Consider the following 115,343-nt stretch of genomic DNA (forward strand, 5'->3'; position numbering starts at 1 on the left):
ATCATCCCCGGGTAACTCACCAATCACGACCTTCAATGTCCGTAACTTGCCCTGGCGTAAGACACGCACGGGCACAGCAGTATCGATGGGTGTGCGCCCGACCAGCGGCGGCAGGTCCTTGGAATGGTCAACTTCATCACTGTTGAATTTGAGGATGATATCGCCAACCTCGAAGCCGGCCTTGGCAGCCGGACTATCCGGCAGAACACGTGACACCAGCGCGCCATGGGGTTTGTCCATGCCAAATGACTCTGCCAACTCAGCGGTAACATCCTGAATGAGGACACCCAACCAACCACGTGTCACATGGCCCGTGTTCTTTAACTGGTTTGCCACATTCATGGCCACTTCGATCGGGATCGCAAACGACAAACCCATGAAGCCGCCGGTGCGGCTATATATCTGTGAGTTGACCCCAACCACCTCACCATCGAGATTAAACAGTGGGCCACCCGAATTACCCGGGTTAATGGCTACATCGGTCTGGATAAACGGTACGTAGTTTTCGCGCGGCAGGCTACGTCCCTTGGCACTGACAATACCCGCTGTTACCGAGTGATCAAAACCAAAAGGTGAACCAATGGCCAACACCCACTCACCGACCTTCAGGTCCTTGGACTTACCCATCTTTACCGTGGGCAGACTGCTGGCATCGATTTTTAACAAGGCCACATCGCTGCGCTCATCGCTACCCACTACCTTGGCGGAAAATTCACGACGGTCACTCAGGCGTACAATCACTTCATCCGCATCACGTATCACATGGTTGTTGGTCATCACATAACCATCATCAGAGATAATAAAACCGGAGCCCAGTGACTTGGCATCCCGCTCCTGTGGTGAATTGCCTTCATCATCAAAAAAGTGACGGAAAAAATCGTTAAAGGGGCTGTCTTCGGGCAAGTCCGGTATCTGTAAATTTTCCGGTATGCGAGGGTGACGCTTAATCTTTTGCGTGGTACTGATATTCACCACGGCCGGGCTATTTTTTTCAGCCAGTTGTGTGAAGTCCGGCAGATTGCGCGCCTGTACTTGCGACCAGGCAAACAGGCCAAGCATCCCCAGTACGATATTGAACACAAAGGCTTTGCCAGGAAATACTTTCATGATTACTCCAGAGTCAACTTGGTTACTGATTGTTTCGGTGCCGGGTCAGCGACGCGACGTAAAATCACTGGTCGGAAACGTGCGTCTATTAGCGCACGTTTGGCATAGCCCTTCAACCAGTATAGCCCCAACATAAAGCCGACGACCCCGCCAAGGATAGCGGCAGTTTCCGTAGCCATCCACTTATCCGCAAGCAAATTTTCAGAGAGTGCTGCGAATAGCAGCAGACTCAGCAACGGCAACATATATACGGCAAAAGAACCCTGCAAAAGACTACTCTCCTCCAGCCCGAGGATAACTTCATCACCCAAACCCAGCCCTGGCACAGTGGTTACGGCCAATCGACTATGACGTTGACCGGTAAAACGTTCCAGCAGGGAAGAACCACAGGCATTCTTTGCAGAACAACTGCCACAGGTGGTCTGGCGTTGTGTTTCTACCCAGGTTGTTTCAGCTTCGATAGCGACAATTCGGGCATGCTCTTCAATCATAATGAGGCACTACGGCTTTTGCTGATGGTTAACTGAATCACTGATTAATTTTACGGTTGAGGGCGGCACCTCGCCTACGGCGGTGACATGATAATCGCCCATAATACGTCCATAGGCATTGACCGCACCCATCGTCGATGACCCCTGCAGGATATCCTTCTCGGTATCAAGCTTTTCGATATAGATAGATACCCATGCCAGGCCATCTGTATAAACGAGGTGCTCAACAGGCATGCGGTTATCCGGTAGGTGATGCATATTACGGTGTGACATCATAAAGCCCTTCGGTAACTTGCGGGCCTGCCAGCCATCATCCATCGGCATGGGCGCGTTGCGTTTATCGTCCTTGTCCGTCACCCAGGTGTATTCCGTACCACTAATATTCGGTTTGAGCCGCTGTTCATCCAGGCTTTCATACAAACGCAGGTCCGTAAACATAATTTGCTCAATGGCATTACCCTTCGTATCCAGTAATTCCGATCGCAATAATAACTCAAAGGCATCATCTATCCAGAGACGGTAACCGTAACGAAAATTATCCCTTGGACGAATCATCACGCGCCGTGCCTGGCGCGAGGCAACACGCTCATAACCTTCGAAAACAAAGTCGTAATACTCACCAATCTGACTCAGATCGCTTGGGATAGAGGGCAACTTGGTTTCGGGGCCATGGTTATCCACCACCACAGAACGGTTATCCGGCAGGATGCAGATGACCTTATCATTATTCCTGATGACTTCGCGCGCGACACCGTTAAGTGACACCATGCGCTCACGTTCACCTTTACTGTCTGATTTGTGAATAACATGCACGGCTTCCATTTGGTCACCATGACGGTATACAAACGTACCTTCGTAGTTCAGGGTTTCACCTGCACGACTTACGCGGCTCAACCACTCACGTACGGTATCAGAGGTAATCTTCTCCATCGCCGAGGCACTGGCGAAATTGATTGAGAGCAACAGGAATACTACAACACGTTTCATCGTAAGGCATTTTCCACGGCCGGTTTATATTCAATGGCGGCTGTTCCCTCATCGGCCTCATCGGCTACCGGCCTGTCACGGCCGGCGGTGACAATCGGCGCAAAGGGCAAAGCACCCCGCACGGCCGTTGAATAGCCATTATGATTAACCAGATAACTGTTCAGTTTGGAAACCACCGCAGGGCGATCATCTGACCAGTTGCTACTGTTGACGCGCAACCACTGTTGCTCAACCGCCACCGGCGCTGTGCTGGCGACTTGCTGGTTAGTGGGTGCGAAGACCTGCCCGCCCGGTTGAATCGTCAATACCGCAACAGCGGTCACCGTGGCGGCAACGGCCATGCCGGCGACCTGCTTGAAGGTAGCCGATAGCGGTTGTCTTTTCAGTCGTGGCGCGAGAACGGTAGCCTCTTTTGCCAAGGCGGCATGAATACCCGGCAACAGCCCTCCACCAGCACCTGTACTCGCCTCACGGCGCAGGGCACTGCCCGCCTGCTGATAACGCAACCAGCGGGAACGCAGTTCGTCATTATCAAGCATTTTGTCGATTAGGCGATCGGCCTCAGCCGGCTCGAGTTCGCCATCCACTAAGGCAGAAAGTTGCTCATCATATGGTGTCATAGCACTACCCTTCATAACTCATAATCCTCGCCCTCCAACATCGGGCGAATACGTGTATCAACGGCCTCACGGGCCCTGAAAATGCGTGAGCGTACGGTGCCCACCGGACAATCCATTGCCTGCGCAATATCGTCATAACTCATGCCTTCCAACTCGCGCAACATAATCGCGGTGCGCAGGTCTTCCGGCAGGGCCTCAATGGCCTGGTACACCGCTTGCTCCAACTCGTCCCTGTGCAGCAACCTTTCCGGTGTATCGTATTCCTTTAGACCATGTGCGCCGTCATATTGTTCAGCGTCGCTGGCCTCAATATCATCACGCGGCGGTCGGCGACCCTGCGCGACCAGATAATTCTTCGCGGTATTGATGACAATGCGGTAAAACCAGGTATAAAACGCACTGTCACCGCGGAAATTCGCCAAGGCCCGGTAGGCCTTGATAAAGGCCTCTTGGGCAACATCCTGCGCCTCGGCCTGATCACGTACGTAACGCGAGATCAGGTTCAGTGCCTTTTGCTGGTATTTCAGCACCAGCAAATCGAAGGCCCGCTTGTCACCGCCCTGAACCCGCGCTACCAGCGCGCTGTCCGCATTCTTCTCGCCCATCCGGGCCTTCCCCTTTATTCGTTGGTAGCACTGCTCATCTACCTGTTACATAGACCTTTTTCAGGTATATTAGTTCGCCAGCATGAGACTTTTATTATATTCTCATGCCCTACAGCCTTGGAAAACCGGAATTTCATGACCCAGCCTGGCGTTCAGGCCCCAAATCCAGCCAATGAGCACACAGTATACACATGATGTCCTGATTATCGGTGGTGGTATCGCCGGTCTTAGCCTCGCCCTGCGCCTCGCCGACCGGGTCCGGGTTGGGCTGATCGCCAAGGGTCCGCTAACTGAAAGCGCCAGCCTCTATGCTCAGGGGGGTATCGCCGCCGTGCTCGATAATCAGGATTCCATCGATGCCCATGTCGAGGATACCCTCAACGCCGGTGGTCGCCTCAGCGACCCCGAGGTGGTACGACAAGTCGTCGAACACGGCGCCGACAGCGTCCAATGGCTGATCGACCAGGGTGTACTGTTTACGCGTGAACCCGGCGAGGACGGTTCCGGCGGTTACCACCTGACACGCGAGGGTGGGCATAGCCGCCGCCGCGTCATCCATGCCGCCGATGCCACCGGTCGTGCCGTGGAGACCACACTCAGTGAGCGCGTCGGTGCCCACAAGAATATCACCCTGTATGAACACCATATCGCGGTTGACCTCATCACCAGTGCCAAGCTCGACCTGCCCGGCAACCGCGTACTCGGCGCCTATGTGCTAGACCGTAACAGTAGTCATGTACAGACCTTCACCGCACGCAGTGTGGTCCTCGCCACCGGCGGCGCCAACAAGGTCTACCTGTACACAACCAACCCGGACGTCTCGACCGGTGACGGCATTGCCATGGCCTGGCGCGCCGGTTGCCGTATCGCCAATATGGAATTTATCCAGTTTCACCCGACCTGCCTCTATCACCCCAAGGCCAAGACCTTCCTCCTCACCGAGGCGATTCGCGGCGAAGGGGGCAAACTGCGCCTGCCGGACGGCAGTCGCTTTATGGAACAGTTTGATAAGCGTGCAGAACTCGCACCACGCGATATCGTTGCCCGCGCCATTGACCACGAGATGAAGTGCCTGGGTATCGACCATGTCTGCCTCGATATTAGTCATAAACCCGCTGAATTTATCCGCGGCCATTTCCCGAACATTTATGCGCGCTGCCTGGAGTACGGTTATGACCTGACCGCAGAACCCGTACCCGTGGTACCGGCTGCCCATTACACCTGCGGCGGTATCATGACCGATATACACGGCCGTACCGATGTTGATGGCCTGTATGCCATTGGTGAAACCGCCCATACCGGTCTGCATGGCGCCAACCGCCTGGCGAGTAACTCCCTGCTCGAGTGCCTGGTATTCGCCGAGGCCGCCAGCAAGGATATACAACGTGCCATTCCACAATGGGGTTTGTCGAAACACATCCCGCCATGGGATGAAAGCCGGGTTACGGATTCTGATGAAGAGGTCGTGGTCAGTCACAACTGGGATGAACTGCGCCGCTTCATGTGGGACTATGTGGGTATTGTACGCACAGACAAGCGCCTGCAACGTGCCAAGCGCCGCGTCGACCTGTTAAACAGTGAAATTCATGAATACTATGGCAACTTCCGCGTCACCAATGACCTGCTGGAGTTGCGCAACCTGACCCAGGTGGCAGACCTCATCATCCGCAGCGCCATGCAACGCAAGGAAAGTCGTGGCCTGCACTACACCCTCGACTACCCGCAGACCAGTAGTGAATATGCCCACAGTACCATTCTCGTCCCCGATAATTATCAGGCCCCTGCGGCACAGATTGCCTAGGCCAGTTTCCCCAGTTCACTATCACGCAGGCCCTTCAGCCTGACACGAAGACGACGCAGGATATCTTTGTCGGCGCTATCACTTAACAACGGCACGCTGAGATACCAGGGCCACTGCCCCAGCCTGAAGTTCAAGACGAGTAACCGGGGATGCACGTAACTGCCCTTGCGCAATACCGCCGGCAGCTGACATCCATCCGCCATAGCCAACAGGTATTCGTTATTAGTGGTTACGGTTATCTCGGTCACAGCATAGCCCCCCTTTAGCACAACATGGTGGGACAACACATGCACAAGGCTCAGGAGCAACAGTGGCACAGCGGGAAGCACATACAGGCCAAATCGCACAGACAACGGCCAGAGCATGAACAGGCCAAGCGCATGCATGCCAGTCAGCAGTATCGCCAGTTGCCGTGAGCGACGTCGCTTAAGGTGCAGCGCAGCGTCGGATCGCCTCGATGACATGATTGATATGCACCTCCCTGTGTCTTTGTCTGCCCATCAGGTATTCGAGCAGTTCGGTATCCGGACAATCAAGCAACGCGTTAAAACTCTGTTGGCCTTGTCTATCGAGCGCAGCGTAACCCCGCTCAAGGAAACCCTGTAACAGGGTATCGAGCTCGAGCATGCCACGTCGACACTGCCAGTACAGACGCGCATGCGCCGCTGAGGCGGTATCGGCTGTCATCATAACGACTTCTTCAGCATGCCCTGCTTGATCCGGCCGATGGCCTGGGTCGGGTTCAGACCCTTCGGGCAGACCTCGGCACAGTTCATAATACTGTGACAGCGGAACAGCTTATAGGCATCATCAAGCATCGTCAGACGTTGCTCAGTGGCCTGGTCACGACTGTCGACGACAAAACGACAGGCCTGCAACAGGGCCGCCGGACCAAGAAAACGTTCCGGGTTCCACCAGAAGGAGGGGCAGGCCGTTGAGCAACAGGCGCAGAGGATACATTCATACAGGCCGTCAAGTTCCTCACGCTGGGCCGGGCTTTGCAGACGCTCGACCTCGGGTTCCGGTTCGTCATTCTGTAACCAGGGTTTAACGGCACGGTACTGTTTATAGAACTGCGAGAGGTCGACGATCAGGTCACGGATCACCGGTTGCCCGGGTAAGGGCCGCAATATCACCTTGTTGCCCAGTGAAGAAACCGGGGTGATACAGGCCAGGCCATTACGACCATTGATATTCATAGCATCCGAACCACACACGCCCTCCCCGCACGAACGGCGGAAGGATAAACTCTCATCCTCTTCCTTGAGCAGGTTGAGTGCCTCGAGCAGCATCATGCCATCCTGCACGGCCAGTTCATATTCCTGCATGCGTGGTGTGCTATCCGTCTGCGGGTCATAACGATAGATAGAAAAACGCATCTCAGTACACCCGTTCCTTGGGCGGGAAGGTCTCCACCGACATAGGCTTTGTATGTACCGGTTTGAAATCCAACTGCCGGCCATCTTTATAGAACAGGGTATGCTTCAGCCAGTTCACGTCATTTCGTTCTGGATAATCCATACGTGAATGCGCACCGCGACTCTCCTGGCGGGCCAGTGCCGAACACACCGTTGCGATGGCGACATCCATGAGATTTTCCAGTTCCAGTGCCTCGATGCGTGCCGTGTTAAAGGCCTGACTATGGTCCGTCAGCCGGGCATCGGGCAGTCGCGCCTCGATAGCGAGTACCTTGTCCAGACCTTCCTGCAGGACCTCTTCGGTACGGAAGACCCCACAGTGTTGTTCCATGACCCGTTTTAGTTCGTTACGCAGACCGGCGACCGACTCCCCCTCGCCCTTTTGCTGCCAGCGTTGCAGACGCTGCATGGCCACGTCGATACTCGACTCCTGCAACTCACGGTGATGACGGTTTTCAGTCAGGTACTGCTTGATATGGTTGGCCGAGGCCCGCCCAAAGACCAGGATGTCCAGTAGCGAATTACCACCCAGCCGATTCGCCCCGTGTACCGAGACACAGGCACATTCGCCGGCGGCGTACAGGCCTGGCACCTCTTCTTCCGGCCCGGAGGATACCGGGATCACCACCTGGCCATGGCGGTTGGTCGGGATCCCGCCCATGGTGTAGTGAGCCGTGGGAAAAACCGGGATCGGTTTATCGGCCGGGTCAATATTCAAAAACGTCTGTGTCATATCACAAATACCCGGCAGGCGCTTGTGCACAACCTCGCGACCGAGGTGATCGACCTTTAACAGGATGTGATCCTTGTTCGGCCCACAACCACGGCCTTCGCGTATCTCGACAGCGATGGCCCGACTGACCACGTCACGACTGGCCAGGTCCCTGGCCTTCGGCGCGTAGCGTTCCATAAAACGCTCGCCCTCGCCATTGATGAGATAACCACCCTCACCGCGCGCGCCCTCGGTGATCAACATGCCCTTGCCGGCCATACCGGTCGGGTGGAACTGGAAAAACTCCATGTCCTGCATTGGGATCCCGGCACGCAACGCCATGCCCATACCGTCGCCGGTATTGATCATGGCATTGGTCGAGGTACGGAAGATCTGCGCCGCCCCGCCGGTGGCCAACAACGTGGTCTTGGCCTCGATCACCATGGGTTCACCCGTGGCAATGTCCATGATCAGTGCGCCAAGGATATAACCTTCGTCATCACGCAAAAGTTCGATGGCAAAATATTCATCAAAAAAGTGGGTGCGGGCGGCGATATTTTGTTGATACAAGGCATGCAGGATCGCATGACCGGTCCGGTCTGCGGCGGCACAGGTTCGGGTCGCCTGCGCACCACCAAAATTCTGACTCTGGCCACCAAACGGACGTTGATAGATCCGGCCATCATCCTTGCGCGAAAACGGTACACCCATGTGCTCGAGTTCATAGACGATGCGCGGTGCCGCCCGACACATATATTCAATCGCATCCTGATCACCGAGATAATCACTGCCCTTGACGGTATCGAACATGTGCCAGTGCCAGTTATCCTCGGTCACATTACCGAGTGAGGCATTTACCCCGCCCTGAGCGGCCACAGTATGGGAGCGGGTCGGAAAGACCTTGGAGACCACTGCGACCATGGCCTCGTCCTGGGATAACTGCAAGGCAGCACGCAGACCCGCACCACCGGCACCAATCACCAGCGTATCGAACTTGCGCCGGACCAAACTCATCAGACCACCCCACTATTAACGAGCAAGATCGACCAGGCCCAGAGCAACTGGCTGATCAAGATAATCGCCGTCATGCTCAGCAGCAAGAAACGTAGGCCCAGCGCAGACACATAATCCACCAGGATATCGCGCACACCGACCCAGGCATGCAGACAAAGGGCAAGGAAAAACAGGGCAAAGAGCAAGGCGATAACGGGTTCGGCCAGCAGCCCTCGCCAGGCCAGGTAGTCACGACTAGCCTGTTGCCACATATATAAAGGTATAAACAGCACAAACAAGGCCAGGTATATAGCCGTGACCCGCTGTAACAACCAGGCGCGAAAACCGCTCAAGCCCCCCGTCATAGACACCCCCAGAGTAACACCGTCGTCAACAGCGCCAGAGCATTGACCAGCCATGCCGTCAGCCTGGCCTGGCGGCGCTGGATACCCCACTCAAGGTCAAGCAATAAAAACCGCAAGCCGGCAAACAAATGGTGGAATATGGCCCACAACAACACAAATGCCAGCAGCCTGGCCGGCAGGCTGGTAACCAGTAAAGCCAGTAGTTGATTAAAACGCTCGGCACTGTGCAGGGATTCCTGCAGGACATAGATAAGCCCGGGCAGGATCAGGAATAATATTGCACCGGAAAGGCGGTGCAGAATCGACAGGATCGCCGTGACGGGCAGATGGATCTGTAACAGGTTCAAAAAGACAGGTGCACCCGGTTTATTCATGGTGTTATAGGTATTTTCCTGTTCCAGCAAGTCTGGTAACTATAAGCAGCATAGCGCGACCATTTAGCTTGTGCAATGCGGCGCATGCCTTTGCCCGCGAGCTGCTATAATGCACATAAATTCTCAACCAGACACTTATTAACCATGCGTAGCGAATGGATAAAATTTTTGCAAAACCAACAAGCCCGCCTGGATGAGCAAGGCTGGCCTGTTTTTGCCGATGCCCACGAAGAGGCCCATGCAACAAAAACCACGACCATCATGGCCGATATGTCACCCATCGGGGTTATTCGCATCAGCGGTGAAGAGGCAACCGATTTTTTGCAGGGACAGTTCAGTAATGACATCAAACAAATCGACGAACAAAGCGCACAACTGAACAGCTACTGCTCGCCGAAGGGTCGTATCCTCGCCAGCTTCTGGCTCTATCGCCAGGATAATGCCTATTACATGCTGTTACCCGTTGATAACCTGCCGGCCATTCTCAAGCGTCTGAAAATGTATGTGCTCATGGCCAAGGTCACACTCGAGGATGTCAGTGAGGAAAACGCTTGCCTGGGGCTGGCAGGACCCGAGGCAGACAGTCTGGTGCAACAACATCTTTGTGCTACGGCCATTGAGGCTTCCGGCACCTGCCGGCATGGCGCGCTCACCCTCATACGCCTGCCAGGCAAGGCCGTACGTTACCTGCTGAGTGGACCGGTTGCCGAGATGCGGTCAGTCTGGCAAAAGCTGTCTGCCACGTGCACACCGGTTGGCTACCGTGCCTGGCAACTCCTCGATATTGAAGCCGGTCTGCCCTCCGTCTACCTGAAAAATGTTGAGGCCTTTGTGCCACAGATGATCAACCTGCATGCGATTAACGGTATCAGTTTCAAAAAAGGTTGTTACCCGGGACAGGAAATCGTCGCCCGCATGCACTACCTCGGCAAACTTAAGCGGCGTATGTACCGTGCACGGGTCGATTGTGACAACCCGCCACAAGCCGGTGATGCGCTATTTGCCCCGGACGGTGACAGTGGCCAGGGGACTGGGCGGGTGGTCATGGCCAGCCCGGCGGTAGAGGGCGGTTATGAATTACTCGCCGTGGTCCAGATCAATAGCGTCGACAACGGCGACGTCCACCTGCACAGTGCCGGTGGCCCGCTATTAAACTTTATCCCACTGGATTACCCGGTACCGCTCGAACGCGAGGCCTGAGACTTCAGGACCTAGCCCCAAATATTACTGGGAAAAACTACTGTTATTTTTCCTGTGGCGGACTAGACTATGGACAAAGAGCAATAAAAATTAAGAATCAGGAGATTAACGTGCTGTCTGCGGAAGAATTTTACTCACAGTTGATTAAAGATATTCAGAGTAATCAGCTGGTCTTACCTACACTTCCCGAGGTAGCCCTGAAAGTCCGGGATACCGTTGAAAATGAGGATGTTTCGGCCAAAGAAGTGGCTGACGTTATCAGTACCGATGCTGCGCTCTCGGCGCGACTGATCCAGGTCGCCAACAGCCCGATGTACCGTGGTAACAAGCAGATCGAGGACATACAGACCGCCGTGGCCCGACTCGGTTTTACCACCACCCGCGACATCGTTACCGGTCTGGTGATGCAACAAATGTTCCAGGCCACATCAGAAGTTACTGACAAGCGCCTGCGCCATATCTGGGAACACAGCACCCAGGTGGCGAGTATCTCTCAGGTACTTTGTTCGCAATTCACCAAGTTGAAAAAAGATCAGGCGATGTTGGCGGGTCTGGTGCATGACATCGGTGCCCTGCCGATTCTTGTCGCCGCGGAAGACATGCCGGAGCTGTTGGAGGATGAAGCAACGCTGGATAAACTCATCAAGGAACTGCACCCGCGCCTGGGCAAGATGATCCTCGAATCCTGGCACTTCCTGCCCGAGATCAGCGCGGTGGCTGCCGAACATGAAGACCTGAGCCGCAATTCTGGTGATGAGATTGATTATGTTGACCTGGTACAGGTCGCCAACCTGCAATCCTATATTGGTACCAACCACCCGCTCGCCAGCGTCAATTTTGACGACGTGCCTGCCTGCGTGAAGCTCGGACTGGGTGGTGATGTCAACGTCGTCGATATGGACGGTTTTGAAGACCTCGATGATATCCAGAAATCACTTCTGGGATAGAAATGTCATTGATGGATAAATGATGCTCATTAATAAGTCTGATTATTTTTTAAAAGCCCAACGCAGAGACGCGAAGACGCAGAGAACGCAAAGTAATTGCCCGTATTACATTCATTTTTAACTTCTCTGCGGCCTTTGCGCCTCTGCGTCTTTGCGTTGGGCCTTTAGTTCAAAACATCAATCTTCTCTATGTCGCATATGCGGGAACAACAACACGTCACGGATCGATGGTGAGTCGGTAAATAACATCACCAGGCGGTCGATGCCGATCCCCTCACCTGCCGTTGGCGGCATACCGTGCTCAAGGGCGACGACGTAATCGGCATCAAAGTGCATGGCCTCGTCATCACCGGCATCCTTTTGCAAGACCTGCTCACGGAAGCGTTCGGCCTGGTCCTCGGCATCATTCAACTCGGAGAAACCATTGGCGATCTCCCGGCCGCCGACAAAGAACTCGAAACGGTCGGTAACATGCGGGTCATTGTCATTACGCCGTGCCAGTGGCGAGACCTCGGCCGGGTAAGCGGTGATAAAGGTCGGGTCCTTGAGACGGTGTTCGACGGTTTTCTCAAATATCTCGATCTGTACCTTGCCCAGACCATAGCTGTCCTTGAGCGGGATACCGAGACCTTCGGCCACTTTACGCGCGCCATCCAGTTCAGCTATCTGTGCAGCCGTTACCTCCGGGTTAAAGTGCAGGATGGATTCGGTGACCGACATGCGCGTGAACGGTTTGCCAAAGTCATACTGCTCCCCCTGATATTCAATGACCGACTTGCCTAGCAGATCTTCGGCCAGTCCTCGCAGCAATTCTTCAGTTTGGTCCATGAGGTCGTGATATGTGGCATAGGCCTCGTAGAATTCAATCATGGTGAATTCCGGGTTGTGGCGCGTCGATAGCCCTTCGTTGCGGAAGTTACGATTGATCTCATAAACACGTTCAAAGCCACCGACGACGAGACGCTTCAGGTAAAGCTCCGGCGCAATACGCAGGTATAACTGCATATCCAGTGCATTGTGATGGGTCAGAAACGGTTTAGCCGCTGCACCACCGGGTATAGTCTGCATCATCGGCGTTTCCACCTCGAGGAAGTCACGCGCGTTAAAGAAGTTACGGATATAACTAATGATCTGCGTACGCACCTTGAAGGTGTTACGCGAGGTCTCATTCATAATCAGGTCAAGGTAACGCTGACGATAACGTGCCTCCTGGTCAACCAGGCCATGAAATTTGTCCGGCAAGGGACGCAATGCCTTGGTTAGCAGGCGCACGCTATCTACCCTGACTGACAACTCGCCCTTGTCCGTCTTCGTGAGCACGCCCTCCGCGCCAATAATGTCACCCAGGTCCCACTTCTTGAACTGCGTATTGTAGACTCCCTCAGGCAACTCATCCCTGGCAACGTACAACTGAATATCACCGGACATGTCCTTGATATGGCAGAAGCTCAACTTTCCCATAACACGCCGCGTCATCATGCGGCCGGCAACACTGGCTCGCACCGGACTGGCATCGAGTTCTTCCTTGGATTTATCACCGTACTCAGCATGTAGTTCACCTGCCATGACATCACGACGGAAATCATTCGGAAAGGCGATGCCTTCCTCGCGTAGCGAGTCCAATTTCGCCCTGCGCTGGGCAATATGTTCGTGTTCTTCGTTGTCGGCCATAGTGGTTACCGTTGAAATAAATATCAGTTCAGTTTCGTTTTTATAAGCCCTTCTTCAGGCTCGCTTCAATAAACTTGTCCAGATCGCCATCAAGCACGGCCTGGGTGTTGCCGGTTTCTACACCAGTACGCAGGTCTTTAATGCGTGACTGGTCGAGCACGTAGGAGCGGATCTGACTGCCCCAACCGATGTCAGACTTGCTGTCTTCCACAACCTGAGATTCGGCATTACGTTTTTGCATTTCCAGTTCATATAGCTTGGCCTTGAGTTGCTTCATGGCCGTGGCCTTGTTCTTATGCTGCGAGCGGTCATTCTGACATTGCACCACGGTGCCTGTAGGATTATGCGTAATTCGCACCGCCGACTCGGTACGGTTAACGTGCTGACCTCCGGCGCCACTGGCACGATAGACATCAATACGCAGGTCGGCCGGATTAATATCGATATCGATATCATCATCGACTTCCGGTGAGACGAACACCGCAGAGAAAGAGGTATGTCGGCGGTTACCGGAATCAAACGGTGATTTTCTTACCAGCCGGTGCACACCGCTCTCGGTACGCAACCAGCCAAAGGCATAGGGGCCGCTGAACTGCACGGTGGCCGACTTGATACCCGCGACTTCCCCTGCCGAGGCCTCGATGATCTCGGTCTTGAAACCGTGCTGTTCACCCCAGCGCAGATACATGCGCAGCAGCATCTCGGCCCAGTCCTGCGCCTCAGTACCACCGGAACCGGCCTGGATATCGAGAAAGGCATTGTTCGCGTCCATCTTACCGGAGAACATGCGTTGAAATTCGAGCTTGGCCAGCCCCTCTTCCTGACTGTCCAGGTCGGCGACCACCGACTCGACCGTGTCCTCGTCCTGATCGGCCTCGGCCAGTTCAAGCAGTTCCCTGGCCTCGTCGAGGGCGGCATTTAGGGTGTCGAGGGTCTCGACGACCTGCTCGAGCATGGCACGCTCACGGCCAAGGGCCTGCGCGCGCTCGGGGTCGTTCCAGATATCGGGGTCTTCAAGTTCGCGGCTGACCTCGGTCAGGCGTTCAGACTTGTTATCGTAGTCAAAGATACCCCCTAAGCTCGTCAGAGCGAAGTTGCATATCCTTGATCCGGGTATAGATGGGGTTCAGTTCCAGCATGTCGGCCAAACAGTGATTACAAAGTGCTGAATGTTACTACAGCGCGACCGATCTGACTACAAAATGCCTGTTTTAAATCGCCTTTATGGCCAGTCCGGACTATCCAGCCTTGTGTTTAATTAAGCCAGCACCTCGATGTGCTCAACCATGAGCTGTGCCGTACGCATCCCCTGGAACTCATTTACGTCGAGACGGTAGGCAAGACGCAGGCGTTCCACCCGGCTCGGCCAATCGGCGTCGGTGATATTGAAGGCGATGCCATCGATACAGGCCTGCTCGCCGGGCTTGCGTAACATGAGTTTCAGGTGCCGTTCACCAACAATACGCCGGCTGACCAGTTCAAACTCGCCATCGAAGGTCGGTTCCGGAAAGCCCTGCCCCCAGGGCCCGGCATTGCGCAGGGTCTCGGCAAACGCCAGGTTCAGCTCTGTACTGGCCAGTTCGCCGTCGCTAAGCACGACACCCTTCAGGTCCTCCTCATCGAGTTGCCGGCGCACCTCGGCATCAAAGGCCTCGCAAAAACGCCCGAACTGCGCCTCAGGCAGGCTCAGACCGGCGGCCATGGCATGGCCACCGAACTTGCTGATCAGGCCAGGATTATGCGCCGCCACGGCATCAAGGGCATCACGAATATGCAGTCCGGGGATCGAACGCGCCGAGCCTTTTAGTTCTCCGCTATCTCCCGAGGCAAAGGCGATCACCGGACGATGCAGGCGTTCCTTGACCCGCGAGGCAAGGATGCCGATCACACCCTGGTGCCAGCCCGGGTCATACAGACACACACCGACCGGCTGTTGGGCATCATCGAACTGCAGGCTGTCCAGTGCGGCAAAGGCCTGTTCGCGCATGTCCTGTTCAATGGCGCGCCGTTCATGGTTGAGGGCATCGAGTTGTTGTGCCAGTGCCAGGGCCTGCTTCGGTTCATCGGTGAGCAGACACTCGATGCCGATCGACATATCCTCCAGCCGCCCCGCCGCATTCAGGCGCGGTGCCACCGCAAAACCAAAGTCAGCGGCAACACAGGTCTGCTGATCTCGCCCGGCCACCTTCAGCAACGCCGTAATACCGGCACAGCATTTACCCTGACGAATACGTGCCAGACCCTGGGCAACAAGGATACGATTATTGCGTTCCAGTGGCACCACGTCCGCGACTGTGCCAAGGGCGACGAGATCCAGCAAGACGGCCAGGTTCGGTTCAGTAATCCCCTTGAGCGTAAATCCATCGCGCCGGCGCAACTCGGCACGCAGTGAAAACATCACATACAGGGCCACGCCAACACCGGCCAGCGACTTGCAGGGAAAGCTGTCGCCCGGCTGGTTCGGGTTCACAATGGCATCGGCCTCGGGCAACGCATCGGCGGGCAGATGGTGATCGGTCACGATCACCTGCATGCCATATTGTTTGGCGGTCCTGACTCCGGCAATACTGGAGATACCATTATCGACGGTTATCAGTAGATCTGGTTTACGTTCCGCGGCCAGTTCCACAATCTCCGGCGTCAGACCATAACCAAAGGTAAAACGGTTTGGCACCAGATAATCGACCTGCTGCGCACCGAGCATGCGCAGGGCACGCATCATCAGGGCGCTACTGGTCGCCCCGTCGGCATCAAAATCACCGACGATAACCATGCGTTTGTCCTGCATGACCGCATCGGCGAGCAGCGTGGTTGCCTCACGCATGCCGAGCAAGTCCTGATAGGGCAAAAGATTCGCCAGCGAGTAATCAAGGTCTTCGTCGGCCTTCACATCACGCGCCGCATAGATACGTGACAATACAGGGTGCTGACCCTTCATACCGAGTGTAGCGCTGGCCTCGCGACGCAGAATGGTTTTTTCAATCTGACTCATTATATTCAGGCCAATAACTCAGTTAACTGACGCGGGCGACGCCACCAACGACGCATCGTCTTGCGATTCAGGCAGAATCGTTGCCCGGCAAAATAAATCACTAACTCATCAAGCTTACCCTGCTTCATATCAGAGCATAATACCTGCAGGTAATCACGCTCGAAGCCGCTCAGGAACCGCATGAAGGCCTGTGGGTCATCACGCTCAGCCAACTCGGCAAACTCCAGCAATTGTTCCGTGTCATCAAGCACGCACTCTCCGGCTGAACCAGGCACATCGCCCACCTCTACCCGCATATACCGGGCCAGTCCCCGGCTAAAGGCCTGTTGTGTGTAGACACGGCTGAATGCACTTGAACCATATTCGGGTGACCATTTTGGAAGCTTGCCGCCACCCCAGCACCAGACGCTGTTCACCTCGGCCATAGCCGATTCGGCACGCTGTCGATTGACCTCGCTGGCCGTCATCTGCATTTGCATCTCATTCAGATAGCGCCGCCACGTCGCTTGCTCTGGGCCCACTGGTAAAAAGTGTAAAATATTTCGCGCCAATACCTTGTCTAACGGGGTGAAACTGACATCCGGGGCTTGCCGACAACGCAGGTACCAATGCTCGTGTGTGCCGACAATAAACTCGAGAGCATCTTCACGAAAGAGTTGATTCAGTTCTTCAACCAACTGCCTGGCCTGCGCGGGGGTAGGGGAAAATGACTCGCCACTAAACAACAACAAGTGGTCCAGGTCCGGGTGCAGGTGCACAGGATCAGCACACAACCAATAAGCCTCATCGGCAGGTTGCAATCCATCTGCCAGGGCACGCAGGGCGGCAACAGGTGGAGAAGTCTGCACCTCACCGCTTAACAGGTAAAAAACCAGGCTATGCCTGTCGGTGACAGGCATGGCCATTTTATCTGCGCGCGCAAGGAGCTTATGGAAAAGATTCAGCGGTTCACTGGCCTGCTCGGCGCAGGCCTGAAGATACTGGAGAAACTCAGGATTTTCATCGGGCAGCGACGGCAAGACAAGGCTTAGCCGGGATGACGTCACTATCCGCATAGGAGAATATGCCCCCGTCTAGTCTTCCATATTATCGAGGATGGCAGACTTCACCGCACCCAGTGTCGCATCAACTGTGATCAAGGCACGTGTGCTTTGCTTGATGGCCGTGTCCGGGTCTTTCAGGCCGTGGCCGGTCAGGGTACAGACGACCTTGCTGCCTTCCGGTATCTTGCCACTATTGATATCGCGCAGGGCACCGGCCAGCGAAGTGGCCGAGGCCGGTTCACAGAACACACCCTCCTTCTCGGCGAGCAATTTCTGTGCAGCGAGGATCTCTTCGTCCGTACACTCGTCAAACCAGCCATCGGATTCTTCTCTTACTACCCAGGCCTTGTCCCAACTCTGCGGGTGGCCAATACGAATCGCTGTAGCAACCGTCTCCGGATTATCCACCATTTCGCCGCGCATGAACGGTGCGGAACCGGCGGCCTGATAGCCGACCATGCGCGGGCGGTTATTGACCACGCCATGTTCAAAGTATTCGCTGTAACCCATCCAGTGGGCAGTGATATTACCGGCATTACCGACGGGCAGGCAATGGAAGTCCGGGGCACACTCGAGTTCTTCAACGATCTCAAAGGCGGCGGTCTTCTGGCCTTGCAGGCGGTATGGGTTGATGGAGTTAACGATCGTTACCGGTGCCTCTTCAGCAACCTCTTTCACCAGTTGCATACCTTCATCAAAGTTACCCTTGATCTGGATGACAACGGCACCGTGCATCATGGCCTGTGAGAGTTTACCGAGGGCAATCTTGCCTTCCGGAATCAGCACAAAGGCGGTAATACCAGCGCGCGCGGCATAGGCGGCGGCCGCCGCCGATGTATTACCCGTTGAGGCGCAAATGATCGCCGTACTACCTTCCTCCACGGCCTTGGTCACGGCCATGGTCATACCACGATCTTTAAACGAGCCGGTTGGGTTCAGACCCTCATACTTGACGTAAATATCAACATCCTTACCTATCTCACGCGGGATATTATTAAGGCGGATTAGTGGCGTATTGCCTTCGCCGAGACTGATCAGGCGGGTATCATCCGAGACCGGCAGACGGTCGCGGTACTTATTAATGAGTCCGGTATAACGTGGTCGAAATGGCATGTTGCTTACTCCGTTTTAATTCAGTCGGCGTCAAGGGTTTCCAGGCGAATACGTACGACTTCACCATGAATACTATCGAGCGCCTCAATTTGCGCTATCGCTGCGTTCATCTGCTTCTCACGAATACGGTGGGTCAACAGGATAATCGGCACACTGATCTCATCCAGTGCCGCTTCTTTTTGCAAAATGGCTTCAATACTGATGCCAGCCTCTCCAAGGATGCGTGTAATATCGGCGAGCACGCCCGGCTTATCATTGGCCTGCAGGCGCAAGTAATAGGCTGTTTCGACCTGCTCCATCGGCAGGATCGGTGTATCCGACAGGGCATCCGGCTGAAAGGCCAGGTGAGGAACACGGTTCTCCGGGTCGGCGGTCATGGCACGCACAACATCGACGAGGTCAGCGACTACGGCAGAGGCAGTCGGGTCGGCACCGGCACCGGCACCGTAGTACAGGGTTGGGCCGACGGCATCACCCTTGACGAGAATGGCATTCATGACGCCATCAACATTTGCGATCAGGCGACGTTGCGGGATCAGGGTCGGGTGCACACGCAGTTCAATACCCTCTGCGGTACGGCGCGAGAGTCCCAGGTGTTTGATGCGGTAACCGAGTTGACCGGCATAATCGACATCTTCACGGGTAATGTGGCTGATACCCTCGGTGTAGGTGCTTTCAAACTGCAACGGGATACCAAAGGCGATCGAGGCAAGAATAGTCAGCTTGTGCGCGGCATCGATACCCTCGACGTCAAAGGTCGGGTCGGCCTCGGCATAACCGAGTTTTTGTGCCTCGGCCAGTACATCCGCAAAGTCACGGCCCTTGTCACGCATCTCGGTGAGGATAAAGTTACCGGTGCCATTGATGATCCCGGCCAGCCACTCAATGCGGTTACCGGCCAGGCCTTCACGAATCGCCTTGATAATGGGAATGCCACCGGCCACGGCGGCCTCGAAGGCGACCATGACACCCTTGTCCTGTGCGGCCTTGAAGATTTCATTACCGTGCAGGGCAATCAGCGCCTTGTTGGCAGTGACAACATGTTTGCCATTGTTAATGGCCTGCATCACCAGTTCCCGCGACAGGTCATAACCACCAATTAACTCCACCACGACATCGACATCCGGGTCGTTAACCACATCCATCGGTACCGTAGTCAGCTTGATACCCTCGGTCGAACAATTTCGTGGGGCATCAAGATTACGTGCCGCGGCGTGGGTGACAACGATGCCACGTCCGGCACGACGCGTAATTTCCTGGGCATTGCGAGCGAGTACATTGACTGTGCCACTACCTACCGTACCCAGGCCTAGCAGGCCGACATTAACCGGATTCAAAGTTCTTCTCCTACTGCTGCCGCTTGCAGCACATTATCTTTTCTAAACATGTTACGCAGACCGCGAATGGCCTGGCGTGTGCGGTGTTCATTTTCAATCAGGCTGAAGCGCACGTGGTCATCACCGTACTCACCAAAACCAATCCCTGGCGATACCGCGACCTTGGCCTCTTCGAGTAATTTCTTCGAGAATTCGAGCGACCCCATGGCCTTGTATGGTTCCGGGATCGGCACCCAGACAAACATGGTCGCCTTGGGTTTTTCGACGTGCCAGCCAATCGCATTCAGGCCCTCGCAGAGGACATCACGACGGTTCTGATACATATCACAAATCTCTTTGACGCAATCCTGTGGGCCTTCCAGGGCATGGATCGCGGCAACCTGGATCGGCGTAAACATGCCGTAGTCATGATAAGACTTCATGCGCGCCAGGGCCGCAACCAGTTTCGGGTTGCCCGCCATGAAACCGACACGCCAGCCTGGCATGTTGTAGGTCTTAGAGAGCGAATAAAACTCAACAGCGACATCCTTTGCGCCCGGTACTTCAAGGATCGACGGTGCCTTGTAACCATCAAAGACGATCTCGGCATAGGCGATATCGTGAACGACCCAGATCTCATGTTCGCGGGCGATCGCGATCACCTTCTCGAAAAAGTCGAGTTCAACACAACCGGTGGTCGGGTTACCGGGGAAGTTCAGAACCAGCATCTTCGGCTTCGGCCAGGTATTCTTGATCGCGGTTTCAAGCTCGGTGAAAAAGTCGACGCCCGGCACCAGTGGCACATGGCGGATATCGGCGCCGGCGATGACAAAACCATAGGTATGAATCGGGTAACACGGGTTGGGCACAAGTACCGCATCGCCAGGCCCGACGGTGGCCAGCGCCAGGTGTGCGAGGCCCTCCTTGGAACCGATAGTGACGATGACCTCGGACTCGGGGTCGAGGTCGACATCATATTTACCCTTGTACCAGCTGGCCAGCGCCCGACGCAGGCGCGGGATGCCACGTGACATGGAATAACGATGGGTGTCCTTGCGCTGGGTGGCCTCAACCATCTTGTCGACGATGTGCTGGGGTGTGGCCTGGTCCGGATTACCCATCCCAAAATCGATAATGTCCTCGCCACGGGCTCGCGCCTTGGCCTTCAACTCATTGACGATATTGAAGACATAGGGAGGTAAGCGCTTGATTCTGGGGAAATCTTCTTCCACGTCGGTGTACTCGTAAGGCCGTTTTCGGCACTGGTTCAGTAAATAAAGCCGGCGAAGATACGAGCCGGCTGCCCGCTTGTCAATCTGAGGCCGGCAAAACCGGTATCAGTACAAAATTTGCGAGGAAATATAACATGATGCGTGCTTTTACGCACTCCTGAGCAGGGCTAATTTTGACTGCAAACCGGTCCCGGGCTAGCATGCTGCTCATGAAACTGCATCAACACAGCCGCGCAGAGCACTATGCGATACGCGCCTACACCGATACCAGTATCACCATCAACGATGAGGTCTTTACCCGTCCACTGCTGGTGACGGCAGATATCCTGTTGCCTGACTGGGCAGTGACCGGCTTTGATGCACTGCAAGCCTCACACTTCAACGCCCTTAATGCACTGGATATCCAAATCCTGCTGCTCGGCACGGGCAGGCAGCAACGCTTCCCTTCTCCTCGCCTGCTGCTGGGCCTGCAGGAACGTGCTATTGGTACCGAGGTCATGAGTACCCCGGCGGCCTGCCGTACCTATAATATCCTGCTCGCCGAGGGCCGCAGCGTGGCAGCTGCATTGCTGATTGAGTAGTCCCGGTCTCTGGGGCTAGGCGGCATTGATCACCTCATTGATGACCTCGGCGAGTTTCATGTTGCTGGTCGAGGATTTGGCCAAGACCGCATTGACTTTTTTAGAAATCTCCTCATTCACATCATAGGCAGAAAAGATGACAACCCTCGGTGGTGGTAATTGCCGTTCGATCACTTCGAGCAGGTCGAGTCCGGAGCCATCCGGCAAGCCTATATCCAGCAACACCAGGTCAAAGTGCTCTTTCTCGATAACCTCTTCCGAGGCACCGAACGTCGTCGTCCAGGTCAATTCACAATGGTTCTGCAGTATGCCCTTCACCACCTCATGAATATCCGCCTCATCCTCGACATGTAATACACTCGGCACACCACAGGGCCCGGCGGCCAGCTGAACCGCCTCAATCAAACGTTTATGATCAATCGGCTTTTGCAACCAGTCTGAAACACTCAGCGCCGCACCACTGAGACCACGCCTGGCCTCATCGGCCTTTACCGAAACCACCACAATGGGGATATGGCGGGTAGCTTCATTTTCACGCAATTCATTCATAAATGACACACCATCCAGACCAGGCAAAATAAGATCCATGGTAATGACCCGGTATTGATTGAGGTTATGACTCAGCAGGCGCCTCGCCTCTGCTGCATCGTAAGCGACATCACAGTTAAAACCTTCTTCTGCCAGCATTCGCCGCATTAATGCGGCAATATCATGATCGTCTTCAACTATGAGAACGCAGGCACCTTTAGTGGCATCAAGTTGCCTTGGGGCCTCAACGCTGCTATTGATTTCGTCACTGCTTAATTCGGGCAAATCGACAAAAAAGGTCGTGCCAATACCCATTTCACTGACAAAGTCGATTTCACCGCCATGCTTCTCAATAATTATCTTGCTGATGCTCAGGCCAAGTCCTGTGCCGCCTTTCTTACGCGTGGTTGATGTGTCTGATTGCGTAAACTGATCAAATAACTTGTCCTTGAATTCTTCAGGTATGCCCTCGCCGTGATCCGTCACAGAGATACGAAGGCGATCATTATGACGAGCCATACTGATTTCTATGACATCACCTTCCGGCGAGAACTTTGCCGCATTCGAAATCAAGTTGGCCATTACCTGCATTAACCGGTCTTTATCTGCATAGACCCTGGCTCCATCAATACTCTTGACCAGGCGGATGCTTGCATGATGCTCCCTGGCATAGGTTTCATTATCTCTCACCACCTGCTCAAGAAAGGCCGTCAGGGGTATATTCAGGAACTTAAAGGCGATTTTCCCAGATGTAATCTTCTGCATATCGAGAATGTCATTGATCAATATCAGCAAGCGTTCGGTGTTATTGGTGGCGATCTTCAGCATATCCATGGCTTTCGGTGGTAATTCACCAACAACCCCGGCGGTCAACAAACCAAGTGAACCACGAATCGCGGTCAGAGGCGTGCGCAATTCGTGACTAACCGTGGAGACAAATTCATTTTTCATCGTCTCGATACGTTTGCGTTCAGTAATGTCACGTACGATACCAATAAACGTACGTCGGCCATCGATGCTCATTTCACTTACGGCCAGATCCATTGGAAAGACACTGCCATCCTTTCGTAGTCCCTCGACTTCACGGCCAATGCCAATAACCTTCCTCTCGCCTGTGCTCAAGTAATGATGCAGGTAACCATCATGTTGGGTTTTATAGGGTTCAGGCATCAGCATATTCACGTTGTTACCGATAATGTCATCCGCAGCGTAGCCAAAAATAAGCTCTGCAGCATGATTGAGGCTGCGGACAACACCCTTATCATCAATCGTCACAATACCATCAATAATATTCTCAAGGATTGTGCGTTGACGAGTTTCCGAGTTAAGCAGCGCCAGCTCAGCTTGCTTGCGCTTACTGATATCGCGGACAATACCCGTAAAGTAACGCTTCCCTTCTAACCGCATCTCACTAACCGCAAGTTCGAGAGGGAAAATTGTGCCGGACTTACGCCTGCCCTCCACTTCACGTCCTCTGCCAATCATATTGTCCTCGCCGGTTTCCATATATCGGCGCAGATAATCATCATGCTCTTTAGCATAGCGTTCTGACATCAGTATTTTTATATTTTTACCCAGCACTTCCTCAACAGAATATTCAAAGACCTTCTCTGCAGCATGGTTGAAGTTATGAATACTCCCCTTGTTGTCTATCACGATCACAGCATCTGCAACCGTTTCAAATATGGAACGCTGCAGTGTCTCTGATGAAGCCAGATCGTCTCTGGCATTGGCGATCTCAACAAAGACACGTCGGTTTCTTCTGTAGAGATAGAGAATAAGAACAATGAAAACCATAACGGTCAGCGCCATCGCCAGCACTATGATCGCCAGCACGCGACGTTTTTCAGCTACCCGCTCATTCAGCAAATCAACCAGCTCAATATGAGCGACACGCCTCAACTCTGATATATCTTCAATAAGCGCCGTGCCAGAACGGAAATATTTTCTCGCTTCAGAGATTCCGCGTTGATTACTCGCGACGTAGCTATTTTCGTTTACCCGGGACAACAAATACAGAATGCGCTCAGAAAATCCCTTGTCCTCTTGCAAGGAATGACTGATCAGGTGCTTGATTTCTCGTTCGACCAGGTGCATTTCACGAATCAAGAGTTTTGAATTATGTTGCAGATACTCCTTTGCCTGCTCAGGCTGTCGAGAGACTTGCATGGCACTTGAAGATAGATCACGTATAGTCGCCACTTGCTCGGATAATGCAGGTAATTGATGAACTAACAAATTAACCAGATGATGACCCTTTAAAGTAGGGTCGACGGTCAATCGTGAATTAGCCGCCACCTCGAACATCATGTCTGTCAGTACATTGATTAATGTGGTGTAGGTGTTATACGCGGTGAACGCATGCTCGACACGGTTATCGCTTGTCTCCAGGTGGTTAAATTTATCGAGCAGCACATGCAGTTGCTCGCGAGCATAGGTGTTGTTTGCCGACTTATTGTTGATATTCAGTTTTATAATGGCACGAAACTGTTCTATCAGGGATTCGAGCTCCGCGTCATTACTATGATCGCCGCCTGTTTTCAGGAGTGTCAGCCCACGAATACCCTGCAGAACCTTGATGGCCTCGGCAAGTGTATAAAGCTCCTGCAAGCCCTCAGCTTCTTCAAGAGTCAGTTCGATATCACCCCGGAATTCCTCAATAGTCAGGTAGCTTGCGGCCCCGATAAGCAACATAGGGATAGCGAGCAGCAACATATAATGCCAGGGCTTGAGCGGGTTGCTCTTTGAGCTGACTGCCTGCATATTCTTATTCTTAGTCTTAGTCTCTGTATAGAATTCAGACACCACATACCCTCATTATTGACGCACTAACTTGCACCACACAGTCCGTCTAGTCAATTACCCTATAATACCTTTATAAATATACTCTATATGGATCAGATAGCAGAGACAAAAAACGGCAGCCGAAGCTGCCGTTTTTTAGCCGTTAACAGCTTGAGTTTATATCTTGAATTGACTGATCAGTGACTATAACTGACTGGCCGTCGTGGTCTGCTCGGCAGCCCTCAGAAACCTGATTAATATTAATGATGTTGCGGTTCATCTCTTCAGTAACTGCACTCTGTTCCTCGGCAGCAGTGACGATGTAATCTAGTCAACTATTCAATCAATTAGAACAGAGGGAGCATTAGGTGGAGACTCAATCTTCGCGGAACAGGGCATCCAGGGAATAACCATCACGCTCGAGCACCTCACGCAGTCGCTTGAGTGCCTCGATCTGAATCTGGCGGACGCGCTCGCGGGTCACGCCGATTTCATTACCGACCTCTTCGAGGGTGGAGATTTCATAACCATGCAGACCGAAACGACGCTCGACGACTTCACGCTGTTTGTCATTCAGCTGGTTTAACCAGTCATCAAGGTGGCTCCTGACATCGTCACTTTGCAACACGCTGGCGGGGTCATTTTTACCTTCATCTGGAATGGAGTCGATAACGGCGGTATCTGAACCTCTGCCCATAGGAGTATCTACCGAGGTCACGCGTTCATTGAGGCCCATCATGCGTTTCACATCCTCAATGGGCTTATCGAGCAGACGGGCCACCTCTTCCGGGCTCGGCTCATGACCCAGTTCCTGAGTAAACTGGCGTGCTGCCCGCAGATATACATTCATTTCCTTGACAACATGAATCGGCAGACGGATCGTTCGGGTCTGGTTCATAATCGCACGCTCGATGGTTTGCCGAATCCACCAGGTCGCATAGGTTGAAAAACGAAAACCACGCTCGGGGTCGAACTTTTCCACGGCGCGAATCAGGCCAAGATTGCCCTCTTCAATCAGGTCGAGTAGAGGCAGGCCACGATTCATATAACGACGCGCAATCTTGACCACCAGGCGCAGGTTGCTCTCGATCATACGTTTGCGCCCGGCCTCAATGCCCTTTTGCGCCATGCGCGAGTAGTACACTTCCTCTTCGGCGGTTAGCAGCGGCGAGGCACCGATTTCACTCAGGTACAGCCGGGTGGCGTCGGCATCACCGCCCCGACCAGCAGCAGATGCAGATTTAGCCTTAGCCTTAGCCTTCTTTTTCGTGCCACCTTTAACCGGGACATCAGGATTACCCGCCTCATCCTCCGCGAAGCTTAATGAGGCTTCATCGGCAACATCCGTTTCATCGACAGGTTCATCCCTATCATCAGCCGCTAATATAGCTGCCTCCTTGGCCAATTTGGGTTCCGACTCAACACTTGACTTCTTGCGTGGCATGAACGTCTCCTTCTAGCTTTCCAACTGTCTGCCTTCGCTATCCATAATTCCTCAGAAGGCGGCAGTATTTATCGTACTTGTTATATTGTTATCGTACGTGACAAGGATTTCTACAGCCCATTTAGCCTCTAACTGCGACGCTTTGGCAAATAGCTCATCGGGTTAACGGGGTTGCCTTCCCGACGGATCTCAAAGTGCAGCTTGACGCGGTCCGCTCCGCTACGTCCCATTTCGGCAATCTGTTGTCCCGTTTTAACCGTATCGCCTTCCTTAACCAATAACTTTCTATTATGTGCGTAGGCACTTAAATAGCGTTCATTATGTTTGACGATAATAAGCTTTCCATAACCCCGAAGTCCACTGCCACTATAGACCACTTTTCCGGCGCTGGCGGCGGTTACTGCCTGCCCCAGACGCCCAGCGATATCAATGCCCTTGCGGGTACTCGACTGGCTGGAGAAGGTTTCGACCACCTTTCCCTGTGTTGGCCAGCGCCAGCGTACTGTACCGGTATTTTTACTACTTTCGGGGCGAGATGTTTTCTCTGTTTTGCTACGTGTTGCTGGTTTGGCTGTCGTCCGTGTTACCGTGCGGGGACTTTGTGTCGACTTGCGTGTGCTACGCGTCGCAGGGCCGGTAGTACCCGCGAGTTTGAGTTTTTGTCCGACATAAATGGTATAGGGATGCTTAATACGGTTACGACGTGCCAGTGTCCGATAATCCTGTCCATACTGGAAGGCAATCGAGTAAAGGGTTTCACCACGCGTGACCGTGTGATTGACAGGTGACCAGCGACTGCCCTTGGCATGTTTGCTGACCGGAGCCACGACGACATCGCCGCCACAGCCCGACAACACCAGCCCCATCAGGAGCAAAGTGAACCATAATGCTTGTCTTGCCTTAACCGAGACCACCACGCAACGGCACAAAGCTGACCAGATCGATTGTCTTTGAGTCATAACCATCATGGGTGCGGGTTACCACGAGCAATTGCTGCCGGCCCTGTTCCCCTACCGGGATCACGAGTCGCCCGCCGACCGAAAGTTGGTCATAAAGCGGCTTGGGCACCTGCGGCGGTGCGGCAGTCACAATGATACCGTCATAAGGTCCGTAATCATCCCAGCCCCAGTTGCCATCACTGTGTTTGAGGCGAATATTGCGCAGCCCCAGTTCCTGAAAACGTGTCCTCGCCTGCTGCATCAGGGCATCGATACGCTCAACGCTATATACCTGTTCCACCAGACGCGCCAGGATCGCCGTCTGATAACCCGAACCGGTACCGACCTCGAGGACCTTCCTGGGTAACTCACCCTCACCGAGCAAGGCCTCGGTCATACGCGCAACGATATAGGGCTGGGAAATGGTCTGACCCTGGCCGATCGGCAGGGCGGTATCTTCGTAGGCGCGACTCGCCAACGCCTCTTCAATAAAAATATGCCGTGGTGTACTGCGCATGACCTCGAGCACCGACTCGTTGCGGATGCCCTGCTCGCGGAGGCGCTCGATCAGGCGATCACGGGTGCGCTGCGAGGTCATACCGATACCCTGGTGACGATCGATCATGCCGACAGGCCCTCCAGCCAGCTGGCGACCTTTTCCAGGGTCGGGTAACTGGTCATGTCGATCTTCAGCGGGGTGATAGAGATCATCTCATGGGCAACGGCATGAAAATCGGTACCCGGCCCGGCATCGGCATGTTCACCCGGTGGGCCAACCCAATAGATGCTACGCCCGCGCGGGTCCTTTTCACGGTAAACGGGTTCGGACTTGTGACGATGCCCCAGGCGCGTCGCCTCAAAGCCCTTAATCGCCTCCCACGGCAGGTCCGGCACATTGATGTTGAGGATGGTATCCGCCGGCAAGGGGTCATGGCTCAGGCGCTCGATGATCGCCAGCACAGCGCGGGCCGCCGACGCATAGTGTTCGAGGTTTTCCCCCACCAGGGAGACGGCAATGGCCGGTGCCCCCAAAAAGCGCCCTTCCACCGCGGCGGCCACGGTCCCGGAATACAGTACATCGTCACCCATATTGGCGCCGGCATTGATCCCGGCCACGACCATGTCCGGTTCCTCTGCGAGCAGGCCGGTGATCGCCAGGTGCACACAGTCGGTCGGCGTACCGTCAACACTGATGAAGCCATCTGCCATGGTCGTGGCCCGGATCGGATTGTCCAGGGTCAGGGAATTACTCGCGCCGCTACGGTTCCTGTCAGGGGCGACCACGGTCAGTTCGGCCTGGCCGCGCAGGGCCTCGTACAAACAGCGAATACCCGGGGCCTGGTAGCCATCGTCATTACTAATCAAAATACGCATATCGTTCAGGATAGCCGGGCTCGTTTATGTTATAAAGACAATCACTTATATTATGATTCTAATACAAATTAGAATCACCTGAACAGCATGGCTCCGTGCATGGCTGTGCCGGCTTGGATAGTGACCATTATGCCTGAGAAACCGAAAATTTCCGATGCCGAGCGACAGCTGTTTCGTGACAAGCTCAAAGACGTGCGGCCACTGGAGCAAAAACACCACTACCAGGCACCACGGCCGAAGATTAAGCCAATACCCCGTCAACGCATCGCCGACGAGCGACAGGTACTCGATGAGATGTTTTCCGATGATTTTCGCCCCGAGGACGTCGAGACCGGCGAGGAACTGCTGTTTAGCCGCGCCGGCCTGCAAACCCGGCTTATGCGCCAGTTACGCCGGGGCCAGCTCAGTATCCGTGCCGAACTCGACCTGCACGGTTATACCGTCCTCGAGGCACGCCAGGCGATGACCGAGTTCCTGCATGACAGCCTGCGTCATGGTGACCGCTGTGTGCGTATCGTCCACGGCAAGGGTTTTGGCTCGAAACAGAAGTTGCCCGTGCTGAAAAACAAGGTCAATGCCTGGCTGCAGCAACGTGATGAGGTGCTGGCCTTTTGCTCGGCCCGCCCCGTCGATGGTGGCACCGGTGCGCTGTATGTGCTACTGAAACGTCTTTAGTAAAGATCAACAGCCCAACGCAGAGTCGCGAAGACGCAGAGGTTCGCAAAGAAAACAAATATAAGTAAGGGCAGCTTATCTTTAATTCGGCTGAAGGTTGTATTCGAAATAAAACTAACAATGAACTCGGTTTTTCTATCTTTTACACCCTCTGCGTTCTTTGCGTCTTCGCGCGATGTTCAGGATGAATGAGTGTCGCGAAGTGCATGGACGCACGAGAGCGACCCTCTGCGTTGGGCTTTTAAATAAAAACGTTCAACTCTCGACGATCTCGCGCAGCACGGCCGTGGCGAAACAACCCGCCGGCAGGCTAAATCTCAGCACCAATGTCTTATCCGCATATTCCCACTGCAGGTCTTCCGGTATCAGACGCAGGCTGCGACGTTCCATTTTCAGCCCGGCCTTTTCCAGGCCCACACACCAGTCTGCCAGACCCGCCAGCGCGGCCTTCTCCAGTTCAAGCGCCTGCCCCTGACTGGGTAGTTCACCCTTGCCCCATAATGGCCCGCTGGGGTGGATCGCCTGCGCCTGCAAGCGCTGCCGGAGTTCATCATCAACCGAATCGGTCGCAAAAAAACCCCGACTACCGGTACGCATACAGACCTCGCCATCGAGCAACTGATCCCAGTTACCCTCACCCACACGTTGAGACAGGACCTTATTGAATAACATTGAACGCACGGCAGACAGATAGAGACTGCGTTGTTCACGCTTGACGCGGCGGCCGGCAAACATCTCCAGCGCGCGCTCAAGATTCGACCCACCACGCCCAAAACGCTGGCTACCGAAATAATTGGGCACACCCTGTCCGGCGATTTGCTGCAGGCGCGCCTCCAGCGGCCCGGCATCGACCTCAAATTCACGTACGCTGATCTGAAAACGGTTCCCCGCCAGGGTGCCGCGGCGCAACTTGCGGCCATTACGCACGACCTCAAGGACCTGCACCGCGTCACTATTCAGTTGTTGCCAGTCAGGGTCGGCAACACCCGGCAAGTAAACACTGAACCATTGTGTCGTTAGCGCATAGCGATCCTTCATACCGGCATAACTGACATCACGCCGTGTTACACCGGCCAGCGTTGCCAGTTGTCGAGCGATGTCTTCGGTATTCAGGCCACGTTTACGGATATGCAGGCAGGCGTGTTCACCTTCGCCGGTGAATTCTACTGACGCTAATTCGTCGACAATAAAATCTTCCGGTTGCTGGCGTATAGAGCCCTTACCCAAGGGCCCCCCATGGGCACAGGCTGGCTGCAAGGCGACTTGCAGGATGGCGGACAAATCTGGCATGGACATCAGCGACTGGTGAGTAAGGCGATGGCCTGTGCGGCGATACCTTCGCCACGGCCGGTGAACCCCAGCTTCTCCGTCGTCGTGGCCTTGACGTTAACGCAATGCATTTCAACCGCGAGGTCAGCGGCAATGTGCGCACACATGATATCGATAAAAGGTGCGAGCTTTGGCCCCTGTGCTATGACAGTGCAATCCAGGTTACCCAGGACATAGTCTTCCTGCTGCACACGCCGATACACTTCACGTAATAACTCACGACTGTCGGCGCCGGCGTATTGCGGGTCGGTATCAGGGAAATGTCGACCAATGTCACCGAGGGCCGCGGCACCGAGCAAGGCATCACAGATGGCATGCAATAACACATCGGCATCGGAGTGACCGGCCAGTCCTTTGCTATAAGGTATATCCACGCCGCCGAGGATCAGCTTCCTGTCCTCAGCAAAGGCATGTACATCAAAGCCCTGTCCAATCCGCATTGTCATTCAGCCATCATCCGCCATCAGGCCGTCATAGTCACTGGCCGCCTCGTCACTGATAGATGCCAGGTAGAAATCAGCCAGTGCCAGGTCCTCGGGGCGGGTGATCTTGATATTGTCGCCATGCCCTTCCACAACCAATGGGCTATAACCGGCATGTTCCATCGCCGAGGCCTCATCGGTAACCAGCACACCTTCATCGATGGCCTTCTCAAGCGCTTCGCGCAACATGCCAATGTGAAACATCTGCGGCGTCAGGGCGTGACAGAGTCGCTCCCGGTCAACCGTATCTTCGATAATGCAGGCGACATCGACACGTTTTAAGGTATCACGTACCGGCACGGCGAGGATCCCGCCCTGCGGGTGTTGCGCCATCGTGATCATGAGCTTATCGAGGTCTTCTCGACGCAGGCAGGGGCGTGCCGCATCATGGACCAGTACCCAGTCGGAATCGCGGGTTTTGTCTTTGAGAAAATTCAGCGCATTCAGCACGGAATGGCAACGCTCAGCGCCGCCATTGACAGTATAAAGTGGTTTGTCGGTATTCACCTTCAGCGTTGGCCAAACGTCATCATCTTCGGCTATGGCAACGACAATACCGTGAATACGCGGGTGATGGGTGAAGTGGGCAAGGGTCTGCTCAAGTACAGTCTTGCCCTGTAGTTCGAGATATTGTTTGGGACAGTCAGCCTGCATACGGCTGCCGACGCCGGCAGCGGGGATCACAACCCAGAAAGTTTGTTCGGTAACCGTCATTTCCCTGCGTCAGCCTCTTCTTCCACAATAACTTGAAAAAATGTCTCGTCCTTTTTTACCATGCCCAGTTCATTACGGGCGCGCTCTTCGATTGCGGCCAGGCCCTGTTTAAGGTCCTGCACCTCGGCCTCCAGGGCCGCATTACGTTCCTGTAATTGCTTATTCTCATCTTTCTGCGCATTAATCTGCTGGCGCAACTGCCAGATCTCAGCCAGGCTATCGTCACCAAACCACAGTGTGAGCTGTAGTGTGACCAATAGCAAAACAAGAAAAATACTGAGCCATTTCATTATCTGCGCCCAAATAAACTAAAGAATTTGACGCAAAGAGCGCAAAGGCGCAGAGGCCGCAGAGGAAGATAAATAAAAGAACTTTATATCCATAAATCCCTTTGCGTCCTCTGCGCCTTTGCGAGCTCCGCGTTAATCCTGAAAGCGTCTATTCAGAGAATGCTCATAGCTTGCATAACATAAACTGACAGAAAATTAAGCCAGGTGTCGGAATGCCGCACGGCCTGGGTAGCTGGCCTTGTCGCCCAATGCCTCTTCAATACGAATCAACTGATTATACTTGGCAACACGATCAGTACGTGACAGCGAGCCGGTCTTGATCTGGCCGCTGGCCGTTGCCACCACCAGGTCGGCAATCGTGGTGTCTTCGGTTTCACCCGAACGATGCGAAACCACCGCCGTGTAACCGGCATCGTGCGCCATGTTGATCGCATCCAGTGTCTCGGTCAGGGTACCGATCTGGTTGACCTTGATCAGAATCGAATTGGCAATGCCCTTGTCGATACCTTGCTTGAGGATGCTGGTATTGGTCACAAACAGGTCATCACCAACCAGTTGCACACGCCCGCCGAGTTTTTCGGTCAGCAGCGCCCAACCGTCCCAGTCGCCTTCATCCAGCCCGTCTTCGATGGATATAATCGGGTACCGGTCGCACCAGTCGGCAAGATAATCGACAAACTCGGCGGAAGTTAGTGAACGCCCTTCCGAGGTCAGCTCGTACATACCGTCTTTATAAAATTCGGAACTGGCGGCATCGATACCGATGAAGATATCCTCACCGGCCTTGTAGCCGGCCTTGTCGATGGCCTCAATAATTACCTCAATCGCGGCCTCATTGGAGGGCAGGTCCGGGGCAAAGCCACCTTCATCGCCCACCGCGGTATTCATGCCCTTGGCACTCAAGACCTTGCTCAGGGCATGAAAGACCTCGGTACCGTAGCGCACGGCCTCAGACAGGCTTGGCGCACCGACCGGGATGATCATGAACTCCTGCAGGTCGACGCTATTATCGGCGTGTGAACCGCCGTTGATGATGTTCATCATCGGTACCGGCATGGTGGTACCCGTGCCCAGGTATTCATACAAGGGCTTGCCAGACTGGATGGCTGCGGCCTTGGCCACGGCCATAGAAACCGCCAGCAAGGCATTCGCGCCAAGGCGACCCTTGTTCGGGGTGCCATCGAGTTCGATCATGCGCGCATCAATGGCCTTCTGCTCAAGGGCAGACATACCAAGCAGGGCCTCACGGATTTCGCCATTTACATTGGCAATGGCCTTGCTAACACCCTTGCCACCGAAGCGTGACGTATCGCCATCACGCAGCTCAACCGCCTCGCGTGAGCCGGTTGAGGCACCGGACGGCACGGCGGCACGCCCCATCACACCTGAGGCCAGGGTTACATCGACTTCCACTGTAGGATTACCGCGAGAATCAATGATCTGACGGCCATGAATATTACTAATACTGAACTGGTCTGCCATTACTGCACAAACTCCAAAGGTTAAATGTTAATAGAAAGGTTTACAGGTCCAGTTCAGCAAAACCGGCAGCCTTTACGCCGCGGTCAATCTGAACCAGTACCTCAAGTAATTCACGCATGCGTCCCAGCGGCCAGGCATTCGGTCCATCACTCAGCGCCTTACTGGGGTCCGGGTGGGTTTCCATAAACAACCCGGAGACACCGGCGGCCACCGCAGCACGTGCCAGTACCGGCACAAACTCACGTTGCCCGCCCGAGCAATTGCCCTGGCCACCCGGTAACTGCACCGAGTGCGTGGCATCGAACACCACCGGACATCCCGTGTCACGCATGGCGGCCAGCGCACGCATATCCGAAACAAGGTTGTTGTAACCGAACGAGACACCTCGTTCACAAACCATGATCTGCTCATTACCCGTCGCCAGCGCCTTGTCGGCAACGTTTTTCATATCCCAGGGGGCAAGGAACTGGCCCTTCTTGATATTGACCGGTATGCCCTGACGGGCCACCTCCTGGATGAAGTTAGTCTGGCGACAGAGGAAGGCCGGTGTCTGCAATACATCTACGACAGCGGCCACTTCGTTTAACGGTGTATCTTCGTGCACATCGGTCAACACCGGTACCCCAATCTGCTCTTTTACGGTTTGCAGGATACGCAGGCCCTCTTCCAGGCCCGGACCACGAAAACTCTCATGTGAGGAACGGTTGGCCTTGTCAAAGGACGACTTGTAAATAAACGGCACACCCAATGCCGTAGTCAGCTCTTTCAACTGGCCCGCAGTATCCAGGGCCAACTGCTCGCTCTCGATCACACAGGGACCGGCAATCAGGAACAACGGCTGGTCGAGGCCCGCTTCAAAACCACATAACTTCATGCAACATCCTCTTTACTCGCCGTAGCGGATTGGTGTTCGCGCGCCGCGCGAATAAAACCCGTGAACAAGGGGTGTCCATCACGCGGGTTGGAGGTGAACTCCGGGTGGAACTGGCAGGCCACAAACCACGGATGGTCTTTAATCTCGACCACTTCGACCAGTTTATCATCCATGGATTTACCCGCAATCGTCAGTCCGGCCTGTTCCAGTGTTTCCAGGTACTGGTTATTAAACTCATAACGGTGACGATGACGCTCGGTAATGATCTCGCTGCCGTATAATTCACGGCTGCGCGTACCTTTCTTGAGGCGACACTGCTGGCCACCGAGGCGCATGGTGCCGCCCATGTCAGAGTTCTCATCACGCTGTTCGATCTCACCATTTTCGTTGACCCACTCGGTGATAAGCGCGATCACCGGATGCTTGGTGTCCTTGCGAAATTCGGTGCTGTCGGCATCCGCCATGCCGGCCACGTGACGGGCATACTCGATCACCGCCACCTGCATGCCCAGGCAGATACCCAGGTAGGGGATCTTGTTCTCACGTGCGTACTGTACGGTCATGATCTTGCCTTCAACGCCACGTTCGCCAAAACCACCCGGTACGAGGATCGCGTCCATCCCTTTCAGACGCAGCCCCTTGTCCTTCTCGATATCCTCGGAATCAAAATAGGTAATGTTAACCTTGGTGCGGGTATGGATACCGGCATGGATCAGGGCCTCAGACAATGATTTATAAGACTCGGTCAGGTCCATGTACTTACCAACCATGGCGATGTTTACTTCCGCCTCAGGGTGCAACATCGCATCAATAACGGCATCCCACTCGCTCAGGTCCGCCGGACGGGTCTTCAGGTGCATCTTCTCGACGACGATGTCATCCAGGCCCTGCTCATGCAGGACGCGTGGGATCTTATAAATACTGTCGACATCTACGGCCGATATCACGGCACGCTCCGGCACATTGGTAAACAGGGCAATCTTGCGACGGTCATCCGCTTGCATCGGCAACTCGGAACGGCACATGAGGATATCCGGCTGGATACCAATACTGCGCAACTCCTTCACCGAGTGTTGAGTCGGCTTGGTCTTTACCTCACCCGCCGCTGCGATATAGGGCAACAGCGTCAGGTGCATGAACAGACTCTGGGTCGGGCCGAGTTCAACGCCAAGCTGGCGAATCGCCTCGAGAAACGGCAACGACTCAATATCACCGACGGTACCGCCGATCTCGACCATGGCGACATCCGCATCACCGGCACCCGCCATGATGTTGCGTTTGATCTCATCGGTAATGTGCGGGATCACCTGCACGGTGCCACCGAGGTATTCGCCCCGGCGCTCCTTGCGGATCACATTCTCGTAGATCTGGCCGGAGGTAAAGTTATTCGGCTTACCCATGGTGGTACGCACGAAACGTTCGTAATGGCCCAGGTCCAGGTCGGTCTCGGCACCGTCCTCGGTGACAAAGACCTCACCGTGCTGGAACGGACTCATGGTGCCCGGGTCGACGTTGATATAGGGGTCGAGCTTCATCAGGGTGACTTTCAGACCCCGTGATTCGAGAATAGCAGCGAGTGAGGCCGCCGCAATGCCCTTCCCGAGGGAAGAAACCACGCCGCCTGTAATAAAAATAAATTTGGTCATTTAAGAGGATAATCCCGTCAGATTCTGAGCAATGTGACCATTGCCGGACGGGACTATATGCTACAAGAACACGCCCCGTTACTCAATGAAGAAATGATAACAGCCAAAAATAAATCAATGACTTGTAATGGATGCCCGCCAATCAATCCACAGGCCCGCGCCCCCCTTTGGGGCAGCAAAGGGTTCACAGACGCACAAGCCCGGCACGGCGGCCAGTTCATCGCCGACAAAAAGCAACGGCATACGCTGACGTTGCCAGGGTGGGATACCGGCCTCCTGGAAGAGTTTTTTCAGGCTATGGTGCTGGCCTCGCCCGATCGGACGGCAGCGCTCACCACCGTGACGCAGGCGTAACTGGATACGCTGGCCTGTTTCGCCAAGATCAGCACGCAGGCCTTCACCGACCGTCTTACGGCTCAAGAGTTGAGCTGACCAGGGCAGGTCTACCTGCCCTCGCAGGCCCCAGTCCCGGCACCAGTCCGCCTTCACGGCCTGCAGGGGGGCCATGGCGTACAGGCGTCCACGATAGCGGCGCAATTCGACGCCGGGCCACTCCAGGTGTGGGTTCCTATCCTGCGCGGCCTCGAGCATATCCGCTTGCACCTGTAGCAGCTTGCGCCGTGAAGGCAGGGTCAACCCCTGCCCGCGCAACCACAGACGCAAGACATTACGCTGCCGTGCCGCATCCAGCCCGCCAAGACCGGCCAGTGACAGGCTGTGGTCTGTCCTCAGTAGGCCCTGCATGTCCTGCGCCGCCAAAGCCTCGAGCAAGGCCTCGTTTTCGGCCTGCTGACTGGCGACGCGGCTGAGGGTTTCCGTAATCGCCGGCCAACGTCGCTGTAACACCGGCATGACCTCGTGGCGCAGGTAGTTACGGTCAAAGCCGCTATCCTGGTTGGAGGGGTCCTCCACCCAGTTCAGCTGCTGTTGCGCGGCGTATTCCTGCAGTTCGTCCCGGCTCACATCCAGCAGGGGGCGCCAGTGTTCTCCAGCGGCAAAGGCGCGTTGCCTCGGCATCGCCGCCTGCCCCCGACTGCCGCTGCCGCGGAATAATTGCAACAGCAGGGTCTCGGCCTGGTCGTCACGGTGTTGTGCGGTGAGCAGGACATCGCCTTCTGTAACAATAATATTTTGCAGGGCGGCGTAACGCGCCTTGCGCGCCGCCGCTTCCGGACTCTCTCCCTTTGCGGCCCGTGCCTCAACGTGCAGCACCGTTAACGGCACATCGAGTTGCCGACAGACCTGCCGGCAGTGTTCGACCCAGTGATCGGCATCATCCAACAGGCCGTGGTGCACATGCACGGCCTCAATACTGACAGCCAGTTGTCGCCGACAGGCAGATAGGAGATGTAACAGGCAGTGCGAATCCAGCCCACCACTGTAGGCGATAATAAACCGCCGGGGGTAAGCCGCCAATGGGCGCGCCGCAAGACACGTATGCAGTGCTTGCAACAAACGCGAAGGCGTCATAGTCATTGAGGGGCTTACTGTTCCTGGTAATTACCGAAACGCGACAGGCGTTCGTAACGCTGTTCCAGCAAGCGGTCGATCGGAATACCGCCAACCGTATCAAGTGTTTCCAGCAGGGTATTTTTCAGTGACCGCGCCATGACATCAATATTGCGGTGTGCACCACCCAGTGGTTCCTTGATAATGCCATCGACAAGACCCAGCTCTTTCAAACGGTCAGCGGTGATACCCATGGCTTCGGCCGCATCCGCGGCCTTTTCGGCACTCTTCCAGAGGATAGAGGCACAACCCTCCGGTGAGATCACCGAATAGGTGCTGTATTCAAGCATCAATACCCGATCACCCACACCGATAGCCAGCGCGCCCCCGGAACCGCCTTCACCGATCACGGTACAGACAATGGGTGTCTTCAGCTCGGCCATGACGAACAGGTTACGGGCGATGGCCTCACTCTGGCCACGCTCTTCGGCATCGATACCCGGGTAAGCCCCGGGGGTGTCGATAAAGGTCAGCACGGGCAGGCGGAAACGTTCGGCCATTTCCATCAGACGCAGGGCCTTGCGGTAACCCTCCGGACGCGGCATACCAAAGTTGCGCTCGATCTTCTCTTTTGTGTCACGCCCCTTTTGCTGACCAATGACCATGACCGGTCGACCCTCGAGACGGGCCAGACCACCGACGATCGCAGGGTCGTCGGCATAGGCACGGTCACCGTGCAGTTCTTCGAAGTCATCAAAGATGCGTTCAATGTAGTCGAGCAGGTAGGGCCGTTGTGGATGACGCGCCAGTTGCGAGACCTGCCACGGCGAGAGTGACTTGAAGATCGACTCGGTCAGCGAGCGGCTCTTGTCCTGCAGGCGTCTGATCTCGTCAGTGATATTGATCTCGGAGTCATCACCGACGTAGCGAAGCTCTTCGATCTTGGCCTCGAGTTCGGCAATCGGCTGTTCAAATTCCAGAAAATTCAGATTCATAACAATAAGATAACGGATAAAACTAAAAATCGCAAAAGCTTAATAACAGCCTCTGCAGCCAGGTTGGTCAGTATAACACCTCTACCTTGCCCTCTCCCGCTAATTCCTGCAGCTGCTGCAGGAGCTCATCCGTGGGCCGGATCCGCCAGTCCTCGCCGAGACTGATACGGGCGCGGGAATCGGCCCGTGCGTAGTCCAGGATCACCGGGCAGCGGCCATCACGAAACGGGGTCAGGGTCTGCTCGAGGGCATCAAGGAAACCATTACCGGCCTGTTTTGCATCGACCCGGATCAGTAGCTGGCGCGCATAGGCCTCGCGGGCCTCGTCGATATCGTAAATCTGGCTTGCCTGCAGGCGCAGCCCGCCACTGTAATCATCCTCTCGTACCGAGCCCGTGATGACGAGCAACTTGTCCTTGGCGATCAGGTGCTGGAATTGTTTATAGGTATCCTTGAAGGCGGCGACCTCGATACGGCCACTGCGGTCATCGAGGGTCATAAAACCCATGCGCTCTCCGGACTTGGTATTGCGGGTTTGCAGGGCCACGACGAGACCCGCCACCGTTTGCTCGTCGCGTGAGGCCTGTACATTGACCAGACGGCTAGTGATAACACGCTCGAGTTCTTTTTCGTATTGCGTAATGGGGTGACCGGTGAGATAGAGCCCAAGGGTATCCTTCTCACCTTCCAAACGTTCCTTTTCCGGCCATTCCGGCGCGACCTTGAGTTCGATCACCTCGGCCTCGGCAGCCGGGCCACCGAACATGTCATCGATACCCTGGTCCTCATTACGCAGATGTTGTTCGGCGCTTTTCATGGCAACACTCAGGTTTGCCATCAGGGTCGCACGGTTCGGCGCCATGCCATCGAGTGCCCCGGCGCGGATCATCGCCTCCAGTACACGGCGATTAACCTTGCGCGGGTCTATGCGTCGGCAAAAATCAAACAGGTCGGCATACAGGCCATTCTCATTGCGTTCCTGGACAATACTCTCCAGTGCCGCTTCACCAACCCCCTTGATGGCACCGAGACCATAATAAATGCTCTTGTCACCCTGACTGGTGAACATATATTCACAATTATTCACATTCGGCGGCAGGACCTCGAGCTGCATGTGACGACACTCGTCGATCAACATCACCACCTTGTCGGTGTTATCCATGTCTGATGATAGTACTGCGGCCATAAAGGCCGCCGGGTAATGCGCCTTTAACCATGCCGTGTGATAGGAAACCAGGGCATAGGCGGCGGAGTGAGACTTGTTGAAACCGTAGCCGGCAAATTTTTCCATCAGGTCAAACAGGTCACCGGCCTTTTTCTCATCAAATCCCAACTCACTGGCACCGGACATGAATATCCCGCGCTGCTTGGCCATCTCTGCGGGTTTCTTCTTACCCATGGCACGACGCAGCAAGTCAGCACTACCCAGAGAGTAGTTACCGATGATCTGCGAGATCTGCATAACCTGTTCCTGGTAAACGATGACCCCATAGGTCGGTGCCAGTACTTCTTCCAGTTCGGCAAAGGGGTACTCCACCTTGGTGCGCTTATGCTTACGACTGATAAAGTCGTCGACCATGCCCGACTCCAGCGGGCCGGGACGGAACAGGGCCACCAGGGCGATAATTTCTTCAAAATTATCCGGCTTGAGGTTTTTAATCAGCTCCTTCATACCGCGCGATTCAAGCTGGAAGACGGCGGTAGTCTCACAGGCCTTGAGCAAGTCAAAGGTCTTTTTATCATCCATGGGCAGCTGTTCCAGCACCAGCGCAGCCTCGCCGTTACGCTCACGTTCACGGTTAACCGTCTTCACGGCCCAGTCGATGATGGTCAGGGTACGCAGGCCGAGGAAGTCGAACTTCACCAGGCCGATGGCCTCGACATCGTCCTTGTCGAGTTGCGAGACAATGCTCTCGGCACCCTCTTCACAGTACAGTGGCAGGAAATCAGTCAATGCGGTCGGCGCGATCACCACCCCGCCGGCATGCTTACCGGCGTTACGCGTAATACCCTCCAGCGAGCGGCCCAGTTCGATCAGCGCATGGACCTCTTCATCGTCTTCATAACGCCGGCGCAGTTCCTCTTCCTGTTCAAGTGCCTTATCCAGCGTGATACCGATCTCAAAGGGGATGAGTTTTGCGATCTGATCGACAAAACCATAGGGATGCCCGAGCACACGCCCGGCGTCGCGGATCACCGCCTTGGCGGCCATGGTGCCGTAGGTAATAATCTGCGAAACCTTGTCACGACCATAATGACGGGCCACATAATCAATAACGCGATCGCGCCCTTCCATACAAAAATCGACGTCAAAGTCAGGCATGGAGACACGTTCAGGGTTCAAGAAACGTTCGAACAGCAGGTCATATTCAATCGGGTCAAGATCGGTAATCCCCAGCGCATAGGCAACGATCGAACCCGCGCCGGAACCACGTCCGGGACCGACCGGCACATCGTTATTCCGTGCCCAGCGAATAAAGTCGGCGACGATCAGGAAGTAACCGGGGAAGCCCATACTGATGATCACATCCAGCTCAAGTTTCAGGCGATCTTTATAGGCCTGACGTTTCTCTTCACTGAACACACCCTTAACCGGTTCAAGTTGTTTGATGCGAGCATCAAGCCCCCGCTCGGACTCGCTGGTCAGGAAGGCTTCAATCGTCAGGCCATCGGGCACCGGGAAGTCCGGCAGGAAGTATTCGCCGAGGCGCAGCTCCATATTACAGCGCTGTGCAATCGCGCGAGTGTTCTCAATGGCCTCGGGGATGTCAGAAAACAGTTCTTCCATCTCTTCACTAGAGCGAAGGTACTGCTCTTCACTGTAAAGGTGTTGGCGACGGCTATCGTTAAGTGTCCGTCCTTCCTGAATACAGACACGGGCCTCATGTGACTCGAAGTCAGACCTTTTGATAAAACGCACATCGTTGCTGGCAACCACCGGAATGTTTTTCTCCAGGGCCAGTTCTACTGCGGCATGCAGGTAGGTCTCTTCCTGCTCACGGCCGGTTCGCACCAGTTCCAGATAAAAACGATCCGGGAATAAACCAGACCAGTCATCGAGTAAAGTGCCGGCCTGTTGCTTGTCACCGGCGATCAGGGCCTGACCGATATCACCGGCACGGCCACCGGACAGGGCGATCAGGCCATCGGTGGCACCATGCAACCAGTCGCGTTCGATCATTGGAATACCACGGTGCTGGCCTTCCGTATAACTACGCGTGATCAAACGATTCAGGTTAAGGTAACCCTCACGGTCCTGACAGAGCAGGATCAGGCGTGTTGGCGGGTTACGTTCATCATCGGGGGATATCTGTAATTCGACGCCGATGATCGGCTTGATCCCTGCAGCGAGTGCGGCGCGATAAAATTTCACCATCGCGAACAGGTTAGACTGGTCGGTCAGTGCCACAGCAGGCATACCGGCAGCGGCCAGCGCCTTCATCAGCGGCTTGATGCGCACCAGGCCGTCAACAATAGAAAATTCTGTATGCAGGTGCAGATGTACAAAGCCGCCAGACATCAGCCCTTCTCCATCAGACGCGCCACCGGCCCGAAGCTGTAACGATGTACCGGTGTCACACCGTGCTCAGCCAGTGCCCGCATGTGGAGCTTGGTCGGATAACCTTTGTGCGAGGCAAAACCATAACCGGGATACACCGATTCAAGTTCGATCATTTCACGATCACGTTCGACCTTGGCAATAATGGAGGCCGCGCTGATACAGGCTACGGACTGGTCACCTTTGACAATGGCCTCTGCGGTGCAGCGCAGGCTGGGGCAACGATTACCATCGATCTGGGCATGTTCGGGTTGAATGGCGAGTAACTCAACGGCGCGCTTCATGGCCAGCATGCTGGCATGCAGGATATTCAATTCATCGATCTCATCAACCTCGGCCCGGGCGATAGCCCAGCACAGCGCCTTGTGCCGAATCTCACTATTCAGGGCCTCTCGGCGCTTGGCGCTAATGGCCTTGGAGTCCGCCAGTCCGTTGATAGGCTTCGTCGGGTCAAGGATCACCGCGGCGGCGACCACCGGACCCGCCAATGGGCCACGGCCAACCTCGTCGACACCGGCGATCAAACCTTGTCCTGAATAAAGGGCTAATTTCGAGTGCATACTGTGTTTATCGCTTTTCATCCGGACGTTCAGTTACCCGTCGTCTGGCCGCTTGCCCAACGACCTCAAGCACGGCCTCGGCAGCACGTTGGTCCGTGTTCTGGCGCAAGCTATGGTGAATCGCCGTGAAGCGTTCCACAAGTGGCTGAACATGTTGTGGACTCTGCAGGTAATCGAGAAGGTGCCGGCCCAATACTTCAGGCTGTGCAGCATGTTGCACATATTCAGGAACGAGAGACTCGCCTGCGAGCAGATTAGGCAGGGAGAAATGCTCGATATGCACCCAGAGTCGTAAAATTAAGTAGTTTAACCAGGCAAACCGATAGGCAACGACCATGGGCCGCTTCAGGAGCATGGCCTCCAGGGTTGCCGTCCCAGAAGACATGAGTACTGTATCCGCTGCCGCCATCACCTCACGCGCCTCGCCATCAAAGATGGTCATTGGTAGCTCAATATCGAGTTGCTCGCAGTGCTGAAGGAAAATCTCGCGCACAACCTGATTTGCCAACGGCACAATAAACCGAATCTCAGGATTCCTTTCATGACACCAGGATGCTGTTTCAATAAAGGCTTTTGCCAGATGCCTGACCTCACTAACCCGGCTGCCGGGCAGGATGGCGACGAGTGGCACATCCACCGGGAGCCCGAGTCTAGTGCGCGCTGCTACCTTATCTGTTGCCAATGCTATTTGATCCGCAAAGGGATGCCCAACGAAAGTCACTGGCACTTGGTGTTCTTCGTAGAAGGCCGCCTCAAACGGGAACAGGGTCAGGACACGGTCGACCGAACGGGCAATCTTTTTAACCCGGTAACGCCGCCAGGCCCAGACCTGTGGACTGACATATTGCACCGTTGGGATCCCTGCGGCATGACAGTGTTCCAGCAGACCCAGATTAAAGTCCGGCACATCGATACCAACAATGACATCCAGTTTTTGCGCAATAAAGTGGTTGCGCAATTGTGCACGTATACCACGCAGTTCACGATAGTGGGCAAGGGCATCGACCAGGCCCATGATCGATAGTTTTTCAGAGGGATAGAGGCTCCTGCAACCGGCATCAATCATGTGCGGTCCGGCAATACCCTCAAATTCAGCATCGGGCACCTGTTTCCGAATCGCCTCGATAAGACCCGCACCGAGCAGATCGCCAGAAGACTCACCCGCTACAATACCAATACGCATGGTTTATCGAACAATACTGCGTTCAGCGTTGGCGATAAAATCAGCGAAGTGCTGTGCCTCGGCACAATGCGGCAGACGGGACTTTACCTCAGCGACTGCATCGGCCAGTTTCAGACCCGATTTGTAGATAATGCGGTAGGCCTCGCGCAGACCCTTGATCGCCGAATCCGTCAGGCCACGACGTTTCAGGCCGATCGCATTCAGACCATGCGCCTCGGCCGGGTTGCCAGATATAATAATATAGGGAGGCACGTCCTTGCTCACGCCACAGCCCATACCACAAAAACTGTAGGCACCGACTTTGACAAACTGGTGAATCAGGGCAAAGCCACCAAGGGTGACATAATCCCCTATCTCGACATGGCCACCGAGCGAGGCACCATTGGCAAAAATAGTGTAATTACCCACATGGCAGTCATGCGCCACGTGTGAATAGGCCATCAGGAAATTATTATTACCCACCGTGGTGAGACCGCCACCTTTTACCGTGCCACGGCTCAGGGTGCAACTCTCACGAATGACATTATCATCACCGATCTCGAGCCGGGTTGGCTCGCCACGATAGCTGATGTCCTGAGGCCCCTCACCCACAGAGGCAAATTGATAAATCTTGTTATTTTTGCCTATTCGGGTCGGGCCGTTGATCACCACGTGTGGGCCAATCCAGCTGCCCTCGCCTATTTCCACCTCCGCACCGATAACAGCAAACGGACCGACACTTACGCCTTCAGCAAGTTTTGCATCAGGGTCAATAACAGCACGTGGATCAATCAGGCTCATATCGAACGTTTGGCACACATCAGATCGGCACTGGTGACAATCTTGTCATCGACCTTTGCCTCAGCCTTAAATTTCCAGACACCACGCTTCTCACGTTCAACGGTGACATAAAGGTGCAACTGATCACCCGGAACGACAGGTTGCTTGAAACGAGCGTTATCAATACCGACAAAATAATACAAAGAACCATCTTCCGGCAACTCGTCCATGGTGATAAAGGACAGGACACCAGTCGCCTGTGCCAGTGCCTCAAGAATCAAAACACCGGGCATTACCGGATGATGAGGAAAGTGCCCGACAAAGTATGGTTCGTTATAGCTAACATTCTTGATCGCGTGCAAGGACTCACCTGGCGTATAGTCCAACACCCTATCAATGAGCAGGAAGGGGTAGCGATGCGGCAAATGCTTCATCACTTCATCGATATTCAGGGTGGGCATGTACGTCCTCTCAGTTCAGAATCAATCGTTAATCAGTTTCTTTTCAATTTTCTTCAGATGCTTGGCCATATCGTCAAGCTGGCCAAAGCGTGCAACATTCCGGTTCCACTTCCTGTTTTCCTGCGCTGGCATGCCGGATGAATATACGCCAGGTTCTGTAATTGATTTTGTTACCAGTGACATTCCGGTGATATGTACATTATCGGCAATTTCGAGATGACCACTAAATCCAACTCCACCTGCGATAGTGCAATAACGTCCAATTCGCACACTACCGGCAATCCCGGCACAGCCGGCAATCGCAGTATGTGCACCGATATGAACATTGTGAGCAATCTGGATCTGGTTATCGAGTTTTACACCATGCTCGATTACTGTGTCGTCAAGTGCGCCACGATCGATAGTTGTATTGGCACCTATCTCGACTTCATCACCGATAATGACTGTACCCAGTTGCGGCACTTTCAACCATTTACCATCATCCTTAACCAGGCCAAAACCATCACTGCCGATCACTGCGCCGGGATGAATAAGAACGCGATCACCAATGCGCACATTATCACAAATAGTCACATTCGCCACGAGCCTTGTATCATCACCGATAACACAGCCCGCACCGATTACACAGCCGGCACCAATGATAGTATTTCTGCCGATCCTTGCATCGCGGCCAATCACAGCACGGGCCGCAACCGATGCGCCAGGATCAATATGCGCACCGGGAGCCACTGTCGCATCACTATGGATACCGCCCCCCACTCCAGCCTGCAGCTGAAACAAGTTAGCTACACGGGCAAATAGAAGTTGTGGATTTTCCGTAACAAGACAGGCCGTGGGTGACAGGTGGCTATATTCGGGTTTGATGATAACAGCCGATGCACCGGTCGTAGTGAGCACATCGACATAACGCTTGTCATTAAAAAAAGAAATCTGCCCTGACTGGGCAGATTTCAGTGATGCCACTCCCTGAATCAGACAGTCAGCATCACCCTCTATGTGAGCACCAAAGCGTGTTGCCAACTCTGCTAACGTTTGCGTCACTGACTCTTCCGTTTGTGCTTATTGCTTGGCCTTCGCCTCTTTCTTCAGACGTTCGAGTATCATACCCGTCAGGTCAATGGCCGGATTGGCAAAGGCAATACCTTCATAGAGGATCAGATCATACTTTTCCTGTTTACCCACTGTGGTAATCGCGTCATTGACGTAACGTAAGAGCTTGCCACGCTCTTCATTACTACGGAAGGTACGGTCTTCACGTAATTCATCTAAGGCACGGCGCAGTTCCCGCTTCTTGCTGATGAGGTCACGTTCAATCTTACGGCGCTCGGCCTCGGACATGATGGCACCATCACGGGCGAGTTTTTCCTCATCCTTCTTGATAGCCTTCTGCTCAGTCAGCAACTTGTTATCACGGGTGGCAAATTCCTTTTCAAGTTTCTTCAGTGCCAGTTTGGCCTGGGGGGCCTCTTCCAGCAAACGGTTGGGATTAACCACGGCGATCTTCAGTTCCTGGGCTAGACCTGTCATAGGGGTCAGGCCAATCATCGCTGTCAGAATAATTTTCTTTAATGTTTTCAATGCTCTACTCCGGTCTTCCGGTTTTGACTAAATATACTGTAACACATCAGAATCCACCACCGAAGGTGAATTGAAAGGTCTTGGTCTCATCCTCCGGCTGGTCATTAAATGGCGCGGCCAGGCTGAAATTCAGGGCGCCGAACGGTGACAGCCAGGTTACCCCAAGGCCCGCCGAGTAGCGCAACTCGTTAATCTCAAAGTCCTCATTGGCACCAAAGACATTACCGGCATCGACAAAGGCGCTAAAGCGCCAGGAACGTTCATCCTTGACGAAGGGTACCGGGAATATCAATTCGGCACTGGCAACCGTCTTCAGGTTACCCCCCAAAGGATCTCCAAAGCTGGGACTGGTGGAATCCCTGACCTGCGGACCCAGGGTATTGTCTTCATAGCCTCGTATCGAACGGTTACCACCGGCGAGGAAGTTCTCGAAAAATGGCAGATTGTCCGTACTGCCGTAGCCATCACCATAACCGACTTCACCCTTTAGGCTGAAGGTCAGGTCACGAGTCAAGGGGAAATAACGCTGGTTCAGGTAGGTGAACTTGTAATACTCAAGGTCACCACCAGGCACGGCGATCTCACCGGTAATGCGCTGAATGCCACCACGATTCGGGAAAACCGCGCGGTTACGCGTATCATTGGCAAAACCCAGATTCAGGCTAAAGGTGTTAAAACTGGAGGACTGACCACTCCGCAAGGCCGAGTCTCCAACAAATGGACTATTTACATCAGTGATAGTGCCCGTCTGACCGCCACCATCATAACTGGCCAGTTCTACAAGGAAGTCCTGTGGTGTACTGCTCGAAGTATTAATCGTCGTCCGTGTATAACCGAGGCTCAGGGAGATCCGCTCAACCTCAGTAATGGGGATACCAAATGACATCGCACCGGAAATGACATCCGAGGTATAGCTGGCCAGATTGGCCTCTGATGCATCGGTTTCACGATACAACAGGTTAAAGCCTCGTGATATACCATCCTCGGTCCAGTATGGATTCACATATCCCAAACGGTAGACAGTATTGGTTTCACTATTATCGAAACCGACACTAATGCGCTTACCACTACCAAGGAAGTTATCCTGGCTGACACTGGCATTAAAGATCACACCCTGTGAATCAGAATAACCGATACCGGCAAGCAGGTTACCGGAAGGTTTTTCCTTAACCTTGTAATTCACATCGACCTGGTCAGTGGTGCCGGGTACGGCGGGGGTTTCCACTTCCACTTCCTCGAAATAACCGAGCGTATCCAGGCGTACCTTGGAACGCTCTACCTTGGCAGTGGATATCCAGGCACTTTCAAACTGACGCATCTCACGACGCAGGACCTCGTCACGGGTCTGGGTATTGCCCGTAAAGTTGATACGACGGACATAGACGCGCTTACCCGGGTCGACAAAGAAGGTCAGTTCAACCTGTTTTTCCTTGTCCAGGACCTCGGGGACAACATTGACATTGGCAAAGGCATAGCCCTCTTCACCCAGTCGTTTGGTGATTTTTTCACTGGTCTCGGTGGAACGCCGACGGGAGAAGGTGTCGCCCTTTTGAATGGAAAACAGCGGAAATAGTTCTTCCGGCTTAACCACCAGGTCACCAGCGATTTTAACGCTTTTGACGGTGAACTTTTCACCCTCGGTGATATTGATAGTGATATAAACGTCTTTTTTGTCTGGTGTGATCGAGACCTGCGTAGAATCAATATTAAAATTGATATAGCCACGGTTCAGGTAATAGGAACGCAGGCGCTCAAGGTCTGCCGAGAGTTTTTGCTTGGAATATTGATCATCGCCGGTATAAAAAGAAAACAGTGTCGGCACACTAAGTTCAAACTCTTCCAGCAAGGCCTTGTCTTCGTAAGTAGTATTGCCAACAATATTGATTTGATGAATCTTTGCGACCACACCTTCCGAAATTGTGATAGTAATGCCAACACGGTTACGCTCTAAGGGCGTCACCGTGGTTTCCATCTTGACACCATATTTACCCTGGCTAAAGTAAATACGTTGCAGTTCCTGCTCAACCTTGTCCAGCAAAGACTTGTCAAATACTCGCCCTACAGCAAAGCCGATTTCCTTCAGACCTTCTGTAAGCGCTTCTTCCTCGATCGATTTATTGCCACTGTATTCAATACTGGCAATCGCCGGACGTTCTACAACAAAGACAATCAGTATCCCGTCTTCACGTTCCAGGCGTACATCCTTGAAAAAACCCGTTTTGAAGAGGGCGCGAATGGTCGAGGCGGAGGACTGCGCATCCAGCGTATCGCCGACCTTGATGGGCAGGTAATTGAAGACCGTCCCGGCGGCAATACGTTGCAGCCCCTCAACCCGAATATCCTTGATGACAAATGCTTCATTTGCCCAGACTGATTGGGCAAGTCCTGCCAGGAACAGGAAAGTAAGAAAGAGTTTTTTCATTGCGAGTCTGCTACGGCTTATTATTTATAGTTTTCATTAGTGGCGACTAAAACAATCGCATCACGTCATTATACAGGGCCAGAATCATCAACATAGCCAACATCACCACACCGATCTGCTGCCCCAACATCTGGGTCTTTTCCGTGACCGGGCTACCCTTGAGTAGCTCGATCAGGTAATACATCAGGTGCCCACCATCAAGTACCGGGATGGGTAACAAATTCAACACCCCGAGACTGACGCTGACAATGGCAATAAATGCCAGAAACTGCACCAGGCCTATACTCGCCGACTGACCCGCATACTGGGCAATCGTGATTGGACCGCTGATATTCTTTACCGAGACCTCTCCTACCAGCATTTTCCCCAACATGCGCAGTGTTAGCAGGCTTAATTGTGCCGTTTTCTCTAACGCCGGCACAACGGCCGTCAGGGGCGAGTATTGTAGCACAGACCTGAGTTCAGGCGGGATAGCTTGCGGGGCCCTGGCAATCGCCCCGATATAACCATAACTTACTGAATCATCAGTCTTATTACCCACATGCAGGGAAATGTCGCGCGTTTGACCGTCTCGCAGGACCTGAACCTGTAACTGTTCGCCTGGACGTGCACGCAGGTATTGCACCCAGTCACGCCAGTCATCAACCGCCTCGCCTGCCACACTCAGTACTTTATCGCCGGTTTGCAGACCCGCCTGGGCGGCCGGGTCACCCTCGACCACACTCTCGATAATCGCCGGCCATGTCGGCAACAGCGGCCTGATACCCGTATGTAAAAGAATATTCCCCTTTGCCAGGTCAGGGGACAGGCCCCGGATATTCAGCGTGCGTACGTGTTCCTGCAAGTGTTCATCGCGCACGCTGATACGGACACTGGCATCGCGGTCCAGCACGGCCTCTATGAGTTGCAGCCCAATGCCATCCCAGTTGGCGGTCTCGACCGCGTTAACCGCAGTGATATGGTCTCCCGGTTGCAGGCCTGCCTGTTGTGCAGTGGAGTCTGGTTCAATACTACCGACTACCGGCTTAAGGCCCTCAATGCCGATTACGAATACCAGCCAATAAACAAAAATGGCGAGGATAAAATTAAATAATGGCCCGGCGAAGGTAATTGCCATACGTGCCAAAACCGGTTTGCGGTTAAAAACATAGGGCAGGTCCTCATCTGCTACCGGCTCATCACGTTCATCAAGCATTTTGACATAACCGCCGAGGGGGATCTGGGCGAGTACATATTCGGTATCATTATGCTTGCCGCGCCAGCGCAAAATCGGTTTGCCAAAGCCGATGGAAAATCGGGTTACCCTGACCCCCAACTTTCTCGCCACCCAGAAATGTCCATATTCATGGAAGGTCACCAGTACCCCAATGACCAGAATAAAAGAAACAATGGATAATAAAATGCCTGACATAAATATTAGGTAGCCCTATGCTGTTCAGGATGGTCAATACATGCCATGGCCATTTGCCGTGCATGTGCATCAGCATCCAGAATCGTTTCAATCGAGTCTGCTGCAACAAGGATTATCGATTGCATGCAGGATTCAATCACCTGCGCGATACCGGTAAAACCAAGACGGCCTTCGAGAAAGGCCTCTACGGCCACTTCATTGGCAGCGTTTAAAATCGTACTGGCGGTACCACCCGCTCGGATAGCCTCATTGGCCAGGCGCAGGCAGGGAAAACGCTGCAAATCGGGCCGTTCAAAGTTTAACTGCCCGACACTGAACATATCCAGAGCGGCAACGCCCGAATCTATCCGCTGCGGCCATGATAAGGCATGTGCGATCGGCGTACGCATATCCGGGTTACCCAACTGAGCGAGAACCGAGCCATCCAGGTAATCCACCATCGAATGAATGACGCTTTCCTTGTGCACCACGATCTCAACCTTATCCGGGCCGACATCAAACAACCAGCAGGCCTCGATCAGTTCAAGGCCTTTATTCATCATAGTCGCGGAATCGACAGAAATCTTGCGTCCCATGCTCCAGTTAGGGTGGGCTATCGCCTGCTCCGGTGTCACGCTGGCAAGTTGTTCCACAGCCGTATCACGAAACGGGCCACCGGAACCCGTAAGCAGAATACGTCGCACACCCTTCGCCTCCATCCCGGGCCGGTAGTCCCGTGGCATACACTGGAAGATGGCATTGTGCTCACTATCAATCGGTAATAACTCGGCACCATGTTCGCGCACGGCCTGCATAAACAGGTGACCGGACATCACCAGCGCCTCTTTATTTGCCAGTAACACGCGCTTGCCGGCACGCGCTGCGGCAAGGGTTGGCAGCAGGCCGGCGGCGCCAACGATCGCAGCCATGACATAATCGGTTTGCGGCAAGGTGGCCACTTTCTCGAGCCCTTCAGTACCGGCGAGAACCTCGGTATTCAGCCCCTCTGCCCGCACCTGCTCTGCCAGTTGTTGCGCTGCGCTGGGATCTGCCATCACGGCATATTGTGGGGAAAACTCGCGACACTGTTCCAGTAGGCCCGCAACATCACGATTCGCTGTCAGGGCAACGACGCGATACGCCTGAGGGTGAAGACGCAATACGTCCAGGGTGCTGACACCAATCGACCCCGTTGCGCCAAGAACGGTGATACCCTTCATAGCAACAGATCCTTAATCAGGTAGCCGGCCACAAAGATAGGCCCTGCTGCAGTAATACTATCCAATCGATCCATCACCCCGCCATGACCGGGTAACAGCTGACCACTGTCCTTAATACCACTCACCCGCTTAAAGACGCTCTCCAGCAAATCACCATAGATTGAGACCATCACCGCAATCATTGCAATAACAATAAAGTCCAGCTGCTCAGCTTCTGGCATATCTGCCATTCTCGACCAGATGTAAACCACTATCAGGCTGAGGAGCAGACCGCCTGCGACCCCCTCCCAGCTCTTACCCGGGCTGATAGACGGCGCCAGTTTTCGTTTCCCGAAACGCCGCCCGGCAAAGTAGGCGCCGGTATCAGCAGCCCATACCAGGCAGAATACCAACAGTACGCTGCTGCTTTGCGATGTATGCAGCAACACCAGGGCCAGCCAGGCCGGTATGACAATAAACACACCAGTCATGACGCTGACTGCACGGTAAGTCACTGAGGATAAATCAGACATTCGACGGGTAATATCGAATAACAATGATATAACCACACAGGCCCAGAAGCCGGCGGCAAGAAATATCACCGTATCCGTGACGACATTGAGATCGATGTTAAACCACAATGCGACCAATGCCACATCGATAACTAACAAGAAGATAATGCGAGAGGCTAATGAACGTAGTCTGGCCAGCGCGCTCCATTCCCAGACGGCAAGATTGAGGACAACGGCCCACAGCATGGCAAAGGCGGGAGTTGGTAAATAGAGGATCGTCAGGACAACGATCGGCAACAGCAGTAGTGCAGTTATGATGCGTTGTTTAAGCATATCAGCCCTTTTCCACTTGCTCGGAGGTACGGCCAAAGCGGCGTTGTCGTCCGGCATAGTCACGCATGGCCTCGACAAAACGGGCCTTGTCGAAATCAGGCCACAGGGTGTCAGTAAAATATAACTCAGTATAGGCTAACTGCCAGAGGAGGAAATTGCTAATCCGGTGTTCGCCACCCGTACGGATAAACAGGTCCGGCTCAGGTAGATCCGATAGAGACAAATACCGAGTAAACAGTTCTTCATCAATAGTTCTATTCTCAGCAACCGCCCGCTGTGCAGCTTGCAGGATATCCCAGCGCCCACCATAATTGGCCGCAATCGTCAGCGTCATACCATCATTTTCGGCTGTCAGTGTTTCAACTTCCTCTATACGCTTCTGTAATTTCTCGCTAAAGGCCTGACGATCACCAATTACACGCATGCGGATATTATTCTTATGCAGCGAGGCCGCCTCTTCGCGCAGGGAACTGACAAACAGGTCCATGAGCAGGTCAACCTCCTTGCGCGGGCGTTTCCAGTTTTCACTACTGAAGGCGAACAGGGTTAGTGCATCGATATTGAGTTTTACACAGACCTCAATGGCCATACGCGCCGACTTTACCCCCGACTTATGTCCGGCAAAACGAGGCAGCAGACGTTTCTTCGCCCAACGGCCATTACCATCCATGATAATGGCAACATGTCGAGGAAGCTGTTGCTCGGCAGAAAGACTGCCTTCGTCGGAAGCGTTGATGTTGGAAGCGTCGCTCATGACCATGTCATGCTTTTCATAAAATCGCGCGCCTAAATTTCCATGAGGTCCTTTTCTTTATCCTCAAGGAGCTTATCGATCTCGACAATCTTTTTATCGGTGAGTTTTTGTATTTGCTCGCTGGCACGACGCTCATCGTCCTCGCTGATTTCTTTTTCTTTTTGCAAGGTCTTCAAGTCGCTATTGGCATCACGACGGATATTACGTACCGAAACACGTGAAGATTCAACTTCCTGGCGCACAAGGCGGATCATTTCCTTGCGACGTTCTTCGGTCAAGGGTGGTAGTGGTACACGAATGACCTCACCGGCGGTGACCGGGTTCAGGCCCAGACCAGAATCCATAATACCCTTTTCAATGGCCTTAACCATAGACCTGTCCCAGGGGGTTACCGTCAATGAACGCGCATCACCTACAGAAATATTAGCAACCTGATTGAGGGGGGTATCCGAACCATAGGCTGACACCTGAATGTGCTCGATCAGGCTGGTGTTGGCACGACCTGTGCGCATCTTACTCAAATCACTCTTCAGGGCCTCAATAGTCTTGCCCATTCGAATTTCTGCATCTTTGAGTATATCGTCGATCATGCCGTATTCCCCTTACTCTACCAGTGTGCCTTCTTGTTCACCCTGAATTACACGCATCAGGGCACCAGGCTTATTCATATTAAATACACGCAATGGCATATTCTGATCACGACACATCACAATTGCCGTAGCATCCATCACGCCCAGACGTTGTTCAATAATTTGATCATAACTCAATGTGTGGTGGAAAACCGCATCAGGGTCTTTGACTGGATCAGCCGAATATACGCCATCGACCTTGGTCGCCTTAAGCATGATATCCGCACCGATCTCGATCGCACGCAAGCTTGCGGCTGAATCCGTGGTAAAGAATGGATTACCTGTACCGGCTGCAAAGATCACAACACGGCCTTTCTCAAGATGACGTACCGCACGGCGCCGAACATAATCTTCACAGACTTCATTCATGCTCAGTGCTGACATGACACGTACCTGTACGCCAATCTTCTCCAGGGCATCCTGCATGGCCAGTGCATTCATCACGGTTGCCAGCATACCCATATGGTCACCGGTAACACGGTCGATGCCGGACTCGGCGAGCCCGGCACCACGGAAAATATTTCCACCGCCGATCACCATGCCGATTTCAACACCGGCATCAATGACCTCTTTTACCTCAGTAGCCACCCGCTTGATGATAATCGGGTCTATACCAAAATCGCTCTTGCCCATCAGGGCCTCGCCGCTGAGTTTCAGCAGGATGCGTTGACGGACTGGTTGCGATGAACTCATACCTTATTCGCCTTTGACCTGCGCCATGACTTCATCAGCGAAGTTTTCAACCTTCTTCTCGATACCTTCACCCACTTCCAGGCGTGAAAAGCTCATAACGCTGGCGTTTGCAGCCTTAACCAGTTTCTCAACAGTTTGATCAGGGTCCTTGACGAAAGGCTGACCGTAGAGGGCCTGTTCGTTAAGGAACTTGGCGATACGGCCGGTAACCATCTTTTCGATGATCTCGGCTGGCTTACCACTTTCGGCGGCCTGCACAGAGAAGATTTCTTTCTCCTTCTCAACCAGATCAGCCGGCACGTCTGCCTGGGCAACACAAACCGGCTTGCTGGCGGCAATGTGCATGGCAATATCTTTGGCCAGTTCTTCGCTACCACCCTTCAGGTCAACCACAACGCCGATGCGCGCACCATGGGTATAAACGCCCAGATGATCACCCTGACGCCTGATGAGGTTGCAACGACGAACGGTAATATTTTCACCAATCTTGGCGATCAGGTTCTTACGCGCCTCGTCAACCGACTCACCACTTGCCATTGTCATGGCAGACAAGGCTTCCGCATCCGCGGCTTCACCCGCCAGTGCGGCAGCTGAAACAGCTGCGGCAAAAGTAAGAAAGTTGTCATCCTTGGCGGCGAAGTCGGTTTCACTGTTGATTTCAACCATAACAAGGCTTGCGCCATCATCACTAACAGCTATTTCGATCTTGCCTTCGGCGGCAACACGCCCGGCCTTCTTGTCTGCCTTGGCCGCGCCTGACTTACGCATCGCATCAATAGCCGCATCAATATCACCGTCGCTTTCTACCAGTGCCTTTTTACATTCCATCATACCTGCGCCTGTACGTTCGCGCAGTTCTTTAACCAGTGTGGCTGTAATTGCCATTATTCGTTACCCCTTACGCATCTGACGCGTCGTCGGCCTTGCTAGCGGCCTTCTTCGCAGTCTTCTTGGTGGCAGCCTTCTTGCTAGCGGCCTTCTTTGCAGTTTTCTTGGTGGCGGCCTTCTTGGCGACAGCCTTCTTGGTGGCAGCCTTCTTGCTCACCTTCTTCTTCGCAGGCTCGGCACCTTCATCCACTTCAACAAACTCGTTGGCAGGGCCTTCGGTCTGGGTAATCGTGCCACGACCATCCGTAATGGCATCCGCTACGCCGCTGGTGTAAAGGGTAATGGCGCGGATTGCATCATCGTTACCCGGCACAACATAATCGATACCATCTGGTGAATTATTGGTATCAACAACACCAATGACAGGGATACCCAGCTTACGGGCCTCGCTCACGGCGATTTTTTCATAACCTACGTCAACGATGAACAGGGCATCCGGCAGACCACCCATGTTCTTGATGCCACCGAGACTACGGTCAAGCTTTTCCATCTCGCGGCTCAGGGTCAGGGCCTCTTTCTTGGTCAGGCGAGCCATGCTGCCGTCTTCTACCATTTGCTCAAGGTCTTTCAGACGCTTGATGGACTGGCGCACAGTCTTGTAGTTGGTCAGCATGCCGCCCAACCAGCGGTGGTTGACGTAAGGCATGCCACAACGCTCGGCCTGCTCGCGGACGATCTTGGATGCTGCACGCTTGGTGCCAACAAACAGGATACGACCACGGGTAGAAGCCATACGGCCAAGGAAGTTCAAGGCATCGTTGAACAGCGGCAGGGTCTTCTCGAGGTTGATGATGTGAATCTTGTTACGGTCTCCGAAGATGTACGGAGCCATTTGGGGATTCCAGAAACGGGTTTGGTGACCAAAGTGGACACCGGCCTCCAGCATGTCGCGCATGGAAACATTAGCCATGATATTTCTCCAGTTTAGGGTTGCGCCTCCACGTCTCCCATATGCCAACCCGATAACCTTCCTATATATAAGGTGAAGGACTCAGGCACCCGGACATATGTGTCGAAACGTGTGCGATTTTAGTAGCATCCACCCAGGCCAAGGCCGAAGGTGAACATGGATTTGCCATTCAGGCGCGCGATTTATACCATAATCGGCAGCCCACAACAATTGGATCGGCCTGATTTAGCATAAAATGTCGTAAAACAGAGGCAAAACTGCCTAAAATGACATATCCTGCCGAAATCCAGCCCCTTAGAGAGACTATGAGCGTAACCATCAAGACCCCCGAAGAAATCGAAAAGATGCGCATCGCCGGCCGGCTGGCGGCCGATGTGCTGCATATGATACGCCCACATGTCGTCGCCGGGATCACCACCGATGAACTCGACCAAATCTGCCACGACTATATCGTCAATGAGCAGGAGGCCATCCCGGCGCCGCTGAATTACCACGGCTTCCCGAAGTCCATCTGCACCTCGGTGAATCAGCAGGTTTGTCACGGTATTCCCAGCGACAAAAAGCTGAAAAACGGCGATATCATCAATATCGACATCACCGTCATCAAGAATGGTTACCATGGCGATACCAGCAAGATGTTCGGCGTCGGCAAAACCAGCATCAGTGCCGAACGCATCATGCGTATCAGCTATGAATGCATGCGTCTGGGTATTGAAATGGTCAAGCCTGGCGTACAACTCGGCGATATCGGCCATACCATCCAGCAACATGCCGAGAAACAAAACTGCTCCATCGTTCGCGAATACTGTGGCCACGGCATCGGCCTCAAGTTCCACGAGGACCCACAGGTCTTGCACTATGGTACCCCCGGTACTGGCATGGTCCTCGAACCCGGCATGACCTTCACTATCGAACCGATGGTCAATGTCGGCAAGCGTGAGGTCAAGGTCTTGGCTGATGAATGGACCGTGGTCACACGCGATCGCAGCCTCTCAGCGCAGTGGGAACATACCATTCTGGTAACCGATGACGGTTTTGATGTACTCACCCGTCGCCCGCAAGACGATATCTGACAACCACACATGCCCGGCGCACCCATGAATAAGCAACAACTTGATGCTTTGGAAGCCAGCAATGGCCCTGAACGCTTAGGTCTGTATAAAAAATTCCTGAAGGAAGCCACACAGCAACAATACGAGCAATTCAAACAAGGCATCAAGGCCGCCGAGCTGGCAAAACTACGTGCCGACAATATCGATGGTGTTCTGCAACATGCCTGGCGGCAATACGTTAGCCAGAGCAAACAAGCTGATGTGCCGGCCCTCATCGCCGTTGGCGGCTATGGCCGCTCTGAACTGCACCCAGGCTCAGATATCGATATCATGATTCTGTTACCGGGCAATGATGACTCGCCTTGGCACAAAGAACTCAGCGCCTTTCTGACCCTGCTCTGGGATATTGGTCTTGAGGTCGGGCATAGTGTTCGTTCTATTGCCGACTGTATTGAACAGGCCAAGGCCGATATTACTATAGCCACCAACCTTATGGAGGCTCGTTTACTCTTCGGCTCACCAGAATTATTCGACAACATGTGTGTCGTCGTCGATCAACAACACATCTGGCCTAGCCGTGATTTCTTTGCGGCTAAATGGCAGGAACAAATTGAGCGTCATAACAAGTTTGATGATACTGCCTACAATCTTGAACCCAACATCAAGGAAGGTCCGGGCGGTTTACGTGATATTCAAATGATCGGCTGGGTCGCAAAACGGCACTTTGGTGCAAATACCCTGCACGACCTTATTAAACATGATTTTCTTACAGAAGACGAATACGTGCTGCTCATGCAGAATCAGGAGTTCCTTTGGCGCATACGTTTTGCCCTGCACTTCCTGACTCACCGCCGCGAAGATCGCCTGCTGTTTGATTATCAACGCGAAATCGCGGAACAGCTTGGCTACAAGGATGATGACCAACAGTTAGGCGTAGAAAAGTTTATGAAGCAATACTATCGCAGTGTTGCCGAGCTCAGTCGTCTCAATGAAATGCTCTTGCAACTCTTTCAGGAAGCCATTCTTTATGCAGACGAACCAGGTCAACCTGTTGCCATTAATAAGCGTTTTCAATCACGCAAGGGCTTTATCGAAGTCGTTAATGAAAATATTTTTAAACGTTATCCCTTTGCCCTGCTCGAGATATTTTTATTACTGGAACAGCACCCTGAGCTCAAGGGTGTCCGTGCGGAAACGATTCGTCTTATCCGTGCACATCACTACCTGATTGATGATGGCTTTCGCAAAGACCTGCGTTGCCGCAGCCTGTTTATGGAAATCATTCGTCAGCCACAGGGGATCACCCACGAACTCCGACGCATGCACAAGTACGGCATCCTCGGTGCCTACCTGCCCATGTTTGCCAAAGTCGTCGGGCAAATGCAGTATGATCTCTTTCATGTCTATACTGTAGATGAACACACCCTCTTCGTAGTCCGCAATCTGCGACGTATGACCGTTGAGGAATTCAGTCACGAACTCCCACATTGTAGTGAAATCATTCGTCGAATTCCGAAACCGGAATTACTTTACCTGGCGGGCCTGTTTCATGATATAGCCAAGGGCCGGGGTGGTGATCATTCCGAACTAGGGGCAGAAGATGCCATTCAATTCTGCCGTCAGCATGGGCTGAGTGAGTATGATACCAATACCGTCGCCTGGTTGGTGAATCAACATCTGCTCATGTCACGTGTCTCACAACGTCAGGACATCAGTGACCCTGATGTTATCAACCACTTTGCCGATACCGTTGGTAACCGTGACCACCTGGATTATCTTTATTTACTGACCGTAGCCGATATGCGTGCAACCAGCCCGGATGTCTGGAATAGCTGGAAGGGCAGCCTGTTGCGCGAATTGTATGATAATACCCGCAAGGCCCTGCGTAAGCGTATTGCCAGCATAGATGATGATGCCCGGGTAGAGGAAATCCGCTCTCAGGCCATAGAGACCATTGCCAACAAAGTGACAAAAGAAGATGTCCTCGCCTTATGGGAAGAACTCAGCCAGGAGTACTTCCTGCGATACTCCATAAACGAAATCGTCAACCACGCCCTGACCATTATTGCGTATGGTGAAAAACCTCTGCCGATCATTACCATCCATGATGCACTGGAGTATGGCGGCAGTGAGATATTTATTTATACCGACACTCGTAAGGGCCTGTTTGCCGCCATTACTTCGGTCCTCGATCAGCTGGGATTGAGCATTGTAGATGCCCGCATCATCCGCTCAAAGAAGCAGCATTCGTTTGATTCCTATATTGTCCTGGAGCAGGACGGTACCCGCATCGAAGCCGGCATGCGCATGGCCGAGATCGAAAAGGCCCTCACGACTGCGCTCAGCCGTGACGAGCCGCGCAGCATTAACATTACCCGCAGAGCACCCCGACAACACAAACATTTTGATGTCAGCACTGAAGTCAACTTTCATACTGACGCCCGCACACAGGAAACAATCATGGAGGTCATTAGCGCTGACCGGCCGGGGCTGTTGGCACAGATCGGAGAAATACTGCAAAATAATAACATTCGTTTACATAATGCCCGTATTACCACTTTTGGCGCACGTGCCGAAGATATGTTTTACATCAGCGACGGTAGTGGCAATATGCTGAACGAAGCACAGCAGGAGAAATTATCGCGTGCAGTTATCGAACAGCTTGACCTTTAACGACCGCCTCAATACGTGCCAGTAATTTATGACCAAAGCCTCGCCGGCTAAAAAACCGGCCGAGTGCATCCACATCAACTGTCTTTCTTTTAAGTGAACGCACACCAAAGCTGACCGGGGCATTACAGGCAATGCTCGCCAGCTTCCGCGAGAGCATGGCCTGCTCCCGGTGTTCCTGTAAAAGCCCTTGTATGCGCATTGCACCACGCAAGTCACTATCCGACACTGTCTCAACCGACCGGTAGAGGTGATCCAGGCTTTGATATTTTTCCAGCAGACTTATAGCCGTCTTTTTACCTATTCCCGGCACGCCCGGAATGTTATCTACACTGTCGCCGGCAAGCGCGAGAAAATCAACAACCTGTTCAGAGTGCACACCAAAATGTTTTCGTATATCACCATGCAAATACCACTTGTCGCGGGCAAAATCCCAGTAACGATCGCCCTTTACCAATAACTGAGTTAAGTCTTTGTCTGCCGAAACAATGATGCTGCGAAAATCACTACGCCGCATTTTTTTACTAATCGTACCGATAATATCGTCAGCCTCATGAGTCTTACTGGCATAAGTAGACAAACCCATTAAATCACTTATTTCTCGACATAACCGGAATTGACGTTTTAACTCAGGGGGAGCAGCCTCCCGATTTGCTTTATAGTCCGGGTAGATTTTGTTCCTGAATGATGATTTCAGGCTTTCATCAAATGCCACCGCTATATATTCAGGAGATTGTTGTTCCAGCAGCTGACAAAGAAAATGCACATAACCATAAACCGCATTCAGAGGTTGTCCCTTATTATCGCGTATAGAGTCTGGCATGGAAAACCAGGCACGAAATATATAGATGCTGGCATCCACCAGGTAGAGGTCACGCATGAGCTCGTCTAGACACTCGCGCCTAGTTTACGCGCAAACATTTTCCTTACTTCATCATCGTGATAAGGGCTTGCCGCTGCATCCAGGCCGGACAGATACTGTTGCCAGTCATTCCATTGCATGGAAAGCGCATTATCACCACAACTCAGTAAACGAATAATGCTATCACCGACCTTCCATGGCCCATCACCCTGCAAGTCCCCATGCAACATGTGCGCAGCAGTCGGGCCTCTCTCAAACCAGTGGGGTTCAAAGTAAATGAGACCCTCCGGGTGAGGGAATATATCCACAACCAAATGAAAGGTCTTATCCGGGAAATGCACCAGCAGCGGTGCCGTAACTGTATACAAATCGGCCATATATTTGATGATAAAAGAAAATGCGGCCAGGGAGTAGCCACAGATTCTTCAATACCGACTGTAAATCAATAAATCAGTTAGTTAGCTTGCTCACCGCATTAATGAGACGCTCCGGGGTAAAGGGTTTAACCAACCAGCCCGTGGCACCAAAGTTACGTGCCTTGTTTTTCCGATAGTCCGCGTCTTCGGTCGTTACCATAACAATCGGTGTGAATTCATAACCCGGTAAGCGACGCATCTTACTGATCATACTAATGCCATTCATATTCGGCATATTGATATCACTCAGAACCAGATCGAAGACCTCATCTCGCGCCCGTTCCAGACCCTCTGTGCCGTCATCGGCGGTAATGACCTCGTGCCCCTCGGCACTTAATATTGTATTGACCATGTCCCTGATCAGTCTGGAATCGTCCACTGCCAGAATTCTCGCCATAAGAGGCCCTCCTGTTGTTGGCTAATTATCTCTATATCTCGACCCCTAACAGTAAATATTGAGAAAAATATCTCACCACACCTTGATATTGTTAATGAGAATTATTATCATTTGACATGAGTTACTTGTGGCCACCCACTGACAGCAAAAAAGAGATTTATGATGTTGAAATTGAAGGGGTTTATATTAAGTCTAGTCATATTCTCAGTCAGTGCACACACCCGGGCCAACGATGCTGTACCGGCTGAGGAATTACTCGGGGAACGGCTGTTCCTCGAGACACGCTTCGCCCAGGGCTTTGCACAGACGCCCGAGAAGGCTGAGCCATCCCTTGGCTACACACAAACTGTCAGTGGCCAGCTTCCAGGCGCCTTCCGTGGACAACACATGAGTTGCCGTAGTTGTCACATGGTAGATGAACACAAGGAAACAGCCGGGGCCGGTATGCGCACCTATGCAGATTTTGCCCGCCGTAGCCCTGTGCCCGTCCGTGCGGATGGTGTCAGCACAGCCACGCGTAATTCACAGTCCCTGGTCGGCGTCAGTTTGAAGGAAGGTGCCGTGTTCCACCATGATGGTGAATTCCCCAGTCTGGTCGCACTGATTCGTGCCACGTTTACCGGCCGCAATATGGGCTGGTTGGCGGATGAGAAGGATCAGGCCATCAGACATATAGCCACTATCATCCGCAGTGATGATGGCAAGGGTGAACTCGCCAGGGAATTCGGTGGCAGTTACCGCAGGGTCTTGCAGGGTAAGGTCAATGACAGTGTCTTGCCCAATGAATACCGCATGGATGTGAGTAGTGCCAGCGATAATGAAATTATTGAGCGTGTCGCAGAGTTGGTCGCCGCCTATATTAACTCCCTGGATTTTTCGCGTGATGTAGCGGGAAATTATAATGGCTCGGCCTATGATGCCTTTCTGGCAAAAAACAACTTGCCACGCAGGCCAGTTGCTGGCGAGACCGATAAGGCCTATACGTTGAGGCTGAAAGAGACTATACAAAAACTTGATACGGCCAGCTATGTCTCTGAGAAAGACGGAAAACTGACCTTACATAAACAAAATTTTACGTTCGCTGAAGAGGAACTGCAGGGCATGCGTATCTTCTTTGGCAGGGGCAACTGCGCAAGCTGCCATATCGCACCCAGTTTCAGTGATTATGGTTTTCATAATACCGGTATAACGCAAACGGATTATGACCGTTTACATGGTGCGGGAGAATTCATGAAACTGAAATTACCCGTGTTAAATGTCAGGAATGCCTTGCGAAAAGCTGATACAAGATTTCACAGTATTGAAAATAAGGCTTCACCCGGTCACGCCGACCTCGGTGTATGGAATATTGTCGCCAATCCAAATATGCCCGAACAACAGGCCACATTGAAAAAATATATATGTGGCAGGCTTATATGCTCCGATAAACAAACCTTGAATAAAGCCATTGCGGCCTTCAAGACCCCACTATTGCGTGACCTGGGACACAGCGCGCCCTATATGCACAATGGCAGCAAAGAAAAAATAGAAGACGTTTTGGCGCATTATTTACAGATATCGGCAATTGCTCGTGGCGGGAAATTGCGTAATACCTCTAGTGAGATTGAATCAATATTATTGACTGAAGCGGATCTGAAGCCACTCTCCGCCTTCTTACGTGCATTAAATGAAGATTATGAATAAGTGGAATGTGTAAATACAGCAGCAACGGGACAGGTCTTATGCCTGGATCTGCCCAATTTCAGAGAAAACAGCATTCAATTCCGCCTCGATATCATCAAGCAATGTCTCTGCTTCGCACAAATCTGATCGATAGGCCATTTCCTCCAGCTTCGCACAATTTGAGGATAATTTTTCAGCGCCGATCATACCACTACTACCCTTTAGTGTATGCGACGCCGCCCTCAGCGCCTCATGATCTGAATTTTTAAAGGCATTACGAATAGCGGCAAGGCGTTGTGGCGAATCATCCAGGAACAGAATTAAAATATCGTGTAATACATCCTCACCGACAGAAGATTTCAGGCCGGACAATACAGATTGATTAATTCCCGTTTGCTGTTGATTAGTCGTTGAAGCTTGAATGTCATGCGTATCCGCCACCAGTTCAGTTGATTTCACCAACCACTTCGCCAGCATATTTTTCAAAACATCAATATTGATCGGCTTTGCAAGGTAATCATCCATGCCGGCGGCATAACATGCATCCACATCACTTTTCATAACATTGGCAGTCAAGGCAATAACCGGTATCTCCTTAAATGAGGAGCTGCGCAAGGATCGTGTCGCTTCATAGCCATTCAATACTGGCATGTGCACATCCATCAAGACGAGGTCGAAAGGACCTGATTCGAGTGCAGCCAGTACCTCGCCACCATGATTAACGACATCCGCATGCAAGCCGAATGATTCGACCATCCCTTTAGTGATGTATTGATTCACCGGATTATCCTCAACAATAAGAATCCGGCCTCGACCATGCAGATCAATATCTGACAATTGCCTGCCGGCGGTTGCTTCCGCACCAGAGTCAATTGATGGGGACGCGGCTTCGGTAAGCCCAATTGTGAACCAGAATGTACTCCCCTCTCCTTCCCGACTGTCTACACCGATTTCGCCCCCCATAAGCCCGACCAATCGTTGCGACAAGGACAAACCGAGTCCTGTGCCACCAAACTGACGTGTTGTAGAGCTATCAGCCTGTTCAAAGGAATTGAATATGTGTGTCTGCGCCTCCCTGCTAACACCAATACCGGTATCTTCAACTTCAAAAAGCAAGATAATATTATTTTCGGTTTTGTCTTTAACACTTACATTAATATGAACATAGCCATGGCTTGTGAACTTCAGGGCATTACCCACCAGGTTAATTAATATCTGTAGTAAGCGGGTATCATCCGCACTTACCCAGTCAGGAACGGTATCAGAAAAATTAACATACAGCTCAATTCCCTCCAATGCCGCCTGATTGGCAAACATATCTATAACTCCGTTCACGGCCAAACGAAGATTAAATTCAACATTCTCAAGTTGTATCTTACCCGCCTCAAATTTTGACAAATCGAGAATATCATTCAGTAGCCTAAGCAAGTAATCACCTGACTGGTAAGCCATCTCTACGTAGTGACGCTGTTTCTTTTCCAGCGGAGTTTGGCGTAAAAGCTCTAGCGTACCCAGAACACCATTCATTGGTGTGCGGATTTCATGACTCATATTTGCCAGGAACTCTGACCTGGCCTTGCTGACGGCTTCCGCTTTTTCCTTGGCACGCTCGAGTTCTTTGGTTCTTTTCAATACCTGCACTTCTAAAATCTTATTCTGGTTTTTCGTTTGTCGGGTCAACTCATAATTATCAAATCTGCTTGCCACTAGTGATAAAATCACCCTTAACAGATTCAAGCTGATACCATTTGTATTTTTATCTTCTTTCGCTACGCCAACAAACATGCCGTGTATACGTCGACGCGTAGCAATAGGCAACATGACCTGGGGCGAACCTGATACCGGGCCATATATTGTTGTCGGATTGGGGTTATTCAATGCCCACGCAAAGGTCCCATGCGCGATATGCTCATTAACATCCCGCTCAATCTCCGCCCTGTCAGACTCGGGATAACAAAAGCTCAGTTCAAAGTTAAGTTGATCAGGAACCAGATAAAAAGCAAATACTTTGAACAATCCCAGTCGCTGAATATAGGACTTGATGATGGAAAGCGCCTGGGTATTCTCAACATCGAAATCAAGAGCAGCCAGATCACCACTAAGCGATACAATATCCTCCACACCCTCAGACAGAAACTCATGTACTTCCAGTGTTCCATCGGGCACATATCGAAGGCTTATATTGTAGACATCACTCATAATTTACTAAGCGTCCTGAAGGATACTTTTTACTACATCAGCAGCCTGTATTTTCACCTGATCAAGCACTGGCGAAACCACATCGATTGATAAACCCAAAGACTCCCATGCACTCTCACTAAGATCAGGCACAAATCTTTCACCGCTTTCACCATACTTCAAGGCATGACAAATAATATCTGCTACATGAATCACACTGGATTCAACCATATAATCATGCGTTCGAGCAGGGGCGTGATGATAAGCCACCGAATCAACCAGGCGTTTGGGAAGTTTCCAGCTTTTTAACAGTATTCCGCCAAGCTTTGCATGATCAAAGCCGAGCACCTCCTGCTCAAGCTTATACATGGGGGCATTTGTTCTTTTACTTTTGCTGAGTATCTCTGTAGCCCTATGCGGTAATTCAACAAAAATAACCAGTCGGCCAATATCGTGTAAAAGACCCGCAGTGAAATACTGCTCGATATTTGCCACCCGTCGATGTGATGCAATAATTCTTGCTGCTACAGCGCAAGAAATACTATGTCGCCAGAATGATTCCATGTCCACCACGTCTTGTGGCAAACCTTTAAACATATTAATAATCGAACAGGCGAGTACAATATCATTCAGTTGTTTGTAACCAATAACGGTCGCTGCTTGTGAAACAGTATCTACGCGTGATGGGAAGCTATACATGGCGCTGTTGGCAATGCGTAAAACTCGTGCAGCCATGGCAACATCCTCAGACAGAACCTCTTCCAGTTCCCTGTTTGATGTTTTCGGATCTCTTAACGCCGCGCTAAATTTGATACATACATCCGGTAGTGAGGCGATCTTGGTGATGCTGGCAATAACTTGTTTGGGATCAGGACGCATCACTGCTCCCTTGCCTGAATGCCTCGCATTCATAGTTAACGACTTCCGTGAACAACTCCTGCATGAATGGCTGTTTTTCAAAGCCTTCCCGGAATCGTGCACGTACATCCGAGCGCAGCTTTTCGAGTATTTCCGGGCTGACCTGTTGAGTCAGTTTCGACTCCACGCTATCAACCCCGGCGATATCTACAGTCAATACCCCCCAGGCCTGGAGTGCCTTCAGGTGTTTTTCGGCCAATTCACAACCTTCCCCGAGTAAAAACCGACCATTCGGGTCATGGACATCGGATGCCAGTTGCATACCCGCCTCCAGCTCATTTACCTTAATTTTTGCCATTCCCGGCCCCTCTTGTTAATTATCTGTTAACTATAGTCCGCAAAGCAGATAGATATACAGCCCACAACCTTACTTATTACATCTGTTTACAATCCAGGGATTTTGATGCCGTAATCCGAATACCACTGACGTATGCCGCCGCGCATTAAACATGCTAAAATCCTGTTTTTATACGCTTTGCCAGCATTTCAGGCCATTACGCGCAACTATGACCCAGACAAGCCGAATTCGCGAAATACCCTATAATTACACTTCTTTTTCCGACCGGGAAATCGTCATTCGCTTTCTCGGCAAAGAGATGTGGCAGGCACTGGAGACCCTGCGCGGTGAGCGTGTTACAGGACGGTCGGCGCGTATGCTGTTCGAGATCCTGGGCGATATGTGGGTCATTACCCGCAACCCCTTTATCCAGGATGACCTGCTGGAGACACCAAAGCGCCGCCAGTCCCTGACCCATGCCCTGCACCACCGCCTCGACCAGGTTGTGGCACGGGCCGATGGCAATGACCTGGCCCTGCAACTGGCCAACAAGACCCGACAGGCCATCAGTGATTTTGAGGCCTGGTTTGATGCACAAAAGGCCAGCCGTAGCCGTATTCGCAAAAAACTCGGCCGCATCACCCGCCGTGACAACATCGACTTCTCCGGAATGGCGCGTGTCTCACATGTCACCGATGCCAGTGACTGGCGTGTGGAATTCCCCCTGGTCGTCATCAACCCGGATACCGAACAGGAGGTTCAGGCCGTCGTGCAGGCCTGTACCGAACTCGGCCTGAGCATTATCCCGCGCGGTGGTGGTACCGGTTATACCGGCGGTGCCGTGCCGCTGACTGCCGATGCCGTTGTCATCAACACCGAAAAACTTGAAGCCCTGGGTAAGGTGGAATTGCTGAATATCGATGGTGTTGCTGACAAGGTGGCAACCGTGCACAGCGAATGTGGTGTGGTGACCCGCCGGGTCAGTGAATGCGCGGAGGCCAGTGGTTATGTGTTTGCCGTTGACCCGACCTCGCAGGATGCCTCAACCATCGGCGGTAACATCGCCATGAATGCCGGTGGCAAAAAGGCCGTGGCCTGGGGCACGACGCTCGACAACCTCGTCTCCTGGCGCATGGTCACCCCCGATGCCGACTGGCTCGAGGTCGAGCGTCTCGATCACAACCTTGGCAAGATCCATGAGCAGGAAATGGTGCGCTTTCGTATACAGCGCTACCTCGCCAATGGCAAAACGCCAAAAGGTGAGGCGCAGACACTGGAAATACCCGGCGCAGTATTTCGCCTGCGTGGTCTGGGTAAGGATGTCACCAACAAAACCCTCAATGGCCTGCCCGGTATTCAAAAGGAAGGTTGTGATGGCCTGATTACCTCGGCACGTTTTATCGTGCACAGAATGCCGGCACATATTCGCACCGTCTGCCTGGAATTCTTTGACCCCGACCTGCAACGTGCCGTACCGGCGATCGTTGAAACCAAGGATTACCTTGATCAGCAAAATGGCATCACGCTGACCGGTATGGAACACCTTGACGAACGTTATGTACGTGCCGTCAAGTACAGTACCAAGGCACCACGCGCCGACTTGCCGAAGATGGTATTGCTCGTCGATGTCGCCGGGGATAATGAAGATCAGGTTGCCAGGGCCGCCTCGCAGGTCGTACGCCTGGCGAATGCACGCAATGCAGAAGGCTTTATCGCTGTCAGTGCCGAGGCCCGTAAACGCTTCTGGCTGGATCGTGCACGCACCGCCGCGATCGCCGCACACACCAATGCCTTCAAGATCAACGAAGACGTTGTGATCCCCCTGCCTAAACTGGTCGAATACAACGACAGTATTGAACGTATTAATATCGAATTATCGACCAGCAACAAGCTTAAGATGATCGATAGCGTACTCGAATACCTTAACGGCGAGATGCGTGAAACACATCATGCCCTCGAGTATTCCAACAGCGACGAAAACCGAGCCATCCTTGAAGCCAAAAAACAGGCCGCCATTGCCCATCTGCAGCAGATCAAGACCTGTTGGCAGGGCATTATCGATAATCTCGATGCCCCGGCAAGTGAACACCTCGACATACTCGACGAGACGACACGTGAAAAAATACAGGAAAACGACAGCCTTTTCCGCCTCATGCAGCGCCGCGACCTGCGCATTTCCTACCGCCGGATCATTGAGCGGGCATTAAAGGAGATATATGCCGGCCAGGACATGCAGGCCGTACGTGACAAGCTCGACAGCATTCATGCCGAGTTGCGCAACAGCCGCGTCTTCGTCGCCACACATATGCATGCCGGCGATGGTAACGTGCACACGAATATCCCGGTTAACTCGAATGACTATGAGATGCTGCACGAGGCAGATCGTGTCGTCGAACGCATCATGGCCATCGCCACCGCGCTGGGTGGGGTTGTCTCGGGAGAACACGGTATCGGCATTACCAAGTTCCAGTTTCTCGGTAAAGACGCGGTCAACGAGTTTGCTGAATACAAAAATAAAGTTGACCCAAATGGCTATTTTAACCGCGGCAAACTGGTAACAGGTTCCGGCCTGGAGAATGCCTATACCCCGTCACTGCGCCTGCTACAGCAGGAAGCACTGATTCTGGAAGCCAGCGAACTGGGCGATCTGAATAACGCGATTAAAGACTGCCTGCGTTGCGGCAAGTGCAAGCCGGTTTGTGCTACACACATCCCCGCTGCCAACCTGCTGTACTCGCCGCGGAACAAGATCCTGGCCACCGGCTTGATCATTGAGGCATTCCTCTATGAAGAACAAACCCGACGCGGTCTGTCTGTGCGTCATTTCGATGAAATGAATGACATTGCCGATCACTGTACGGTCTGTCACAAGTGCGCACCACCCTGTCCGGTCAATATTGATTTTGGTGACGTCTCGGTTCGTATGCGTTCCATTCTCATGGCACATGGCAAGAAACGCACCAGTCTCGGCACGCGTGCCTCAATGGCCTATCTGAATGCCACTGATCCGGCTACGGTAAAGTTTTTATATACCGGCTTGATTCGCTGGGGCTATGCGGCACAACGTCTGGGCAATAAATTATTTAAGAAACTTAATCCCTTCAAGCTACCTGCGCGACCCACACACACGCATGAGCGGACCTCGGTAGCCGTGCAACTTGTGCACCTGACAGATAAGGCCCTGCCGAATACCTTGCCCAAACGGACCATGCGCGCCATGCTCGATCTTGAAGACAGCAAGACGGTGCCGATCCTGCGTGACCCGAAAAAACTCAGTGATGACACGGAAAGTGTCTTCTATTTCCCTGGCTGTGGCTCAGAACGTTTATTCAGTCAAATCAGCCTGGCAACACTGGCAATGCTGTATGAAGCCGGGGCACAAACCGTATTACCTCCCGGCTACCTGTGCTGTGGCTACCCGCAGACCTCCAGCGGTGATACGGCCAAGGGCAAAAAGATATCAACAGACAACCAGGTCCTGTTCCATCGCCTCGCCAACACCCTGAACTATCTCGACATCAAAACCGTGATCGTTTCCTGCGGCACCTGCATGGACCAGTTGCTGCAGTACCAGTTCGACAAGATATTTCCCGGTTGCCGGCTGCTCGATATCCACGAATACCTGCTTGAACAGGGCATTACACTGGAGAATCCTGACAATACGACCCAGTATCTGTATCACGACCCCTGCCACAGCCCGATGAAGACGCATAATCCGATCAAGGTCGCCAGCGAATTGCTCGGCAAGACCGTACAACTCTCCGATCGCTGCTGCGGTGAGGCCGGCACCTTTGCCGTCAACCGCCCAGATATCGCCACCCAGGTACGCTTTCGCAAACAGGCCGAATTGCAACAAGGCATCCAGGACCTGACCGGCAAGGATAAGATCAAACAGGGTGCCGTCAAGCTGCTCACCAGTTGCCCGGCCTGTCAGCAGGGTCTGTCACGCTACGAGGCAGATACCGGCCTCGAGACCGACTACATCATCGTAGAAATGATGAAAAATCGTGTTGGCGAGGGGTGGGAAGAAAAATTCATCGAGACGATCCACCACGGCGGAATTGAGCGCGTCCTGCTCTAGGCGCAGACTCTGCGATCAACCGTGACCACGCCGCGCAGCTTCATTACATTATTATTGTTACTCCTGGCACCCGTCAGCCTGCTGATTGCCATGGCCGTTGGCAGTGTCGACTACTCCCTCGAGCAGTTATTCAGCGGCCTGTTTGAACAAGCGGACCCCGCCCGGCACGATATCCTCTGGCAACTTCGCTGGCCACGTGCGGCCAGTGCATTTGCTGCCGGCGGCCTGCTCGCCACCGCCGGGGTGCTGATGCAGGTACTGTTGCGTAACCCGCTTGCAGACCCCTATATACTCGGCACCTCTGGTGGCGCGGCCGTCTTTGCACTATTCGCCCTGCTGGCCGGTCTTGGCGGGATATGGGTGCCCGGCAGTGCCTTTGTCGGGGCCTTATTATCCACCCTGCTGGTATTCAGTCTTGCGCATGGTCGTGGCAGCTGGACAAGTAACCGGCTCCTATTAACCGGTGTCGTGACGGCGTTCGGCTGGGGCGCACTGATCAGCTTCCTGCTCGTGATTGCACCCCAGAGCCGCCTGCGCGGCATGCTCTACTGGTTAATGGGCGATTTGTCTCATAGCCAACAGTCATGGAGTGGGCTGGTTGCACTGTGCGTGATTTTTTTACTCTGTCTGCCATTGCTGCGCCGCCTGGATATCCTGCAACGTGGTGATCTGCAGGCGGCGGCACTCGGTGTTAACCTGCGCCACAGTCAGTGGCTCATCTATATACTCGCGGCCCTGAGTACGGCAATTGCCGTTAGCCTTGCCGGTACCGTTGGCTTTGTCGGTTTAATCGTCCCGCATTTGCTACGCCTGCTTATCGGCACGAGTCAGCATCGCTGGATACTTCCTGGCGCGGTATTACTCGGTGGCAGCTTGCTGGTACTGGCCGATACCCTCGCCCGCGCCATTGTCGCCCCGACCCAACTCCCGGTTGGCGTAATGACCGCCGCGATTGGTGTACCCCTGTTTCTGTTCATGCTTTATCGTGGCCAGCAACGATGAACAGACTTGCTGTGCAACAACTCGATATCAAAATTGGCAACGTGCATATCTGCCACGAGCTTGACTGGCAGATGCAGGCAGGCGAGGTATGGGGCATTCTCGGTATGAATGGCTCAGGCAAGACGACCCTGCTGCATACACTGGCCGGTTTACGCGTGCCGAATGCCGGGACTGTCCTGCTCAATGATCAGCCACTCACCGCCTTGAGCCGACGAACGATTGCTCAGCAGTTAGGTGTCCTGTTTCAGGACCACCACGAAGAATTTCCCGGCACCGTCATTGAAACGGCCCTGAGTGGCCGCCACCCACATCTGCACGCCTGGCAATTTGAATCCGCGTCTGACAGGGACCTGGCGATGCAAGCCCTGGAAATAGTTGGCCTCAAGGCCTTGGCACAACGCAATGTACTTACCCTTTCGGGGGGAGAGCAGCAGCGACTCGCTCTTGCCTGCCTAATCGTGCAGTCACCACAACTCTGGTTGCTGGATGAACCGCATAATCATCTCGACCCCCACCAGCAAATTCGTCTGCTTGATCGCCTTATTCAACATGTTCAGAAGCATGGCCACAGTCTCTGCATGAGTCTTCACGACATTAATCTTGCCAGCCGTTATTGCAGCCACTTACTGATGCTGTTTGAACATACCGAGGTGCTGGCCGGCCCCAGGAATGAGGTACTCAGCGAAGAGAATCTCTCCCGTCTCTATGGCCACCCCATGCATCGGCTCGAGGCAAACGGCCGAACCGCGTGGTTACCCGAATAGACCTTAACCAACTGCCTTACCGAACTGATTACGCCCCCGGCAGTGCTAAGTTATTGATTTTTCCTGACATCTCAATTCCACGATTGACTAGCCTGGCCATTCCCCCTACTATCGCCACACCTGCATTAGGTGCTCCAACGACATATCTGTCTATGGAGTGAAACGGGAAGTCGGTGCGATGCACCAAACGTGTTATCTATTCCGACGCTGCCCCCGCAACGGTGATCGAGTCAAGGTCCGTCATACAGCCACTGTGCACAGCATGGGAAGGCGATGAACCTGGAAAAACCACTCGTAAGCCCGGAGACCGGCCCGATGCAATCTAGCGACATGTTGCGGCGGGCGACTATAGCGGGCATTACTATCTGGTTTGCCTTCCCTTACTCCCCTGCAATGCTTAAATACGCGTATGTGCGGGCGAGCATATACCTGTTACGTGGAGTAAGTATGACCAAGTTTCATCAGTCCCTGCTGGCCAGTCTCATTCTGGCGGCCATTTCCAATTCTGCCAGCGCAGCCAGTACGAACACCCAACTGGATACCGTTGTGGTCAGTGCAACACGGTCAGAACAAACAAATACAACCATACCGGGAAGCATTAGTGTCATAAGCAGGCAGGATATTGAAGCCAGTGGTGCTTCAACACTGGCTGACGTTCTCCGTGGTCAGGGTGGCGTACAGGTCCGTGACCTGGTCGGCGATGGATCAGGCATAACCGTCAGCATACGCGGATTTGGTGCAACGGCCGGCTCCAATACCCTGCTGCTTGTAGATGGCCGTCGCCTGAATAATCCTGACCTTGCTGCCCCTGAGTTCAGCAGCATCCACCTTAAAGACATTGAACGTATAGAAATTATTCAGGGCAGTGCCGGTACCTTGTTTGGTGATCAGGCCGTCGGTGGTGTCATCAATATCATCACCCGCAGCCCAGAAGCCGAACACGCTCACGTAAAACTGACTACCGCAAGTTATAACAACAACAGTATAACTGCAGGGATCAGCAACAAACTGGATAATGGCCTGAGTTACCGGATAAGTGCTTCTCAACGTAGTGCCGACAATTACCGTGACAGGAACGATGTCGATTACACCAACCTGCTTGGCCGACTCGATTATGACTTTGACGCCGGCAAGGTATTCCTTGAATATCAGACCATCGATGAGGACTTGCAGCTGCCTGGCGGCCTGTTTGCCGCAGACTTTGCACTAGACCGGCGTGCCGCGCGCTTCCCTACTGATTTTTCCGACACCGATACCGATAGCGCGCGAATCGGACTTAACTACGTGCTGAGCAATAATTGGCAGCTTGAGGCAGAGTTGACCCAACGTGATACTGATGTGATCGGTCGCTTGAGTGGTTTTAATTTCGTTCAGGAACGTAAGGTTGAGGAACTGACACCACGACTAATAGGCAGCTTTGATACCGACAATGGTGAAGCGCTTGTTACGATTGGACTGGACTTTATTAATAGCGACTATTTGCTCACCGCCTTCGGTACAACCACGAACGAGCAGAAGGTTCGTAATTTTTACGGACAGGTTGTCATACCTGTCAGCAATAAACTCACGGCCATCGTTGGCGCACGTGCAGCCAACGTAGAAAATGACCTGGCTGACTCCTTCAAATTCATTAATGGGGTTGAAATTGATGACAGCGAGACCGTCTTTGAAGCCGGCCTGTCGCTGCAAGTCAATCCGGAATGGCGCGCCTTCATCCGACGTGACGGGAACTTTCGCTTCGCCAAGCTTGACGAGCACACCCAGACACTCGGCGGCGTTAATGCACTGGAGACCCAGACCGGCACTTCCTACGAAGCAGGAGCGGAATGGAAACGTCATGCCAACAGTGCCAGGGCCACCCTGTTTCGTCTCAAGCTCGACAATGAGATCGATTATGACACGGTCAATTTTGCCAATATCAACCTCGACCCAACGGTTCGTGATGGCCTGATTTTAGAGGCCAACTGGCAGACTACGGACAAGCTCCGCCTGTCCGGACAATACAGTTACATCGATGCCGAATTCGACAAGGGCGCCTTCAAAGGCAATGACATCCCGTTTGTTGCCAGGAATACCGCGCATGTCAGTGCCACGTATGACATCGATTCAAACTGGGACGTGTTTGCCGAGGTCCAATACATTGGTGACCGGATTGCCGCCGGCGACATCACCAACGCATTTGGCAAGCTTGATGGTCACACTGTACTCAATATAAAACTGGGTTATCAACGTAACAACTGGCTTGCTGCACTGCGTGTTAACAACCTGACCGACCGCAAATACAGCGACTTTGCAGCCACCTCATATAACCCGGCTATTCCACCATTCGGCGCAACCGATATTGCCTTCTATGCCGCACCTGAACGCAATATCAGCCTGTCCATGCAATACGCATATTGATATGACTCGATCAGCCACAGGGCGAATAATGATTTTTCTGATACTGTCACTGACAGTACATGGGATGATTATCGCCCTGTGCCCGACGATTGAAAGAACGCAACTTCCCCAGCCAGGCGGCCAGGCCATAACCGTCTCGCTACTGGTACTGGAAAGTAAACAGGCCGTGCAGCAGAACGACGCGGCGCATAAAAACTCTGACGGCAAGGCTATCCAAACCAGTCCTGCCCCGGCAAAGCCGGAACAACCACCACTGCCTGTGGCCAGGAAGGTCACGCCAGCAGTCCGCCAGACAGCACAAATGAAACCCATACCCGCGAGGACATCCCTTGAAGAGCCACAGGCACCGCCTGTGTCGGCCAGGAATAAGACGAACTCCGTCGCCACACAGCCCGATTCTGTAGCAAGGCATAGTCAACGCCTCGAAGTGGTGTTGCGCAAGGCATTCAATGCGCACTTCTACTATCCAAGACTTGCTGTTCGGCGTGGCTGGCAAGGTCAGGTACGACTGGGACTTCGAATCGAGGCCAATGGGCACTTGAGCCGGATCCGAATACTGCAGGGTTCAGGTTATGAACTGCTTGATAAGGCTGCAATAAAGAGCCTGAATAAACTTGAAATGCTACCCACCGCCATTACACTCTTGAATGGCCATAGCATGGATCTGATCCTACCCGTCAAGTATCAGCTGTTATAAGCATTATTCAGGACAACCCGCGCAGCACCGATACCTAACGCGCCGCGTCGACTGCCTCGCACAATTGCTCTACCCCTTGCAGCATCCTTGGCGTGGCCCGATTCATCAGGTCCGGCTCGATCCAGTACAGGTGGCCATTTTTCACTGCCGCTAATTGTGGCCAACGCCTCCAGTCAGTAAATACATCTTCTGCCGAAGCCGATGTACCCGAATACACAAGCACCTCCGGTGCTCGTTGTAATACCGATTCTATACTGACCTGTGGTGCCAGGATCCCCAGTTCAGCAAAGATATTAATTCCACCGCACAGGCGGATCGCATCACTAATAATTTCCTCCCTGTTAATGGTATAGAGTGGCTTGTGGTCAATCTCGTAAAAGACCCTGACACGGCGGCGGCCACTATATTTTTTTTCTAACGCCGCCAGCTTCTGTAGAAAATTCTCTGCTGCAGCGTCAGCCTCGACCGTCCTGCCTGTCAAATCACCCAACTGTCGCAGTTGAGTCGCTATTGAATCCAGTTTATTTGACCTGACAAGGGCCAGCCTCAGTCCCAATGACTCAATCCGATCGAGGACATGTTGCGGTGAACTGTCTTGCCAGCCAATGACCAGATCAGGATGCATATCGAGCAAACGTTCCCAATCGAGCTGAAACACATTGCCGATCCTCGGTAAGGTTTTTGCCGCATCAGGATAATCACTATACTCAACCACCGCGATAAGCTGCCGCTCCGCACCTATTGCATAGAGAAGTTCGGTGATGTGGGGCGTCAGGCTAACTATTCGCTGCGGTTCGGCCTGAGCCGATATGGTCGCCACAAGCATAAGCAAGCAGCAGTAAATAATTCGATGTTGTATGTGCCGATAAAATTCAGGCATAAAGCCTCGCAGTAATGAGGTCGTCAGGGTTAATACACCGTAAGGACATGCTGTACCCCAACGCGGCTCAATCTAGAAATAAAAAAGGTCAGAGAGTTATCATGTCTAATAATAGAGATGATTCCCCTCTGACCGTTTTTAATTTAAGCCAATAAAGTAAGTCTACTCAACCTTCATAATGACTGTCTCGCCCTTTTCCTTGGTCCACTGGTGCATCGAGCCGTCGTACATCTTGACCTGCTTGTTACCAAGCAATTCACTGTAAACAAACCAGCTGCCGGAGGCCAGGTGGCCGCTGTTGCAATAGGTGATCGCGGCGGCCTTGGTATCGATACCGAGTGCCTCGGAAAGCTTTTGAATACTGCTCGCAGGGGTAAATGCCGCATTGCCATCAGGCCCGGTGAGTAGTTCATTGGGGAAGTTTTTTGCACCCGGGATATGCCCGTCTGCATAGACATAGGACTTCCTGTAGGTCCCCAGGTATTGTGAGACCGGACGGGTGTCAATCAGCTGTGCGCTTTTGTCTTTTACGGCCCTGCGTACATCTTCGCTGCTGGCAAGAATCTCCGTTCTTTCCGCCGTCGCGAGCCAGTTACCTTTTTTCACCCTGGCCGCGTCCGTTTTCACGGCCTGCCCCTCTTTCAGCCACTTGGCCATACCACCATCGAGGATGGCCATGTCATCCTGACCGAAGTACTTGAGGCTCCAATAGAGTCGTGTGGCACTGGTCATGTCCGCATTTGACACACCCTCACTGACGATCACCACACTGTCTCCGGCATTTAAACCCACGGACTGGATAAAACTCTCAAAGTCTTTCTTCTCTGGTAACAGTGACTCAATCTCGACACCATTGACATCACGCTTGGTCCGCAGTTTCTTGTAGTTCACCAGACGTGCACCGGGGATATGCCCGCCAACCCTTACCAGTTTCAGCTTGCCGGTTTTTTTATCCTTGCTAAATACCGGCTTGGCGGTAAAACTTTTCAGGTTACTCCGCACATCAAGGATCACCACCTTGTTGCTGTTCGCCTTTAGCCAGCCCGTATCGACAAGCGGCCCGGGTACGGTGCCGGCCTGTGCCGTGGCAAACACGAACATGAAGCATAGTAAAACAAAGACTTTATTCAGGATATTCATCATGTCTCTCCGATAATATTATTTGCACACAATATCAGTAGCTTCTCGCCCCGGCTTTGATCCAGGTCATAGTGCGGATCAGGCCAAGGCGGCAATTTGCCTCTCGAGGTCTTGCAGTAAATCAATGTCTCGGGCGGATAATAGATAAATCTCATGATCCTGCTGCACTTCTTCACTGTTTCGTTGCTGCGACAGCGCCTCGAATCGCCGTTCGCGCGCATCGAGTAAAGCACGCAGCGTGGGTAAGTAGAACTGCACCATGTGCCATAACCATTTCTCGGTCAGGCTCAGCTCCTCCGGCTCAGACAACCGCTCCACTGCCGTAACAATGTCATGCGGCGCTGCCCACGCTTCACCCGTGACCCAGTGATTAACGGTGAACCATTGCAGGGGCTGGCCCTGCCTATCCATGCTCAGGCCCGCAATATGGCTCCACTGTTGCGGACCGAGGCTGACAAAAATATGGAAGTGCCCGTGTTCCTGCGCGGGACATGAGACCGAGGGGTGACAGTGGTAATAGGCCTTCAGGCCGGCACTGCTAAAATCGAATACCGGTTCGGGGTACTTATGGTGGTATTCAAGTGGCCGATCCAACGGCAACACGGATAAAACCGGGTTGCTAGCCTCAACGGCAAAGCCCTGGATACATTCGATAAGCGCTTCGGCGGCCGGCACGGGTATGACTACAGGCCGCAGGGTGAGCCATTCAGGCCACAGGGGCTTTCATTCAGCAGGCCACACGGTGCCCCGTTAAGACCACAGGGACTGCCCCCCTCTTCTTCGATCACCATGTAATCCTGCGCAGGCGTCACCGGCTCGGGTAGCTGATGCCGGGTATGGTCAATGGCAATCGCCAATGCCGCGAGCCCCATGGCTGAACCTACGACCAATTTACTCTTCATTGGGAGCCATCTCCTATGGGCTTATCCACACCCATCCATATCTTGATATAGATGGCCAATATAGCGCCGGCAAAGGCCGCCCACAACCACAACCAGCCATGCAGGCTGCCCGTGCTGATCCCGCCCAGCATTGCGCCGATATTGCAGCCAAATGCTAGGCGTGCGCCATACCCCAGTAACAGACCACCGATGATAGCTGTCAGCAGGCGCTTGCCATTGATGCTCGCCTCAGGGGCAAACTTGCCCGCCAGGGCCGCAGCCAGCATGGCACCGATTATCACACCAAAGTCCATGATTGAGGTGGTGTCCGCGAGTACGCTGCTGTTCAAGGCCCTGGCCGGGTAGGCGCTCGCCCAGTATTGCCAGCTGGTGATATCACCGCCGAGGGCACTCCATATCTTGGTGCCCCACAGGCCAAAGGCAAAGGTTATTGACCAGGGGTGCCCCGCCACCAGCATCGTCAGCAGGTTAAAGATCAACAAACCGGCAATCCCCCACATCAGCGACCAGGGTCCAAACACGAGTCGTTGCATAGACGATCGGCTAGTTGTCACCGCAATGGGCTTTAGCGCAGGGTTCTTTTTCATATCCAGGTAGCGGACCAGTCCATACAGCAGCGCCAGGACCAGCAATGACAATAACAAACCGGGCAGCCAGCCCAGTTCCGCTATCAGGGAAACCTTCCCGATATTAGGCAGTTGCAACCACCAGTGCAGGTGTGCAGAGCCGAGCGTGGCGCCAACAATAAAGAATGCCAGGGTGATCAGCATGTCGACATGCCCCCAGCCAACGGTAAACAGGGTGCCTGAACCACAGCCCCCGCCCAGTTGCATCCCCATACCAAAGAGAAAGGCACCCACCAGCACCGAGACCCCGACCTGGCCCATGGCCGCCGCGCCCTCAATACCGGGGATGGCCTTGCCGATAATGGGAAAAAATACCAGTGAGGTCAGCATCAGCAAGATGATCTGTGCCCGCACCCCGGCACTATTGCGATCACGGATGAAAAAACGCCAGCCGCCGGTAAATCCAAACAGGGCATGCAGCAGGCTGATGCCCAGACCGACACCAATGAGGAAAAGCAGTGACTGTTTCAGGGCAAACTCGTGCTGTAACAGCAGGCTGATCGCCAGAATGGCCAAAACTGAAAATGTCGCCACATCAACGGCGGCCTTACGTTCACTGTGTATCATTTGGTAATTTTTCTCCGCGATGAAGGGGAAGGTTCATATTTTACACCTGGGTAATCCTTCACCGTAGGCAGCCATCATCACAGACCCCATCAGGCAGTTCAACCATCATGCCGGTCTGCTGCATTGAGTGCTGGCACACCACTATAATATCCTGTATTTTTATAAGTGTTTAGTCCAGCTATGATGCTTTATGCTGAGCATATAATAAAAATTAAGACACTCTGAGCACATCAACAGAAGAGATCAGGGGAGTCACCATGAGTCTGCGAACTTTTGTATTCTGCGATATCTGTAATCCTCAGGGTTACCGGTGCGTGGAGGAACGCCGTCCCCTCAAACGGGCTAACCGCAACGGCAGACGCATATCCGATGGGCGTGCATGGCATGAGGGTGATGTCACTACCGCCCTCGCTGAAGGCTGGGCCATCACCAAAGAAGGTCTACATGTCTGCCCGGACTGCCTCGAACTCCACCAGTCTTTGTTCGTCAGCGATACAACTGAGCCACTGACAGAAGAAATACACGCCCCCGAACAGATGGTTGACCGACTCTCGGGCCGGTATAAAGGGGCTCCTGGTCCGCAAAAGTGACTCAGCCCAGCCATTCAGCATACTGTCTATTGGCTGGTAAAGTACACACCTCAGTATCGATTATCATCACCTTCAAAAATGGACAACCTGGGTAGCAGTGCAAGACAGGAGAAGAAAATACTTTTCCCAAGTCTAATACCCTGCTCAACCCGGATGTTTGCTATAGATACTTATTGATTATCTGACTTCTGGCCAGTGACGATAGCGTTGAGTTGCTCCTGCCACATGAAACGCTCAGCCGTCTCATGGATATAACGTATATCGCGTTTTGTCATGAGCGACTGTTCTATCACTGCCGTTATCTTCTGTTGTGTCGAGGCCGGCAGGTGGTCCCAGCTCGCCAGTCCCAGCCAGATGATCTGTCTGTGCACGCCATACTCCCATGGGCCGTAGGTGATGGCATGTTCAAGTGCGGCCTTCGCCTCATCATCCAGTTCCTGATTCAGGGTTTTATTCATGGCCAGCTGAATCCAGGCAAGTGACCATACCGGTCGTTGCCGGACCGCCTTGCGGTAATAGCCTATTGCCTGTGCGCGATACTTGCGGGCATGCTCCGTCCAGAGCGGCTTTTCCAATGCACGCCATGCGTATAAACGGCCCAGCTCATAGTTATAATCGGGATTATCAGGATTAAGGCGTAGTGCCAGGCGCATGGCCTCTACAGCCGCCTGCCAGTCCTCTGTCGTCTTGTCCCGCTTGCCCTGCTCCCACTGTTGCATGAGATAGCGTGGTTGCTTAACCACGAGTTCGGCGCCCCCCCATGACATCGCCAGTAACGCGGCAAACAGCATAGACAGCGCCAGTGCGATAACGACAAAGGACCGGCGTGTGGATAATCGAGTGGCTGTTTCAGGCAAGGAAGCGTCCATGTGGCTTATATTTCAAGACTCAATAACTGCGCGGGGTTGTCCTTCACCAGTGCAGTGGCTTTCACTTCGCCGATAAGTTCGCTTGCCATGATCAGTCCTGCTTTCAGATCAGGCGGGCGATACGCAGTATTGTGGCAGTCGGTGGCCATGAACAAAACCTGTCCGGCCTGGAGCAGCTCTATAGCGACCGTCTTCGCCTTCTGGCCAAAATTCCCCGCCAGGCTCGATGCAGTCAGCTGGATCGCACAACCCGCCTCGATAAACGGCATCAGCTTGTGCATGTCGAGTTGTAGTTCACGGTTACGTTCCGGGTGAACGATAACGGGTAAAATATCCCTGTCGATAAGCCAGTCGATGAGGTTCAGGCTGCCAAGCGGGATGTGGTTATGTGGCATTTCCAGCAGGAAGACACGCCGGCCCTCCCATGTACCCAACCAGGGGAAATCCTCATGCTGCATGAGTGCCATGACCTCAGGGCCAATACGCACCTCTGCCGACAACAACAGATTGATCGGGATCCCCTCTTGCCTGACGATGTGTTCGAAATCGGCGAAGGCCTTGCGGAGACTGCCTGGGTCATTGAGATAACGACCGGGCTGGATATGCGGTGTCAGCACCTGGGTGGTAACGCCGTTGTCCACCGCCAGTCGCAATAGCGTCAGGGCCTCTTCCAGCGTCTGTGCGCCATCATCGATACCGGGCAGGATATGACTATGGACATCAATCATATTTGGCCTCTTGGGTGCTAGTACGTAATGACAAGGCTATAATCACTAGCTATTGGCTATCTCTTTAACTCCCTCTCCCCCAGGGAGAGGGTTGGGGTGAGGGGTACACACCAGGCAAGTCATTATCTTATTTATCCCCCTCATCCTGGCCTTCTCCCTCAGGGAGAAGAAATGACTACGACTTACGACTATTCATCAGTCCCTAGTCATTACCATAGTTATAACCATAGTTATAACCATAGGTATAATAATGACTGCCGTAGTCCTCCATCTTCTTCAGGTCGGCCTGTTGCAAGACCACCCCGAGCGGCACAACATGTGCCGATGCCAGCCGCTTCATGGATTCTCTTGCCATCGCATGGGTGGTCTCATCCGCCTTGACCACGAATATCACCTCATCGACCAGATTGCCCAGCACCAGTGAATCGCTCACGGGCAACACAGGTGCCGAATCGATAATAATATGCTCAAAGTGATCCTTGAGTTTATCGAGTAAATCTAAAAAGCGTTTCGAGGATAACAGCTCGAGGGGTTTCGGTGAGGCCGTACCACTGCTCATATAGAACAGATTCCCCACATCATTGTCTTTAATAATACACTCCTTGATCTCGGCATCACCGACGGCAAGGTCTGCCAGACCCAGGCGTGAACGCCTGCGCAAGACCTTGCCACTGTGTTGCTGTTTGCGCAGGTCAGCATCAATAAGCAGGGTTCTGCCCGTGTGACTGAAGGTCAGGGCGAGGTTACTGCATAAGGTGGTCTTACCCTCATTCGCCACCGATGAAGTCACCATGATGGTTTTCGGCGGTGTATCAATATTGGCAAACATGACCCCGGTACGTACCGCATTCAGCGCCTCGACAAAGGGAGAATCCGGGCTGGTGAAGGCGTGGCGTTCCGGGACCTCGCTCGACTTCTTATCCAGCAACAATGTCGGTATCACGCCCAGTACAGGCAAGCCCAGTTTGTCCTCGATGTCCTCCGGGGTCCGAAAGGTATTCTCCAGATACTCGAGCAGGAAGGCCAGCAACACTCCGATAAATAATCCTGCCATGATGAAGACGGCAACAATACGCCTCTTATTAGGCTTACTCGGCACCAATGGTGGTGTGGCCTTATCGATGATCGTGATATTGGTGACATCAGTGTCACCGGCCAGGTTGGTTTCCTTATGTCGGGTCAGGAAGACCTCATACAACTGGCGACTGGTTTCAACATCCCGCTCGAGCTTGGTCAGTTCAAACTCCTTGGCCTGGTGACCACGCGCCTCAGTCTGAGTCTGCTGGCTCAGGCGCTTCAGTTCCTGTTCCTGGGCCGCTGCGGCTTCATAATTCCTGATGATACCGTTCACGACTTTCTCAACTTCCAGACGCAGGTGACGATTAGCCTCACGCAGGTCACTACGTGCAGCAATCATCTTCGGGTGTTTTTCACCATAACGCTCCGCCAGTTCCGATACTGTCCTCCCCAGTTTCACCTGATCTTCTTTAAGGCGCTGAACAAAGGCGTTTTGCAGTACCGCCTGCAGTGATTCGTAACTTTGACCCTTGCGCTGCGCCGCCTTAATCTGCTTATAACGAATTTCTGCCTCGGCACGTCGGGCCTGCGCATTTATCAGGGCCTCGGTGATACCACCGAGTTTGCCACTGGTGATACTTTCAAAACTTTTTGTACCAACGAGCTTTTCTTTTTCCTGAAATGCGCGCAGGGTCTCTTCCGACTGCTCGAGTTTGGTCCGCAAACCGGCGAGACGTTCCGTCAACCAGCCTGCCGCCTTCTGATTCAACGCAAATTTTGCATCCAGGCCTTTCTCGATGTAGGCCTCAGCAACAGCATTGGCGATCTGGGCGGAAAGTGCCGCGTCAGGGGACTCAAAGGCGACGTTGATGATCTGACTATTTTTCTGTCCCTTTACATGAAGGTTACTAAGAAAAAAACCAATGGCCGCCGCACGAAGTTGTTCCTTACTGGGCGGCTTGCTTTCTTCAATAATCCCCCACGATTCAGGCATCCATCCCTTTACCAGCCTGGACAGATTAAAGCCGGATTCGTTTTTACCTTGCTTTGGGGAAATAACCGGATGCTGTTCCAGTTGTAACTTTTCGATCACGGCCTCAGCAAGCGAACGGCTGGCAATAATTTCATACTGGGTCCGGTAGAAAAACATGATGTTGCTGACTCCTTGCAGCGGGTCGACAGACACCACCTTGGGCACATCAGGCTCCACGAGTAGTTTGATCTCAGCGCGGTACTGTGGCGTAATGTTGAAGGCGACAAGCGCGCCGATAAGGGCCGCCAGCAAGCCGAGGCCAAGGATGGCACGAGCCCTCCGCCGAATCACCTGCCAGTATTCAAGCAGATTGATTCCCTCTTCATCGGCATCATCCATTTGTACCGGAAATGCTCTTTCTCGTGTCATCAGCTTCTCGGCCTTTATAAATTCTTCAGGTTCAAATGATTTAGTCATTAGAAGAAGCTTTCACCTACGGTGATCACGTCACCCGGACTCACCGCTTCATTGAGGCCTACACTCTGATGCACAACACCCGGTGCAGTCTCGCGCTCAAGATTTATTTTGCTCTTACTCGCACGCTCGGTAAAGCCCCCCGCCAGGGCAACGGCCCTTTGCACCGTCAGACCATCAACAAAATTATAGCCGCCAGGATTTTTCACCTCGCCATTGACATAAAAAAGCCTATATTCGAGCACAGACACGGTGATAACCGGTTTTTTCAGGTAACCATTTTTGAGGCGTCGAATAAGATCAGCCTCAAGCTCCCTGACGGTCAGGGCATTGACCTTCAGTTCACCGAGAAGCGCGAATGAAATAGTGCCATTGGTGCCGACCCTCACCTCTTTCAGGCTCATGTCTTCTTCACCAAAGACACTAATCGACAGCATATCCCCCGGGCCAATACGGTAACTGTCTTTGCTATCAGCCACCGCCATGCCCGTGGTCATCAGACATACCAGCCAAACTAGTAGATAACGCCGCATTTTTATCCTCGAGAAAATTACCAGACTGATTGCAGACATACTTTCCTGCCGCAAAACTATTGATATGAAGAGGGCAATTTCAGTCCAACGCAGTAGTCTTTGTCTTACCTGCTTTGCAAATTACCTGGATGCCGATGCACTCAGACAAAAACCAATAACAACGAAGCCCACCCCAATAACACCGCCCTTTGGCTTACCTGCGGCGTGGTTCGTGGTTCGCCCACGCCAACACATGCCAAATGAGCACCTAGCGCGGCAACCTCAAGGTTGCTCTCAACATGAAGATGTTATCATCAAAACTTGCCGTCGGTGCATTGGAGTCTCGTTCCGAATAGTTATAAGCCACGCCAAGGTCCAGCCAGCGACGCATTTTATAATTCAGCCCCAGCCCGGCATTGAACAAGTCATCCTCACGCGTACCGGTATAGTCATCCGTGCCATCACTGATATTGGCATTCAATGACACCCGCGAACTGAAGTCATGTTGCCAGTCAGCTGACACAAGCTCGCTCGTATAAGAACTATCCGCCGTTGCCGTCTCATTCGGCTGACGCAAGGCGGTAAAGGTGAAGCGACTATAGGTACGTGGCTCCCAGGTCACCTTACCGACAACACTCACACCATCGTTATCTTCTTCGGCTGCTGAGTCAAAATCCTTCTCGAAGCGCCCTACCTTCAGCTCACCCGTGGTCTTGTAGGTTGCCTCCCAGCGCAAACCAACACGATAGTAACGTTCGGTACTATCGAGGTCGCGGATAGCAGAGTTTGTATAGTCGATATCACGGTGTTCCGCCTCGAGAATGGCCGAGGTCTTCGGTGCGATTTTATAAAAGAAACGGCCAGCTACGCTATCGGTATCGCGATCACGGAAGTCCTGATTATTATTCGTATACTCCAGGTCTTTGGCTTCAAGGTCGAGCTGGAACTGGGCATTGGCGATACGCCGGCCGTAGGTCAATTGCCCAAAGAGGCGGCTCTCTTTCCACTCATTCGGCTTAGTGCTGACATTGCCCGGCAGAATCCCCGAAGAACCACGCGCTTCATGGCCGCGGTTATAGTTGGCCTGCAGGTCGACATTAAACTTGGGGGTCAGATCCAGCAGCAGATCCGCAGATAAAAAGTGATCGTCGTAGTTTTCATCATCGTTGGTGTCATAGGTAGCGTAATCACCCAGATATTCCGCAGTCAGGCGGTGCTTGCCGAGAAACCAGCGCCAGACCAAATCAGGCGAGACGGAAAAAATATCATCGCTTTCCTCGTTGTTCTCCTGACGAAAAATGTTGTCATCGTGTTTATACGCCAGTTCCACAGAAGGATAGAACCCTGGCAAATCGGTCTCGGGGGTTTGTGCCTGGCCCAGGGAAGAAGCCCCCAACATCATCCCCATCACAATGACCGTTGTCCCGGTTTTTCTGTTATTCATTTCCATCAGTTTACTGCCCCCAAACCTACTATTATTATTTGCGTGACCGATTAGCCCCTTAGCAGTCACCACCACTTACAGCGGCCTTATTCAGGCCGACAGTCACATCTCATTCTGTCTTACATCTTAACTCGGGCTGGCAACACCTCCGCCGCCTGAGCCTGAACCAGCACCTGCGCCCGCTCCGGCGCCAGCACCCGCCCCGGCACCCGCTGCCCCGGCGGCAGAGGCCGTGGTCACAACAGTTGGGTCAGCACCGGCCGCAATAGCCGCCGTCTCGATCGCTACACGTTGTGTTGGTGCAGCGGCCACCGCTGCCGTCACAATCGCAGCGGCCCGATCGGGTGCCACCGCTATGGCAGCGGTAACAATCGCGGCAGCTTGATCAGGCGCCAATTCCACCATTTCGGCAACGATATCCTCAATCTCTTGCCCTTCGGCCAGGGCATTGGCGATGACCGTATCAATGGGCAAACCGGCACTCATGTCACTGGAGATATCGGCATGAAGTAATTGGAAAGGCATTATCAGGCAGGCCAATAGGACCAAGATTCGTGTTTTCATTATGCACCCCTATAAACTCTTTAGAGTTCAGCACCTTAAATAAGATTCTGTTCAGTTCTACCGCATCTAGATATTAACATATAGTATAGCTATTAAGAAACAACAAAACCAAACAAAATCGCCGTGACGGAATGCGCGTAAGCCCATGAATATACAACCAAAAATAATGCTTAACAATATACCTAATACATCTGAACAGGATAGTGAAAACGCACCATGTTTTGGCACGGCTTAAATCAGATCTCACTCTATATTGAAGCGTGCCAGAGAAAAATGGGGTATCTGACAACCGTGATGAGGCTGAACAGCCGCCTTAATTGTCATTTCCAGAATATGGGGCGAGGAAAATTATGAGGTTAAAGCATGTCGAGTGACTTCTGGGTCTTTTCTATAATTTGTGGTCTTTTCAAAAACCAATTTCTGCAGTGCCCTGAAATTATCTGCATTGCAGTATTCGAATGCAAAGGCAACGCCATTATCAGTGATCCGCACCGTGCGCGCAGTAAATCGATACTCCTGACCGGTATTGCCAGGGTCTTGAATGGCCAGCTCCACCTTCGACCCAAGGCGAACCTTAATTTCAGCCATATTGATAAAAACCCCGCCAAGGCTCACATCCTGTGACTTCAGATATTTGACCTCATGGTTCGCCAAATATAGCTTCACATTGAGGACAAAATCCTTACGTTTATTGATGCGTTGCTCCATTCCCGTGCGGGCAGGGGAACTCCACATGTACGTCGTTACGATCAGATACACAATTGAAATACCAAAGAATACATAGAACATCACCGCTTCAGCCACGCCTGCATACAGGCCCATCAGGCCGATGCCGCCCATCAGCGCCTGGATACCCATCATTAGTGCCACCGTCTTGTTAACGCTGAATCCTGCACGTGAGAGGATATGGTGAAAATGCCCGTGGTCAGCGGAAAATGGTGATTGTCGCTTGAACACACGCCGTAACATAACGCTTATCGTATCAACCAATGGGAGTGCAAAAATCCACAGGGCCGTGACCGGGGTCATGGCGCGTTGTTCACCCTGTGACAGGGAGATCAGGAACCAGGCGATGGCAAGCCCGAGGAACATGCTACCCGTATCACCCATAAATACCCGTGCGTGCTGCTGCCCAAACAAACGAACATTAAATATCCAGAAACCGGCCACAACACCCACCAACACCAGAAGCAAAGCAAGGTCCATATGGAGACCGGCCTGGGCAGCAACTATCGATAGCATCGACAAGCTAATAAGCGCGATCCCCCCTGCGGAGCCATCAATACCATCCACCATGTTCATGGCATTCATTGCCCCGACATAACAAAATATTGTTAGCGGGATGGCCCACATGCCCAATGAAACAATTTGTGCGCCAAATACGTGACCCAAATCCAGGAGAGTGGCCCCTCCCCAGAATGCCATAATCATCCCTGCCAAGATCTGAGCACCCAGCCGGGGAGCAACGCGCAGGCCATATAAATCATCAAGGCTGCCAATTATCGCAATCAAGGCCGTTGCATACAGCATGGCCGCAACATCAATCAGAGAGGGGTTAAGGAATTGCATGAAGAGAGAAGTGAACGCCAGGCCTAGAAACATGGCAATACCGCCGACCAGCGGGGTTTCCTTACGGTGGTACTTGTGAGCACCGGGAGAATCAACGAAACCATAACGAACAGCAAGAGGCATCGCCCCATAGACAAGCGCTACAGTAAGCAAGAAGGCAAAAACGCCGTAGTATATCCCCTGCATTACATCCCCCGATGTACCTAACCGGCAAGCCATTCAATACAGGGTGAACTGAAAGTGTGGCATCCTGTTCAGGTTAGCCACACAGACCCCGCGAGCGGAGCTGTTCCCGTTACATTGTATTCAAACTTGCCTAAAATCACACAAACCCGAATCTAATCCAGATTTATATGCACCCACGTCCCCTTCCATGGGTACCTATAAATAGCTTACTTTATTATTATTGTGATTATGTAACTTACTATTACATACTTTTGGTATTGTCATCAATGCCATCATCTATCCCACATTTAGACTATGGGAAATAACCTTTTGTTTTTTATATTTATTATCAGAAAACAAAGTCCGGTACCTTCTTCTATAACCACATATATTATAAGCTAATCAATATTTAATAGCATGGCCGCATTCGATTGATTCACTTCTTGTAAACCCACTGCCGTATCTTGCGCATTGGCTTCATCCATATCGACCGTGGATGAGGTGATAAATCATTGGCCCGCCAGACTCTGTGAACCATCTGGTTAAACACCACTTTTGATAATAACTTATCACTTTGGTCTCAGCTCACCAAAGCTGCTGTGATCTGCTTAACCACTGCCTCCGGAGAGAAGAGCTTGGCTGACAAGGCTCGACAACGTGCAGACACCTTGGTATCACCAGCGATTTCGTCCACAAGTTCTTTCGCTAAGCGCTGCAGGGTATCAACCGAGTGATCCGTACAAACCCGCCCCACACCTTCTCGATCAATCATTTCCGCCAGATCATTGCCGGCGTTAATGCTCGCCAGTACCGGCAAACCGCCCTGCATGTAAGTAAGAAATTTACCTGGAATATTGTGTGTTTTGTGGCGGGGGTCTAGGGCTACAATGCCAACCTGGCACTGAGCGTACAAGCCTGGTATTTCTGAAGGCTCCACCTCGTCGTAGAAAACAACATTGCATAGCCCGCGTGACTTAGCAACTTCACGCAAACGCTGGGCATCGCTGCCTCGACCGACAAAAAGAAACCCAATATCATGACGATCACGCAACCGCTCCGCGAGATCAATCAGAATGTCCATCCCCTGCGCCACCCCCATGTTGCCTGCGTAGACAAAAATGGTGCGACCAGCAAGAGGACCAGCCGCGACTGAAATGCCACAACCGACATCTCGTGCTTCAGCAAGCCAGTTTTGCAGTACCTCTACCCGCCTCCCCAGCTGTGAATTCCATCCATCAAAATACGGTAAATTGGCGGGTGTCTGCACCCCAATGACGTTCGCGACTAAATACTGATAGCGCTCGATTGTTTTGAAAAAGCGATAAGGCAGACCTCGACCGAGCAGCCCCATGTCCACCGCCCACTCAGGGAAGATATCCCGGACGATGAGATAGCTTCGACAGGCACTGGCTTTCTTGAGCGCATTTGCGATAGGCCCGAGGAAAATCGTCGGCGAGTACCACACTACGCCGTCCCAGCGCATATTTGCCAAGGGACTTTTGCGTAAATTACGCAGCATTATGAAAGGCAGCAAGAATTCCCCAATCGTTCGTCGTATGTAGCCAATATCTTTGGTGCGCGGTGCTTTCAGACGCATCACCTGCACACCATTCATATCCTCTAGCAACCAAGGCTGATTAATATCTGGGGTGGGGATCATTACGGTCGGCTTGTGACCTTGCCTGACCATTTCAAGAGACAAGTCTCTCAACTGAACCGCCGCGGATGAACGCAAGGGTGGAAAAGCGTCAGCGATCAGCGCGATACGCATCGTCTTGCCCATCACTCAATATTTCTTCCAGACAACATGATTCACGTAGTCGGTATAGCTATGAATAATCCGCACTACCTTGTCCGATACATTTGGCATGCTGTAGTCGCCCACTTGACGAAGCAAGCGCGTGTCGCCACGCGGCTGGCTTTCCAGAATGGCCAAGGCTTGCATCACACGATCAGTCTCCATCCCAACCATCATCACGGCAGTTTCTTCCATGCCTTCCGGACGCTCGTGCGCTTCTCGGATATTGAGGGCTGGGAAGTTGAGGATGGAAGATTCTTCGTTGATGGTGCCGCTGTCTGACAATACCGCTTTGGCGGCTATTTGCAGCTTGTTGTAATCCTTAAAACCCAGCGGGGTGAGCAATTTCACATTAGCATGAAACTTGGTGCCCATCGCGTCGATCCGTTTCTGCGTTCGTGGGTGTGTAGAGACAATGACCGGGATTCCGTAATGCCCCGCTATCGTGTTGAGCATCGTCACCAGCTTGTTGAAATTCTTGCCTGAATCGACATTTTCTTCGCGGTGGGCGCTGACCACGAAAAACCCACCTGACGTGAGGCCAAGCCGATCAAGCACATCTGAATTATCAATGCCTTCCCGGTAATGCATCAGCACCTCAAACATCGGACTGCCGGTTTTTATCACCATGTCAGAAGGCAAACCCTCGCGCAACAAATACTCACGGGCGATGGAACTATAAGTCAGATTAATGTCTGCCGTATGATCCACGATGCGTCGGTTGATTTCCTCCGGCACGCGTTGATCAAAGCAACGATTGCCCGCTTCCATGTGAAACACCGGAATCTTGCGACGCTTGGCAGGTATAACAGCCATGCAACTATTGGTATCCCCCAACACCAACAAAGCATCCGGTTTCACCTGAGCAAGCACAGCATCAATCGCGATGATCACCTTGCCAATGGTTTCGGCCCCCGTGACGCCCGCCGCATTGAGGAAATGATCGGGTTTGCGAACATCCAGATCCTGGAAAAAGATCTCGTTGAGCTCATGGTCATAGTTCTGCCCGGTATGCACCAGCACATGCTCAGTGTGCTCGTCCAGCTTCGCCATTACCCGCGACAAACGAATGATCTCCGGTCGTGTTCCCAAGACCGTCATGATTTTTAGTTTTTTCATATCAAACCTCGCAAGCAATCGTATCGGGATGGGCGCGATCAAAAATCTCGTTGGCCCAGAGCATCACGACTAACTCGTCCTCGCCCACATTCGTGATGTCATGTGTCCAGCCCGGCACCGTCTCTACCACCTGAGGTACATCACCCGAGGTTAAAATCTCATACGTCTCGTTGGTCACGACATGGCGAAAACCAAAACGTGCCGAACCCTTGATAACCAGGAATTTCTCGGTCTTACTGTGATGATAATGCCCACCCCGTGTGACGCCCGGGTGTGCCGTAAAGTAAGAAAACTGCCCGCAATCGGGCGTTTTAAGCATTTCGACGAATACCCCCCGTTCATCACCATAGCGCGGCAAGTCATAGGCAAACCTGGAAGGTGGCAAATAACTCACGTACGTCGCATATAAAGCACGCACCAAACCTGACCCAACGCGCTCGGAAACCAGGGTACTTCGACAATTTTTGAAGTCCTGAATTTGCGAGGCCAGCTCCCCTAATGTAATCGAATAATCCGGAGCAACCTCACCCCAACGCATGCCCTTAGCCATGGATTCGAGCGCACTCAGAAATTCAGAAATTACATCATCCACATACACCAGCTGCAATTGTGCCGAAGGGTCGTTGATCTGGATCGGCAACTGATGGGCAATGTTATGGCAAAAGGTAGCTACCACTGAGTTGTAGTTGGGCTTACACCACTTACCGAACACATTGGGCAAACGGTAAATCACCGCGGGGTTTCCAGTTTGCAACGCAAACTGCTCCACAGCCTGCTCAGCCGCGCGTTTGCTCTGCCCATAGGGGTTAGCCAATTCCGCCTGAATGGACGATGCCAGTATAAGTGGGATCTTGCGCCCTGTAGCCTGAATGGCAACACACAGTAACGCCGTCAAAGTTGCATTACCCTTTTCAAAATCTGCGACATCCCTTGGGCGGTTCTCGCCTGCCAGATGCACAACCGCGTCTACCCGCTGAACTTTCTCAGACAAAGCACTCAGTTCATCCTCGCGGGAAAATTGCTCAACCTCAAACCCAGACAGTTCGCCGAGGCGAACAACCAGATTCTTGCCTATAAACCCTCGGCTGCCAGTTACAAGGACGCGCATCTCATTCTACCGGTTCAACGTGCTCACCACGAGCAATCGCCTGCATGAAGGAAAGCTTCATCAGCAAGTCCTTCATGCCTTCGACATCCAGGCGCGTCGTGTTATTAGAGTTGTAATCCATCGCCTCGGAAATCTTCACCTCGCCCTGCTCGACAAACTTGCCATAGTTCAAATCACGCAGATCCGGTGGTATACGGTAATAGCCACCCAAATCCTGAGCAGCAACCATTTCCTCGCGACTCAGCAATGCCTCGTGCTGCTTTTCACCATGGCGTGTGCCAATAATGCGGATCTCATGCTCCGGCGCACCCATTAACTGGGTCAGCGCCTGTGCCAAGGTTTCAATGGTTGCCGCAGGCGCCTTTTGAACAAAGATTTCTCCTGGCATGCCATGCTCGAAGGCATACAAAACCAAATCAACCGCATCATCCAACGTCATCATGAAGCGTGTCATGTTCGGGTCGGTAATGGTTATAGATTTACCGGCGCGAATTTGATCAACAAACAATGGAATCACCGAGCCCCGTGAAGCTATCACATTCCCATAGCGAGTGGCATTAATCACAGTGGAATCACTACTGCGCGATTTAGCCACAATCACCTTCTCCATCATCGCCTTGGAAATGCCCATGGCATTGATGGGATAAACCGCCTTATCGGTACTCAAACACACTACGCGTTTGATGCCGGAAACAATCGCCGCCTCCAAAACATTTTCTGTCCCGAGCACATTGGTTTTGACTGCCTCAATGGGGTGAAACTCACAGGATGGAACCTGCTTCAATGCCGCTGCGTGAAAGATGTAGTCCACACCTCGTACGGAATTCAGAACAGACTGATAGTCGCGCACATCACCGATATAAAATTTGAGTTTGGAGTTATTGTAGTGCTTACGCATATCATCTTGTTTTTTCTCATCACGGCTAAATATGCGAATTTCTGAAATATCAGTATTCAGAAAACGTCTTAGCACTGCATTACCAAAGGAGCCTGTGCCACCCGTGATGATTAGTTTTTTATTTGCAAACATATACCTCAATACTCCAAAAGTGAAACCGAAAATAACCCGCCATCACATACCAATTGCCAAATTGTCAATGTGGGTTTTTTTCATTCCGTGAACGTGCCATTTTCAATTCTAAATATTTAACATCAATCAACAACGGATACCACAGCGCTTGAAGAAAATGGAAAATAAATGCTTCTCTTCTATCCAGAAACCCACCCAAAAGAATGTACCTGTAAATAAAATAAAAAAAAGGTCTAATTAACGGTGGAAGATTATTCCAAACTTTATAGCGCAGCCATCTCCTTCGTTGCGCCTGCGTACCAAACAGACGGGCATCAATCTCTTGATAGTCCTGCGCGGTTCGCATACTAAGCAGTTCCTGCGCTTCTCGCGTTGCATAGCCGTTATGTTTGGCAATCCAGTCAGATACCCCTTTTTTGTTTTCATCCGTGAAGTCGTTCAGCAAATGCCCGGTTATACCTTCCACGATCAGATGCTCGTTAACTGCACGGTCCTCACAACGACCTTTGCCATTTCGAAAAAGTCTTAATTGCCATGAAGGATAGTAGCCTCGACGTATCCAACGTCCCATCCAAATCAAGCGCCGCTTGATGTAGAAACCATTTTGTTCAGGTGCCGTGACGAGGAGTGTTAAAATCTCCTTTTTTAACTCCTCTGACAACCATTCGTCGGCATCCAGGAAAAGCACCCACTCGCTGCTTATAGGCAGATGATCGAGCGCGTAATTGCGTTGCTTAGCATAATTTTCAAAATTGTTCTGCGCAATGTGGCAGCCATACTGGCGTGCAATCTCCAACGTTCGATCTGTGCTTTGCGAATCAAGGATGAAAATCTCATTGGCCCAGCCAGCGATGGAATCCAGCGCTTGTGCAATATTAGCTTCCTCGTTGTAAGTGAGAATGATGACGGTAATATCAACCATCAGCGCATCCCATATATTGTTTTTATGTAAATCATTTCATATATTGTTTTTATGTAAATCATTTCAAGTATGTATCAGAAGCTTGCCTAGACAGGGCAGGTTTTACAGCTTCTAATATCACAGTATGTGGAGCGCTGGGGGTTGGCTCTTCCTCTTTTCTCAAGACGTGCTCATCAATCAGGGCGGGATGATTTGTCTCATCTCCGGGTGCGCAAAACACCAATCTTTCAAATTTAGCATCAGTAGCGAGTTCTGTAAGATATGACCGTGAGAGCATCGTAACGTGTTCGCCTCGACAAAATATAAAATTTGCGAAACGCCCACCTATGCTTTCCCGTTTGTCGGGCCAATCGCCAAACCAAGATTTATCATTCTCCAGAAATTTTCGGATCGCTGTGTCTCCATCTGGACCACCGACTCTGATCACCCCGCCAAGCTTTAGACAGCGATACATTTCATTAAATAATGAAACTATAACTGGATCTGGTAAATGTTCAATTACATGATGTGAATAAAATGCATCAACGGTGGCATCTCTAAATGGCAGTGGATTTGCCAGATCCGCCCAGACATCGACTTTGGCTGTAATGAAATTCGCGTCCAAATTGATCCAGCCATCAATATAGTTCTTCTGTCCTGGACCAAGGTGGACTTTTACCTCGCCAACATTCGGAGCCCTGAATGACTTATAAAATGCCGCGTTTAACTTCATCGGCAAACGCATTGCCACATAGAACAGGCTTTTCAGTTCGTGTGAAATCATTTTCTACTCCGATTAAATTCAATCCAACCTCACGCACGGTGGCGTCTCGCCGCCTTCAAGCAACCAACAATAAACCACCGAAAGCTGCGCAGCGATTCGTTCCCAGGAATAGTCTCGCAGCATCCACTCGCGTCCAGCTCGGCCCATTTCCGCAAGAAGTGTTGGCGGTGTCGCCAGCGCATCTCCGAGACATGCTACTAGCGGATCAACACCGATGTCGATCCACCAACCCGCGTCCTGCTTATCCAGCCCATCCCACGGCGCGCCCTTGGTCACGATGGCCGGCGTTCCGGCTGCCAAGGCTTCCGCCACAGACATACCAAAATTTTCTGAATGCGTGGGCAATACAAACAGGCTGGCTGCCCGATACGCGCGCAGCTTTTTCTCACCAAACAGCGGGCCGCGAAAGACGACACACTCCAGCCGCAATTGCTTAGCCAGCGCCTGCATTGCGGCCAAATGGCCACGATTGTCCGGGCCGGCAATATGCAATTCCCAGTCTGGGAATCGGTGTTCCACCACCTGCCAGGCACGCAGCAGGTTATCGATACCCTTTATTGGGTGGATACGGCCCAAAAACAATAACTGACGGCGACCACTATTCGGCGTTTGTTCCAGCGGCGGTACGTCGATGCCGTTGGAAAGAATGCAGACCGGCTGCCTGAAACCGCACCGACGAATATCTTCGTATTCGCTCTCCGAAGTGGCGTGGAAGCAGGCTGCCGCCCGCAACGCCGGCGCTTGCAAGACATGCCAGAAAATCTTTTTTTGCAATGCGTTCAGTCCCAATGCCCACGCCGAGAGCGTCCCGCGTGGAGAAACCACTAAGCGGCAGCGCGAATCGCGAACTGCATAGCCCGGATAAACATTGGGCATCATCCACAGACTATGGTTGTGAATGATTTCGACTCGTCCCGACGACACTTCCTGTTTCAGCCAGCGCCGCATCTTCGGCGACACACCCAATCGGCGTGGACCGAAGCCTAAGGGGAAGGTCTTCAGATATGGCAAACGGACTGGTATAGCCGCCCAGTCCAAGGCGGCCAGCTGGACATCCATCCCTGTACCGATGAGCGACTCGCACAATCGCGGCACAGAATAGGATGGCCCGGCCGCTTCTTCGGTAATAGCGGGGACAACGTGAATTACTCGCATGCCGTCATCCTCTCTACGACCACCCTTGCCCACCGCCGCGCCCAAGGTGTTCCTGGTGCAGCCAGCATGGGCACGTTGCCCCAAGCGTCCTGATCGCCCGCCTCGGACAACCACTGCGCCATCGGCAAACTGAAACCGGTTTTGGAGCGATTGATGATAGATTCAGGCAAAGGTTTCCCCGGCGACCGTGCCAGCATTGCTTTGCCGGCGCCACCTGCGAAGCCTGACACATACGAACCTAAGGTTTCCAGCAATACAGCATCCACCAGCGGGGTACGCAGTTCTAGCGAATGTCCCATGCTGGCCCAATCACTGTCACGTAACAGTTGATTACACAGGTAATGCGTCGATTCCAACAGGCCAACGGCAGCAGCGCCATCTCTGGCATCGGCCTGGGCCATGCCCGGCGGCGAGCCACCGAGGCGTGCCAAGCCATCCCGCGCCATATCCGCTCCCATCAGAGCAGGAAGTTCTTCGGGTAGAAATAGGCTGCGCCTCAGAAAATACGCACCCTCCAAAGAATCTATGAAAGTCGGTATCGCGGCAAGCTTGGGCTTGAGGAGTTTCTTGGCAAGATAGGAACAAGGCACGCCCAGAAGTGTACTGGCGCCGGGAATGGCCGCAATCGTCCGCCCCATGGTAGCCATGAGTGGAATCTGACGGAAGGAAGAATAGCCGCAAAAAAGTTCATCCCCACCCACGCCCGATAACACCACCTTGTAACCACGTTCAGCCGCCGCCTTGCTGGCGAACCAAGTGTTGACACCATCGATGGAGGGCTGATCCATGGCGTCAAGAATGCGCGGGATGTCCTGTTCGAACTCGGCACGGGATACCCGGCGGACAAAGTGCGGCAAGCCATAGTGCGCCGCGATGGCAGCGGCCACGGGCACTTCATCCTCGTGCCGGCCGACAAACTCATCGAAACCGATGGTAATGCCCTCGACCTGCGCACCCAGCCCGGAGGCCAGACCGGCCAGCACCGCCGAGTCGATACCACCGGATAAGAACACGCTCACCGGCACATCGGCCACCAAGTGGGCGCGCATGGAATCCGTCACCACCTGCCGCACTGTTTCCTGCAATTCATGGGCAGAGGCATTGCGACCTTCACCACGCCAGTGGGTGCGGATGTCACGCCAACACACTGGCGACTCTGGTATACTGGCGCGTACCCGCAGCCAGTGCCCGGCGGGCAGTGCTAACACATCGCTGTAAAGCGTCCACGGCTCCGGCACACTGCCCCAAAGATAGAAACCCGCCAACCCAGCCGCTTCCCGTTCTGCCGATACCTGTCCCGAGGCCAGCAACGCTTTCACCTGCGATGCGAAGAGCAGGCCGACCTTCGTCCGCGTGTAATACAGCGGCTTGATGCCGTAGGGATCGCGGGCCAGAAACAATTCGCGAGTCTGCGTATCCCAAATAGCGAAGGCGAACATACCCCGCAACCGAGGCAACATGCGCTCGCCCTCGCGTGCGAACAACGCCAGCAGCACTTCCGTATCGGACGTGGTGCAGAAGGCCATACCCTCCGCCTCCAACTCGCAGCGCAGTTCGCGGAAGTTGTAAATCTCTCCGTTGAAGACGATGGCGTAGCGGCCGTCGGTGGACACCATCGGTTGGTTGGCGCGGGCGTCGAGGTCGAGAATGGCCAAGCGGCGATGACCCAATACCACGCCTTCGCTCGCCCATACGCCCTCCGCATCGGGGCCACGGGTGTGCATGCGGGTAACCATTCGCCGAGTCGCATCAAGTGCTGATGCTTCAGACACACGCGATGTTGGGGTAAAACCTGCTATTCCGCACATCGAAGATTTCGTATCTTATGTTGCAATATTTCGCCCTGCTTTGTCGTCATCTGAGCGCCGATGACTCGCGAGCATCTCATCGTAAATATCCAGGAAAGCCTTGCCAGCCACGCCAGTCTCGTATTTTCCCATGATCGTTTCCCGCCCAGCTTCGCCCATGCGCTCGTTTAGTGCCGCATCGGTGAGCAAGCGAGTCAGCCTGTCCTCCATCGCTTTTTCATTATCCAGCCCCACCAGATATCCTTCTACCCCATCCGTTATAATGCCTTCTGGCCCGCCACTCCGAGTGGAAATCACGGGGATGCCACAGGCCATCGCCTCCAGGATCACGACCCCAAGCCCTTCTTCGTCTGAAGGCAGTGCAAAAACCGAAGCGGCTTGATACAGACGAACCAGTGCTTCAGCATTCGGTGAGTGGACGAAATCCACCCGCCCGGCGAGCCTGAGTTCTTTGACCCGTGCCCAGAACACTGGCCCCGGGCTAGAAGTGCCCGCAAGCATCAGGCGCACCGTCGATTTCAATTCGGACGGCAGGTTGGCATACGCTTCCAGCAGTAGACCGATATTCTTGCGCGGGTCATCCAGCCGCCCTACGCACAGGATATAAGGGGCTGATCGCAGGTCCCGAAGAGCGGCGGGCCGGAAACGCGCTGCATCCACACCGGGTGGCGCATAACGGATGATAATCTCGCGCCCCCCATTGACCTCTCGTGTGTAATCCAACATCCAGGGGCTCTCGACCTGGATCGCGTCCACTGTCTGCAGCGCTTTGCGTTCCAGACGGTCGGTGAACTTTGTCATCCAGCGCCACCAGACTGTCTTGGGACTGCGTGCCGTTGCATCGCGCCGTCGCCGCTCGACGATGGCGCGGGTCGCGCACTGCACTGCCACCGGCTTGCCCAGCCCGCACACGGCCCATGCCCAGGCGGGAGTACCACAAACCACCTGAATCAGGTCGCAGTCCGCCAGTAATGCCGCCAGTGCATGACGGGGTTGATAGCGCTGGAATTCAAGTTCGGATGCAAATGCTCCCACTCGGATAAATGCACGACCCTGCCAGTTCGCGTTGCGAGTAAGCACACCGTGAAACCAACTTGCGGGCTTGGTCAGCTCAACGCCAATCCCATCACTTGAGGACTGTGATAGCGAAACCAGTTGGAGATCGAACGCACCAGACCGCTCAATAGTCTGGCAAATGAATTCGGCCACCGAAGGTACCCCGCCGCCTTGTTCGAGGGCGGGCACGACTAGGCCAATACGTGGTTTACGTGCTGACATGTACAGCCTTTAAAAATAACAATATGTCACAGATTAAAAAATATTCCCGTCATTTAACCGGCTTCTTGAGCACAAAGACCAGATTGGCAGTAATCACACAGGGCTGTCCGTCATGAAAAACAAGATTAATAAAGCGAGCAATAATCGTCTGCGCCAATCGGATACTGCCGCGTCGCATCGCACGCATCCATCCAACGCCAAAAATTGGAAGCCGTGGTGGCCCAATATCGATCACCTCGAATCCAGTTTGCGAGGCAAGTTGACGAATCGCAGAAGAACCGAGCGCAATACGGTGCGTAATATCACCATGAAAAATTGCTCGACCGAAAGGACTGTCTCCACTGGGAACGCGGGCCAGCAAAACACCACCTGACTTAAGCACACAATAAACACCTTTCAACACCTCGATAAGCTCAGACACCTCGAGATGCTCAAACACATCGAATCCTACAACCAAATCTATGGTACCCGTGCCAAGAAACGTAGTTGCCTCCTCCAATGAAGCAAAACCGCACAGATCTCTCGCACTCACAAGGTCAAGTAGCTCACGTTGAACTTCTACACCAGACCATGCAATTCCTTGAGAGATTGCCCAACCAGCAAATGTGCCATTGCCAAAACCCAACTCAAGGCATTTTGGCGATGTCAACTCATCAAATCCAGCCCGCTTTAGTTCAGCCGCATAATAAATGGCTTCATTATCTGTGAAATGTAGAAACCCCCCTGAAACCCAACCCTTCCAGGAGGAATAGCGGTCGTATGTAGAAGATAGTTGGTTTTTCATATCACTCTCCATCATTTAATATAAAAAATACGATGGAAGAGACACAACCTAAGAAACTCAACTTAAATACAGCTCTTCTTTCAGATAGCGTGAAAATCGCTGATATATGTGAGTTATACATTTCACAAAAAGTCTGTTCCAAGAAATAATGCTGCACTTCAAATTTCCCTGATCACATTAGCCATTAGTGCTTCTAGCAATTTTCTTGATGAGTAGCCTGATTTAATACAGCGCTGGTAACCGGCGCTGGCAATCCGCTCCCTTGACCTGATATTTTTTAAATAAAATTTAATCTTGTCAATAAGCTCAAGATCATCGGCAAAGAATTCAGCCTCAACTTCTTCCTCAAAAAGTTCTTGATGAATTGTTGTTCTTTCGGCAAGCAGAAATGTACCGACAGCAGGTATCTCAAATGACCTAGTGGTTGAGGTCTCAGGGATATGCTTACCCAGCAAACCAAGACCTATTTTGGCGCAACTGAGTGCTGCGGGATATGAATCGCCCCACAAGCCATGGCCGATACAACCCGACAAAAGCGGCATTCTTTTCCGCTTTTTTAGCCATTGGTCACCCCGCACCTTCAAGGCAATATTTTCACGAACAATCGCCTCTAGACGCGCTCGATAGTGATTTTGGAAATGTCCGACAAAACAAACATCAGCCTCATATTCCAGAAGTTCAGAAGGACTTGGCGAACGTAGCACGAAATCGTCAGAATATCCTTGAAGGGTCAAAAATACTTTCTTCGCCCCATTGCGATAATATTCATCGATTTCCCATTCCTTGGTGGTCACACAAAAATCGTAATCCACCAGAGACTTGATGAAGTGTCTTGATCGTTGCGAAAGTATCTGCGCATCCGGGGTATAGTGAATCGACATACATCTGAAATGATATTTTAATTGTTGGATCGTCTCCGGATATATCCATGTTCCTTTGTCGACCCATATCATCCAGACATCTGTCGAGAGATTAGTTGCCCAACTGATAAGGTTCTTATTTAGCTTTGACACGCCAAGCCCAATATTAAATCGAGCCCCAATCGATCTGAAAGCGCGATTGCCCTCCAACAAATAGGGAGTTGTATCAAAGGGGAGCACCTGCCAACCAAGCGACTGGAGGCTCCTCATCCTCGACTTCGTCGTTGACCCCTGCGCAAGCGCACCGATGTAAAGAATCAACCGCGTCATTTTAAACACGAACCCTATGAGAGCTTTGCAAACCTAACATTATCATTATTAAAACAAATGCATATAAAGATATCACAAACGTTCCAAGATAAGTCGCAAGGTAATCCCCAGAAACCGAAAAGGCCGTCCAATGCCCTAGTAAACCCATTATCAATAGCGTTGTCGATTGTGAGATTTGGGCCGCCAGAATTAGTGCACGGTACCAAGCGAGGATGAAACCGGCCAAAGCCGAAGCACCAATCAGCCCAAACCAGCCTAGGTCATAATAACCACTAATGAATATGCCTTGGCCTGTAGACGATGTATTGTAACCTAGCACTTTGTCAGTAAAATTAATACCAGCGGTTGTCGTTATAGGTTTATCTGAATACAAAAGCCTCGGTACAAAAAGCCAAGGAATCATCTGATAACTGTCTCCACCATTACCATTTTCATAGAGCCACATCGCTGCAGCATCCGGCGACGTATAGTCAAAGCGTGACCATATTCCAATATTTTCAAGCTCATCAATTCGAAACTCATTCCGATAGGCGCTCTGGAAGATGCTGATACGCTCCTCAAGAGAAGTTTTTGATCTACTCCAGGCCTCAACTCGCGCATCTCCATAGATAGGTTGCAGAATTGTCAACGCGAAACCCATCCCGGCAACACTCAATACTAGTCTAGTTAATGTCATCTTTCGGACCAGTATGCCACCCACCATAGCCAACAGTGGAATAAATGTCTCTGTTTTATTGAACTCCAGCAAACCACCTGCCGCATATAAGAGCATCGCACATAAAAAAAATATTGACCTTAACCTTAAAGCCAATAAATTTTCTTTAAAATGGAGAAAAACTCCCACTGGCAACAATAACTGTGCACTTCGATAAAGACCTGAAATAACTTCGTTAACGAATAGATCGTTGTAAAGAACATAGGCCTTAAAGGCAAACCCTACCACAACAAGCCAAACTGAGGCGCGCCGAATATTGATGGCCGGAAGTCGACTAAAGTTCTTTATAGCGAAATTGACAAACGGGCCAAAGTGAAGATACCCACCGATCATCAAGCTGACACCAAAACCAAGTAGGTTAGCACCTAATACTGTCACAGCCTTATCGGCTGTGATCGAAAAGAAGCTCCTAGAATATTCAATTTCTTCCGGATGCCCAAAAACATGAAGGAGTGGCCCAAACAGAAAAAATGCTGAGAATGACAGGATGAACGTAAAAAATACATTATTGAGGATTTCATTGGGTTTATTGCGAGCCATCTGGCGTACCCGATGGCTCGCAAGCAAAAGGCCTATGATCGCAAAAAAACCCAATACCGACCAGTCTTCCTGGCTCAATGTATAGCTGCTAATTATACAAACCAATCCCAAGACAAAAAAATCAGGCCCACAAGTTCTTGGAAAAGGTCGCACAAATTTAATTCTCTGGTTCATCAAATTAAAATCCAACAAGTAAGGTAAAATTTAAAATTGATAAGTTATTGTGAGTTCTCGCAGGCACGAGGATCTAGAGCCGCACGTCCTCTTCGTCGCGCAACCCGTCCGCGCCTCGTCGACCAACGGTAGCACGATGTTGAAAAGTACGGTACGTCATAGACGAAGATCGCGAACCCAATCACGTACTCGCTTCATCGTGGGCCTCAATCGCCGAAAAACCGTGCCGACTAAAGGGTAACCTTCAATCCGCTCTAAACGCCTTGCGCGTACGTAACCTGGATTAAAACTGCGCTCAACGCCAAGGTTACTGAATGCCGTCGCTTGGACAATAGTAGCCACCCGCCACCGTTTTTGGCACGCGACGCGTCGCTGATAAGCAAGCTCCATATCTGTCATTGGTACGCGTTCCCTGTATGGGCCAATGTCCTCGCAGAACTGCCTGCGCTTTAAATGTGGTCGGTCCGAATACGGTCGAGCACTACAATCTCGCAACTGAGGAATGCCGTCGTTCTCAAAAACCAAATATCGTGTACCATCGTCTAGGCAGCGTGCTTCATGAGGAACACCAGGCGTCTCATTTGTGAGTTGGACGATTCCGACATCCCGATCTGCTTGCATTATTTGTAGTGCCGTAAAGATAAGGGTTCTAGCTCCAACAAACTCGAAGTCATCCTGAATTTGTAGAATGTAACTGCCTTTCGTCACAACAATGCCTTTATTGGTGTTGGCTCCCAGCCCCTTGTTTGTCTCTGAAAGCAGATGTTTGTCGAACGGCAACGACTGGACCCGAGAGAGATTCTCTGGATCACTCGCATCGTCTGAAACAACAAATTCGACGCGTAGATTGCCAAAATCCATTCGCTCTCGAATGGATCGGAAAGCAATTTCCAGCAGGTCTGATCGATTGTAGGTAATGAAAAGAACGGAGACATCCACTACATCCTGCGTCAGAGGCTCCTGTTTAAGCATGTTACACTCCCGATTGATACATAACAGTTAGTACCTCGACTTCCGTCGGAGAAGTCTATTCTTCCTAAGAAGATGCGAAAATGCATTCTTGTAAGTGGTTGCCATTACTCTAATAATATCTATAGGAAGGGTAGCCAAAAGCATAATTTTAACATCCCACTTTGATGGTATACAAAGAAACCAACAGTGAAGCAAAATTGTCTTATATGGGAAAGCGGTATGTAGGAGTTTCATATAAAAAGAAGATGAAGATACTTGGTATGCCGCTGAATCAGGATGGTCTCTCTTAAAATAACAAGCAGTGGAGTCATTTTCTAGCCGCCCAAATTGCAGCGCGAGAAAAATCGGGCGGTTGTCATCTGCTCCTACCCATCGATTGTTCCAAACGCTAAAGAACTCCGTTTTATTTTCTGTCAATATCGACCGTTTGTAAAGGCCATAGAAAAGATTTGCTTTCCAAGCGGAATTCCAAAGAAAGAATTGTGCCAGCCGCACTAGCTTGTTAGAGTTTAGTTGCATAGGATGATATTGGGTTAATATTTGATCATCTACTCCAATAACCACGATTTTCCCAAAGGAGATGCACACACCCTCTGAAAAATTATCTAACAATCTCTTAATCCAATCGGGTGCCCACATATCGTCAGCCGCGGCCCACATAAAATAAGTTCCTTTTGCTTCTTCGAATACAAACCTAAAATTCCATTCGCCACCCATGTTTTCAGGCTGCCTAAAGTATCTTATTCGAGAATCATTTTTTACGTACTCCTGACAAATATATTCAGTACTATCACTCGATGCATTGTCAGAAATAATCAACTCAAAATCATTGAACGTCTGTGACAATAATGAATCAATCGCTTTACGAATATATTCGGCTCCGTTGTAAACAGGCATTCCAATACTGACCGTTGGAGTTACAATCCCCTTTTCATTTTTTGTCATGGTTGTCTACTACTTCCTGTCGTAATTAACTTGACCTTGTCCGTCAAATACCGGGTGATCTGATGCCGCACCATTGGGGCAGTTAGGGCCGCGGCAATCAGCACACAAACGGAAACTATCATCAGTATGGCGAGTTCAACGATCTTGCTCATCTCGGCCGGGATCGCCCAGCGACATAACGCGGCGGTCGCCGTCGCGGTAACAAGAGGTATGGCCACGTCCTTACAGTACCAGCGCCATTTTTCCTTAGGAAGCAGCCGCCGATGCATGAAATAAATGCCAAAGATCAGATAACCCGTATTCAGCGCCACCCAGACCCACGCTGCACCTATGGCGCCGTATTTCGGAACAGCCCATAGAATGCCTGGCACCAGCACAGCAACCGCAACGCTGTTAATCTTGATCGTCAGTGTAGTCCAACCGTGGGCCAGTTGCGTCTGATATGGAATCCACATCAGCCCGTTGAACAGAGTCCCCAGAGCTAGGACAGACAACAACGGTGCCACGTGTTGGCTCAGTGCCGAATCTGCAGTCCACAATAGCAGCACCCTGTCGCCAAACACCATCAGCACAATGGCGGCTGAGCCCATCAGAACTGTTGCCAGTTGCGCCCCCTGATGGTAGGCCGAGCGCAATGCAATCTCGTCACCACGTGTCACAAGTTCGGTAAAGCGGGGATAAAACGCGTTGGCGATCGGTCCTATCAGCATATACAGGGCATTGGCGACGGTCCCCGCCAAGGCGTAATACCCAAAGAGTTCCAAGGTCAGCAAGCGCGACAGCAGAATCTTGTCGACTTGAGTCAACAGCAATGCCAGCAAGGTGATCGTCATCATGCCTGCCGCGAAACGCCAGATGCCAATCAGTGCGGACCAGGAGAAGCGCGCGGGTCGGGGACTCTTCGGCAGAGTACGGTAAACCACTCCGGCAAACATCACGACAGTCGTCAGCGAAATCAGACCTTGCCAGATAAAGAAGGCTTCGATGGTAGGGGATACCCAGGCCAGCACGCCTACCGCGCCCAAGCCACGCGCCGTGGCCAGGATGCTGCTCAGGACGTTTTGTAGTACCTGGTGCTGCAAGCCAACGATGCTACTCACATAGATGTTTTCGATAAACGAAAGCGCGGTAACCGCACCCATTACCGCGAACGCCTGGGCTATCACCTGCAGCGGCAGGTCATTTGCTGTTACCCATTCGACGGCCAGCCAACCCGAGGCGGCCCAGATCCCGAGCGCTACTGCTCCGGCGATAGCGATCCCGATGATCTCGATACTCCGCAACAACTCCCGGATGGACTGGGCATTGTGCGCACCGCCAGTAAAGCGTGCCATTTCCCGGCCCAAGGCTGGCCTCATCCCCATATCGAGCAGCGCCATCCATGCCTGCAGAATGGCGAATATGCCGATAAGGCCGTAGGCCTCAATTCCAAGGTACTTGATGTACAGCGGAATAAAGGCCAACCCCATCAGGGCGCGCCAACCCTGACCGAGATAATTCGCGACGACGTTCTTCTTCAGGGACATGGTTAATGAGCGCGTATATGCATATGCAGCCTAGCCTACCGAACCCGTTTCAAATATCCATTCGGTGCGACACTGATCAGCAGCTTGTAATCGATCTGTTTGTCGATCTCAAATTCTGGCTGAGCCTTGAGGTATTCCCACACGGCGGCTTGGGGTTGTTCCCCAGCCCCCTCTTGAAGCCGGTGTGTCCGGTCAGGAAAACCCGCTTGCCACGCGAGAATGCCCTATTCATGGCCACACTTTCCATTACGCCTTGCCGGAGGTCCAAAGTTCTTCGAGAATGTTTTTATCGCGTAAGGTATCCACGGGCTGCCAGAATCCCTGATGTTCAAAGGCCATCATCTGGCCCATCTCTGCAAGCCTGGTAAAGGGCCCCCTTCCTAACTGCTGCGATCGCCCTCGATGAGATCGAAACATTTCGGAGAAATTATAAAAAAAGCCTCCGTTGAAGAGTCCGCCATCGCCGCGCGACTTTGAAACTAAACTTTAAACAGTTAGAACACATAACTTAAATCGTTGAACATTCGCCTACCGGACTGGAACAAGGGTATTGTTCGCATCAAAGCGCGTGGGCGTAGAAAGATTTTCAATAGAACAGCCATTACGAACCAAAACGTAGTTGGCCTCGAAAAACCGCTCTAGCTCGGGATGCCACTTTTCATAAATTTCAATTCCGTTGCCATAAAGTTTTCCCAATCTGTATGGTTTGTCTTCAATGAAATCGAACACATCCTTCAGCATCGAATGGTTCGCAACCCAGCGGTGGTTGTATTCAAATTGCCAAACTCCTATAGACCCTGCACGCAAGCTTTTCTCGGCACCGCGCAGAACGCTCATATCATGCCCCTCAGTGTCGCACTTTACGAATAAAACCGTTTCCAGCCCTACTGATGCCAGAAAATCATCGAACCTCTGCGTCAGAACTTTCTCGGCGACGGCGCCTTGAGTGTTGTGCAGCGAGTTCGTTCCTGCTAGTTCGCCAACAACGAAGAACTCAGCTTCACCGGTATGCTCGGATAAGGCTATTTTGTTTAGTTTTACGCAAGCATCAGCCTTGAATCTGTCTGACAAAAACGCATATGTGGATTGGGTCGGTTCGAAGGCATATATCAGCCCACGTTTACCGAACCGATCAAGGATTCCGCGCGCTTGCGCGGTCCAATTACCTTGGTTGGCCCCAATATCCATCAAGATTTCTGTATTACCAGCCAGATCACCAAGGAGTTTCTCTATCAGCCAATACTCGCCGTTGAATGTGGGATTGTTGGTCACATCACGCCTAGCCCAGCAATATAGGCGCCGTCCGAGTCGCCAGATCAGCGATCTAATCTCAGTAATTCTCATTAAATCAATCATTCATTTTCTCAAGGGTTGATTGTGGCGAGGGAGCCGCACCTATGCTCTGATCACATTGACTACTGATTCGAAGTACACGCCCGTGCGTATCGGTGATGAGATATTGGCCGCTTTGGTTTCATCCAGATTATAGGTGTAACTGAGATGAGGTATGCCGTTCAGCTCATCCTCCTTGATCTCCAAGATGCTGTCTCTCCCCGGCTGAAGTTCCCGTATTCTGTTTTCGTTAATATATCGAAACCAATGGTCTGATATATCTTACCAAACTCGACAGCAAGAGGCAGACCGATATAGCTAAGTCCAATGATGGCGATGATTAAAGGTTCGTTACTAAGTGTACGAATTTTTATGTTTTTCATTTTTATAGTTTGTGGAACTAATAATTAATGATAAATGATCAAGGCCTAATTGCGATAACGTGCCTGTCAAATTTCACTCGATGAGGAAGACTGTGTCACTTCCTGTTTGAGTGTCTCAATCTCGTTTTGCAGGGCATCAAACTCTGCAAGTTTGCGCTTCAGAAATGATGCCGTGATCCTGACCTTCTCTTTTATGCCCTCGGGTGTGAGCAGGTAGGAGTAAGCCAGTTTGTTGTGGCTGTTCTTGAAATTGGAGGCCTTGATATGCCCTTTCTCAATAAGCGCCTTGAGGCAATAGTTTGTTTTACCCAGGCTTACGCCAAGCTCCTCAGCCAGCTGGCGCTGCGAGATCTCGGGATTCTGCTCAATGAGCTTGATGACCCGGTATGAAATTTCTTCATTCATTTTCTGGTAATTGGTATCTAAGAGTGGTGACGGGTGATTTGTAATGGGTAACGAATAAGCCGTTATGAGTGAATTCAGGCACGCTACCGCCATACCGTCCTCCCCAGGCAGCATGGAAATTTTAGTTATTGTAATGTTTTTATTATAGTTTTTTTATGCACTTGTCAGTCAAGTGCCTGTGTTCACTGGTTGAACATACCACATCCAGACCCGCCATGACCATACCCAGCATCAGGGTATTATCAAGATACTTTGGCAAGATTATTTTGTGAGATACAAACGGAATCAGGCGGCCAAGGCATTCAAGCAGGATCAGGGCGTGTTGCTCGCCCTGTGAACCCTAGTGTCGCAAAAGAAAATCAGTTAGGTTCCTTGTCGAGTTTCTAATTTGCTTCACTGCTTATTTTTTATTTACTGCTGTACCGCCCCATGCTCTCGCGCATCCCTGTGCTCCGCAAAATAAGTACTTCCTATACAAAATCCTAGCCCTCCCCCTCAAAGGGGGAGGGGATAAGGTATCCCTGCTAGAGAGTCACCAGTTCTCATTACTGTTACGTATTCGCTCGTTGCAGGTGCAAGGCCAACGATGCAAACGCCTGCAAAAGCATAAAGGTTGCGGCGTTAGCGGGTATCTGCAGGTTAAAATCGACGGTGCCGTGGATAAGGATCGCTGAGGTACCCATGATAACGGCAAAGGCGATACCTATGTACAAGGGGTCCCGGCGCTGCCGCAGGGCCTTCAGGGCCTGGAGTATGATGCTTAGAACAAACAGGCCCAATATGGTAAGGCCTAAGCCGCCAGATTCGGTGGCGAACTGCAGGTAGTCATTAAGGGCATGATCGTGAAATACCTTTATGTCTCCTCCACGGTAGCGGGGGAAGGCCGTTGAAAAGCTGCCACCACCCGCTCCGAACACGGGATAATCCTTTATTAGCTCAAGAGTATAAATATCTACTTCAACGCGTTCCTCTTTATCTATGCTGGTCTGTTCTATCCGCTGTACCACCTTTTCGATGCCGAACCAGGTACCGATGATCATGATATCGATGATCACGAGGCTAACGAGCAGGATCACGGTCGAACGTGTGGCATGACGAGTGAGCATGAGACCGATCACGCCCGCGATCATCATGCTGGCAAAGAATGCCGTGTTGCCCATGCGCGAGTGGGTCAGAACCAGCGCGATCACCATGATGGCGAGATAGATCCGTAGGCGCATCTTCGGGCTGAAGATGAACTTCAGCACATTGCGCAATCGTTGTCGCCAGAAACGGGTCGTGCCGCCTTCCAGGCCGGCAATCAGCAGGCCCGTGCCTGCCGCCAGGCACATCTCCAGATAACCGGCGAGATGATTTCTGTTGATAAATGTCCCGGAGGTAACGGCCGGGTTACCAGACTGCACAAACAGGTGGTCGAGGCCAGACAGGGTCAGAAAGCTGCCATAAACTGCCTGAAATACCCCGCTGAAAACCAGCACAGTGGCCAATAAACGGAGGCGCTGGCGCTGCCTGACCAGCAGCAGTATCAATATAAACAGGAGCACATAGGCGAGGCTTTTCAACCAGTAAGCACGGGTCGATGCCGGGTCGACCGAAAGTGTCATCCATGCCTCTTGCCCACTAAATGCCTGGGCCAGCCCGTGCATGCGCGCCGCCTCGGGAGACAGCACGGCGATGATACTCGAGGGTAATGGGGTGATCTGTAGCGTCAGCAGCAGCATCCAGGCGAGCAACAGCAGTAATGCCGTTCTGGCCTTGTATATAAGGGGGGGAATGTATAACTGGCCCCGCGCATAACCCCAGCACCACAGGGCAAACATGATGAATACCCAGACCTCCATAAGACTCCAGGCCCAGATACGGTTACTGCCCAACGGCAACGGCACCCAGACGACGAATGCCAGCAGCGCATAGAACAAGCCACGGTCAAGGCGAGAAGAAGTGGCATTGGAATGCGATTGAATCATTTGTTATTCGTTATAAGTAAATTGATGACTACCAGGCCTCAGGCTGACCGAAATGGTAGCCCTGGGCACCGTCGAGGCCGAGCTCTTTGAGCTGCTGCCAATCGGCCTCGTTCTCGACGAACTCACCGAGCACCTGCACATCCAGACCGTGGGCGATCTGGCATAAAGACTGGATAAAGAAGCGATTATCCTTGTTTTCACTCACGCCGCGCACCAGGCCGCCGTGGATCTTGATGAAGTCGAGCTTCAGGTCGTGCAGGTAACCGAACGGGGCGAATGCCGTACCAAAATGGTCAAGTGAAACCCGGCAACCAAGCGCTTGAAAGCGGCTCACCATTGTCTTGAAGGCCGGTGTATCGGCAATTGCCGCATATTCCGGGGTCTCGAGAATAATGCGCTCGGCCAGCGCCGGGGCGGCGGCCAGCCGCGCATAGGCCCAGTCCATGAAGGCCGGGTCGTGCACCGATGAGGGCGAGAGGTTAATGCTGTAACTACCGGTGCCGTTTTCGTCTGCCGTAGCGAGTTTGCACAGCAGGTTTTCGAGGATGTAGCGGTCCAGCTTTGGCATGAGCCCGAGGCGCTCGGCCGTCGGCATGAAGACGGCCGCTGAGATCGGCGCACCGTCATCCCCCATCAGGCGCGTATACAGCTCGTAATGCAGGCGGTGACCGTCTGCAATGTTGATCACGGGCTGACGCGAGAAGACGTATTTGTGCAGGTCGATGCTGTTTTGCAGGATCTTCGCCCAGCTCTGCGCGCCATGCACAACCGTTGGTGCCTGCTCGTCCATGCCATAGACCTGCCAGGCATTCGGGCCCTGCTGCAGACTGGCCCGCAATGCCATATCGGCCTTGGCGAGCAGGCTGTCGCCCTGGATCTTGCCGCTATACCAGGCACCGCCAATATGGCAGGTTCCCTGTTCGGTAATCTGTTCCTCGATGAGCGGGATCTGGTAGGCGAGTTCTTTGGCCAGTTCATTCACTGTTTCGATATGGGCACCAGGCAACAACACCCCAAATTCCCCACCGGAGATACGGGCCACAAACACCTGGCCAAGTGGTGCGGTGCAACGCCGGATGGCATCGGCGGTCTCTTTGAGCAGTTCATCGCCCTGCTGGAAACCCCGCGTAGTGTTAACCTCGGCAAGGTCCTTCAGGCCAATGAATAACACCGCCCCCTGATGAATGTCATCGGCGGCCTTAACGAGGTGCTCAAGCTGCATATCAAAGCTGCGCCGGTTGGCGAGCCCGGTGAGCGGGTCAACATAGACCTCCTTGCGGATGCGCTCAATCATATCGGTCTGTTCGCTGAGCATACCCTTGACCTTGAACGACATCCGGTTCATGGCTATGACCACGCGACGCAGCTCCCGTGTCCACGGTAGTTTGTGCATAATCGGGAACTCACGTCGGGAGATCGCCAGTGCCTGGTTTTCCACCTGGCTTAGCGGCTTGAGGATAACGCGCAACACCATGACAAACGCGGCAACACCCACGGCAAACGAGAACAGGAACCACCAGAAGGTATCGACCGTATTGCGCCACAGGTCCAGGTAGGCATAGCCGGGGTGGCTGCGCACCTGCACGTGTGCCACCTGCTTCCAGTTGTGCGTGATGGTGCTCAGGCCTTCCGGGGTGTCCAGTGGCAACATGTCGACAAACCAGGCCGGGACGTCCTTGACCGTAACATTGAGCGCACGCTCGATGATCGGCGTACCATCAATAGCCATAATGCGGATGTCACGGTAATAACCGCGATCAAAAATGGCATCGACCATCGAGGTCATGGTCGGCAGGTCATTGTTTGCCATGTGCGGGGTCAGTGACAGGCCGAGTGAGCTGGCCGTATCCTGGGCGTGGGATTCGAGTTGGTGGGCAAGATAGCCACGCGTGTTATGCGTGCTGACGGCAAGGGTACCGATAAACAGCACGATAAATAATAACGTGATAATAATGATCAATTGGCGCGATAACGACATAGCTTGTTATTCCTCTCCCCCTGCTGCGGCCGTGGTCAGTACGCGAAGTACACCCTACAATATCCGCCAGATAAAGCACACCCTGTATAACTATTTCAGCTTATTCTCGTTGTTCAGGCGGATGCCCAGGTCCCGCCACAGGGCAATGCGTTCAGAGCCGCCCACCCGACGCCCCTGCCCTCGCTCCTTCGACAGCCACAGACCATCACCATTAAAGGAGTATACAGGCACCAGGTCATCACGTTGCGAGGCCGGCCAGATGCCGTCAATCAGATTATCCAGCACGAGCGGCTCGGCGTCCGGGCTTGAATAATAGGTGAGTACCATATGCGCCTGGTTCAGTTCAACGGCCTTGACGTAGGTGATGCGCATGCGCTCGACCGGCACGCCCATTTCCTTGAGGGTAAAATACTTGGCAATGGAAAAGTCCTCACAATCGCCGCCATTCGTAGACAGGAACTCCACCGGGGTTGCCCAGTAGTCTTCCCGCTTCCAGTGCTCGATGTCACTGACAAAACGAGACTGGTTAAAAAAGCGGTTCACGACTTCCAGCTTTTCGCTGACATCCAGGTCCTTGTTATGCTGTACCAGGGATTGCCATTGCAACAGGCGGTCCATGGCCGGTTCACCGTAATGCACCTTAACCTGGTTGAGAAGTTGCTCCGTGAGCCCGAAGGCGCCGGCCGCCAACCAGCCAACGGCGACAACAAACAGCAGCAGTGTGAGAAAGGATTGTCGGGCCCAATACATAAGCTGCGCGGACGGCCACATGCACGCCTCGCCCGGGATCGGGCACTCGGCATTTTGCAAGTATCGTTGTGGCTGCATAAGTACACATTTGTTACCTGATGGCAGATCGCGAACAGCCCGCCGCACCAGGTGTTGGTTAACCTGTTTACCTTATCGGTAATTAAGCTGAAATCTTTAGTGTTATAGGAAGATTAGAACGTGTGAAAATGGCCTTTTTTACACCCCCTACGCCGCTTATTCGGTGACCGGGCGTTTTCGAGGTTAATTCACCCCATAAGCCATTGATTATATTGGATTGTGCGAATAACAACCCGACCGGTAATTGGGCAAGTCAGTATAAAGCCTCTAACAGCTGACCGGCTTTGCTAACGACCGGCATCGCAATATAGGCCATGAGCGGGTGCGCATCGCCATAGCGCAGTATTTTTATATTAAAGTCCTTATCGGCCTGCTTAAAGATATGCGCGAAGTCACTGAGCGATATCGGGTAATCACGCATATGCGCATGCTGGTAGGTGGCATCCGCACATTCACGCCCCGCCCCCTGATTCATTAATGTCTGACGCAAAAGATCGTTGTAGGTTTGACGCCATGCAGCAATGGGTGCATCACTGCCGAGCTCGTTATGCGTGACATGAGGAAGTCGAACAGACTCAATGAGTCCAGGTTCTAATAACAGGAAAGACTCCCTGGCATTGTCCGGGTGGTGATCGGGTCTTCTTTGATAAGGCTGGTCATCAGGTCGGTAGACATCATGATTTATGTAAACGCCCTTGTCGCTTATTATGACGGCTAGCTGCGTCGCCAGGTAATAGACCTCTTCGGGTGTGCCATGGTGAAGGTTGAGCCCCATAAAAACAATGTCATAGTGCCCCTCCAGTGCGCTTAGGCGAGGGTCCCATGCATTGCCTTCAAATACAGTGACATCACGAATGTTTTCAGGAAATTTAAAATACTGTTTGGCGAAACTTACCTGATCCGGATTGATGTCGATCCCCGTATAAGTGAAGTTTCTATCGGGAAAATTCTTTAACATCGCGGTAATGGAGACGGGTTCGGCACCGCAGGCGAGATCAAGCACTTTAATGGTTTTTGCAGCGTCACAGTTTTCAAGAAACGCGTGAATCACACGGGTGCCATAGATAATGGCCTCACGGTGAAACAAGGCATTGCTCTCAATGACGTGAGAGTAACAACCGTCTTTACTAAAGAGTTTCTCTTCGCGCATCATACATCAAAACATCCATGACAAGTTTCTCGGCCAACGTTCTATAACAAGCCTGGGCCGCAAGAAAAAGGCACCACTCTCTGGAGTATTTTATTCCACAGAGCGGTGCATCAACACATTAAGGGTTAACCGTAGACAAGGCCCGGTAACCAGGTGACGATGCCGGGTATGAGTACACAAAGCATTAAACCAAATGTCTGTAAGCCCAGGAATATCAATGCTGATCGGAAGATAGTTGCCATACTTATTTCCGGGGGACAAACACCGCGCAAATAAAACAGCGCATAGCCGAATGGCGGACTAATGAAGGACATTTGCATATTTACCAGGTAAAGCACGCCAAACCATAAGGCAACCTTGTCTCCCGGCACAGGGGGTAAACCCAGCAGGCCATCAAAGGTTAAGGATTTAATGATTGGCACAAAAATCGGCACAGCCAGTAACAATATGCCCACCCAGTCCAGGAACATGCCCAGGACCACCAATAAAATCATCATGATGAACAGGATGCCATAAGAAGACAGCCCGGTACTCAGGATGGTTTCAGTAATAAAGGCCTGCCCACCTTGCAAGATATAAAAACCTACAAATACAGATGCACCAAAGATAATCCATAACACCATGGCCGAGGCCTTGGCCGTGCTGACCGATGCATCTCGCAACCCCTTCAGGCTG

The 115,343-nt window shown here is 52.5% G+C and carries 103 protein-coding genes and 1 riboswitch (2 of these 104 only partly in view); of the genes, 14 read left to right on the plus strand and 89 right to left on the minus strand.

What is annotated here, in order from left to right:
* The 5 genes in view from EL386_RS09045 to rpoE are tightly spaced (at most 9 nt apart) and all read right to left on the minus strand, a layout consistent with a single transcriptional unit that may run on beyond the window.
* Positions 1–1,107, minus strand: partial view of a DegQ family serine endoprotease gene (locus tag EL386_RS09045; RefSeq protein WP_126455471.1) — the 5' portion only. 327 nt of this gene lie to the left of the window's left edge; only the first 1,107 of its 1,434 coding nucleotides appear in the window; its start codon is at positions 1,105–1,107; its stop codon lies beyond the left edge, outside the window.
* A gap of 2 nt (positions 1,108–1,109) precedes the next feature.
* Complete coding sequence (locus EL386_RS09050; protein WP_126455473.1) at positions 1,110–1,598, minus strand: SoxR reducing system RseC family protein; 489 nt, start codon at positions 1,596–1,598, stop codon at positions 1,110–1,112.
* Positions 1,599–1,607: 9 nt separating this feature from the next.
* Positions 1,608–2,585 carry a MucB/RseB C-terminal domain-containing protein gene (locus EL386_RS09055; RefSeq protein ID WP_126455475.1) on the minus strand — a complete coding sequence of 326 codons (978 nt, stop codon included), beginning with the start codon at positions 2,583–2,585 and terminating at the stop codon, positions 1,608–1,610.
* Complete coding sequence (locus tag EL386_RS09060) at positions 2,582–3,220, minus strand: sigma-E factor negative regulatory protein (protein ID WP_126455477.1); 639 nt, start codon at positions 3,218–3,220, stop codon at positions 2,582–2,584. Before EL386_RS09060 ends, EL386_RS09055 begins: the two co-directional genes overlap by 4 nt.
* Positions 3,217–3,810: an RNA polymerase sigma factor RpoE gene (rpoE, locus tag EL386_RS09065; RefSeq protein WP_126455478.1), complete on the minus strand. Its 594-nt coding sequence runs from the start codon at positions 3,808–3,810 to the stop codon at positions 3,217–3,219. Before rpoE ends, EL386_RS09060 begins: the two co-directional genes overlap by 4 nt.
* Positions 3,811–3,982: 172 nt before the next feature.
* On the opposite strand from rpoE, the gene nadB reads away from it, so the two are divergent.
* On the plus strand, positions 3,983–5,611 hold the full coding sequence (gene nadB / locus EL386_RS09070) for an L-aspartate oxidase (protein ID WP_126455480.1): 1,629 nt from the start codon (positions 3,983–3,985) through the stop codon (positions 5,609–5,611).
* Here nadB and EL386_RS09075 read toward each other — a convergent pair.
* The 6 genes from EL386_RS09075 to sdhC are packed head-to-tail and all read right to left on the minus strand — an operon-like array spanning position 5,608 to position 9,473.
* Positions 5,608–6,075: a hypothetical protein gene (locus tag EL386_RS09075; RefSeq protein WP_126455482.1), complete on the minus strand. Its 468-nt coding sequence runs from the start codon at positions 6,073–6,075 to the stop codon at positions 5,608–5,610. The two genes, nadB and EL386_RS09075, sit on opposite strands and share 4 nt — an antisense overlap.
* A complete protein-coding gene (locus tag EL386_RS09080; RefSeq protein ID WP_126455484.1) occupies positions 6,038–6,301 on the minus strand; it encodes an FAD assembly factor SdhE in 264 nt (87 codons plus the stop codon). The genes EL386_RS09075 and EL386_RS09080 overlap by 38 nt, the downstream gene beginning before the upstream one ends.
* Positions 6,298–6,990 carry a succinate dehydrogenase iron-sulfur subunit gene (locus EL386_RS09085; protein ID WP_126455486.1) on the minus strand — a complete coding sequence of 231 codons (693 nt, stop codon included), beginning with the start codon at positions 6,988–6,990 and terminating at the stop codon, positions 6,298–6,300. The genes EL386_RS09080 and EL386_RS09085 overlap by 4 nt, the downstream gene beginning before the upstream one ends.
* A gap of 1 nt (position 6,991) precedes the next feature.
* A complete protein-coding gene (gene sdhA / locus EL386_RS09090; RefSeq protein ID WP_126455488.1) occupies positions 6,992–8,755 on the minus strand; it encodes a succinate dehydrogenase flavoprotein subunit in 1,764 nt (587 codons plus the stop codon).
* Positions 8,755–9,099, minus strand: coding sequence for a succinate dehydrogenase, hydrophobic membrane anchor protein (sdhD, locus tag EL386_RS09095; RefSeq protein ID WP_172597681.1), 345 nt, complete (start codon positions 9,097–9,099; stop codon positions 8,755–8,757). The genes sdhA and sdhD overlap by 1 nt, the downstream gene beginning before the upstream one ends.
* Positions 9,096–9,473, minus strand: a complete 378-nt coding sequence (sdhC, locus tag EL386_RS09100; RefSeq protein WP_126457303.1) for a succinate dehydrogenase, cytochrome b556 subunit — start codon at positions 9,471–9,473, stop codon at positions 9,096–9,098. The genes sdhD and sdhC overlap by 4 nt, the downstream gene beginning before the upstream one ends.
* A 168-nt stretch (positions 9,474–9,641) precedes the next feature.
* On the opposite strand from sdhC, the gene ygfZ reads away from it, so the two are divergent.
* Positions 9,642–10,673: a CAF17-like 4Fe-4S cluster assembly/insertion protein YgfZ gene (gene ygfZ / locus EL386_RS09105; protein WP_172597682.1), complete on the plus strand. Its 1,032-nt coding sequence runs from the start codon at positions 9,642–9,644 to the stop codon at positions 10,671–10,673.
* 110 nt (positions 10,674–10,783) lie between these two features.
* Complete coding sequence (locus EL386_RS09110; protein WP_232020185.1) at positions 10,784–11,620, plus strand: HDOD domain-containing protein; 837 nt, start codon at positions 10,784–10,786, stop codon at positions 11,618–11,620.
* Positions 11,621–11,797: 177 nt separating this feature from the next.
* Here EL386_RS09110 and lysS read toward each other — a convergent pair whose 3' ends face one another.
* From lysS to alaC, 7 genes are all read right to left on the minus strand, one after another.
* On the minus strand, positions 11,798–13,291 hold the full coding sequence (gene lysS / locus EL386_RS09115) for a lysine--tRNA ligase (protein WP_126455496.1): 1,494 nt from the start codon (positions 13,289–13,291) through the stop codon (positions 11,798–11,800).
* Positions 13,292–13,331: 40 nt separating this feature from the next.
* A protein-coding gene (gene prfB, locus EL386_RS09120) for a peptide chain release factor 2 (RefSeq protein ID WP_126455498.1) occupies positions 13,332–14,430 on the minus strand; the annotation gives its coding sequence in 2 pieces (ribosomal slippage) (positions 13,332–14,354 and positions 14,356–14,430; 1,098 coding nt in all).
* Between the two features lie 119 nt (positions 14,431–14,549).
* Positions 14,550–16,283 (minus strand): single-stranded-DNA-specific exonuclease RecJ, encoded by a 1,734-nt coding sequence (gene recJ, locus EL386_RS09125; protein WP_126455500.1) that lies wholly within the window; start codon positions 16,281–16,283, stop codon positions 14,550–14,552.
* A 5-nt stretch (positions 16,284–16,288) separates the two neighbouring features.
* Complete coding sequence (locus tag EL386_RS09130; protein ID WP_126455502.1) at positions 16,289–17,338, minus strand: hypothetical protein; 1,050 nt, start codon at positions 17,336–17,338, stop codon at positions 16,289–16,291.
* 18 nt (positions 17,339–17,356) lie between these two features.
* The gene (gene thrC / locus EL386_RS09135; protein ID WP_126455504.1) at positions 17,357–18,439 is read right to left on the minus strand and encodes a threonine synthase; all 1,083 of its coding nucleotides are present in this window, start codon (positions 18,437–18,439) and stop codon (positions 17,357–17,359) included.
* Between the two features lie 20 nt (positions 18,440–18,459).
* The gene (locus EL386_RS09140) at positions 18,460–19,776 is read right to left on the minus strand and encodes a homoserine dehydrogenase (RefSeq protein ID WP_126455506.1); all 1,317 of its coding nucleotides are present in this window, start codon (positions 19,774–19,776) and stop codon (positions 18,460–18,462) included.
* Positions 19,773–20,987 carry an alanine transaminase gene (alaC, locus tag EL386_RS09145; protein ID WP_126455508.1) on the minus strand — a complete coding sequence of 405 codons (1,215 nt, stop codon included), beginning with the start codon at positions 20,985–20,987 and terminating at the stop codon, positions 19,773–19,775. Before alaC ends, EL386_RS09140 begins: the two co-directional genes overlap by 4 nt.
* Before the next feature lie 209 nt (positions 20,988–21,196).
* Between alaC and EL386_RS09150 the strand changes: the two genes are divergently transcribed.
* Positions 21,197–21,568 (plus strand): Mth938-like domain-containing protein, encoded by a 372-nt coding sequence (locus tag EL386_RS09150; protein WP_172597683.1) that lies wholly within the window; start codon positions 21,197–21,199, stop codon positions 21,566–21,568.
* A gap of 15 nt (positions 21,569–21,583) precedes the next feature.
* On the opposite strand, the gene EL386_RS09155 is transcribed toward EL386_RS09150, so the two are convergent.
* The 5 genes from EL386_RS09155 to surE form a co-directional block, all read right to left on the minus strand.
* A complete protein-coding gene (locus tag EL386_RS09155; protein ID WP_126455512.1) occupies positions 21,584–24,859 on the minus strand; it encodes a PAS domain S-box protein in 3,276 nt (1,091 codons plus the stop codon).
* A 397-nt stretch (positions 24,860–25,256) separates the two neighbouring features.
* The gene (gene rpoS / locus EL386_RS09160; protein ID WP_126455515.1) at positions 25,257–26,324 is read right to left on the minus strand and encodes an RNA polymerase sigma factor RpoS; all 1,068 of its coding nucleotides are present in this window, start codon (positions 26,322–26,324) and stop codon (positions 25,257–25,259) included.
* Between the two features lie 128 nt (positions 26,325–26,452).
* Positions 26,453–27,283, minus strand: a complete 831-nt coding sequence (locus tag EL386_RS09165; protein WP_126455517.1) for a peptidoglycan DD-metalloendopeptidase family protein — start codon at positions 27,281–27,283, stop codon at positions 26,453–26,455.
* On the minus strand, positions 27,225–27,866 hold the full coding sequence (locus tag EL386_RS09170) for a protein-L-isoaspartate(D-aspartate) O-methyltransferase (RefSeq protein ID WP_197722218.1): 642 nt from the start codon (positions 27,864–27,866) through the stop codon (positions 27,225–27,227). The genes EL386_RS09165 and EL386_RS09170 overlap by 59 nt, the downstream gene beginning before the upstream one ends.
* A 17-nt stretch (positions 27,867–27,883) precedes the next feature.
* The gene (gene surE / locus EL386_RS09175) at positions 27,884–28,636 is read right to left on the minus strand and encodes a 5'/3'-nucleotidase SurE (protein WP_126455521.1); all 753 of its coding nucleotides are present in this window, start codon (positions 28,634–28,636) and stop codon (positions 27,884–27,886) included.
* 129 nt (positions 28,637–28,765) lie between these two features.
* Between surE and EL386_RS09180 the strand changes: the two genes are divergently transcribed.
* Positions 28,766–29,311 carry a Smr/MutS family protein gene (locus tag EL386_RS09180; RefSeq protein ID WP_232020186.1) on the plus strand — a complete coding sequence of 182 codons (546 nt, stop codon included), beginning with the start codon at positions 28,766–28,768 and terminating at the stop codon, positions 29,309–29,311.
* Between the two features lie 255 nt (positions 29,312–29,566).
* On the opposite strand, the gene truD is transcribed toward EL386_RS09180, so the two are convergent.
* The 25 genes from truD to rpsB all read right to left on the minus strand — a co-directional run bounded on the left by truD (position 29,567) and on the right by rpsB (position 56,402).
* Positions 29,567–30,607, minus strand: a complete 1,041-nt coding sequence (gene truD, locus EL386_RS09185; RefSeq protein ID WP_232020187.1) for a tRNA pseudouridine(13) synthase TruD — start codon at positions 30,605–30,607, stop codon at positions 29,567–29,569.
* Positions 30,607–31,086, minus strand: coding sequence for a 2-C-methyl-D-erythritol 2,4-cyclodiphosphate synthase (gene ispF, locus EL386_RS09190; protein ID WP_197722045.1), 480 nt, complete (start codon positions 31,084–31,086; stop codon positions 30,607–30,609). Before ispF ends, truD begins: the two co-directional genes overlap by 1 nt.
* Positions 31,087–31,836, minus strand: a complete 750-nt coding sequence (ispD, locus tag EL386_RS09195; RefSeq protein WP_126455523.1) for a 2-C-methyl-D-erythritol 4-phosphate cytidylyltransferase — start codon at positions 31,834–31,836, stop codon at positions 31,087–31,089. It lies immediately after the preceding gene.
* Positions 31,833–32,126: a cell division protein FtsB gene (gene ftsB / locus EL386_RS09200; protein ID WP_126455525.1), complete on the minus strand. Its 294-nt coding sequence runs from the start codon at positions 32,124–32,126 to the stop codon at positions 31,833–31,835. The genes ispD and ftsB overlap by 4 nt, the downstream gene beginning before the upstream one ends.
* A 195-nt stretch (positions 32,127–32,321) precedes the next feature.
* Entirely contained in the window at positions 32,322–33,608 is a 1,287-nt protein-coding gene (gene eno / locus EL386_RS09205; RefSeq protein ID WP_126455527.1) for a phosphopyruvate hydratase, read from the minus strand.
* A gap of 40 nt (positions 33,609–33,648) precedes the next feature.
* Positions 33,649–34,482 carry a 3-deoxy-8-phosphooctulonate synthase gene (gene kdsA / locus EL386_RS09210; protein ID WP_126455529.1) on the minus strand — a complete coding sequence of 278 codons (834 nt, stop codon included), beginning with the start codon at positions 34,480–34,482 and terminating at the stop codon, positions 33,649–33,651.
* Positions 34,479–36,128 (minus strand): CTP synthase, encoded by a 1,650-nt coding sequence (locus EL386_RS09215; RefSeq protein WP_126455531.1) that lies wholly within the window; start codon positions 36,126–36,128, stop codon positions 34,479–34,481. The genes kdsA and EL386_RS09215 overlap by 4 nt, the downstream gene beginning before the upstream one ends.
* Positions 36,129–36,242: 114 nt before the next feature.
* Positions 36,243–37,604 carry a tRNA lysidine(34) synthetase TilS gene (gene tilS / locus EL386_RS09220; protein WP_232020188.1) on the minus strand — a complete coding sequence of 454 codons (1,362 nt, stop codon included), beginning with the start codon at positions 37,602–37,604 and terminating at the stop codon, positions 36,243–36,245.
* 8 nt (positions 37,605–37,612) lie between these two features.
* Positions 37,613–38,572: an acetyl-CoA carboxylase carboxyl transferase subunit alpha gene (gene accA / locus EL386_RS09225; protein WP_126455533.1), complete on the minus strand. Its 960-nt coding sequence runs from the start codon at positions 38,570–38,572 to the stop codon at positions 37,613–37,615.
* A 67-nt stretch (positions 38,573–38,639) separates the two neighbouring features.
* The gene (dnaE, locus tag EL386_RS09230) at positions 38,640–42,092 is read right to left on the minus strand and encodes a DNA polymerase III subunit alpha (RefSeq protein ID WP_126455535.1); all 3,453 of its coding nucleotides are present in this window, start codon (positions 42,090–42,092) and stop codon (positions 38,640–38,642) included.
* The gene (gene rnhB / locus EL386_RS09235; RefSeq protein ID WP_126455537.1) at positions 42,092–42,691 is read right to left on the minus strand and encodes a ribonuclease HII; all 600 of its coding nucleotides are present in this window, start codon (positions 42,689–42,691) and stop codon (positions 42,092–42,094) included. Before rnhB ends, dnaE begins: the two co-directional genes overlap by 1 nt.
* 7 nt (positions 42,692–42,698) lie before the next feature.
* A complete protein-coding gene (lpxB, locus tag EL386_RS09240) occupies positions 42,699–43,874 on the minus strand; it encodes a lipid-A-disaccharide synthase (RefSeq protein WP_126455539.1) in 1,176 nt (391 codons plus the stop codon).
* 3 nt (positions 43,875–43,877) lie between these two features.
* On the minus strand, positions 43,878–44,654 hold the full coding sequence (gene lpxA, locus EL386_RS09245; RefSeq protein WP_197722046.1) for an acyl-ACP--UDP-N-acetylglucosamine O-acyltransferase: 777 nt from the start codon (positions 44,652–44,654) through the stop codon (positions 43,878–43,880).
* Positions 44,651–45,094, minus strand: a complete 444-nt coding sequence (fabZ, locus tag EL386_RS09250) for a 3-hydroxyacyl-ACP dehydratase FabZ (RefSeq protein WP_126455541.1) — start codon at positions 45,092–45,094, stop codon at positions 44,651–44,653. The genes lpxA and fabZ overlap by 4 nt, the downstream gene beginning before the upstream one ends.
* Positions 45,095–45,115: 21 nt before the next feature.
* A complete protein-coding gene (gene lpxD / locus EL386_RS09255) occupies positions 45,116–46,135 on the minus strand; it encodes a UDP-3-O-(3-hydroxymyristoyl)glucosamine N-acyltransferase (RefSeq protein ID WP_126455543.1) in 1,020 nt (339 codons plus the stop codon).
* 18 nt (positions 46,136–46,153) lie between these two features.
* Positions 46,154–46,672: an OmpH/Skp family outer membrane protein gene (locus EL386_RS09260; protein WP_126455545.1), complete on the minus strand. Its 519-nt coding sequence runs from the start codon at positions 46,670–46,672 to the stop codon at positions 46,154–46,156.
* A 46-nt stretch (positions 46,673–46,718) separates the two neighbouring features.
* The gene (gene bamA / locus EL386_RS09265) at positions 46,719–49,094 is read right to left on the minus strand and encodes an outer membrane protein assembly factor BamA (protein WP_126455547.1); all 2,376 of its coding nucleotides are present in this window, start codon (positions 49,092–49,094) and stop codon (positions 46,719–46,721) included.
* A 46-nt stretch (positions 49,095–49,140) separates the two neighbouring features.
* Positions 49,141–50,505 carry an RIP metalloprotease RseP gene (gene rseP / locus EL386_RS09270; protein WP_126455549.1) on the minus strand — a complete coding sequence of 455 codons (1,365 nt, stop codon included), beginning with the start codon at positions 50,503–50,505 and terminating at the stop codon, positions 49,141–49,143.
* Positions 50,506–50,510: 5 nt separating this feature from the next.
* Positions 50,511–51,704, minus strand: a complete 1,194-nt coding sequence (ispC, locus tag EL386_RS09275; protein WP_126455552.1) for a 1-deoxy-D-xylulose-5-phosphate reductoisomerase — start codon at positions 51,702–51,704, stop codon at positions 50,511–50,513.
* Positions 51,701–52,528, minus strand: a complete 828-nt coding sequence (locus EL386_RS09280) for a phosphatidate cytidylyltransferase (RefSeq protein WP_172597685.1) — start codon at positions 52,526–52,528, stop codon at positions 51,701–51,703. Before EL386_RS09280 ends, ispC begins: the two co-directional genes overlap by 4 nt.
* A 1-nt stretch (position 52,529) precedes the next feature.
* The gene (uppS, locus tag EL386_RS09285; RefSeq protein ID WP_126455556.1) at positions 52,530–53,282 is read right to left on the minus strand and encodes a polyprenyl diphosphate synthase; all 753 of its coding nucleotides are present in this window, start codon (positions 53,280–53,282) and stop codon (positions 52,530–52,532) included.
* Positions 53,283–53,314: 32 nt separating this feature from the next.
* Positions 53,315–53,836 (minus strand): ribosome recycling factor, encoded by a 522-nt coding sequence (gene frr, locus EL386_RS09290; RefSeq protein WP_420856733.1) that lies wholly within the window; start codon positions 53,834–53,836, stop codon positions 53,315–53,317.
* A gap of 48 nt (positions 53,837–53,884) precedes the next feature.
* Positions 53,885–54,604: a UMP kinase gene (gene pyrH / locus EL386_RS09295; protein WP_126455560.1), complete on the minus strand. Its 720-nt coding sequence runs from the start codon at positions 54,602–54,604 to the stop codon at positions 53,885–53,887.
* 3 nt (positions 54,605–54,607) lie between these two features.
* On the minus strand, positions 54,608–55,489 hold the full coding sequence (gene tsf / locus EL386_RS09300) for a translation elongation factor Ts (RefSeq protein WP_126455562.1): 882 nt from the start codon (positions 55,487–55,489) through the stop codon (positions 54,608–54,610).
* Positions 55,490–55,502: 13 nt separating this feature from the next.
* The gene (gene rpsB / locus EL386_RS09305) at positions 55,503–56,402 is read right to left on the minus strand and encodes a 30S ribosomal protein S2 (protein WP_126455564.1); all 900 of its coding nucleotides are present in this window, start codon (positions 56,400–56,402) and stop codon (positions 55,503–55,505) included.
* A 266-nt stretch (positions 56,403–56,668) separates the two neighbouring features.
* Between rpsB and map the strand changes: the two genes are divergently transcribed.
* Positions 56,669–57,475, plus strand: coding sequence for a type I methionyl aminopeptidase (map, locus tag EL386_RS09310; protein WP_126455566.1), 807 nt, complete (start codon positions 56,669–56,671; stop codon positions 57,473–57,475).
* Positions 57,476–57,499: 24 nt separating this feature from the next.
* The gene (glnD, locus tag EL386_RS09315; RefSeq protein WP_197722047.1) at positions 57,500–60,127 is read left to right on the plus strand and encodes a [protein-PII] uridylyltransferase; all 2,628 of its coding nucleotides are present in this window, start codon (positions 57,500–57,502) and stop codon (positions 60,125–60,127) included.
* On the opposite strand, the gene EL386_RS09320 is transcribed toward glnD, so the two are convergent.
* The 3 genes from EL386_RS09320 to EL386_RS09330 form a co-directional block, all read right to left on the minus strand.
* Positions 60,105–60,986: a 5'-3' exonuclease gene (locus EL386_RS09320; RefSeq protein WP_172597687.1), complete on the minus strand. Its 882-nt coding sequence runs from the start codon at positions 60,984–60,986 to the stop codon at positions 60,105–60,107. The two genes, glnD and EL386_RS09320, sit on opposite strands and share 23 nt — an antisense overlap.
* 26 nt (positions 60,987–61,012) lie before the next feature.
* Positions 61,013–61,363, minus strand: a complete 351-nt coding sequence (locus EL386_RS09325) for a hypothetical protein (RefSeq protein ID WP_126455572.1) — start codon at positions 61,361–61,363, stop codon at positions 61,013–61,015.
* A gap of 73 nt (positions 61,364–61,436) precedes the next feature.
* A complete protein-coding gene (locus tag EL386_RS09330) occupies positions 61,437–61,799 on the minus strand; it encodes a response regulator (protein ID WP_126455574.1) in 363 nt (120 codons plus the stop codon).
* 159 nt (positions 61,800–61,958) lie between these two features.
* On the opposite strand from EL386_RS09330, the gene EL386_RS09335 reads away from it, so the two are divergent.
* Positions 61,959–63,482, plus strand: a complete 1,524-nt coding sequence (locus EL386_RS09335; RefSeq protein WP_126455576.1) for a cytochrome-c peroxidase — start codon at positions 61,959–61,961, stop codon at positions 63,480–63,482.
* 36 nt (positions 63,483–63,518) lie between these two features.
* Here EL386_RS09335 and EL386_RS09340 read toward each other — a convergent pair whose 3' ends face one another.
* From EL386_RS09340 to EL386_RS09350, 3 genes are read right to left on the minus strand one after another with little or no spacing between them, the layout of a single operon-like run.
* The gene (locus tag EL386_RS09340; RefSeq protein WP_126455578.1) at positions 63,519–65,660 is read right to left on the minus strand and encodes an ATP-binding protein; all 2,142 of its coding nucleotides are present in this window, start codon (positions 65,658–65,660) and stop codon (positions 63,519–63,521) included.
* 6 nt (positions 65,661–65,666) lie between these two features.
* Positions 65,667–66,518, minus strand: a complete 852-nt coding sequence (locus tag EL386_RS09345; RefSeq protein WP_172597688.1) for an HDOD domain-containing protein — start codon at positions 66,516–66,518, stop codon at positions 65,667–65,669.
* Positions 66,508–66,855, minus strand: a complete 348-nt coding sequence (locus tag EL386_RS09350; protein ID WP_126455582.1) for a hypothetical protein — start codon at positions 66,853–66,855, stop codon at positions 66,508–66,510. Before EL386_RS09350 ends, EL386_RS09345 begins: the two co-directional genes overlap by 11 nt.
* 208 nt (positions 66,856–67,063) lie before the next feature.
* On the opposite strand from EL386_RS09350, the gene EL386_RS09355 reads away from it, so the two are divergent.
* From EL386_RS09355 to EL386_RS09375, 5 genes are all read left to right on the plus strand, one after another.
* The gene (locus tag EL386_RS09355) at positions 67,064–70,915 is read left to right on the plus strand and encodes a DUF3683 domain-containing protein (protein ID WP_126455585.1); all 3,852 of its coding nucleotides are present in this window, start codon (positions 67,064–67,066) and stop codon (positions 70,913–70,915) included.
* A 21-nt stretch (positions 70,916–70,936) separates the two neighbouring features.
* A complete protein-coding gene (locus EL386_RS09360) occupies positions 70,937–71,917 on the plus strand; it encodes a FecCD family ABC transporter permease (protein WP_126455587.1) in 981 nt (326 codons plus the stop codon).
* Positions 71,914–72,681 carry an ABC transporter ATP-binding protein gene (locus tag EL386_RS09365; protein WP_126455589.1) on the plus strand — a complete coding sequence of 256 codons (768 nt, stop codon included), beginning with the start codon at positions 71,914–71,916 and terminating at the stop codon, positions 72,679–72,681. Before EL386_RS09360 ends, EL386_RS09365 begins: the two co-directional genes overlap by 4 nt.
* Positions 72,682–72,791: 110 nt before the next feature.
* A riboswitch (cobalamin riboswitch) is annotated at positions 72,792–73,011 on the plus strand.
* Positions 73,012–73,128: 117 nt separating this feature from the next.
* On the plus strand, positions 73,129–75,081 hold the full coding sequence (locus EL386_RS09370; protein WP_172597689.1) for a TonB-dependent receptor family protein: 1,953 nt from the start codon (positions 73,129–73,131) through the stop codon (positions 75,079–75,081).
* Between the two features lie 28 nt (positions 75,082–75,109).
* Complete coding sequence (locus EL386_RS09375) at positions 75,110–75,778, plus strand: energy transducer TonB (protein ID WP_172597690.1); 669 nt, start codon at positions 75,110–75,112, stop codon at positions 75,776–75,778.
* Positions 75,779–75,812: 34 nt separating this feature from the next.
* On the opposite strand, the gene EL386_RS09380 is transcribed toward EL386_RS09375, so the two are convergent.
* The 5 genes from EL386_RS09380 to EL386_RS09400 all read right to left on the minus strand — a co-directional run bounded on the left by EL386_RS09380 (position 75,813) and on the right by EL386_RS09400 (position 79,893).
* On the minus strand, positions 75,813–76,598 hold the full coding sequence (locus EL386_RS09380; RefSeq protein WP_172597691.1) for a cobalamin-binding protein: 786 nt from the start codon (positions 76,596–76,598) through the stop codon (positions 75,813–75,815).
* A gap of 222 nt (positions 76,599–76,820) precedes the next feature.
* Positions 76,821–77,801, minus strand: a complete 981-nt coding sequence (locus tag EL386_RS09385) for a sulfurtransferase (RefSeq protein ID WP_126455597.1) — start codon at positions 77,799–77,801, stop codon at positions 76,821–76,823.
* Positions 77,802–77,876: 75 nt separating this feature from the next.
* Positions 77,877–78,473 (minus strand): DUF6969 family protein, encoded by a 597-nt coding sequence (locus EL386_RS09390; protein ID WP_126455599.1) that lies wholly within the window; start codon positions 78,471–78,473, stop codon positions 77,877–77,879.
* 8 nt (positions 78,474–78,481) lie between these two features.
* Positions 78,482–78,700, minus strand: a complete 219-nt coding sequence (locus EL386_RS09395) for a hypothetical protein (protein ID WP_126455601.1) — start codon at positions 78,698–78,700, stop codon at positions 78,482–78,484.
* The gene (locus tag EL386_RS09400; protein WP_126455603.1) at positions 78,697–79,893 is read right to left on the minus strand and encodes a YeeE/YedE family protein; all 1,197 of its coding nucleotides are present in this window, start codon (positions 79,891–79,893) and stop codon (positions 78,697–78,699) included. The genes EL386_RS09395 and EL386_RS09400 overlap by 4 nt, the downstream gene beginning before the upstream one ends.
* Before the next feature lie 257 nt (positions 79,894–80,150).
* Here EL386_RS09400 and EL386_RS09405 point away from each other — a divergent pair, with 257 nt between their 5' ends.
* A complete protein-coding gene (locus EL386_RS09405) occupies positions 80,151–80,483 on the plus strand; it encodes a hypothetical protein (protein WP_126455605.1) in 333 nt (110 codons plus the stop codon).
* Between the two features lie 170 nt (positions 80,484–80,653).
* On the opposite strand, the gene EL386_RS09410 is transcribed toward EL386_RS09405, so the two are convergent.
* The 30 genes from EL386_RS09410 to EL386_RS09565 all read right to left on the minus strand — a co-directional run.
* Complete coding sequence (locus EL386_RS09410) at positions 80,654–81,340, minus strand: hypothetical protein (protein ID WP_126455607.1); 687 nt, start codon at positions 81,338–81,340, stop codon at positions 80,654–80,656.
* 17 nt (positions 81,341–81,357) lie between these two features.
* Positions 81,358–82,080: a tyrosine-protein phosphatase gene (locus EL386_RS09415; protein ID WP_126455609.1), complete on the minus strand. Its 723-nt coding sequence runs from the start codon at positions 82,078–82,080 to the stop codon at positions 81,358–81,360.
* 202 nt (positions 82,081–82,282) lie between these two features.
* Positions 82,283–84,547, minus strand: coding sequence for a GumC family protein (locus EL386_RS09420; RefSeq protein ID WP_126455611.1), 2,265 nt, complete (start codon positions 84,545–84,547; stop codon positions 82,283–82,285).
* Entirely contained in the window at positions 84,547–85,116 is a 570-nt protein-coding gene (locus EL386_RS09425) for a polysaccharide biosynthesis/export family protein (protein WP_126455613.1), read from the minus strand. The genes EL386_RS09420 and EL386_RS09425 overlap by 1 nt, the downstream gene beginning before the upstream one ends.
* A 208-nt stretch (positions 85,117–85,324) precedes the next feature.
* Positions 85,325–86,506 (minus strand): outer membrane beta-barrel protein, encoded by a 1,182-nt coding sequence (locus EL386_RS09430; RefSeq protein ID WP_126455615.1) that lies wholly within the window; start codon positions 86,504–86,506, stop codon positions 85,325–85,327.
* Positions 86,507–86,626: 120 nt separating this feature from the next.
* Positions 86,627–87,064, minus strand: coding sequence for a hypothetical protein (locus EL386_RS09435; protein WP_126455617.1), 438 nt, complete (start codon positions 87,062–87,064; stop codon positions 86,627–86,629).
* Between the two features lie 348 nt (positions 87,065–87,412).
* Positions 87,413–88,819: a PilZ domain-containing protein gene (locus tag EL386_RS09440; RefSeq protein ID WP_172597692.1), complete on the minus strand. Its 1,407-nt coding sequence runs from the start codon at positions 88,817–88,819 to the stop codon at positions 87,413–87,415.
* Positions 88,820–89,378: 559 nt separating this feature from the next.
* Positions 89,379–90,581: a glycosyltransferase family 4 protein gene (locus EL386_RS09445; protein WP_232020280.1), complete on the minus strand. Its 1,203-nt coding sequence runs from the start codon at positions 90,579–90,581 to the stop codon at positions 89,379–89,381.
* 3 nt (positions 90,582–90,584) lie between these two features.
* Positions 90,585–91,715, minus strand: a complete 1,131-nt coding sequence (gene wecB / locus EL386_RS09450) for a non-hydrolyzing UDP-N-acetylglucosamine 2-epimerase (RefSeq protein WP_126455622.1) — start codon at positions 91,713–91,715, stop codon at positions 90,585–90,587.
* Between the two features lies 1 nt (position 91,716).
* A complete protein-coding gene (wbjC, locus tag EL386_RS09455; protein ID WP_126455623.1) occupies positions 91,717–92,823 on the minus strand; it encodes a UDP-2-acetamido-2,6-beta-L-arabino-hexul-4-ose reductase in 1,107 nt (368 codons plus the stop codon).
* 1 nt (position 92,824) lies between these two features.
* Entirely contained in the window at positions 92,825–93,853 is a 1,029-nt protein-coding gene (locus tag EL386_RS09460; protein ID WP_126455625.1) for a polysaccharide biosynthesis protein, read from the minus strand.
* A 64-nt stretch (positions 93,854–93,917) separates the two neighbouring features.
* On the minus strand, positions 93,918–94,775 hold the full coding sequence (locus tag EL386_RS09465) for a glycosyltransferase family 2 protein (protein ID WP_126455627.1): 858 nt from the start codon (positions 94,773–94,775) through the stop codon (positions 93,918–93,920).
* Positions 94,776–94,833: 58 nt separating this feature from the next.
* Complete coding sequence (locus EL386_RS09470) at positions 94,834–95,538, minus strand: class I SAM-dependent methyltransferase (RefSeq protein WP_126455629.1); 705 nt, start codon at positions 95,536–95,538, stop codon at positions 94,834–94,836.
* A gap of 18 nt (positions 95,539–95,556) precedes the next feature.
* On the minus strand, positions 95,557–96,693 hold the full coding sequence (locus EL386_RS09475) for a glycosyltransferase (RefSeq protein ID WP_126455631.1): 1,137 nt from the start codon (positions 96,691–96,693) through the stop codon (positions 95,557–95,559).
* Positions 96,684–98,501, minus strand: a complete 1,818-nt coding sequence (gene asnB, locus EL386_RS09480; protein WP_126455633.1) for an asparagine synthase (glutamine-hydrolyzing) — start codon at positions 98,499–98,501, stop codon at positions 96,684–96,686. Before asnB ends, EL386_RS09475 begins: the two co-directional genes overlap by 10 nt.
* Positions 98,502–98,516: 15 nt before the next feature.
* Positions 98,517–99,779, minus strand: coding sequence for a glycosyltransferase family 4 protein (locus tag EL386_RS09485; protein WP_126455635.1), 1,263 nt, complete (start codon positions 99,777–99,779; stop codon positions 98,517–98,519).
* A 49-nt stretch (positions 99,780–99,828) separates the two neighbouring features.
* Positions 99,829–100,563, minus strand: coding sequence for a methyltransferase domain-containing protein (locus tag EL386_RS09490; RefSeq protein ID WP_172597693.1), 735 nt, complete (start codon positions 100,561–100,563; stop codon positions 99,829–99,831).
* A gap of 158 nt (positions 100,564–100,721) precedes the next feature.
* Positions 100,722–101,753, minus strand: a complete 1,032-nt coding sequence (locus tag EL386_RS09495; protein ID WP_126455640.1) for a CgeB family protein — start codon at positions 101,751–101,753, stop codon at positions 100,722–100,724.
* Position 101,754: 1 nt separating this feature from the next.
* Positions 101,755–103,086, minus strand: coding sequence for a hypothetical protein (locus EL386_RS09500; RefSeq protein ID WP_126455642.1), 1,332 nt, complete (start codon positions 103,084–103,086; stop codon positions 101,755–101,757).
* Between the two features lie 252 nt (positions 103,087–103,338).
* Positions 103,339–104,154, minus strand: coding sequence for a glycosyltransferase family A protein (locus tag EL386_RS09505; RefSeq protein ID WP_126455644.1), 816 nt, complete (start codon positions 104,152–104,154; stop codon positions 103,339–103,341).
* A 27-nt stretch (positions 104,155–104,181) separates the two neighbouring features.
* Positions 104,182–105,099, minus strand: a complete 918-nt coding sequence (locus EL386_RS09510; RefSeq protein ID WP_126455646.1) for a glycosyltransferase family 2 protein — start codon at positions 105,097–105,099, stop codon at positions 104,182–104,184.
* Positions 105,096–106,625, minus strand: coding sequence for an oligosaccharide flippase family protein (locus tag EL386_RS09515; RefSeq protein WP_126455648.1), 1,530 nt, complete (start codon positions 106,623–106,625; stop codon positions 105,096–105,098). Before EL386_RS09515 ends, EL386_RS09510 begins: the two co-directional genes overlap by 4 nt.
* A gap of 35 nt (positions 106,626–106,660) precedes the next feature.
* Positions 106,661–106,846: a CmcI family methyltransferase gene (locus tag EL386_RS15885; RefSeq protein WP_126457310.1), complete on the minus strand. Its 186-nt coding sequence runs from the start codon at positions 106,844–106,846 to the stop codon at positions 106,661–106,663.
* Between the two features lie 307 nt (positions 106,847–107,153).
* On the minus strand, positions 107,154–107,981 hold the full coding sequence (locus tag EL386_RS09530) for an FkbM family methyltransferase (RefSeq protein ID WP_126455650.1): 828 nt from the start codon (positions 107,979–107,981) through the stop codon (positions 107,154–107,156).
* A 425-nt stretch (positions 107,982–108,406) separates the two neighbouring features.
* The gene (locus tag EL386_RS09540; protein ID WP_126455652.1) at positions 108,407–108,745 is read right to left on the minus strand and encodes a MarR family EPS-associated transcriptional regulator; all 339 of its coding nucleotides are present in this window, start codon (positions 108,743–108,745) and stop codon (positions 108,407–108,409) included.
* Between the two features lie 551 nt (positions 108,746–109,296).
* Positions 109,297–110,712, minus strand: a complete 1,416-nt coding sequence (locus tag EL386_RS09545; RefSeq protein ID WP_126455654.1) for an O-antigen ligase family protein — start codon at positions 110,710–110,712, stop codon at positions 109,297–109,299.
* Positions 110,713–110,740: 28 nt separating this feature from the next.
* Positions 110,741–112,690: an EAL domain-containing protein gene (locus EL386_RS09550; RefSeq protein ID WP_126455656.1), complete on the minus strand. Its 1,950-nt coding sequence runs from the start codon at positions 112,688–112,690 to the stop codon at positions 110,741–110,743.
* A 90-nt stretch (positions 112,691–112,780) separates the two neighbouring features.
* The gene (locus tag EL386_RS09555; protein ID WP_197722049.1) at positions 112,781–113,518 is read right to left on the minus strand and encodes a transglutaminase-like cysteine peptidase; all 738 of its coding nucleotides are present in this window, start codon (positions 113,516–113,518) and stop codon (positions 112,781–112,783) included.
* Between the two features lie 253 nt (positions 113,519–113,771).
* Complete coding sequence (locus EL386_RS09560) at positions 113,772–114,671, minus strand: class I SAM-dependent methyltransferase (protein ID WP_126455658.1); 900 nt, start codon at positions 114,669–114,671, stop codon at positions 113,772–113,774.
* A gap of 122 nt (positions 114,672–114,793) precedes the next feature.
* Positions 114,794–115,343, minus strand: partial view of a TRAP transporter large permease gene (locus EL386_RS09565; RefSeq protein WP_126455660.1) — the final stretch only. The gene runs 992 nt beyond the window's last position; only the last 550 of its 1,542 coding nucleotides appear in the window; its start codon lies beyond the right edge, outside the window — the gene reads right to left on this strand; the stop codon is at positions 114,794–114,796.

The organism is Sulfuriflexus mobilis (assembly GCF_003967195.1).
GTDB classification, from domain to species: Bacteria; Pseudomonadota; Gammaproteobacteria; order AKS1; family AKS1; genus Sulfuriflexus; species Sulfuriflexus mobilis.

Excerpts from the sequence above, each read along its gene's own strand:
- wecB (WP_126455622.1), bottom strand. The coding sequence starts at position 91,715 with ATGAAAAAACTAAAAATCATGACGGTCTTGGGAACACGACCGGAGATC.
- EL386_RS09165 (WP_126455517.1), bottom strand. The coding sequence starts at position 27,283 with ATGACTCAAAGACAATCGATCTGGTCAGCTTTGTGCCGTTGCGTGGTG.
- lysS (WP_126455496.1), bottom strand. The coding sequence starts at position 13,291 with ATGGCCGACAACGAAGAACACGAACATATTGCCCAGCGCAGGGCGAAA.
- rpoE (WP_126455478.1), bottom strand. The coding sequence starts at position 3,810 with ATGGGCGAGAAGAATGCGGACAGCGCGCTGGTAGCGCGGGTTCAGGGC.
- recJ (WP_126455500.1), bottom strand. The coding sequence starts at position 16,283 with ATGAGTCAGATTGAAAAAACCATTCTGCGTCGCGAGGCCAGCGCTACA.
- glnD (WP_197722047.1), top strand. The coding sequence starts at position 57,500 with ATGAATAAGCAACAACTTGATGCTTTGGAAGCCAGCAATGGCCCTGAA.
- pyrH (WP_126455560.1), bottom strand. The coding sequence starts at position 54,604 with ATGAGTTCATCGCAACCAGTCCGTCAACGCATCCTGCTGAAACTCAGC.
- EL386_RS09405 (WP_126455605.1), top strand. The coding sequence starts at position 80,151 with ATGAGTCTGCGAACTTTTGTATTCTGCGATATCTGTAATCCTCAGGGT.
- tilS (WP_232020188.1), bottom strand. The coding sequence starts at position 37,604 with ATGACTATGACGCCTTCGCGTTTGTTGCAAGCACTGCATACGTGTCTT.
- sdhC (WP_126457303.1), bottom strand. The coding sequence starts at position 9,473 with ATGAATAAACCGGGTGCACCTGTCTTTTTGAACCTGTTACAGATCCAT.
- EL386_RS09370 (WP_172597689.1), top strand. The coding sequence starts at position 73,129 with ATGACCAAGTTTCATCAGTCCCTGCTGGCCAGTCTCATTCTGGCGGCC.
- EL386_RS09350 (WP_126455582.1), bottom strand. The coding sequence starts at position 66,855 with ATGGCAAAAATTAAGGTAAATGAGCTGGAGGCGGGTATGCAACTGGCA.
- EL386_RS09495 (WP_126455640.1), bottom strand. The coding sequence starts at position 101,753 with ATGACGCGGTTGATTCTTTACATCGGTGCGCTTGCGCAGGGGTCAACG.
- EL386_RS09400 (WP_126455603.1), bottom strand. The coding sequence starts at position 79,893 with ATGATACACAGTGAACGTAAGGCCGCCGTTGATGTGGCGACATTTTCA.
- EL386_RS09150 (WP_172597683.1), top strand. The coding sequence starts at position 21,197 with ATGAAACTGCATCAACACAGCCGCGCAGAGCACTATGCGATACGCGCC.
- eno (WP_126455527.1), bottom strand. The coding sequence starts at position 33,608 with ATGGCAGACCAGTTCAGTATTAGTAATATTCATGGCCGTCAGATCATT.
- EL386_RS09505 (WP_126455644.1), bottom strand. The coding sequence starts at position 104,154 with ATGCTTAAACAGGAGCCTCTGACGCAGGATGTAGTGGATGTCTCCGTT.
- EL386_RS09465 (WP_126455627.1), bottom strand. The coding sequence starts at position 94,775 with ATGGTTGATATTACCGTCATCATTCTCACTTACAACGAGGAAGCTAAT.
- sdhD (WP_172597681.1), bottom strand. The coding sequence starts at position 9,099 with ATGACGGGGGGCTTGAGCGGTTTTCGCGCCTGGTTGTTACAGCGGGTC.
- bamA (WP_126455547.1), bottom strand. The coding sequence starts at position 49,094 with ATGAAAAAACTCTTTCTTACTTTCCTGTTCCTGGCAGGACTTGCCCAA.
- EL386_RS09440 (WP_172597692.1), bottom strand. The coding sequence starts at position 88,819 with ATGCAGGGGATATACTACGGCGTTTTTGCCTTCTTGCTTACTGTAGCG.
- dnaE (WP_126455535.1), bottom strand. The coding sequence starts at position 42,092 with ATGTCTGGCGGCTTTGTACATCTGCACCTGCATACAGAATTTTCTATT.
- EL386_RS09475 (WP_126455631.1), bottom strand. The coding sequence starts at position 96,693 with ATGCGAGTAATTCACGTTGTCCCCGCTATTACCGAAGAAGCGGCCGGG.
- rseP (WP_126455549.1), bottom strand. The coding sequence starts at position 50,505 with ATGTCAGGCATTTTATTATCCATTGTTTCTTTTATTCTGGTCATTGGG.
- EL386_RS09335 (WP_126455576.1), top strand. The coding sequence starts at position 61,959 with ATGATGTTGAAATTGAAGGGGTTTATATTAAGTCTAGTCATATTCTCA.
- EL386_RS09460 (WP_126455625.1), bottom strand. The coding sequence starts at position 93,853 with ATGTTTGCAAATAAAAAACTAATCATCACGGGTGGCACAGGCTCCTTT.
- EL386_RS09515 (WP_126455648.1), bottom strand. The coding sequence starts at position 106,625 with ATGTCCCTGAAGAAGAACGTCGTCGCGAATTATCTCGGTCAGGGTTGG.
- EL386_RS09340 (WP_126455578.1), bottom strand. The coding sequence starts at position 65,660 with ATGAGTGATGTCTACAATATAAGCCTTCGATATGTGCCCGATGGAACA.
- EL386_RS09560 (WP_126455658.1), bottom strand. The coding sequence starts at position 114,671 with ATGATGCGCGAAGAGAAACTCTTTAGTAAAGACGGTTGTTACTCTCAC.
- fabZ (WP_126455541.1), bottom strand. The coding sequence starts at position 45,094 with ATGCCCACCCTGAATATCGATGAAGTGATGAAGCATTTGCCGCATCGC.
- EL386_RS09060 (WP_126455477.1), bottom strand. The coding sequence starts at position 3,220 with ATGAAGGGTAGTGCTATGACACCATATGATGAGCAACTTTCTGCCTTA.
- EL386_RS09215 (WP_126455531.1), bottom strand. The coding sequence starts at position 36,128 with ATGACCAAATTTATTTTTATTACAGGCGGCGTGGTTTCTTCCCTCGGG.
- ispD (WP_126455523.1), bottom strand. The coding sequence starts at position 31,836 with ATGACGGTTACCGAACAAACTTTCTGGGTTGTGATCCCCGCTGCCGGC.
- ispF (WP_197722045.1), bottom strand. The coding sequence starts at position 31,086 with ATGACAATGCGGATTGGACAGGGCTTTGATGTACATGCCTTTGCTGAG.
- EL386_RS09555 (WP_197722049.1), bottom strand. The coding sequence starts at position 113,518 with ATGCAGCCACAACGATACTTGCAAAATGCCGAGTGCCCGATCCCGGGC.
- EL386_RS09280 (WP_172597685.1), bottom strand. The coding sequence starts at position 52,528 with ATGCTTAAACAACGCATCATAACTGCACTACTGCTGTTGCCGATCGTT.
- tsf (WP_126455562.1), bottom strand. The coding sequence starts at position 55,489 with ATGGCAATTACAGCCACACTGGTTAAAGAACTGCGCGAACGTACAGGC.
- nadB (WP_126455480.1), top strand. The coding sequence starts at position 3,983 with ATGAGCACACAGTATACACATGATGTCCTGATTATCGGTGGTGGTATC.
- EL386_RS09550 (WP_126455656.1), bottom strand. The coding sequence starts at position 112,690 with ATGTCGTTATCGCGCCAATTGATCATTATTATCACGTTATTATTTATC.
- truD (WP_232020187.1), bottom strand. The coding sequence starts at position 30,607 with ATGTCCATGCCAGATTTGTCCGCCATCCTGCAAGTCGCCTTGCAGCCA.
- EL386_RS09435 (WP_126455617.1), bottom strand. The coding sequence starts at position 87,064 with ATGAAAACACGAATCTTGGTCCTATTGGCCTGCCTGATAATGCCTTTC.
- EL386_RS09345 (WP_172597688.1), bottom strand. The coding sequence starts at position 66,518 with ATGCGTCCTGATCCCAAACAAGTTATTGCCAGCATCACCAAGATCGCC.
- EL386_RS09395 (WP_126455601.1), bottom strand. The coding sequence starts at position 78,700 with ATGAAGAGTAAATTGGTCGTAGGTTCAGCCATGGGGCTCGCGGCATTG.
- EL386_RS09375 (WP_172597690.1), top strand. The coding sequence starts at position 75,110 with ATGATTTTTCTGATACTGTCACTGACAGTACATGGGATGATTATCGCC.
- EL386_RS09355 (WP_126455585.1), top strand. The coding sequence starts at position 67,064 with ATGACCCAGACAAGCCGAATTCGCGAAATACCCTATAATTACACTTCT.
- lpxA (WP_197722046.1), bottom strand. The coding sequence starts at position 44,654 with ATGAGCCTGATTGATCCACGTGCTGTTATTGACCCTGATGCAAAACTT.
- EL386_RS09545 (WP_126455654.1), bottom strand. The coding sequence starts at position 110,712 with ATGATTCAATCGCATTCCAATGCCACTTCTTCTCGCCTTGACCGTGGC.
- ispC (WP_126455552.1), bottom strand. The coding sequence starts at position 51,704 with ATGAAGGGTATCACCGTTCTTGGCGCAACGGGGTCGATTGGTGTCAGC.
- EL386_RS09130 (WP_126455502.1), bottom strand. The coding sequence starts at position 17,338 with ATGCGGATAGTGACGTCATCCCGGCTAAGCCTTGTCTTGCCGTCGCTG.
- rpoS (WP_126455515.1), bottom strand. The coding sequence starts at position 26,324 with ATGCCACGCAAGAAGTCAAGTGTTGAGTCGGAACCCAAATTGGCCAAG.
- EL386_RS09085 (WP_126455486.1), bottom strand. The coding sequence starts at position 6,990 with ATGCGTTTTTCTATCTATCGTTATGACCCGCAGACGGATAGCACACCA.
- rnhB (WP_126455537.1), bottom strand. The coding sequence starts at position 42,691 with ATGCACTCGAAATTAGCCCTTTATTCAGGACAAGGTTTGATCGCCGGT.
- EL386_RS09415 (WP_126455609.1), bottom strand. The coding sequence starts at position 82,080 with ATGATTGATGTCCATAGTCATATCCTGCCCGGTATCGATGATGGCGCA.
- accA (WP_126455533.1), bottom strand. The coding sequence starts at position 38,572 with ATGAATCTGAATTTTCTGGAATTTGAACAGCCGATTGCCGAACTCGAG.
- EL386_RS09490 (WP_172597693.1), bottom strand. The coding sequence starts at position 100,563 with ATGAAAAACCAACTATCTTCTACATACGACCGCTATTCCTCCTGGAAG.
- EL386_RS09485 (WP_126455635.1), bottom strand. The coding sequence starts at position 99,779 with ATGTCAGCACGTAAACCACGTATTGGCCTAGTCGTGCCCGCCCTCGAA.
- frr (WP_420856733.1), bottom strand. The coding sequence starts at position 53,836 with ATGGGCAAGACTATTGAGGCCCTGAAGAGTGATTTGAGTAAGATGCGC.
- EL386_RS09470 (WP_126455629.1), bottom strand. The coding sequence starts at position 95,538 with ATGATTTCACACGAACTGAAAAGCCTGTTCTATGTGGCAATGCGTTTG.
- EL386_RS09510 (WP_126455646.1), bottom strand. The coding sequence starts at position 105,099 with ATGACAAAAAATGAAAAGGGGATTGTAACTCCAACGGTCAGTATTGGA.
- EL386_RS09050 (WP_126455473.1), bottom strand. The coding sequence starts at position 1,598 with ATGATTGAAGAGCATGCCCGAATTGTCGCTATCGAAGCTGAAACAACC.
- EL386_RS09055 (WP_126455475.1), bottom strand. The coding sequence starts at position 2,585 with ATGAAACGTGTTGTAGTATTCCTGTTGCTCTCAATCAATTTCGCCAGT.
- ftsB (WP_126455525.1), bottom strand. The coding sequence starts at position 32,126 with ATGAAATGGCTCAGTATTTTTCTTGTTTTGCTATTGGTCACACTACAG.
- EL386_RS09080 (WP_126455484.1), bottom strand. The coding sequence starts at position 6,301 with ATGATGACAGCCGATACCGCCTCAGCGGCGCATGCGCGTCTGTACTGG.
- kdsA (WP_126455529.1), bottom strand. The coding sequence starts at position 34,482 with ATGAAGTTATGTGGTTTTGAAGCGGGCCTCGACCAGCCGTTGTTCCTG.
- EL386_RS09365 (WP_126455589.1), top strand. The coding sequence starts at position 71,914 with ATGAACAGACTTGCTGTGCAACAACTCGATATCAAAATTGGCAACGTG.
- EL386_RS09155 (WP_126455512.1), bottom strand. The coding sequence starts at position 24,859 with ATGCAGGCAGTCAGCTCAAAGAGCAACCCGCTCAAGCCCTGGCATTAT.
- thrC (WP_126455504.1), bottom strand. The coding sequence starts at position 18,439 with ATGCCATTTCGACCACGTTATACCGGACTCATTAATAAGTACCGCGAC.
- uppS (WP_126455556.1), bottom strand. The coding sequence starts at position 53,282 with ATGAGCGACGCTTCCAACATCAACGCTTCCGACGAAGGCAGTCTTTCT.
- asnB (WP_126455633.1), bottom strand. The coding sequence starts at position 98,501 with ATGTGCGGAATAGCAGGTTTTACCCCAACATCGCGTGTGTCTGAAGCA.
- EL386_RS09425 (WP_126455613.1), bottom strand. The coding sequence starts at position 85,116 with ATGTCTGCAATCAGTCTGGTAATTTTCTCGAGGATAAAAATGCGGCGT.
- EL386_RS09445 (WP_232020280.1), bottom strand. The coding sequence starts at position 90,581 with ATGGGCAAGACGATGCGTATCGCGCTGATCGCTGACGCTTTTCCACCC.
- EL386_RS09530 (WP_126455650.1), bottom strand. The coding sequence starts at position 107,981 with ATGATTGATTTAATGAGAATTACTGAGATTAGATCGCTGATCTGGCGA.
- EL386_RS09540 (WP_126455652.1), bottom strand. The coding sequence starts at position 108,745 with ATGAATGAAGAAATTTCATACCGGGTCATCAAGCTCATTGAGCAGAAT.
- EL386_RS09075 (WP_126455482.1), bottom strand. The coding sequence starts at position 6,075 with ATGTCATCGAGGCGATCCGACGCTGCGCTGCACCTTAAGCGACGTCGC.
- surE (WP_126455521.1), bottom strand. The coding sequence starts at position 28,636 with ATGCGTATTTTGATTAGTAATGACGATGGCTACCAGGCCCCGGGTATT.
- EL386_RS09330 (WP_126455574.1), bottom strand. The coding sequence starts at position 61,799 with ATGGCGAGAATTCTGGCAGTGGACGATTCCAGACTGATCAGGGACATG.
- EL386_RS09180 (WP_232020186.1), top strand. The coding sequence starts at position 28,766 with ATGCCTGAGAAACCGAAAATTTCCGATGCCGAGCGACAGCTGTTTCGT.
- map (WP_126455566.1), top strand. The coding sequence starts at position 56,669 with ATGACATATCCTGCCGAAATCCAGCCCCTTAGAGAGACTATGAGCGTA.
- EL386_RS09385 (WP_126455597.1), bottom strand. The coding sequence starts at position 77,801 with ATGATGAATATCCTGAATAAAGTCTTTGTTTTACTATGCTTCATGTTC.
- EL386_RS09420 (WP_126455611.1), bottom strand. The coding sequence starts at position 84,547 with ATGACTAAATCATTTGAACCTGAAGAATTTATAAAGGCCGAGAAGCTG.
- rpsB (WP_126455564.1), bottom strand. The coding sequence starts at position 56,402 with ATGGCTAATGTTTCCATGCGCGACATGCTGGAGGCCGGTGTCCACTTT.
- sdhA (WP_126455488.1), bottom strand. The coding sequence starts at position 8,755 with ATGAGTTTGGTCCGGCGCAAGTTCGATACGCTGGTGATTGGTGCCGGT.
- EL386_RS09325 (WP_126455572.1), bottom strand. The coding sequence starts at position 61,363 with ATGGCCGATTTGTATACAGTTACGGCACCGCTGCTGGTGCATTTCCCG.
- EL386_RS09430 (WP_126455615.1), bottom strand. The coding sequence starts at position 86,506 with ATGGAAATGAATAACAGAAAAACCGGGACAACGGTCATTGTGATGGGG.
- wbjC (WP_126455623.1), bottom strand. The coding sequence starts at position 92,823 with ATGCGCGTCCTTGTAACTGGCAGCCGAGGGTTTATAGGCAAGAATCTG.
- lpxB (WP_126455539.1), bottom strand. The coding sequence starts at position 43,874 with ATGCGTATTGGTATTGTAGCGGGTGAGTCTTCTGGCGATCTGCTCGGT.